General features: G+C 44.1%; 101 protein-coding genes, 3 tRNA genes, 1 other RNA gene and 5 pseudogenes (2 of these 110 running past the window's edge). 54 read left to right on the top strand and 56 right to left on the bottom strand.

Going from position 1 to position 115,343, the window contains the following annotated elements:
• Positions 1-104, bottom strand: the 5' portion of a protein-coding gene (locus CPG39_RS00760) for a substrate binding domain-containing protein (protein ID WP_231990342.1). 421 nt of this gene lie to the left of the window's left edge; only the first 104 of its 525 coding nucleotides appear in the window; the start codon lies at positions 102-104; its stop codon lies off the left edge, out of view.
• Between CPG39_RS00760 and CPG39_RS00765 the strand changes: the two are divergent.
• Both CPG39_RS00765 and CPG39_RS00770 read left to right on the top strand, forming a co-directional pair.
• A pseudogene (locus CPG39_RS00765) lies at positions 91-839 on the top strand (IS5 family transposase). The gene CPG39_RS00760 and the pseudogene CPG39_RS00765 sit on opposite strands and share 14 nt — an antisense overlap.
• On the top strand, positions 836-1,060 hold the full coding sequence (locus tag CPG39_RS00770; RefSeq protein ID WP_231990343.1) for a hypothetical protein: 225 nt from the start codon (positions 836-838) through the stop codon (positions 1,058-1,060). The pseudogene CPG39_RS00765 and the gene CPG39_RS00770 overlap by 4 nt, the downstream one beginning before the upstream one ends.
• A 256-nt stretch (positions 1,061-1,316) precedes the next feature.
• Here the strand turns inward: CPG39_RS00770 and CPG39_RS00775 are convergent, their stop codons facing one another.
• Entirely contained in the window at positions 1,317-3,050 is a 1,734-nt protein-coding gene (locus CPG39_RS00775; RefSeq protein WP_096291601.1) for a dihydroxyacetone kinase family protein, read from the bottom strand.
• Positions 3,051-3,192: 142 nt separating this feature from the next.
• On the bottom strand, positions 3,193-6,903 hold the full coding sequence (locus CPG39_RS00780) for a response regulator (RefSeq protein WP_096291602.1): 3,711 nt from the start codon (positions 6,901-6,903) through the stop codon (positions 3,193-3,195).
• Positions 6,904-7,443: 540 nt separating this feature from the next.
• On the opposite strand from CPG39_RS00780, the gene epsL reads away from it, so the two are divergent.
• From epsL to CPG39_RS00825, 9 genes are all read left to right on the top strand, one after another.
• Positions 7,444-8,685: an XrtB/PEP-CTERM-associated polysaccharide biosynthesis outer membrane protein EpsL gene (gene epsL / locus CPG39_RS00785; RefSeq protein WP_231990344.1), complete on the top strand. Its 1,242-nt coding sequence runs from the start codon at positions 7,444-7,446 to the stop codon at positions 8,683-8,685.
• Positions 8,682-10,127: an undecaprenyl-phosphate glucose phosphotransferase gene (locus tag CPG39_RS00790; RefSeq protein ID WP_096291604.1), complete on the top strand. Its 1,446-nt coding sequence runs from the start codon at positions 8,682-8,684 to the stop codon at positions 10,125-10,127. The genes epsL and CPG39_RS00790 overlap by 4 nt, the downstream gene beginning before the upstream one ends.
• Positions 10,128-10,337: 210 nt before the next feature.
• Positions 10,338-10,661: a ferredoxin FdxA gene (fdxA, locus tag CPG39_RS00795; protein ID WP_096291605.1), complete on the top strand. Its 324-nt coding sequence runs from the start codon at positions 10,338-10,340 to the stop codon at positions 10,659-10,661.
• 28 nt (positions 10,662-10,689) lie between these two features.
• Entirely contained in the window at positions 10,690-13,461 is a 2,772-nt protein-coding gene (locus CPG39_RS00800) for a PD-(D/E)XK nuclease family protein (RefSeq protein ID WP_096291606.1), read from the top strand.
• Positions 13,454-16,930: a UvrD-helicase domain-containing protein gene (locus CPG39_RS00805; RefSeq protein WP_096291607.1), complete on the top strand. Its 3,477-nt coding sequence runs from the start codon at positions 13,454-13,456 to the stop codon at positions 16,928-16,930. The genes CPG39_RS00800 and CPG39_RS00805 overlap by 8 nt, the downstream gene beginning before the upstream one ends.
• A 327-nt stretch (positions 16,931-17,257) precedes the next feature.
• Complete coding sequence (locus tag CPG39_RS00810; protein ID WP_096291608.1) at positions 17,258-18,067, top strand: methane monooxygenase/ammonia monooxygenase subunit C; 810 nt, start codon at positions 17,258-17,260, stop codon at positions 18,065-18,067.
• A gap of 175 nt (positions 18,068-18,242) precedes the next feature.
• Positions 18,243-19,067: a methane monooxygenase/ammonia monooxygenase subunit A gene (locus CPG39_RS00815; protein ID WP_096291609.1), complete on the top strand. Its 825-nt coding sequence runs from the start codon at positions 18,243-18,245 to the stop codon at positions 19,065-19,067.
• Positions 19,067-20,329, top strand: coding sequence for a methane monooxygenase/ammonia monooxygenase subunit B (locus CPG39_RS00820; protein WP_096291610.1), 1,263 nt, complete (start codon positions 19,067-19,069; stop codon positions 20,327-20,329). Before CPG39_RS00815 ends, CPG39_RS00820 begins: the two co-directional genes overlap by 1 nt.
• A gap of 205 nt (positions 20,330-20,534) precedes the next feature.
• Positions 20,535-20,915 carry a rhodanese-like domain-containing protein gene (locus CPG39_RS00825; protein WP_096291611.1) on the top strand — a complete coding sequence of 127 codons (381 nt, stop codon included), beginning with the start codon at positions 20,535-20,537 and terminating at the stop codon, positions 20,913-20,915.
• Positions 20,916-20,989: 74 nt separating this feature from the next.
• Here the strand turns inward: CPG39_RS00825 and CPG39_RS00830 are convergent, their stop codons facing one another.
• From CPG39_RS00830 to ggt, 3 genes are all read right to left on the bottom strand, one after another.
• Positions 20,990-22,750 (bottom strand): APC family permease, encoded by a 1,761-nt coding sequence (locus CPG39_RS00830; RefSeq protein WP_231990345.1) that lies wholly within the window; start codon positions 22,748-22,750, stop codon positions 20,990-20,992.
• Positions 22,751-22,861: 111 nt separating this feature from the next.
• Positions 22,862-24,277, bottom strand: coding sequence for a dihydrolipoyl dehydrogenase (locus tag CPG39_RS00835; protein WP_096291612.1), 1,416 nt, complete (start codon positions 24,275-24,277; stop codon positions 22,862-22,864).
• A gap of 395 nt (positions 24,278-24,672) precedes the next feature.
• Positions 24,673-26,421, bottom strand: coding sequence for a gamma-glutamyltransferase (ggt, locus tag CPG39_RS00840; protein WP_096291613.1), 1,749 nt, complete (start codon positions 26,419-26,421; stop codon positions 24,673-24,675).
• A gap of 221 nt (positions 26,422-26,642) precedes the next feature.
• Here ggt and CPG39_RS00845 point away from each other — a divergent pair, with 221 nt between their 5' ends.
• Together CPG39_RS00845 and CPG39_RS00850 are read left to right on the top strand one after the other, a co-directional pair.
• Complete coding sequence (locus CPG39_RS00845) at positions 26,643-27,143, top strand: BON domain-containing protein (protein ID WP_231990456.1); 501 nt, start codon at positions 26,643-26,645, stop codon at positions 27,141-27,143.
• A gap of 8 nt (positions 27,144-27,151) precedes the next feature.
• Positions 27,152-28,294 carry a DUF1207 domain-containing protein gene (locus CPG39_RS00850; RefSeq protein WP_096291615.1) on the top strand — a complete coding sequence of 381 codons (1,143 nt, stop codon included), beginning with the start codon at positions 27,152-27,154 and terminating at the stop codon, positions 28,292-28,294.
• Between the two features lie 268 nt (positions 28,295-28,562).
• Here the strand turns inward: CPG39_RS00850 and CPG39_RS00855 are convergent, their stop codons facing one another.
• Positions 28,563-29,525, bottom strand: a complete 963-nt coding sequence (locus tag CPG39_RS00855; protein WP_096291616.1) for a methyltransferase domain-containing protein — start codon at positions 29,523-29,525, stop codon at positions 28,563-28,565.
• Positions 29,526-30,183: 658 nt separating this feature from the next.
• Here CPG39_RS00855 and CPG39_RS00865 point away from each other — a divergent pair.
• Positions 30,184-31,431, top strand: coding sequence for a D-alanyl-D-alanine carboxypeptidase family protein (locus CPG39_RS00865; RefSeq protein ID WP_096291618.1), 1,248 nt, complete (start codon positions 30,184-30,186; stop codon positions 31,429-31,431).
• A 789-nt stretch (positions 31,432-32,220) separates the two neighbouring features.
• On the top strand, positions 32,221-33,942 hold the full coding sequence (locus tag CPG39_RS00870; RefSeq protein WP_096291619.1) for a methyl-accepting chemotaxis protein: 1,722 nt from the start codon (positions 32,221-32,223) through the stop codon (positions 33,940-33,942).
• Between the two features lie 204 nt (positions 33,943-34,146).
• Here CPG39_RS00870 and trmB read toward each other — a convergent pair whose 3' ends face one another.
• The 8 genes and pseudogenes from trmB to CPG39_RS14975 form a co-directional block, all read right to left on the bottom strand.
• Positions 34,147-34,812, bottom strand: coding sequence for a tRNA (guanosine(46)-N7)-methyltransferase TrmB (gene trmB, locus CPG39_RS00875; RefSeq protein WP_096291620.1), 666 nt, complete (start codon positions 34,810-34,812; stop codon positions 34,147-34,149).
• Between the two features lie 31 nt (positions 34,813-34,843).
• Positions 34,844-35,659: a thiazole synthase gene (locus CPG39_RS00880; RefSeq protein ID WP_013647341.1), complete on the bottom strand. Its 816-nt coding sequence runs from the start codon at positions 35,657-35,659 to the stop codon at positions 34,844-34,846.
• Positions 35,660-35,700: 41 nt separating this feature from the next.
• On the bottom strand, positions 35,701-35,904 hold the full coding sequence (gene thiS / locus CPG39_RS00885) for a sulfur carrier protein ThiS (protein ID WP_013647342.1): 204 nt from the start codon (positions 35,902-35,904) through the stop codon (positions 35,701-35,703).
• 231 nt (positions 35,905-36,135) lie between these two features.
• On the bottom strand, positions 36,136-37,569 hold the full coding sequence (locus CPG39_RS14845; protein ID WP_096291621.1) for a M10 family metallopeptidase: 1,434 nt from the start codon (positions 37,567-37,569) through the stop codon (positions 36,136-36,138).
• 1,405 nt (positions 37,570-38,974) lie between these two features.
• Entirely contained in the window at positions 38,975-39,574 is a 600-nt protein-coding gene (locus tag CPG39_RS00900) for a tetratricopeptide repeat protein (RefSeq protein ID WP_172424063.1), read from the bottom strand.
• A gap of 193 nt (positions 39,575-39,767) precedes the next feature.
• Positions 39,768-40,142, bottom strand: coding sequence for a helix-turn-helix domain-containing protein (locus CPG39_RS00905; protein ID WP_096291624.1), 375 nt, complete (start codon positions 40,140-40,142; stop codon positions 39,768-39,770).
• Between the two features lie 48 nt (positions 40,143-40,190).
• Positions 40,191-40,616: a DUF977 family protein gene (locus CPG39_RS00910; protein ID WP_231990346.1), complete on the bottom strand. Its 426-nt coding sequence runs from the start codon at positions 40,614-40,616 to the stop codon at positions 40,191-40,193.
• Positions 40,617-40,643: 27 nt separating this feature from the next.
• Positions 40,644-40,694: pseudogene (locus CPG39_RS14975) on the bottom strand (hypothetical protein); the annotation flags it as partial.
• 111 nt (positions 40,695-40,805) lie between these two features.
• On the opposite strand from CPG39_RS14975, the gene CPG39_RS00915 reads away from it, so the two are divergent.
• The 4 genes from CPG39_RS00915 to CPG39_RS00925 all read left to right on the top strand — a co-directional run bounded on the left by CPG39_RS00915 (position 40,806) and on the right by CPG39_RS00925 (position 43,880).
• Entirely contained in the window at positions 40,806-42,578 is a 1,773-nt protein-coding gene (locus tag CPG39_RS00915; RefSeq protein WP_096291625.1) for a hypothetical protein, read from the top strand.
• 128 nt (positions 42,579-42,706) lie between these two features.
• Complete coding sequence (locus tag CPG39_RS00920) at positions 42,707-42,997, top strand: hypothetical protein (protein ID WP_013647348.1); 291 nt, start codon at positions 42,707-42,709, stop codon at positions 42,995-42,997.
• A complete protein-coding gene (locus tag CPG39_RS14310) occupies positions 42,963-43,211 on the top strand; it encodes a hypothetical protein (protein ID WP_145956192.1) in 249 nt (82 codons plus the stop codon). The genes CPG39_RS00920 and CPG39_RS14310 overlap by 35 nt, the downstream gene beginning before the upstream one ends.
• Positions 43,212-43,277: 66 nt before the next feature.
• A complete protein-coding gene (locus CPG39_RS00925) occupies positions 43,278-43,880 on the top strand; it encodes a DUF4202 domain-containing protein (RefSeq protein WP_096291626.1) in 603 nt (200 codons plus the stop codon).
• A 106-nt stretch (positions 43,881-43,986) separates the two neighbouring features.
• On the opposite strand, the gene CPG39_RS00930 is transcribed toward CPG39_RS00925, so the two are convergent.
• Both CPG39_RS00930 and CPG39_RS00935 read right to left on the bottom strand, forming a co-directional pair.
• Positions 43,987-45,675, bottom strand: coding sequence for a multicopper oxidase family protein (locus CPG39_RS00930; RefSeq protein WP_096291627.1), 1,689 nt, complete (start codon positions 45,673-45,675; stop codon positions 43,987-43,989).
• 163 nt (positions 45,676-45,838) lie between these two features.
• Positions 45,839-47,608 carry a hypothetical protein gene (locus CPG39_RS00935; RefSeq protein ID WP_096291628.1) on the bottom strand — a complete coding sequence of 590 codons (1,770 nt, stop codon included), beginning with the start codon at positions 47,606-47,608 and terminating at the stop codon, positions 45,839-45,841.
• Between the two features lie 629 nt (positions 47,609-48,237).
• Here CPG39_RS00935 and CPG39_RS00940 point away from each other — a divergent pair.
• Genes CPG39_RS00940 through CPG39_RS00950 form a run of 3 tightly spaced genes read left to right on the top strand, consistent with a single transcriptional unit; the run spans position 48,238 to position 50,110 of the window.
• Complete coding sequence (locus CPG39_RS00940; RefSeq protein WP_197702890.1) at positions 48,238-48,801, top strand: dCTP deaminase; 564 nt, start codon at positions 48,238-48,240, stop codon at positions 48,799-48,801.
• Entirely contained in the window at positions 48,801-49,559 is a 759-nt protein-coding gene (locus CPG39_RS00945; RefSeq protein WP_096291629.1) for a dCTP deaminase domain-containing protein, read from the top strand. Before CPG39_RS00940 ends, CPG39_RS00945 begins: the two co-directional genes overlap by 1 nt.
• A gap of 11 nt (positions 49,560-49,570) precedes the next feature.
• Positions 49,571-50,110, top strand: a complete 540-nt coding sequence (locus CPG39_RS00950) for a dCTP deaminase domain-containing protein (RefSeq protein ID WP_096291630.1) — start codon at positions 49,571-49,573, stop codon at positions 50,108-50,110.
• Between the two features lie 188 nt (positions 50,111-50,298).
• Here the strand turns inward: CPG39_RS00950 and CPG39_RS00955 are convergent, their stop codons facing one another.
• Both CPG39_RS00955 and CPG39_RS00960 read right to left on the bottom strand, forming a co-directional pair.
• Complete coding sequence (locus CPG39_RS00955; RefSeq protein WP_231990347.1) at positions 50,299-50,451, bottom strand: hypothetical protein; 153 nt, start codon at positions 50,449-50,451, stop codon at positions 50,299-50,301.
• Positions 50,452-50,491: 40 nt separating this feature from the next.
• Positions 50,492-50,650 (bottom strand): annotated as a pseudogene (locus tag CPG39_RS00960) (transcriptional regulator); the annotation flags it as partial.
• A gap of 183 nt (positions 50,651-50,833) precedes the next feature.
• On the opposite strand from CPG39_RS00960, the gene CPG39_RS00965 reads away from it, so the two are divergent.
• The gene (locus tag CPG39_RS00965; protein WP_096291631.1) at positions 50,834-51,076 is read left to right on the top strand and encodes a type II toxin-antitoxin system ParD family antitoxin; all 243 of its coding nucleotides are present in this window, start codon (positions 50,834-50,836) and stop codon (positions 51,074-51,076) included.
• Complete coding sequence (locus CPG39_RS00970; protein ID WP_096291632.1) at positions 51,077-51,370, top strand: type II toxin-antitoxin system RelE/ParE family toxin; 294 nt, start codon at positions 51,077-51,079, stop codon at positions 51,368-51,370.
• 6 nt (positions 51,371-51,376) lie between these two features.
• Here the strand turns inward: CPG39_RS00970 and CPG39_RS00975 are convergent, their stop codons facing one another.
• From CPG39_RS00975 to CPG39_RS01020, 10 genes are all read right to left on the bottom strand, one after another.
• Complete coding sequence (locus CPG39_RS00975) at positions 51,377-52,462, bottom strand: tyrosine-type recombinase/integrase (protein ID WP_096291633.1); 1,086 nt, start codon at positions 52,460-52,462, stop codon at positions 51,377-51,379.
• On the bottom strand, positions 52,438-52,626 hold the full coding sequence (locus tag CPG39_RS00980; protein WP_096291634.1) for a MerR family transcriptional regulator: 189 nt from the start codon (positions 52,624-52,626) through the stop codon (positions 52,438-52,440). Before CPG39_RS00980 ends, CPG39_RS00975 begins: the two co-directional genes overlap by 25 nt.
• Positions 52,623-53,042 carry a hypothetical protein gene (locus CPG39_RS00985; protein ID WP_096291635.1) on the bottom strand — a complete coding sequence of 140 codons (420 nt, stop codon included), beginning with the start codon at positions 53,040-53,042 and terminating at the stop codon, positions 52,623-52,625. Before CPG39_RS00985 ends, CPG39_RS00980 begins: the two co-directional genes overlap by 4 nt.
• Before the next feature lie 80 nt (positions 53,043-53,122).
• A complete protein-coding gene (locus CPG39_RS00990; RefSeq protein WP_096291636.1) occupies positions 53,123-53,392 on the bottom strand; it encodes a hypothetical protein in 270 nt (89 codons plus the stop codon).
• Positions 53,370-55,058, bottom strand: coding sequence for a replication endonuclease (locus tag CPG39_RS00995; RefSeq protein ID WP_231990349.1), 1,689 nt, complete (start codon positions 55,056-55,058; stop codon positions 53,370-53,372). Before CPG39_RS00995 ends, CPG39_RS00990 begins: the two co-directional genes overlap by 23 nt.
• Before the next feature lie 137 nt (positions 55,059-55,195).
• Positions 55,196-55,556, bottom strand: a transfer-messenger RNA (tmRNA) gene (gene ssrA, locus CPG39_RS01000).
• A gap of 90 nt (positions 55,557-55,646) precedes the next feature.
• Positions 55,647-56,294, bottom strand: a complete 648-nt coding sequence (locus CPG39_RS01005) for an HAD family hydrolase (RefSeq protein WP_096291637.1) — start codon at positions 56,292-56,294, stop codon at positions 55,647-55,649.
• 29 nt (positions 56,295-56,323) lie between these two features.
• Entirely contained in the window at positions 56,324-57,031 is a 708-nt protein-coding gene (gene ubiG / locus CPG39_RS01010) for a bifunctional 2-polyprenyl-6-hydroxyphenol methylase/3-demethylubiquinol 3-O-methyltransferase UbiG (RefSeq protein WP_096291638.1), read from the bottom strand.
• A 10-nt stretch (positions 57,032-57,041) separates the two neighbouring features.
• The gene (locus CPG39_RS01015) at positions 57,042-58,382 is read right to left on the bottom strand and encodes a TRZ/ATZ family hydrolase (RefSeq protein WP_096291639.1); all 1,341 of its coding nucleotides are present in this window, start codon (positions 58,380-58,382) and stop codon (positions 57,042-57,044) included.
• Between the two features lie 72 nt (positions 58,383-58,454).
• Complete coding sequence (locus CPG39_RS01020; RefSeq protein WP_096291640.1) at positions 58,455-59,132, bottom strand: OmpA family protein; 678 nt, start codon at positions 59,130-59,132, stop codon at positions 58,455-58,457.
• 452 nt (positions 59,133-59,584) lie between these two features.
• Between CPG39_RS01020 and CPG39_RS01025 the strand changes: the two genes are divergently transcribed.
• From CPG39_RS01025 to CPG39_RS01075, 11 genes are all read left to right on the top strand, one after another.
• Positions 59,585-60,316 carry an ABC transporter ATP-binding protein gene (locus CPG39_RS01025; RefSeq protein WP_096291641.1) on the top strand — a complete coding sequence of 244 codons (732 nt, stop codon included), beginning with the start codon at positions 59,585-59,587 and terminating at the stop codon, positions 60,314-60,316.
• Positions 60,317-60,335: 19 nt separating this feature from the next.
• Positions 60,336-61,079: an ABC transporter permease gene (locus CPG39_RS01030; RefSeq protein ID WP_096291642.1), complete on the top strand. Its 744-nt coding sequence runs from the start codon at positions 60,336-60,338 to the stop codon at positions 61,077-61,079.
• Positions 61,080-61,101: 22 nt separating this feature from the next.
• Positions 61,102-62,457, top strand: a complete 1,356-nt coding sequence (locus CPG39_RS01035; protein WP_096291643.1) for a GldG family protein — start codon at positions 61,102-61,104, stop codon at positions 62,455-62,457.
• Positions 62,454-63,311: a DUF4340 domain-containing protein gene (locus CPG39_RS01040; RefSeq protein ID WP_096291644.1), complete on the top strand. Its 858-nt coding sequence runs from the start codon at positions 62,454-62,456 to the stop codon at positions 63,309-63,311. Before CPG39_RS01035 ends, CPG39_RS01040 begins: the two co-directional genes overlap by 4 nt.
• A gap of 14 nt (positions 63,312-63,325) precedes the next feature.
• Entirely contained in the window at positions 63,326-64,156 is an 831-nt protein-coding gene (gene mutM / locus CPG39_RS01045; protein WP_096291645.1) for a bifunctional DNA-formamidopyrimidine glycosylase/DNA-(apurinic or apyrimidinic site) lyase, read from the top strand.
• Between the two features lie 157 nt (positions 64,157-64,313).
• Positions 64,314-65,126 (top strand): pyrroline-5-carboxylate reductase, encoded by an 813-nt coding sequence (gene proC / locus CPG39_RS01050; protein ID WP_096294213.1) that lies wholly within the window; start codon positions 64,314-64,316, stop codon positions 65,124-65,126.
• A 195-nt stretch (positions 65,127-65,321) separates the two neighbouring features.
• Complete coding sequence (locus tag CPG39_RS01055; protein ID WP_096291646.1) at positions 65,322-65,897, top strand: YggT family protein; 576 nt, start codon at positions 65,322-65,324, stop codon at positions 65,895-65,897.
• A gap of 11 nt (positions 65,898-65,908) precedes the next feature.
• A complete protein-coding gene (locus CPG39_RS01060; RefSeq protein WP_096294214.1) occupies positions 65,909-66,214 on the top strand; it encodes a DUF167 domain-containing protein in 306 nt (101 codons plus the stop codon).
• 18 nt (positions 66,215-66,232) lie between these two features.
• Complete coding sequence (locus CPG39_RS01065; RefSeq protein ID WP_096291647.1) at positions 66,233-66,694, top strand: SixA phosphatase family protein; 462 nt, start codon at positions 66,233-66,235, stop codon at positions 66,692-66,694.
• 29 nt (positions 66,695-66,723) lie between these two features.
• Positions 66,724-67,278, top strand: a complete 555-nt coding sequence (locus CPG39_RS01070; protein WP_096291648.1) for a pseudouridine synthase — start codon at positions 66,724-66,726, stop codon at positions 67,276-67,278.
• A gap of 314 nt (positions 67,279-67,592) precedes the next feature.
• On the top strand, positions 67,593-68,783 hold the full coding sequence (locus CPG39_RS01075; protein ID WP_096291649.1) for a fatty acid desaturase: 1,191 nt from the start codon (positions 67,593-67,595) through the stop codon (positions 68,781-68,783).
• Between the two features lie 49 nt (positions 68,784-68,832).
• Here CPG39_RS01075 and rpmG read toward each other — a convergent pair whose 3' ends face one another.
• Genes rpmG through radC form a run of 3 tightly spaced genes read right to left on the bottom strand, consistent with a single transcriptional unit; the run spans position 68,833 to position 69,996 of the window.
• Positions 68,833-68,988, bottom strand: a complete 156-nt coding sequence (rpmG, locus tag CPG39_RS01080; RefSeq protein ID WP_013647381.1) for a 50S ribosomal protein L33 — start codon at positions 68,986-68,988, stop codon at positions 68,833-68,835.
• 39 nt (positions 68,989-69,027) lie between these two features.
• A complete protein-coding gene (gene rpmB, locus CPG39_RS01085) occupies positions 69,028-69,264 on the bottom strand; it encodes a 50S ribosomal protein L28 (RefSeq protein WP_013647382.1) in 237 nt (78 codons plus the stop codon).
• A gap of 57 nt (positions 69,265-69,321) precedes the next feature.
• A complete protein-coding gene (radC, locus tag CPG39_RS01090; protein WP_096291650.1) occupies positions 69,322-69,996 on the bottom strand; it encodes a RadC family protein in 675 nt (224 codons plus the stop codon).
• A gap of 198 nt (positions 69,997-70,194) precedes the next feature.
• Here radC and coaBC point away from each other — a divergent pair, with 198 nt between their 5' ends.
• Together coaBC and dut are read left to right on the top strand one after the other, a co-directional pair.
• Entirely contained in the window at positions 70,195-71,421 is a 1,227-nt protein-coding gene (gene coaBC / locus CPG39_RS01095; RefSeq protein ID WP_096291651.1) for a bifunctional phosphopantothenoylcysteine decarboxylase/phosphopantothenate--cysteine ligase CoaBC, read from the top strand.
• Positions 71,408-71,857 (top strand): dUTP diphosphatase, encoded by a 450-nt coding sequence (gene dut, locus CPG39_RS01100; RefSeq protein WP_041362245.1) that lies wholly within the window; start codon positions 71,408-71,410, stop codon positions 71,855-71,857. Before coaBC ends, dut begins: the two co-directional genes overlap by 14 nt.
• A 51-nt stretch (positions 71,858-71,908) precedes the next feature.
• On the opposite strand, the pseudogene CPG39_RS01105 reads toward dut, so the two are convergent.
• The 3 genes and pseudogenes from CPG39_RS01105 to ffh all read right to left on the bottom strand — a co-directional run bounded on the left by CPG39_RS01105 (position 71,909) and on the right by ffh (position 74,661).
• Positions 71,909-72,837 (bottom strand): annotated as a pseudogene (locus CPG39_RS01105) (IS30 family transposase).
• Positions 72,838-73,051: 214 nt separating this feature from the next.
• Positions 73,052-73,153: pseudogene (locus CPG39_RS14980) on the bottom strand (hypothetical protein); the annotation flags it as partial.
• 158 nt (positions 73,154-73,311) lie between these two features.
• A complete protein-coding gene (gene ffh / locus CPG39_RS01110) occupies positions 73,312-74,661 on the bottom strand; it encodes a signal recognition particle protein (protein ID WP_096291652.1) in 1,350 nt (449 codons plus the stop codon).
• Between the two features lie 136 nt (positions 74,662-74,797).
• Between ffh and CPG39_RS01115 the strand changes: the two genes are divergently transcribed.
• Positions 74,798-75,637: a cytochrome C assembly family protein gene (locus CPG39_RS01115; protein ID WP_096291653.1), complete on the top strand. Its 840-nt coding sequence runs from the start codon at positions 74,798-74,800 to the stop codon at positions 75,635-75,637.
• A gap of 57 nt (positions 75,638-75,694) precedes the next feature.
• A protein-coding gene (locus CPG39_RS01120; RefSeq protein ID WP_096291654.1) for an IS5 family transposase occupies positions 75,695-76,458 on the top strand; the annotation gives its coding sequence in 2 pieces (ribosomal slippage) (positions 75,695-76,052 and positions 76,052-76,458; 765 coding nt in all).
• A gap of 92 nt (positions 76,459-76,550) precedes the next feature.
• Here CPG39_RS01120 and CPG39_RS01125 read toward each other — a convergent pair.
• Positions 76,551-76,829 carry an addiction module antidote protein gene (locus tag CPG39_RS01125; protein WP_096291655.1) on the bottom strand — a complete coding sequence of 93 codons (279 nt, stop codon included), beginning with the start codon at positions 76,827-76,829 and terminating at the stop codon, positions 76,551-76,553.
• A 3-nt stretch (positions 76,830-76,832) separates the two neighbouring features.
• Positions 76,833-77,129 carry a type II toxin-antitoxin system RelE/ParE family toxin gene (locus CPG39_RS01130; RefSeq protein WP_096291656.1) on the bottom strand — a complete coding sequence of 99 codons (297 nt, stop codon included), beginning with the start codon at positions 77,127-77,129 and terminating at the stop codon, positions 76,833-76,835.
• A 44-nt stretch (positions 77,130-77,173) separates the two neighbouring features.
• Here CPG39_RS01130 and CPG39_RS14635 point away from each other — a divergent pair, with 44 nt between their 5' ends.
• Together CPG39_RS14635 and CPG39_RS01135 are read left to right on the top strand one after the other, a co-directional pair.
• Positions 77,174-77,377 (top strand): hypothetical protein, encoded by a 204-nt coding sequence (locus CPG39_RS14635; RefSeq protein WP_145956193.1) that lies wholly within the window; start codon positions 77,174-77,176, stop codon positions 77,375-77,377.
• 116 nt (positions 77,378-77,493) lie between these two features.
• On the top strand, positions 77,494-78,048 hold the full coding sequence (locus tag CPG39_RS01135) for a toprim domain-containing protein (RefSeq protein WP_145956194.1): 555 nt from the start codon (positions 77,494-77,496) through the stop codon (positions 78,046-78,048).
• Positions 78,049-78,382: 334 nt separating this feature from the next.
• Here the strand turns inward: CPG39_RS01135 and CPG39_RS01140 are convergent.
• From CPG39_RS01140 to dnaE, 4 genes are all read right to left on the bottom strand, one after another.
• Positions 78,383-78,472: transfer RNA gene (locus CPG39_RS01140), tRNA-Leu, on the bottom strand.
• Positions 78,473-78,496: 24 nt separating this feature from the next.
• Positions 78,497-78,570 (bottom strand) — tRNA-Cys (locus tag CPG39_RS01145).
• A gap of 109 nt (positions 78,571-78,679) precedes the next feature.
• Positions 78,680-78,754, bottom strand: a tRNA-Gly gene (locus CPG39_RS01150).
• A 359-nt stretch (positions 78,755-79,113) separates the two neighbouring features.
• Positions 79,114-82,620 carry a DNA polymerase III subunit alpha gene (gene dnaE / locus CPG39_RS01160; RefSeq protein WP_096294215.1) on the bottom strand — a complete coding sequence of 1,169 codons (3,507 nt, stop codon included), beginning with the start codon at positions 82,618-82,620 and terminating at the stop codon, positions 79,114-79,116.
• A gap of 62 nt (positions 82,621-82,682) precedes the next feature.
• Between dnaE and yegQ the strand changes: the two genes are divergently transcribed.
• Complete coding sequence (yegQ, locus tag CPG39_RS01165) at positions 82,683-84,050, top strand: tRNA 5-hydroxyuridine modification protein YegQ (protein ID WP_013647397.1); 1,368 nt, start codon at positions 82,683-82,685, stop codon at positions 84,048-84,050.
• On the opposite strand, the gene CPG39_RS01170 is transcribed toward yegQ, so the two are convergent.
• The 3 genes from CPG39_RS01170 to CPG39_RS01180 form a co-directional block, all read right to left on the bottom strand.
• Positions 84,006-85,055: a hydrolase gene (locus CPG39_RS01170; protein ID WP_096291659.1), complete on the bottom strand. Its 1,050-nt coding sequence runs from the start codon at positions 85,053-85,055 to the stop codon at positions 84,006-84,008. The genes yegQ and CPG39_RS01170 overlap by 45 nt on opposite strands.
• Before the next feature lie 304 nt (positions 85,056-85,359).
• Complete coding sequence (locus CPG39_RS01175; RefSeq protein WP_096291660.1) at positions 85,360-86,589, bottom strand: ExeA family protein; 1,230 nt, start codon at positions 86,587-86,589, stop codon at positions 85,360-85,362.
• Positions 86,589-87,302, bottom strand: coding sequence for an OmpA family protein (locus tag CPG39_RS01180; RefSeq protein WP_096291661.1), 714 nt, complete (start codon positions 87,300-87,302; stop codon positions 86,589-86,591). Before CPG39_RS01180 ends, CPG39_RS01175 begins: the two co-directional genes overlap by 1 nt.
• 457 nt (positions 87,303-87,759) lie before the next feature.
• Between CPG39_RS01180 and CPG39_RS01190 the strand changes: the two genes are divergently transcribed.
• Positions 87,760-89,031, top strand: coding sequence for a hypothetical protein (locus CPG39_RS01190; RefSeq protein ID WP_096291663.1), 1,272 nt, complete (start codon positions 87,760-87,762; stop codon positions 89,029-89,031).
• Between the two features lie 200 nt (positions 89,032-89,231).
• Here the strand turns inward: CPG39_RS01190 and CPG39_RS01195 are convergent, their stop codons facing one another.
• The 3 genes from CPG39_RS01195 to CPG39_RS01205 all read right to left on the bottom strand — a co-directional run bounded on the left by CPG39_RS01195 (position 89,232) and on the right by CPG39_RS01205 (position 92,165).
• Positions 89,232-90,833 (bottom strand): MFS transporter, encoded by a 1,602-nt coding sequence (locus tag CPG39_RS01195; RefSeq protein WP_096291664.1) that lies wholly within the window; start codon positions 90,831-90,833, stop codon positions 89,232-89,234.
• A 247-nt stretch (positions 90,834-91,080) separates the two neighbouring features.
• Complete coding sequence (locus CPG39_RS01200) at positions 91,081-91,878, bottom strand: carbonic anhydrase (RefSeq protein ID WP_096291665.1); 798 nt, start codon at positions 91,876-91,878, stop codon at positions 91,081-91,083.
• 29 nt (positions 91,879-91,907) lie between these two features.
• Positions 91,908-92,165, bottom strand: a complete 258-nt coding sequence (locus tag CPG39_RS01205; RefSeq protein ID WP_096291666.1) for a hypothetical protein — start codon at positions 92,163-92,165, stop codon at positions 91,908-91,910.
• Positions 92,166-92,740: 575 nt separating this feature from the next.
• Between CPG39_RS01205 and CPG39_RS01210 the strand changes: the two genes are divergently transcribed.
• The 4 genes from CPG39_RS01210 to CPG39_RS01225 all read left to right on the top strand — a co-directional run bounded on the left by CPG39_RS01210 (position 92,741) and on the right by CPG39_RS01225 (position 98,142).
• Complete coding sequence (locus tag CPG39_RS01210; RefSeq protein ID WP_096291667.1) at positions 92,741-95,260, top strand: acyl-CoA dehydrogenase; 2,520 nt, start codon at positions 92,741-92,743, stop codon at positions 95,258-95,260.
• 63 nt (positions 95,261-95,323) lie between these two features.
• Entirely contained in the window at positions 95,324-97,180 is a 1,857-nt protein-coding gene (locus tag CPG39_RS01215; RefSeq protein ID WP_096291668.1) for an AMP-dependent synthetase/ligase, read from the top strand.
• A gap of 47 nt (positions 97,181-97,227) precedes the next feature.
• Positions 97,228-97,587: a YajD family HNH nuclease gene (locus CPG39_RS01220; protein WP_096291669.1), complete on the top strand. Its 360-nt coding sequence runs from the start codon at positions 97,228-97,230 to the stop codon at positions 97,585-97,587.
• 114 nt (positions 97,588-97,701) lie between these two features.
• The gene (locus tag CPG39_RS01225; protein WP_096291670.1) at positions 97,702-98,142 is read left to right on the top strand and encodes a helix-hairpin-helix domain-containing protein; all 441 of its coding nucleotides are present in this window, start codon (positions 97,702-97,704) and stop codon (positions 98,140-98,142) included.
• On the opposite strand, the gene CPG39_RS01230 is transcribed toward CPG39_RS01225, so the two are convergent.
• Positions 98,137-98,718, bottom strand: a complete 582-nt coding sequence (locus tag CPG39_RS01230; protein WP_231990350.1) for a SixA phosphatase family protein — start codon at positions 98,716-98,718, stop codon at positions 98,137-98,139. The genes CPG39_RS01225 and CPG39_RS01230 overlap by 6 nt on opposite strands.
• 1 nt (position 98,719) lies before the next feature.
• Here CPG39_RS01230 and ppx point away from each other — a divergent pair, with 1 nt between their 5' ends.
• A complete protein-coding gene (gene ppx, locus CPG39_RS01235; protein ID WP_096291671.1) occupies positions 98,720-100,204 on the top strand; it encodes an exopolyphosphatase in 1,485 nt (494 codons plus the stop codon).
• Between the two features lie 23 nt (positions 100,205-100,227).
• Here ppx and ppk1 read toward each other — a convergent pair whose 3' ends face one another.
• The 7 genes from ppk1 to CPG39_RS01270 all read right to left on the bottom strand — a co-directional run bounded on the left by ppk1 (position 100,228) and on the right by CPG39_RS01270 (position 109,192).
• Positions 100,228-102,309 carry a polyphosphate kinase 1 gene (ppk1, locus tag CPG39_RS01240; protein ID WP_197702891.1) on the bottom strand — a complete coding sequence of 694 codons (2,082 nt, stop codon included), beginning with the start codon at positions 102,307-102,309 and terminating at the stop codon, positions 100,228-100,230.
• 101 nt (positions 102,310-102,410) lie between these two features.
• Entirely contained in the window at positions 102,411-103,496 is a 1,086-nt protein-coding gene (locus CPG39_RS01245; protein ID WP_096294218.1) for a PQQ-dependent sugar dehydrogenase, read from the bottom strand.
• Between the two features lie 123 nt (positions 103,497-103,619).
• Positions 103,620-104,747, bottom strand: a complete 1,128-nt coding sequence (locus tag CPG39_RS01250; RefSeq protein WP_096291672.1) for a glycosyltransferase family 1 protein — start codon at positions 104,745-104,747, stop codon at positions 103,620-103,622.
• A 36-nt stretch (positions 104,748-104,783) separates the two neighbouring features.
• Positions 104,784-105,596 (bottom strand): aldolase/citrate lyase family protein, encoded by an 813-nt coding sequence (locus CPG39_RS01255; protein WP_096291673.1) that lies wholly within the window; start codon positions 105,594-105,596, stop codon positions 104,784-104,786.
• 50 nt (positions 105,597-105,646) lie between these two features.
• Positions 105,647-106,159: a cupin domain-containing protein gene (locus tag CPG39_RS01260; RefSeq protein WP_096291674.1), complete on the bottom strand. Its 513-nt coding sequence runs from the start codon at positions 106,157-106,159 to the stop codon at positions 105,647-105,649.
• A 199-nt stretch (positions 106,160-106,358) separates the two neighbouring features.
• Entirely contained in the window at positions 106,359-108,446 is a 2,088-nt protein-coding gene (locus CPG39_RS01265; RefSeq protein WP_096291675.1) for a TonB-dependent receptor family protein, read from the bottom strand.
• Between the two features lie 272 nt (positions 108,447-108,718).
• Positions 108,719-109,192 carry a PepSY domain-containing protein gene (locus CPG39_RS01270; protein ID WP_096291676.1) on the bottom strand — a complete coding sequence of 158 codons (474 nt, stop codon included), beginning with the start codon at positions 109,190-109,192 and terminating at the stop codon, positions 108,719-108,721.
• A 315-nt stretch (positions 109,193-109,507) separates the two neighbouring features.
• On the opposite strand from CPG39_RS01270, the gene CPG39_RS01275 reads away from it, so the two are divergent.
• Positions 109,508-110,305, top strand: coding sequence for a hypothetical protein (locus CPG39_RS01275; RefSeq protein ID WP_096291677.1), 798 nt, complete (start codon positions 109,508-109,510; stop codon positions 110,303-110,305).
• 6 nt (positions 110,306-110,311) lie between these two features.
• Here CPG39_RS01275 and CPG39_RS01280 read toward each other — a convergent pair whose 3' ends face one another.
• A complete protein-coding gene (locus CPG39_RS01280; RefSeq protein WP_145956195.1) occupies positions 110,312-111,217 on the bottom strand; it encodes a hypothetical protein in 906 nt (301 codons plus the stop codon).
• 967 nt (positions 111,218-112,184) lie between these two features.
• Here CPG39_RS01280 and CPG39_RS01285 point away from each other — a divergent pair.
• The 5 genes from CPG39_RS01285 to CPG39_RS01305 all read left to right on the top strand — a co-directional run.
• On the top strand, positions 112,185-112,700 hold the full coding sequence (locus CPG39_RS01285; RefSeq protein ID WP_096291679.1) for a sigma-70 family RNA polymerase sigma factor: 516 nt from the start codon (positions 112,185-112,187) through the stop codon (positions 112,698-112,700).
• A 182-nt stretch (positions 112,701-112,882) separates the two neighbouring features.
• Entirely contained in the window at positions 112,883-113,098 is a 216-nt protein-coding gene (locus tag CPG39_RS01290) for an MbtH family protein (protein WP_096291680.1), read from the top strand.
• A 12-nt stretch (positions 113,099-113,110) separates the two neighbouring features.
• Positions 113,111-113,848 (top strand): thioesterase II family protein, encoded by a 738-nt coding sequence (locus tag CPG39_RS01295; RefSeq protein ID WP_096291681.1) that lies wholly within the window; start codon positions 113,111-113,113, stop codon positions 113,846-113,848.
• Entirely contained in the window at positions 113,826-114,500 is a 675-nt protein-coding gene (locus CPG39_RS01300) for a 4'-phosphopantetheinyl transferase family protein (RefSeq protein WP_096291682.1), read from the top strand. Before CPG39_RS01295 ends, CPG39_RS01300 begins: the two co-directional genes overlap by 23 nt.
• A gap of 135 nt (positions 114,501-114,635) precedes the next feature.
• Positions 114,636-115,343, top strand: the beginning of a protein-coding gene (locus tag CPG39_RS01305) for a non-ribosomal peptide synthetase (protein WP_096291683.1). The gene runs 4,584 nt beyond the window's last position; 708 of the gene's 5,292 nt are visible here — the first part of the coding sequence; it begins with the start codon at positions 114,636-114,638; the stop codon falls past the right edge of the window.

Here is a 115,343-nt window from a genome sequence, read left to right on the forward strand (position 1 = left end):
ATACGGCGCACGGATGCAATTTTGCGTGCCACTAGATTAGATAATGAAGTCACGAGATTAGAACGATGAGATTCTTGTAAAAACACAGGGATTTCATATGACATATCAGACGAAGTATGGTCGCAGCTAGAGACACATCTGCCTGGACGCCAAGGCGTTTGGTGAGGGCTGGCCAGAGATAACCGGCAATTCATCAATGCTGTTTTCTGGATTATGCGCACGGGTGCGCCATGGCGGGATTTGCCGCCGGATTATGGCGATTGGAGCAATACGCACCGTCGCTTTATTCGCTGGCGCGACAAGGGCATCTGGGAAAAATTACTGGAAGTGCTGATTGACGACCCGGATTACGAATGGCTGACGATTGATGCCAGTCATTGTAAGGTACATCCTCATGCTGCCGGAGCCAGAGGCGGGAATCAAGACATGAGCCGCACAAAAGGGGGCTCAATACCAAGATACATCTGGCCGTGGATGCGCATGGTATGCCGGTCAGAGTTTTTATTACACAAGGTACCACAGCGGATTGCACGCAGGCTGGCCGCCTGATCGAAGGGCTTGATGCGGATTATTTACTGGCGGATCGCGGTTATGACAGCAATGCGATTATTGAACAAGCAAGAAAACAGGGCATGGAAGCTATAATTCCTCCAAAGAAAAGCCGTGCAGCGCAAAGGTTCTACGATAAGGCATTGTATAAATTGCGGCATCTTGTAGAAAATGCTTTTCTGCACCTCAAGAGATGGCGCAGCATCGCCACAAGATACGCCAAAAATACCACCTCTTTTCTCGCCGCTGTACAAATCAGATGCATCGCTCTCTGGGCAAATATCTCGTGACTACACTATCTAGAGTAAAGCCAATGGAAGCTAGAGAGTTAATACAAGCACCTCAGTTATTTGTAGTTTATGCAATTACTATTCTCTATACAATCACATTTTCCTTAGCGGCGGTTGTGAACCAGCCTGCTGATGCTGCAGTGGGCGACTCACAAAGTATGCATCAGGCTACCAAGGCAGAAATACAACTTAACGCGGTGCGCAATAGCCGCTCAGGTTAAATTTAATATGTATTATATCCTTATGTTTTTGTTGAATAAATAGTTGTAGTAAGATGCAAGAAATAAACGGGAAATAAATAGCTCCGTGACAAAGCCACGGGGTTGTTTATTTCTATCAGCTAGTGATAGTACGTACAGGACGACTTTCAGGATTTCTGTCTTGAAAAGCAACTTCAAGAAAATTATCTCCACTGTATTTTTGTCTGTAGCTGATCTTTGTCTTTCCTCGCAGCCCCGTGTTGCGCGCCGAATTCCTTCAGTATTTCAGAAAATGGTTAATTGTTTTTTCAATTGCGCAGATGATCAATGCCATTGAAATAGCACCCGGATCGGGTGTACCGAGGCTTTGCTCCGCATGCGGGCGTGCGCGACCAATTCTGGGACGCAGATTCTTGGTGGCTTGAGCTGCTTCATTTGCTATATCGGTTGCAATAGCCCAGGAATCTACAATCGAGAGACCTTGTGATGCCGTCATGGTAAGTGCCGCTGAGAAGGGATGCAGAACATCAACAAGAGTCTTGTCGCCCAATTGTGCTTTTCCGCGATTGATTACATCGCGAAGCGCCGAGGCAATACCGACAGCAACTGCTGATGTATCAGGCGTGATTTCATCACCCAAAGCATCGCCTAAATTGCAGAGGATAATACCCCATAAAGCACCCGATGTGCCGCCAGCGCGATCCGACCAAGCATCGCCAGCGGTTTTAAGTAATGTTCCAACACCGGTTCTGGCAACTCGCGCTTCTTTTGCCGCTGTAACCGCTGCGGTGATTCCACGCTGCATACCGATGCCGTGGTCGCCATCACCTGCAATAGCATCCAATCGGCCAAGCTCCTCGCTCATTTCATTAATTGCTTTGCTGGCGGCCTTGAGCGCCAAGAATGATAGTGCTGCAGCTGATTGTGAGCTGGTAGAGCCAATTTCTAATGAGCGTGTGTTTCTATGTGAACTTGCTTCGACTGTGTCTATGTTGGAATAGGCAAAGTTGCTCCTATAAAAGGCTGGAGTGTCTGCTGACGCAATCCAGGTTTGCTCAAGTTCATCGTTTATCCAGAATAACGTCAGTGAGAGGCCTGCCATATCAAAACTTGTGATTAATTCACCCACTATGGGTTGGACAATGGTGAATCCATGCTCGAATAGCAATCGATCAACCTGACGATAGACGACAAATAATTCTTCATATTTCACAGTGCCAAGGCCGTTCAGTATTACACCGATACGTGCAGCATCAGGATTGAGGATCATCGAAGGAATTTCAGTGAGTAATTTGTTGACCAGCATGTTTGCCAAGTCATCGGCAGTTGGCGCATTGATGCGATAGAGGCCAGGTTCACCATGAATTCCCATACCAACTTCCATCATTCCGGTTGCAACTTCGAATAGTGGTTTATTGGCACCAGGCAGAGTACAACCGGAGAATGCGACACCGAGTGTCCGTACGCGATCATTGGCATCAGTTGCAATGCGGAAAACCTCATCGAGTGATTTTTCTGCATCTGCTGCCACAGCGGCTGCTTTGAAAACCGGCAAAGTTCCGGCAATACCACGGCGTTTATGTTTTTCAGTTAAGGGTGCAGAAGCGATGTCATCGGTTATAACCACCGTTCGAACATCGATCCCCATCGCGCGAAGTCGTTCCTGTGCTTGATTGAAATTGAGTACATCGCCAGCATAATTGCCATAACAAAACAAGATGCCGCCACCTGCATTCACGGTCAAGGCTACATTACAAATCTGTTGTGCTGATGGCGCTGCAAAGACGTTACCCATGGCGGCGCCATGTGCCAGACCCAGACCAACGAATCCCCCAAACGCTGGGTAATGCCCGGAACCGCCACCAATGACAAGTACGACTTGGCCTGGTTTGGCTTTATGACTGCGGATCACGCCGCCCTCAACCAAGCGTATTTGGTTGCGGTGTGCCGCAACATATCCTTCAATCAGTTCATCTGCAAATTTTGTTGGGTTATTGAATAAATAGGTCATTGTTTGAGTAGCTTGAGTAGCATTTATTATCGCTTCTCAAAATGTTTCGAGAAACATGTGTGATTTTTATTACTTACAAAGTGTAATTTGAGATTCTCCACAATCTTGCCGCGGGGTAGGTGCATAGTTGCGTGGAGCAAATTTATTCATCCTTTGCATATAAAGTGTTTAGATAAGCTTTAATACTTATCATTAGCGTATCGAATGTTGGGAAAAAATCAGCCAGAGCTTTTGCATCATTGTTTTTACCTGCTTGCTCCATTTGTGCGCATACTTCACCTAATGCAAGTGCGCCCACCGAACGTGCAGATGATTTGAGTTTATGGGCCAATGAGCCTACTGTTGTCAATTGATTTGCTTGATATGCCACGTGGAGTTCTGCTGCAATTTTTTCCGCACTGGTGTAAAAATCCAGCAGCATTTCTTTAATCATTGCTGGGTCATTTCCAACCAGCTGTTCGAGAACATGGATATCGAGCGGTATTCCGGTTGACTCAGCTTTGCTGTCAGTTAGGGCTGGTTGGGAATCAGATTGAGTAACTTCAATTAGCTTCCGATTGGGTAAGTATTTTTCAAGCATTGCGCGCAAATCTTCAAGCTGGACCGGTTTACTCAGATAGTCATCCATTCCGGTTTGCAGGCAGCGTTCCTTTTCTCCTTTTAGCGCATTCGCTGTCAAGGCAACAATTGGAATACGTTTTTGATTGGCTTCTATTGTTCGAATTTCTCTTGTCAATTCAAATCCATCCATTTCCGGCATGTGTAAATCAGTCAACAACAAATCATAATCCCCCGTTTGCCAACGTTTCAATGCTTCTTTTCCATCGCTAGCGATATCTGCTGCATATCCCAGCAGATTGAGCTGTTGGCGAATCACTTTCTGATTAATATCGTTGTCTTCCGCTACCAAAATTAGTATGCGCTGTCTCAAGGCTTCTTCACGTGAAATCGGTTTAGGCGCTGATGTGATTACGTTTTTCAGCGAAGGGGCTTCTTCTGTTTCTGCGTCTATTCTTCCGGCAGCAATCTCCATGGCGCGAAATAAAGATTGACGATACATGACATCACCATCCAACGTAATGATGTCGATATCTTCGATGCGCGCCTGCCGGCGACGGCCCCGCTTAATCACAATAAAGCGAGGTTCAATAAAAGGATGCGATTGATATAATCCTGTTTCTGCGGCATTCTTTATCGTTTCAGAACGAGCATTAAACGCAGCACGTAATTCTTCAATGGAAGGAACTTGCTCTCCGGCATCGATAACGACGAGCCACAATCCGGGAGTAAGCTTCTGAATAATCTTCTCAATGTTGGTGAGATGAGGTGCCTGCTCAACCACTGCACCTGCACTTCTTAAATAAACAGCCAAATCATTGCTCAACCCATCATTCTCACCCAATATCAAGCAATTCATGCCGGCGAGATCATCGATCTTGTGGTCGGCATATGAGATCTTGGTGAGAGGTTTAAAAGGCATTTGTATAATAAAAGTGGAACCATGTTGAGGCGCGCTTTGTACCGTGATTTCAGCATCCATCAATTCTGCCAGATGATGCGAAATTGCCAAACCAAGCCCGGTTCCACCAAATCGCCGTGTAGTAGAAGGATCACCTTGCGAAAAGGATTTAAACAATTTCTCCTGAGTTTCTTTATTCATCCCGATACCATTGTCGGTGATCTGGAAAGTAACAACTACTTGATCAGGATTGGATTCGGTTAGTAATACCCGCACCGATACTTTGCCTTGCTTTTCTTGCTTGCTGGAAAATTTAATTGCGTTATTAATAATATTTACCAATATTTGGCGAAGTCGCAGGGGATCTCCCAGCATATTCTCCGGAATTTCCGGATCAATAAATAAGGTTAATTCCACTTTTTTACTGAGAGCAACATGTGCCAGCATACCGCAAGCGTTTTCGACAATATTGGCTAATGACATTGGAATTTTTTCGATTTCCAGTTTGCCAGCTTCGATTTTCGAGAAATCAAGAATATCTTCAATTATGGAAAGCAGCGAATAAGCGGAATCGCGTATCAAGTTAGCCATTTCCATTTGATAGCCGGTCAGGCTGGTTTGCCTAAGTACATCAATCATGCCAATCACGCCATTCATCGGTGTGCGAATTTCGTGACTCATGGCGGCCAGAAAAGCTGATTTAGCTTTATTAGCTTGCTCCGCCTCAATCCGAGCTTGTTGTAAATCGTTCATAATGCGTACATGTTCACGAATGTCCCGCATTACTCCGGTAAAGTGCCGTTCTTCGCCCACATAATACTCACTGACCGCTAAATATAGCTCGATTCGTTCGCCATTTTTGCGAATGCCTTCCACTTCACGTCCACGGCCGATACCATGCGATCCAGATAAATAAGGGCGACCGACATATTCCTGGCCATGGCCCGTACGGCAGTAATTTTCCATATAACTGATATGCTTACTACGGTCCGGTTCGGGCACGATGATCGATATATTTTGTCCAATCATTTCATCGTGACTATAGCCAAACAGTTTTTCCATTACCGGATTGACGGAAAGAATCTTGCCTATTTCGTCAGTAGTAACTACACAATCCACCATGTGCTCAACAACAGAACGCATTTCCTCTTCTTTAATCGCCAAAGCGGAATTTGCCCGCTGCAGATCTGCTGTACGAGCGGCAACTCTGTTCTCCAGCTCCAAATTACTGGCGTTCAGACGCTCCACCATGAGATTAAATGTCTGTGCAAGCTGTCTCATTTCATCCCAACCTTCAATTGCGGCACGTAGATGCAAATTACCCGCCGAAATTTCTAATGCGCTATGATTCAAGTGCTTCAGAGGATCGACAACGCGGCGATTAAATAAAAAAGCTCCGAATAAAGCGGCGAGAAATGTGAGAATAACAATTATCACACCCACAAAATGCACTTGGTATACAGAAGCAAATGCCTCATCGGCATCGATTTGCACTACCATACCCCATTTCAAGCGCGGCAAATAGCGCCATGCTGCTACGACTTCTTGACCTCGGTAATTAACAGTTAACGCGCCTCCCGAATCACCATTCAGTGCATATTGGATAGCTGTGGAGAATGGTGGTTTATCAAGAGGAATTTTTCGTTTTAGTGCAGCGTCAAGATCATACTTGAGCGGAGCCATTACCAAGGCAGTTTGATCATTCTCAAGTCGTGCCACTATGGTTTCTCCGCTATTGCTAAGCCCCACGTTATTTGAAATTACAGAAAAAACCAGATGGCTATAAATTTGTAACGCTAGCACCCCTTGAATTTCTCCATCAATCATAATGGGCGTTGCAACAAATGCGGCTATGGCACCTTTGGACGGTTCGTAGTATTCAAAGTCAGAAATACTGCTTTGCAAATTATCCAACGCATGGCGGGTAACTTTACCCAAGCCGGTATCACGGTAGCGATCAGTTCGTAAATTAGTTGCAAAATCAGATTCATGAGCTTGAGAATAAACTATTGTTCCTTGAGTTGAAATTAAGAACAGATCATAGTATCTCGCATAGTCCAGAAAGCGTTTGAAACTCTCACGATAATTCGCATCCAATCTGCGATATTCATCGGAGTCCACTCCGTATTGTTCAAAGGCTGCGGTGAGTTTAATGATAGCTTCGTGGGTTGTGTTCATACCGCTTACTAAATAAACGTCAGACAAGCGTTCCAGAAGATAGCTATCAATTTGTTCGACTTTTTTGTCAGCGATGGCGGAGACTTTCTGAATGGCAGCTTCTTTTATTTCCGTTTCGAAGGTATGTAGTAAGCTATTACCAATAAATAGTATTGGTAATAAAGAAACTAATGTGAACCAGACAGCAAAACGCTGTGTAAGTGACGTGAATTTCACCAGTTTCTCCTAGTGATTATTTTGCTAATGGGATTGTTTAATTGGTTTTCTAACGCAATAAAGATGTCTCAATAGTTCCAATCTATAAGATTCAAATTAAGTCCTTCCCTTTGCCGCGAGCATTATTATATCTGCCGCTTTGCTTAAATAGTAAAAGACGTCTATTCTCTCCGGTTTAATGTTATTGCAAATTGTGCCGTAATTTGATTGCTTCAAATTTCCGTAACACATATGAAAGCATTTTGTATTGTTAATTTAAACCTAATTGCTAAAAATAGCGACACTTAGGAAGGAATGGATCAAAAAGGTAATTTTTCTTATAGAAAAAGTGTTGTTAAAAATAATTTTATGAGAATATGTTAAAGGAAAGGCGGTTCTGTCAAATATCTGTGATATTTAACTCATGTGAGCTCTGATAATTTGAAGTTGATGAAATATCTGTTTAGTGAAGCTACAGCCGGTCGTATTTGCCAGTGTCATATGCTCAACGTGATCTGCTTTTTAAGGCTCATTTGGTTGGGATTTCCTGCTTCTGGATGCATGTTGCTAGTTTTTCTCATACCATTTGCTGCTCATGCTCAGACTTTTGGTAAAGTGATACAGCCCTATGGAAGTTATATTTTTACCGCGGATGATAATTTATTGCGTTTTAGGGACAATCAGAGGGTCGACAACATTCCAGATGGAACTATTCGTAATGCGATCATTCAAAAAGACCTTTTTGATATGTCACATCGATTTACCGGGGGTGTTATCCTTCAGAAGGAAATCAGCCGGCAGCGATTAAGTGCCAACTTTAACTATAGCCGCGTTCAGTTCGAAAGATTCAGTGTAATGGACAATAATCTGAAAAATTTCAGCGGCAACTGGAACTGGTTTCTGGGAAATCAACTGGAAGGTAATATGGGGGCTAGTTATACACAATCTTTGGCACCTTTCTTGTTTCAGCCAGGTATTAAATCCATTCGTACCGAATTGACAGAGTATATTAATGCGGCTTGGCGGTTTCATCCAAGATGGCGATTGAATGGTGAGTTTACTCATTATGATCTGGGTATCAAGGCGCCTCCTGATGTTCCACGTTTAAGATTCCTTGAACGTACTGAAAACCAATTTGAAGGAGGAATTGACTATGTTTCCTCGCGAGGTACTGCTGGCAGAAATACAATCGGAGTACTTTTTCGGCACATAGACGGCAATTTTCCGTTTGAACCTACCTCAGCATTTGTTAATAATGATTACAAGCAACACGAAGTCATGGCTAAGATTAACTGGGATATCACGAGTAAATCCACTTTCCAGGTACGGGGTGGATGGGTAGATCGCCAGAATGCCAGTTTTGCACAGCGCGATTTTAGTGGATTCAATGCACGTGGTTTTTTACAATGGCGACCAACAGATAAAACTGGATTGACCGTTAGTGGGTGGCGCGAAACTTCAGCCAGACAAAATCTGACCGCAAGCTATAGCCTTAACACCGGCGTAAGCTTAATACCTTATTGGAATATCACAGAAAAAGTACGAATGGAGGGAGACTTCTCGTACGAAACACGCAACTTTGGTAATCGTATAACAAATCTTACTGATCCAGAATTATCAAATGCTTTAGGTGTGCACAATAGAATTCGAAATGCTACTGTCCGATTTGTATATAACCCTTATCTTGGTCTCGAACTTAGTGCTTCAGCCTATCATGCCGATTTAAAATCAGATTCCGTTTTTGGCGGTTTTAACGCCAATGGTGCCAATGTCAATCTGCAATATACTTACGGACAACGATGACAGTTAATGATTTGCCCATAGTAGCCTTTTTCAAGCACTTGCTTGATCCATTTATTATATGGAGTATGCTGATATTGACAACCTGGTTCTATCGGGAAGATTTCACCAGTTACTATTTGATACTAGTCATTATCACTTTCTTTATTTCCTCATATATTTTTGAGCGTATTCTTGTTTACCGTAACTGGCGCAAGGGGCGTTTGCTTGCTTATATGCGCGATACTGTGATGGGTTGGCTAATCATTGTAGCCATCCTGATATTTCTGGGCTATGCCACTAAGTTTCATAATCAGTTTTCAGGAGAAGTTCTGCTGACTTGGTTTATTGCTACGCCTTTGATGTTGATCGCAAGTCATCTGACAGTGCATAGCATTGTTGCCAGTCTGTATCACAAAGGCAAATTGCGTTCGGCAATAATCATTGGAATCAACGAGAACAGTTTGCACTTTATCAAGCACATTGCTGATCATCCATTTTTTCTGATCAATTTCCAAGGTTTCTTCGATGAACGTAGTAGCACAAGAATTGCTGGTAGTTTTGGATCTCATGCGACCAATTCACCTGATGAACCTGAGACTGATCCGGTTTCCCGGTCGATCAATTTTGGTTCACGCTTGGGAGGACTCGAAGGTGTCGTGTCCTATGTTCAGAAGCATAGTATTGATATGGTTTTTATCAGTTTGCCAATGTCGTCTCAGCCACGGATCCAAAAACTAATGGATGAATTGCCTGATACCACAACTTCTATTTATTTTCTTCCAGATATTTATATCTTCGATCTGATGCAGGCGCGATTTGAGTATATTGGCGATATTCCGGTAGTCGCCATGAATGAATCACCCTTTACCGGTATTGATGGTGTGGTCAAATCCATCAGTGATTTTGTGCTCGCGTTGGTTATCATCATTTTATTGTCTCCTGTGATGGCATGTATTGCATTGGCAGTAAAATTTACTTCGCCGGGCCCTATCATTTTTAAACAGCGTCGATATGGTCTTAACGGTGAAGAAATCACCGTTTATAAGTTCCGCTCTATGACAGTCATTGAAGATGGTGCAAATATCCAGCAGGCAAAAGAAAACGACCAGAGATTCACCAGAATCGGTGGTTTTCTCCGGCGCACCTCGCTAGATGAGTTACCACAATTCTTCAAAGTGTTGCAAGGACGAATGAGCATCGTTGGTCCACGACCCCATGCGGTTGCGCATAATGAGCTCTATCGTAAATTGATCAAGGGTTATATGTTAAGGCATAAAGCCAAGCCCGGTATTACCGGCTGGGCTCAGGTTAATGGCTGGCGTGGCGAAACTGAGGTGTTGGAAAAAATGCAGGCCCGCATTGAACACGATTTGTATTACCTCAAACACTGGTCCATCTGGCTCGACCTTTGGATTATTCTTAAAACTGTTTTGATCGTCTTGCGTAAAGATAACGCATATTGATTACATGGATTTGAGTACGAAAGTAGCTGTTAATAGTGATCAAGAAGCAAATTAAGGTAACATGGTAGTTTCTTGATCGATCAAACAAAAGATCAATACGCACATTGTCGCTAAAATATATGGTTTGGGTAATTTTGGTGATGGCGTTACTTATTGGAATTCTGCTAAAATATAATATTCTATAAAAGTGTTAAGCAAGGAAAAGTTGTCATGGCTTATGTTGTAACTGAAAATTGTATTAAATGTAAATATACGGATTGTGTAGATGTATGTCCGGTCGATTGCTTTCGTGAAGGACCTAATTTTCTAGTGATAGATCCAGATGAATGTATTGATTGTACATTATGTGTTGCAGAATGTCCGGTAGAGGCTATTTATGCGGAGGATGATGTACCTGATGAACAGACGCACTTTATTTCATTGAATGCTGAACTATCCAAAGAATGGCGTCCGATTATTGAAAAAAAAGATGCGCTGCCTGATGCAGATGATTGGGCTAGCATTAAAGATAAACTGGATCAACTGCAACGCTAAGTGGGAATGGCGGTAACTCAGATGCCGCATGTTTGATTCTTCACAATTCCCGCAGATTCCTTTCGACGAAGTTTCTAAGCGCATAAATGCTGACAGCTTGGTGGTTACACCCAATCGCAGGCTTGCATTAGCGCTTAATGAAAAATTTAATCAAGATCAAATCAAACAGAAAAAGACTGCATGGTACTCAGCAGACATTCTGCCATTTTCTTCGCTAATTGAGCGAATTTATCTCGAATCATTATATGTCAAGCCGGTAGTTGCATTACCCTTGTTACTGTCTGTATATCAGGAACAAGTGCTTTGGGAATCAATTATTCTATCCTCGGAAGCTGGGAAAGCATTATTAAGAATTTCACAGACAGCCCATTTAGTCAGTGAAGCATGGCATCTCGCACATGCCTGGCGGTTGATTCATCGTCTAGGCGATATTGTACCGAATGAAGATATTAGGGAGTTTCTAAGTTGGGCGGAAACTTATCAAAATATAACGACACTGACCCGGCAAACGGATCAAGCGCGTATTTGTGATCTGATCACAGAACAATATGAATTTCTAGATATTAAAAAGCCATCTCAAATAATTTGCTATGGTTTCGATGTTATTACACCACAGCAAATTCTTTTTTTAAAGAAGCTGAATAATTGCGGTTGTGAGGTTGTGATCGCTAATCCAGCCATACAATGGCCGCAATCATTAGCAACCATTCAACGATTTGAATATACGAATAGCCAGGAAGAAATTTATCAAGCTGCAATATGGGCACGCTCCAAAATTGAAACAGTAAGTAATAGTGTGAATAGTGTGCGCGTAGGTATCGTGGTACCGGCATTGATGAAATATCGGAATACGTTGATTCGTATTTTTAAGGAGGTAATGCATCCGGATATTCGACTTGCATTGCCAGGAGCAAAGCGAAATATTGCACCCTTTAATGTGTCTCTGGGTTTGGCGCTAATAAATTATCCATTGATTGATATAGCTTTTGTGAGCCTGGCATTACTGGATCAGAAAGTGGAATTTAATCGCATTAGCTATTGGTTGCGCTCACCATTTCTTGCAGGAAGCGAAAATGAAATGAGTCAACGTGTGCTGCTCGATGCACAAATACGTCGTTTTTCTGAACCTGAGATTTCTTTGGAGCGGTTATTTATACTCGTATCGCGAGCAAGTGGAGGAAAGGAATGTCCAATTTTACTGCAGTGTTTGTCAGTATTAAGGATATTCCGTCAAACTAGGCTTCCGGAGTCAGCCAGTCATACAGTATTCGCAAGAATTATTGCCGAAGTATTGCAAATTTTGGGTTTTCCCGGAGAGCGTGGTTTGGATTCCAGCGAGTTTCAAACACTTAAAAAGTGGCAGATGCTTGTCGCAAATTTTGCAGCGCTTGATCAAGTCAACGCAAAAACCAGCTACCCTGAAGCTGTCAGCCGACTTAGACAGATGGCGGCCAATACCTTGTTTCAACCTGAAACACCTAATGTGCCTGTACAGATTATCGATGTATTTGAGGCGACCGGAATGGAGTTTGATCATCTGTGGGTCATGGGGTTATCCGATGAACAGTGGCCCTTGAGGTCCCATCCAAATCCTTTTTTGCCATTAGAGTTGCAACGCAAGGAAAAATTACCTTGGGGATCAACGTTGGAGTCATCTGCATACTGTCAACGATTGACACGGAATTGGCTATCTAGCGCCAAAGATATCATATTGAGCTATCCCAGATATAGTAACGATCGCGATGGGCACGAATTGAAATCCAGCCCATTGATTCGATCGATACCCCTCAGAGAAGCGGTGATTCTTGATATGGAACAGCATCATGAGCGAATTATCCAATCGTGCGAAATGGAATATATCGTAGATTGTGAATCATCACCGCTGGATAAAGAAATGGCTAAACAAGGTATCAAGGGGGGCACATCGATAATTAAGGATTATGCCGCATGCCCCTTTCGTGCTTGGGCTAAGCATCGATTATCTATTACAGGCCTGGATGCGCCGCACACAGGTCTGAATGCAGCGGAACGAGGCTTGTTGGTGCATCAGGTATTAGCACAGCTATGGCAACAACTGAAAACCAAAGAAGCGCTTGATGATATTAGTGATCACAATCTTGAGCGCATACTGGAAGGTATTACAAATAGTGTCATTTTACAGATGGAGCAATATAAGCCTATTGCACTTTCGGGACGTTTTGCACAAATTGAACAACGGCGTTTGTTTCGTTTGGTGCTTGAATGGCTGGATGAAGAAAAGAAACGGAGTTCCTTTAGGATGATTGCTGCGGAAGAGAAATGCCTTATTCAAATAGGCGATTTGATTTTGAACGCCCGCTTGGATCGAATCGATGAATTGGAGGATGGGCAATGGATCGTAATTGATTATAAAACAAGCAGAAAATCCATTCAGTCAATGATCGGGGAACGTCCTGACGAACCGCAACTTCCTTTATATCTCGTGATGGCAGGGATGAAACAACAAGCTGCAGGTGCTGCATTTGCGGTCATAAAACGAGGGGAAATGGGGTTTATGGCAGTAGCACGAGAAGCGGATCTATTGCCAGGTATAAAAGCTTTCTCGCAATTAGAAAAATGCACACGATTTAACACATGGGAGGAACTGATTGAAGCTTGGCGGCAATCTTTGACAAATCTGGCAACGGGTTTTTGCAATGGTGATGCCAGAGTAAGCCCCAAGAATTTTCCTGTAACGTGTAAGTTTTGTGATATGCAATTGTTTTGCCGGATTCATGAACGGATCGATGACAGCATTGAGTTGAGCAAGGAAAATGGCTAATTCTAAAATAATCCCTGATGCGGATCAGCGCCGCCAAGCACTTGATCCATCTCAGTCATTTATTGTTCAAGCGCCTGCCGGATCGGGAAAAACAGCGCTGCTTATCCAACGTTATCTCAAATTACTGACTTGTGTCGACACGCCTGAAGAAGTGGTTGCCATTACCTTCACGCGCAAAGCTGCGGCAGAAATGCGTACTCGGGTTCTAGCTGAATTAGAAATTGCACGCATTCCAAGTGATGCTGAAACTGCTCATGAAAAATTAAACCGGGAGTTGGCAGCGGCTGTTTTGCAGCGCGATCAACAAGCAGGCTGGTATCTTAGTGAGCACCCCGAGCGATTGCGAATACAGACGATTGATTCATTATGCGCTTCATTGACAAGACAAATGCCTATGTTGTCAAAATTCGGCGCGCAACCCGAAACGACTGAGGATGCTACTGATTTTTATTTGGAGGCGGTACGAGTTACGCTAGAATTGATGCAGCAAGACCACGCAATTGCCCATGATATAGAGCAGTTGCTTGAGCATCTGGATAATGACATGGCGCGCGTCGAAACTTTACTGATCGAAATGTTGGCGCAGCGTGACCACTGGTTGCGTCATATCCATAGCAAAACCCGTCAAGAGTTGGAAGAATCCTTGCAAAATTTGCGTCATCATGCATTGCAGTATGTTTGGCTGCAATTTCCCAAGGTGTTAGAAAATGAGTTGCTAGCATTGCTCCAATATGCTGCCACAAATCTGACTACTGATGGCAGAGAATCATTCCTTCCGCTTCCTAATCAAATATATAACCTTTCTTCAGTTGGTATTCAGCATTGGTGTGGAATTGCTGAATTGTTACTTACTCGGGAAGGTTCTTGGAGGAAGAAAATCTCTATCAATGAGGGTTTTCCGTCCGGCGGCAGCAAAATTGAGAAGGATGAAGCAAAGAAATGGAAGAATCGATGGAGTGACTTGATCGCTGCGCTTAGCTCAGAGGAAGTTTTCCGACAAACATTGCATGATGTGCGTCTATTGCCCCCCGCTTATTATACGGACAAGCAATGGAAAATTCTTGGTGCAATAACAAGATTATTACCGAATGCTGTCGCACAACTTAAGATTATTTTTCAAACCAGCGGTTTTGTAGATTTTTCGGAAGTTACGCAACGCGCATTGCTTGCACTGGGGGATTCCGAATTTCCTACAGATCTAGCGTTAGCATTGGATTATCGTATCCAACATTTGTTGATTGATGAGTTTCAGGATACTTCGATCAGTCAGTTTAAGTTAATTGAAAAACTTATTGCTGGCTGGGAAATGGGAGATGGGCGCAGTTTATTTGCCGTGGGAGATCCGATGCAATCCATCTACCGCTTTCGGGAAGCTGAAGTAGGGCTTTTTTTGCAAGCTCGAAATACCGGCATTGGTCATCTGGTCTTGCAGCCAATTACGCTCAGTTCTAATTTCCGCTCGCAGCAAGGCATCATTGATTGGGTTAATGAAACTTTTACACAAATTATGCCTGTTCGTGAAGAGATTGAATCGGGTGCGGTGTCTTATACGCCTTCAACTGCAATACACTCTAAGCTCACAGAGATCGCAGTGAAGGTATATCCATTATTGGATAAAAATCAGATTGCTGAGGCCAGACAAGTTATTGAAATTATCCAGCAAACTCGCCGTGATTATCCCACAAATACAATCGCAATTTTGGTACGTAACCGCAGTCATTTACAGGTGATTGTACAAAAATTAAAAGAATCCGGTTTACAGTTTCGTGCCGTTGATATTGAGTTATTGCATTTCAGGCCTGTAGTCCAGGATCTGTTGATTATTACTAGAGCATTGATAAATTTAGCAGATGAAGTGGCTTGGTTTGCATTATTACGTGCGCCTTGGTGTGGGTTTTTGCTTAAAGATATTGATGCTTTGCTTAGGACTAGAAAAGAAGAAGATTGTGACACAACTATCAGTGGGACAGTTCTATGGAAGTTAATTGGTGATCCAAATCATTGGTGCTATCTTTCAGATGATGCAAAGGCGCGAATAGAAAGGTTACGTGATGCTCTGGCACCTTGCATAATGCATCGGCAGCGCCAGCCTCTGCGCATGACGGTTGAGGCAATGTGGCAAGCTCTAGGTGGACCGGGATGCATTAATCCCGTTATAAAGAGAAATAGAAATGATATTTCAGCAACTTGGAGTGATGCTATGAGCTTCCTGGATTATCTAGAGAAGCAGGAAGAATCTGGTACGATTCGAGATCTGATAGGCTTTGAAAAAGGATTGAATGCACTTTACGCATCACAAGATGTAGGTGCAGATGATTCTTTGCAGATAATGACGATTCATAAAGCCAAGGGATTAGAATTTGATACAGTTATTGTGCCCGGGCTTGGTCGAGAGCAGCGTAGAAATGATAAGCAATTGTTAAAGTGGATAGAGCAACCGCATGATCGAATTAAAATTGAAAGTAAGTTAGTTAACCCGGAGTTATTACTTGCGCCCATTCCGGAAACAGGATTAGATTCTGATCCGATTTATAGGTGGATGGAAAAAATTGATTGTAAGAAGGAACAAAATGAAGCGGATCGCTTGTTATATGTGGCTGCAACACGGGCTAGAAAGTTTTTACATTTGTTAGGGCATGTAAACGTGGTTGAGAGTGAGGAGGGAAAATACATACCTAAAAAACCAGCGGTGGGTTCATTACTGCATAGGTTATGGCCTGTTATGCAATTAATTTATTTTGATGCCGCTGAAAAAAATACTATGGGTAGAAATTTTAAGCGAGAAGACAAAGATTGGGAAGGGTTAGTCAATGATATAGATAATCAAGGTATATATAGGTTAAAAGAAGGATGGGTATTGCCCGATGCGCCAAAATCAGTTGCCTGGAATGAGATATATGAAACTAAACAAGTTCAGCAAGATATTGAATTCTCATGGGCGAGCGAAATGGCTCGTCATGTTGGTAATGTAGTGCATCGTTGGTTAAAAAAAATTGCTGACGATGAGTTGCGTACCTGGGATGCGGCTCGTATACGGATGATGCATGACTGTTTTAAACAGAATTTACTTGCTGATGGCATGAACGGGAACGATAATGAAGTGGAGAATGCGATTGATCGAATCATTTTAGCATTGATTAATACGATCAGTGATGAGCGGGGGCAGTGGATTTTGGGCCGCCATCGACATGCAAAGAATGAATTGAGAGTTGTTGGAATTGTTGATAATAAACTCATGAATTGCGTGATTGATAGAACTTTCAATGATTCTATGGGAATTCGATGGATAATTGATTACAAAACAGGTAATCATGAAGGTGCAGATATAGAAAATTTTATGAATCGCGAACAGATTCGCTACTATGAGCAACTGAATTATTACGCAAAACTCATGCGGCAACTTGATTCGCAGCCAATTAAATTGGGAATTTATTTTCCACTTATAAAAGGTTGGCGTGAGTGGGAATAATAAGATGAAGCTAAAAATATTTCTGTTGATATTGGAGTAATGCTGATTATCCCTTTAGTTATTGTGAGTAAAGGGGAAAGAGGGGAAAGGAGGTGAGGAGGCCATAGGTTTGGGAAGGTAATTTTATGACAAATGACTTGACTTTGAACCCCAAGGTCGACTAGCCTGAGAGGTGTAGCTAAAAGCGGGGTAGAATAATATAAGTTATATGAAGGTTTTGGCTACCGAGTTTAGAAGTACTAATTAATTAGTATTAAGTAAGAAGTATAAGGGTAGTATTAGAGAAGAACGAGAAGTAGTTTTGATTAACAGTTAGGAGGTAGAAACATGGCAACAACCTATGGCACAACTAGCGGCGCGGCGAGCGCCAACTATGACATGTCGCTGTGGTACGACTCGAAGTATTACAAGCTGGGCATGTTAACGATGCTTTTGGTAGCGATATTTTGGATCTGGTACCAAAGGACATTTGCATATTCACATGGCATGGACTCGATGGAGCCTGAATTTGACAAGGTATGGATGGGACTGTGGCGCGTACACATGACACTGATGCCACTGTTTGCGTTGGTAACCTGGGGGTGGATACTGAAGACCCGCGATACCAAGGAACAACTGGACAATCTGGATACCAAGCTTGAGATCAAACGTTATTTTTACTGGATGATGTGGCTGGGTGTGTATTTGTTTGGTGTTTACTGGGGCGGCAGCTTCTTTACCGAACAGGATGCAAGCTGGCACCAGGTGATTATTCGTGACACGAGCTTTACACCGAGTCACGTAGTGGTGTTTTATGGCTCATTCCCGATGTACATTGTATGCGGAGTAGCGGCCTACCTGTACGCGATGACGCGTCTGCCATTGTATAGCCGCGGCACATCGTTCCCGTTGGTGATGGCGATTGCAGGCCCATTGATGATTCTGCCGAACGTAGGGTTGAACGAATGGGGACATGCTTTCTGGTTCATGGAAGAACTGTTTAGCGCACCGTTGCACTGGGGCTTTGTGATTCTGGGCTGGGCGGGTTTATTTTCAGGTGGTATTGCAGCACAGATTATCACCCGTTACTCTAACCTGACCGATGTAACCTGGAACAACGCAAGCAGAGAAATTCTGAACAATCGTATCGTTCCTTAATTTGGATGGAACTTACCTTCTTCTGTCAGGAAAAGGGGAGGAAGGTAAGGAATATCTCGACTAAGTTTTTGTACTAATGGGAACAAGCCTATAGGCTGACGATAAAGAGAGAAGTAAGGGAAGCGTATCGTCATGTTTTCATATTTAATATCACATGAAATGAAGGGAGGGTCTAGTGAGTAGAACAGACGAAATTATAGCGGCAGCGAAGATGCCGCCGGAAGCGGTCAAGATGTCCAGATATATAGATGCGGTTTATTTTCCAATTCTCTGTATTCTTCTGGTAGGAACGTATCACATGCACTTCATGCTGCTGGCAGGAGACTGGGATTTCTGGCTTGATTGGAAAGACCGTCAATGGTGGCCTGTAGTAACACCGATTGTAGGTGTCATGTACTGTGCGGCACTGATGTATTACCTGTGGGTAAACTATCGTCTGCCATTTGGCGCGACACTATGTATCGTATGCCTGTTAGTAGGTGAATGGCTGACCCGTTACTGGGGTTTTTACTGGTGGTCGCACTATCCGATCAATTTTGTACTGCCATCGACCATGATTCCTGGTGCGTTGATGCTGGATACGATTTTATTATTGACGGGTAACTGGTTGGTAACCGCACTGTTAGGCGGTGGATTCTGGGGTTTATTTTTCTATCCGGGCAACTGGCCTATTTTTGGCCCCACCCACTTACCGCTGGTTGTAGAAGGCGTATTGCTGTCAGTAGCTGACTACACAGGTTTTCTGTATGTACGTACAGGTACACCGGAATATGTTCGCCTGATTGAGCAAGGATCGCTGCGTACTTTTGGTGGTCACACCACGGTTATTGCTGCGTTTTTCTCAGCCTTTGTATCAATGCTGATGTTCTGCGTATGGTGGTACTTTGGCAAACTATACTGTACTGCTTTCTACTATGTTAAAGGAGAAAGAGGACGTATATCGATGAAGAATGACGTAACGGCATTTGGTGAAAAAGGCTTTGCACAGGGGATTAAATAATGAATATAAAAAGCATTTTTAAACTGGGCGTATTAGGCCTGTATGGAGCGGCGATAGGGGCGGCCTCACTGGCGCTGACGCTGACGGTAGATGTTAATACAGCGGCGGCACACGGTGAACGTTCACAAGAACCGTTTCTGCGTATGCGTAGTATTCAATGGTATGACCTGAAATGGCAACCTAAAGTCACCAAAGTAAATGACATTGCAACCATGACAGGGAAATTTCACCTGGCGGAAGATTGGCCACGTGCGGTAGGTAAGCCTGATCGTGCATTCTTTAACGTAGGTAGCCCAAGTCCGGTGTTTGTACGTTTGAGTACCAAGCTGAATGGCGAACCGACATTCATATCAGGACCGTTGATCATTGGTCGTGATTATGAGTTTGAAGTTAAACTGAAAGCGCGTATTCCAGGCCGTCATCACATGCATGCAATGGTGAACGTAAAAGATGCGGGCCCTATTGCAGGACCAGCAGCGTGGATGAACATTTCAGGCAGCTGGGATGACTTTACCAATCCTGTAACCACATTGACAGGAAAAACGATTGATCTGGAGACGTTTAACTTCAGCAATGGTATATTCTGGCACGTTTTATGGACAGGCTTAGGGGTATTCTGGATTGGTTATTTTGTAGCGAAACCGATGTTTCTGCCGCGTAGTCGTGTATTGCTGGCATATGGTGACGAACTACTGACATCACCGACAGACAGGAAATTTGGTATGGCGATAGCGATACTGACCTGCGCGCTGGTATGGGGAGGCTATCGTTATACTGAAAGCGTACACCCCTATACCATACCGATCCAAGCGGGTGAATCCAAGGTAGAGCCATTACCGATTGCACCGAATCCGGTAGCGATCAAGGTAACCCATGCTAACTATGACGTTCCTGGACGTGCGTTACGCGTGACGATGGAAATCACCAACAACGGAGACTCAGCGGTTAACATCGGAGAGTTTACGACAGCGGGTGTTCGTTTTGTAAATCCATTGGGTCAAAAGCATCTGGATCCTGATTATCCAAAAGAGCTGGTAGCTACTGGTTTGACAATGGATGACGACAGAGGGATTGAACCTGGAGAAACCCGTGAAGTTAAGATGGAAGCCAAAGATGCGTTGTGGGAAGTCCAACGTTTGATGGCTTTGTTGGGTGATCCGGAAAGTCGCTTTGGTGGTTTGCTGATGACATGGGATGATGACGGCAATCGTTATATTAACAGTATTGCTGGTGCTGTAATTCCAGTCTTTACCAAGTTATAATCTGGTATAGCATCAATACACCGGTACACCACTGTCGGAAGACAGCCGGTGTACCGGTTTTTTTATTGCTGTATTTTTGTTTTGATAAATATGTGGCAATAAAGTTGGTAGCTAAAAAGGACCTAGAAAATTTAGGCCATACATTTTCTAGGTTGCAATAAATAAGGCGTTGTAGTTTTTGAAATATATATGTAAGAGAAGAATAATGCAGCATAATCCAGGATTTCTGAAATTAGTAGAGGAAGCAAAAGAACGTATAAAGGAATGCACAGTGGGAGATGTGCAAACCAAACTGACACAAGGAATACAATTTCATTTTGTTGACGTGCGGGAAGATCACGAATTTTTGATAGATCACGCTGCAGGTGCGAGCCATCTTGGGAAAGGTATTATCGAGCGTGACATTGAAACAGTAATACCTGAAAAAAATACACTGATTATATTGTATTGTGGTGGAGGCTATCGATCAGCTCTAGTGGCTGATACGTTGCAGTTAATGGGTTATAAAAATGTATTGTCGTTGGTTGGGGGAATCAAAGCATTGCGTGATGCGGGTTTCCCATTAGAAAGAGATGAATCCATCTAAAAAAATGACTATTATTGCTGTATGTTGCAGCCTCATTCACTGAAGTTAATCATCAAACTGAGATGATGCGAGCTTTATGGATTTCTCTCATCTTTAATCGATAACTCGATTTGTTCGGTTGGGTGCGATAAGCTACTCTCGCTGAGATGACACGGGATGGTGGTATAGCTTGTATTGTCACTATTGCTGTCGGGTACTATATGAGCTCTTTCAAGTGGTAATGTTTCACCATGAAAAAATCTAGGATCCCGAAAATAACACCACATCATCAAAGGAATTCCTAAGAATAATGCAACAACTCCAATTAAAAATACTGCGCCTATGCCAGCAATCGATCCACTTGATCCATAATTCGGATCTATCATATTCCAAACTTGAAAAATTCCTACAGCAATTAATACAACGGCAGCCATAGTGGGTAGCAATACCTGAGATACAGCTGTACCCCAGTGATTAAGGGCCGTACGATGGAAATATAATGCACAAGATAATGCCGCAACAGAGTAATAAGTGCAGATCGCAATACTGACGCTATGAATCGTATCTTTAATAATTGATTCGCTAATTAAACTAAGCGTACTGTAAATGATCAGTGTCATTAAGCCGATAAACCAAGTGGCAAATTTGGGAGTTTGCGTTGCTTCATTAACTGAAGAAAATCTTTTTGGGATTGCCCGGTATGTCGCCATTGCCAAGGCAGCGCGTGCAGCAGGCATAATTGTGGACATTGTGGCGGAGAAAGCAGAAACTCCGATAATTAATGCGGCAATCGACGCTCCCTTGGTGCCGATGATATCAGTGGCAAGAACAGTTATGCTGGAGTCAATATTATCCTTGAACGTCAAGCTTGATTGATGATGGGAATCTATACCGGCATATGCTAATGCAGTGGTGGAAAAAACAACATACGTGATAACTGTAATGATCATTGAAATAATACCGCTCCTTCCAGCTTGTTCAGCACTGCCTTCTGTTTCTTCCGACATTGCCAAAGATGCATCAAATCCCCAGAATATAAAGAGAGCGATAAGAAAGCCATCCAGAAAAGCAGTAAATGAGTCGATCGCGAAAGGATTAAACCACTCGAGCGAGAATGTTTGGGCGGTACTGACAGCGCCTCCTTGCGTGACACGTAATAATAGGAATGCAGCAAGTGCGATAAGGATGCCGTACTGAGCAATTGTCAGAATCATAGTGGTACGAGAAGATTCTTTAGCACCAAGCGCGGTGAGATAAGTTGTACTGAAGATGAAAAGGCCCGCTACTCCAATATGAAACCATTTTGGAATTGTTGTCAGATGAAAAATAACAGCCGCCGCATTTACCATAATCTGAGTAGCGGCAACACCTGCCAAAACACTTGCTAGTAGAAGCGCCCAGCCCCCAAACCAACCAAACTTTGGCCCTACAGCTTTTGTACCCCAAGTGAAAATAGTGCCGGCATCCGGAGCAGAAGTAGTTAAATGTTTGTAAGATAAAGCAACAAAGAACATTGGAATTACCGAAAGTATGAATACAATTGGTAATTGATAGCCGCTTCCAGCTGCTCCATAACCAAGTGCTCCAGTCAAAGAATAGGCAGGGGCGGTTGCTGCGAGACCAATTGTCACTGCAGCCCATTTGGATACGGAGCCCTTTTTTAAGCCTTTGGCTTTTAAATCATGCATCACTGTTTCTTCATGCATCTCATACCTCTTGGTTCTATTGAGTGTGGGCAAATAGAATATCCCTCTCTTACGCTGCGCTGAAAAGTAGCAAAGATTGAGAATGAAGTCAAAAATCACAGGCGTTTTTTCTAAACGCAGCAGAAAATCATTTCTTGATACCTGATGCAATGTGCCACGCTGCTAACCACGCATATCGTGGCGTATTGCTATGAGAAACAAGTGCGTAGACAAAGCCATCTGTCCATTCGGATGACAACGTGCCGTGTTTCTCGCAAGATATCAATCCAGAGCTTCCGTATTAAAGGTGCCACACATAGACAAATCGAATTCATTTATCACAGGAAGTTGTGCGGCTAGAGTGCGCAGTGCTGTGCGCATGCCTTCCTCCAGTACCGGATGATAAAATGGCAGGCGTAATAATTGCTGTACCGTGAGTGAGCGATCGATAGCCAATGCCAGTAGATGTGCCATATGATCACCAGCGGGCGCGCACATTTCTGCGCCTAATAACCGACCACTTTCCGCGTCAGCATAAAGTCGCTGAATGCCTTTGTTTTTTTGGCTAACGCGTGCGCGTCCTTGTCGGTCAAAATGAACTTCTCCAACTAAAGTTTTTGCAGAGTCAAGCGTTTGAAAGCGGCTGCCTACGATTGCTATGTTCGGGTCAGTAAAAATGATGGTCAGAGGTGTTCGGCGTGTAAAACAAAGTGGATCAGAGCGCATGGCATTGAGTCCGGCAATGTATCCTTCATCAGCAGCTTCATGCAGCAGTGGTGCTTGGTTATTAGCATCGCCTGCCATAAATACTGGCAATTCCGCTACCTGCATGGTATTCCGGTTTACCGGCGGCATGCCGTGTTGGTCGAGCGATACGCCGAGTGTTTCTAATCCCAGATGGTCGATATTGGGGCGGCGTCCTAAAGCAGCAAGAACACAATCGACTACTATTTCCACACTTCCCGCACGCACTTGTATGCCCTCGTGTACGAGGTTTAAGTTAGCTTTCTCTCCCAGATGCAGAGGAAATTCTTTTCCTAACAGATCTGTCGCGGTTGCAATCACTTGTGGATCTGTCAGTCCAGCGAATTGATTTCCACCAAATGCCGTTACCTTAATACCAAACCGGGAGAGTGCCTGTGCCATCTCGACACCAATAAAGCCCATTCCTATCACCGCCATATGAGCGGGCAGAGTTTTCTGCTCAAACAAAGTATCGGTTGTGAGCAGTCGATCACGCAATAAATTACTCCACGATGTGGGTATAATCGGACGCGATCCAGTGGCAATAATAATTTTGTGCGCACGCAACTCTTCACCATTAACTTCCAATCTATCCGGAGCAAGGAGTCGTGCACGCCCGGAAATGGCACGTTTTCCCAATTCTTCGGTTGTTTTGACTGAGCTGGCAACAAAATCATCGCGCAATTGTCGCACTCGTTGCAATGCAGCAGGAATATCAAGCGTGAGCTGATCAGAACCACGAATACCAAACTCTTCAAAGGAATTACGGCGATGAAAAGCATTGGCTGCTTCGATCAATGCTTTAGATGGCATGCAACCAACTCGGGCACAAATAGTGCCCCAAGGTCCGTCATTGATGATCACGAAATGGTCAGTGTGCTTTCGCACCTCCCGCAGTGCGGATAAGCCGGCGCTGCCTCCTCCTACGATAATCACATCCAATATTCCATTCATAACAATTTTCTCCGATGATAGGTGCAAAATAACATCCGAGCAGTGAAGTCAAGCCCGATTGGTGTTTTTTTTAGCATTCCAGATTACTTGCCGCATTTGCGTGGTTTGGGTTGGGCTTGTTCGTGCCAGCTTTTTAATCAGCTGAAAACTTCGCATTTTATAAACCCCTGCTTTCTTATTTGCAATCTTGACTCTCTCGATCATCCTATCAGGGACATGATATTCAAACAACACGCTATAGGCCGTTTGGTGCCTAGCATGTATTCATATTTGGAGTCATACAGATTTAGACTTGCAAAATCAAGCTATGCGTGGTCTTTCCGATTTGCTTGCCCATGATAAAGTACAGCTCATTTTATAAAGTAATCAAGTTGGATTTCTTGACTGTAGGTTAATCAGAAGCCGCTAATTTCACCTTCGCGGCGAGGATCTGCGCCACCTTCAAGGCCGGCTTTTTCATCGATACGAATTACGTGTAAACCACTGGTTTGATCTCTTAGTACAATATTGTGACCTCGTTCGCGCAGTCGTATCAGGGTTGATTCATCAACACGACCGCTTTCCAGCTCAACACCGTATCCCATGGCAACAATATGTCCGTCGGCAATAGCCTCGGCTACCGGTAATTGCTTGACTAATATGCGATAGAGACTGCCAGCAACATAATTGATGATCCTTGCGCCACCGGGGCTGCCAATCACCAGTATAGCCCTGTCGTCTTTAAAAACAATAATAGGTGACATTGATGAACGCGGACGCTTGCCTGATTGAACGCGATTGGCGAGCGGTACGCCATCGGCAGCTCTTGGCATAAAGGAGAAATCAGTCAGTTGGTTGTTCAGTAAAAATCCGCCGACCATGATTCGAGAACCGAAAGCGGTTTCAATACTGCTGGTCATACTGACTACATTACCTTCGGGATCGACAATACTCAGGTGCGTGGTGGAAGGAAACTCCGGTGAATTGCTGCTAAGACGGAGCTCAGCGCCTGGCGGCAAACCAGCATTTACGTTGCTAAGTACAGAATGGTTGCGGATCAGCTTTGCGCGCTGATGAAGATAATCCTGATCAATCATGCCTAGCGTAGGTACACTGACAAAAGCCGGATCTCCCACATAAGCATTCCGATCTGCAAATGCCAACTTGGAAGCCTCGATAAAGCCGTGGTGCCAATCAGCGTGCTCTCCATAACGGATTTCGTAAGCCTCCAACAAACCAAGAATCGCTAGTATCGTAGTACCGCCGGAAGAGGGTGGGGGAACGCCGCAAATCCGATATATTCGAAACTGACTGCAAAGGGCGTCGCGCTTTTTCGGTTGATACGCTTTCATATCTGAAAGACTAAGACGGCCTGGCCGATTGGAATCATTGCTGACTGCTTGGACGATCTGCTTGGCCAGCTCGCCCTGATAAAAGTCTGTGACGCCGAGAGCAGCAAGTCGTCGCAGCGTTTGCGCGTAGGCAGGGTTCTGCAGTTGACTACCTACAGTCTTGGGCTGCCAGCCTGTTTCACTGCGATTAAAGAAATACTCGCGAATCTGCGGGTTCACCGCTACCTTAGGCATGCGGCTTAGCAGAATATGCAATCGCTCAGAGATGGCAAAACCTTGCTCGGCGAGAATAATGGCAGGCGTAAATAAGTCCGCCCATGGCAGCTTGCCATGTTCCTTGTGACTGGCCTTCAGCATTGCCAATACGCCCGGCACGCCAACCGAGTGGCCGCCGATAACAGCGCTAAGGAAATCCATAGGTTGGCCATCGGTATTTATATAATGTGTTTCTGATACCGACGCCGGTGCCGTCTCCCGACCGTCCCAGACGATCAGTTCGCCGCTTCTTGCCTGCCAGTGGAGCATAAATGCGCCACCGCCAATTCCCGATGATTGAGGTTCGACAAGACCAAGAACCAATTGCGCGGCAATGGCTGCATCCACAGCGGAGCCGCCCTGGCGTAAAATCTTCACAGCGGCGCGACTTGCATGTGGATTGGCCGTGACAACCATCGCTTTGCTGTAATTGGCCGACTTGATCGCCCCAAAGCCACTGGCAGCTTCGGGTACGATTAGGGGGTTACTGGCATGAGCTAACAAGCTGCCGATATATAGAACAGAAAAAAATAGCGGTTTTATACCCGACCAGCACATCTTATTTCTCCGCAAAGACCAAATATGTAGAGTGCCACGTCCGGTTAAGATAAGTAAAGTTAGATAAACTAAATCAGAAAATCCCAGAAGAGCAAATTTGATTCACGGTTTTACTGGTTAGGTTTATGTGCGATAGCGAACAGAGCGCTTCTGATGGGTTCGTTAGAATTCGGGCTAAACCTCCCATAATTTCAATAGAATATAAACAGGATAAATTGAAAATGAAAAATCAAGGAGAATTTATGAAAATTATTGATAAAGACATACAAGGGGTTCTAGTTAAGAGTAAGAGAATTATTGTAATTTCCGGCTTGTTTGTCTTTTTTGGCTTGGCAAGTTGCCAGCAAGAGGGTCCGGCGGAAAAAATGGGGGAAAAAATAGATCGTTCCATTGAGAATGTAGAACACAAGATGGAACAAATTACAGAGCAAGTAGGTAAGGAAATTAATAAAGCACGGAAAACAATTACTAATGAATCCGAAGAAAGTAATCAGTATGTTGATGATTCGATCATTACTGCAAACGTTCAGGCGGCAATTGTGAATGATCCTTTGCTTGAAGGAGCGGATATTAAAGTGACCACAGTGAATGGTACGGTACAATTGAGCGGCATGGTTGATTCTCAGGAACTCATAGAGAGAGCGGCAGAAGTGGCTTATGCTCAGAAAGATGTAAAAGTGGTGGAAAATAACTTGATTGTCAAAGTTGTTTTGCCTGAGTAAGGTAACTGATGAGTAATTTGCGATTTATCGCTTTGTCCGGAGTTATGCTTTTTAATTCAGTTGCAGCTCAGGTAACCCTTCCGAGTGATGCTTATATTGCTGGCTATGCAACCAGCATGTTACGGTATAAATTGAACCTGGAAATTCCATCGCTCATTGTGCAGAATGGCGTCATCCTATTACCGAAGGGTAGCTTAAATATTTCTGATCAATCTCATGTGGTGCAGGTGTTATCGGAAATCCCGGGAGTTAATGAGGTTAAGATAGCGGAAGTTACTACCGAGGTCCCCGTAGCTACTGCTCCTTCACAACCTATCCAGCAATCCGCAGAACAAACGGTAGCGATAACGAATACTGATCCTACGCTATTACCCACAGGGTTATTGCCGACTGGTCATTTGTTTAAACCATTATTGGCGGATCCCCGATGGGCCCATTTTTCGGCTTCTTACCGTCATTTCGTAAACGATAACTTTGAGGGAAGAAACATCGGCGCAGTAAGTTTTGGTGAAACAATACCGTTTTACCGCGGAAATTTCGGACGTTCCCTTGCTCAATGGGAAGCGGGGCTCCAAGCCGGTGTTTTTAGTGATTTTAACTTGGGTGCGCCCTCTGCAGATCTCATTAATACAGATTTTATTGCATCCGCATACTCGAGTATACGTGCAAAGCAATTTTCAGCGTTTGGACGCATTTATCATCAAAGCTCGCATTTGGGGGATGAATTTTTGCTGCGCAGAGTAAATTCCACATTTGAGCGCATAAACCTGAGTTATGAAGGTGCGGATCTTAGATTATCGTATGAATTTCCTTATGGAATACGTTTATACGGCGGAGGCGGTGGTTTATTCCACAAAGAGCCATCCTCGCTTAAAGTATGGATGACTCAATATGGTATTGAATTTCGTAGTCCTTGGCGCCTGGATTTTGCACCTGTGCGACCTATCATTGCAGCTGACTTCAAGAATTTCCAAGAAAATAACTGGAATACGGATATTTCAGCCAGAGCCGGAGTTGAGTTCGATAATTTACAAGTGCTGGGAAGAAAACTCCAGATACTCCTGGAATACTTTAACGGAAATTCCCCCAGTGGGCAGTTTCTAAGAAACAACGTGGAATATATTGGGGTGGGAGCACACTATCATTTCTGATTAGAGTAGAAATAAAATTTTCTTCGCGATTGTTTATCATCACCTGAATGATGATTTTGATCATCTTTTAGAAAATCGTAATTAGTGTCAAGCCCTATTTACTTTTCTACCTACCTGATTATGCAAAAGTTTCAGTGCATATGAAAATTATCTCGCAGTTGTACGAAACAGGCTGCGAGATTCAGTAAAACTAATAATAAGATAAGTCGTATGTGCATGTGCATGTGCATGTGCATGTGTGCACGCTTTTGTGTGTATGGTGCCTTGATTATATGCCACCAGCTTGGGGGGTTATTGATTGATAATCCGATGAATAGCTTAAAGTCTCGAGTGCTAGCTGAAAGATCGGTGCTTGCTTGCTAATTTGGCAAATTTCCAGGGAGTCTGGCAGCGCATTTAGAGGAGCTCCGCCCTGATACTTGAAACGCACAGAAATCTGGTCGCCCGCGCAAACTTCAATTGGTGTGGATAAAGGGAAAATAATGTATTGGGTATGCCAATCAATGGTGCTGTATGTAACCATATTAATAGCCAATATGTTTTTGGTGATGAGTCGTAATGCATTAAATTGACCATTTCTTGCAATGGTGATTTCTCCGTTCCAGTGACAGGTCTGATCAAATGGTTCAGCATATGACAGCAATTGAAACACCTCGGGGTCTGCGAGATTCTTACTTCTTTCCTGTATCACGCTGGGGTCTTGAAATAGGATTGTGGGTGCATAAAAATCTTCAAACTGAAAATTCTGTTCTAGCGGTTGAATCGCCTGGATACTGGCTTCCGGTATGAAAATAGGTAATGGGCCACCAAATTTTTCCAGATAGCGCTTTTTAAATGAATCAATCACAGGCATTTGTTTTTCACGTAACAAACCGGTATGCAGCATTTCACAAATGACTACATCGACGGGTTCCGGTGGTAAATAATACAACGCATCAGCCTGGATGACTTCAACTTTATCGCCGTTGATATTTTGCGCCAGAAAGTCGCGCGCAGCACTTACGAGCTCAGGATTGCGCTCTACGCAAAATACTTTCTCTGCTTTTTGAGCGGCAAAAAAGGATTGCACACCGGTTCCGCCGCCAAGTTCCAGAACCTTGGCTCCAGGTTTAACTACTAAATTAATCGCCTCTTTAAAGCCCTTCATTCGGATAGTGTCGTTCAACATATTGTGATGGTAATGCAGTGGAATGAATTGGCCAAGTTCCAAGCTCTCAAATTTATTTTGCATAGGGATTCCTGAATGTTTAGCGTTATCGATTGATAATGAATTGCTGTAAACAGACAGCAATGATCATGCCAATTTAATCTCTGCGGGTTTAATTCCCCGCCCCCTTGGGGCGAAAGCTGGTTGAAAACCAGCAGATTGTAGAGCGCAGTTAATACCCCGCTGCTTGCGGCGGGGTGCTTTATTCCAAAGCATATACAGAGCATATACTGACTGCGTTTAATCAGATTTTTCATAACGACTGGAAGGTAAGGCCGGCAAATATTGCCGCTTGCGAGTTTTTTATTTCCAAAAGAAGAAGCGGGAATAGGCCAGATGAATTGCAATTATTTGAGAATTTTGATAGTTCGATAAATTCTCCGAAAATAAATGGTAAAGCCTGTGGTCGAGGGGATTTTTATTTTATTAAAGATGAGTTGTTAAAATGCTTTGTAGATAGGGGGGAAATATGCTATTTATTACTCATTTCGAGAGGAAAAAATGATTCTAAAATACATAAGCCTTAAATAACGTAAGCGCTGAACCTATTTTCTCTGACTTATAAATGAACATTGACCATTGTTATAAGCTAAAAAAATGATGAAAAAACAGATGAAAAATACAAAGACGGAAGAAAATTTCATTGGGCGTTTGTTCTCATCAATTCAAGAAGGGTGATTGTATGTTGATTCCGGAACGCGATATCACTACTGGGATATATTTTTTTGCTATATTTTTACTGCTGTTGATTGTGTCAGATTCTGCATTGGCAAATCCCCGTTACTCATCCATCGTAATTGATGCCGAGACGGGAACGGTGCTCCATGAATCCAGTGCTGATGCGAGCCGTTATCCGGCCTCTTTGACAAAAATGATGACGCTGTACATGCTGTTTGAAGCTATGGAACAACGTAAAATGACAGTGGATACTCGCATGCCGGTATCAACGCATGCTGCGGCAATGCCACAAACCAATATTGGGCTTCGAGCTGGGGACAGCATTAGCGTACGTGATGCGATTCCCGCGCTGATAGTGCGTTCAGCCAACGATGTGGCGGCGGTGGTGGCGGAGGCGCTAGGGAGAAGTGAAGCCAATTTTGGCCGTATGATGACCGATAAAGCGCGTCAGTTGGGTATGCGTTCAACCACGTTCCGCAATGCTTCCGGTTTGCCCAATCATGAGCAAAAAACTACCGCGCGCGATATGGTAACCCTGTCAACACGATTAATGAAAGACTTTCCTAAGTATTACCATTATTTTTCTACTCAATCATTCAGTTATAAAGGCATCACCTATAACAGTCACAACCGTATGGTGCGAAACACCTCGGGCGTGGATGGCTTGAAAACGGGCTTTATCCGCGCTTCCGGATTTAATGTAGCTACTTCCGCCAAGCGAGGTAATCGCCGTGTGGTTGCCGTGGTGATGGGCGGGAACACCGCAGCTGCGCGCGATCAGCATATGGCACAGTTGATTGATCGCAGTTTTAATCAAGGGAATCGTACTATTCAGGTGGCGAGTAATAGTAAAAATGCTCGTGCGGTGGCGGTTACAGCGGTAAAGATGAATGCGCCGACTCCAGCATTGAAACCATACCCAGAACAACCGAAAGTACCTGAATCTATCGTTACTCAACAATATGTTGTTCCACCGGTAAGCGCGCAACCGGTGCAATTGCAGAAAGTTGCATTACAGACTAATGACGATTGGGCAGTGCAGATCGGTTCTTATCATGAGCCCAGCCGAGCTCATGCAAATGCACTGGCGGCGGCTCGTTGGATTCCGGGCGAGATAGTCGTCACGGAAGTGGAAGTCAGTAATCGTAGGTTATATCGGGCAAGACTGGTGGGATTGCAGGAAAATCAGGCGCGTAGTGCTTGTCAAAGTTTAACGCGGCAAGGAATCGAATGTTTGGTGGTGCGATCCTGATTGATATCAATAAAATGTGGTAATTCAGACCCGATCTGACAGTTGCCCGATTTGACGATGTGCCCGTTGGATCAAACTCAGTTTTCAATGCAGTGATTTTATCGTCCCATACCTCTTTTTTTTAGTCAGCATAAGCGATTCTCTACATCAGCAAGCAATGTATACGTCACATTACTGTTGATTTTATCAGTACCTTAAAGAGGAAGTTTTCTGTGACCACACTGCTCGTCGGCATGTTTGCTGTATAACTATTATTGCAAATGTTATTTGTGTCAGGTTCCCCCGTCGGCCACTACACTCTTTTTAAAATATCCAAATGTCATGGTGTTAAAAGCATTACCTATATTTTCATATGATTTCCGGGCAGTTGTCTTCATAACTTTTAATAAATAAATCCGGGTTATTTATCCTTACTTAATACAATTTTTGAATAAATTGTCCGGCAGCTGCTACAGAAGCTATGCCCTCAAGAAATCTTATCAATAACGAGCGTAATTCTATGCTCAGGTTGCACAGCATTTGGAAACCTCACTCAATATCTCCGATTAGAACTATGGATTTAGTGGTTTATTAGCTTTCTTTTCTTTACTTACTGCATTTTTTATTTCGCTAAAATGCCGCTTTGTTGTTAAAGCTGAAAATATACCGCTTAGTGAAAAAGATAGCTCTCACTATATTTCCATTCACTACTGCAAATATTTGATGAACAGATCATCTACTCGATGAACGTATTAATTAATAAAGTGAAAAGCAGCCATTCTCGAGAAAAAAACCTTAAAGGAGACTCCGGTGTTTAAAAATATGACGGTAAAAACCGAGCTGATTATTGCGTTTGGTTTGATGGCATTTGTGCTGTGCAGTGTCGGTATTGTCGGAATATATGGCATCAATAAGTCGAGTACGGATTTAAGAACGATTTATTTGGATCGTGCCGTACCGGCAATCAATTTGGCTAGAATTAGCGATATTTGGGAGAATGTGCGTAAAAATCTGGATACGGCAGTAATGTCTCAGAATGGCATGATCGCAAAAACAAAAGCCGATGAAAATTTTCAGATCATCAAGCGCGCGGAAAAGATCTGGGCGGAATATGCCAAAACCGTGCTGACACCGGAGGAAGAACAGCTTGCCAAAGCGAAACTGGAATTGCATGCCGCTTATGTGGATTTGGGAAATAGAATTTTCAAGATGGTAATGGTGGAAAATCATGAAGCGGCAATGGTAAGTTTGAGGGAGGAAGCCGAGCCTGTATTTTACCGTTTGCACGAAACCATATTTGATTTAATTACCCTCCAAGGCGATGTCGCAAAGACACTATTTATCCAGTCTGAAAAAGATTTTAAAACCACTTCTTCGATTATCATAAGTGCGATTGTGGGCGGTTTTTTGTTGTCGTGGGCGCTCGGGTTTTGGCTATTGAGAAAAATTGTTGGACCTCTGCATGAGGCAATTGCAATTGCTAATGCTGTTGCTCACGGCGACTTGACATCGAAGATTGAATTGCGCGGAACAATCAATGGATTCGATCGATTAATCAATGCGCTGAAGGAAATGAACGATAACCTGATTGATCTGGTGAGTAGAGTGCGCGCAGGAACCGATCAGATTGCAACGGCTTCTGGTGAGATTGCCTCGGGCAACTCTGACTTGAGTCAACGTACTGAAGAGCAGGCATCCAGTCTGGAGGAAACAGCATCCTCGATGGAAGAATTGACATCCACTGTGAAGCAAAATGCCGATAATGCGCGCCAAGCGAATCAACTGGCGGCAGGGGCATCAGAAGTTGCGGTAAAAGGCGGAGCTGTAGTTGGCCAGGTAGTGCAAACCATGAGCGCTATTAATGAAAGCTCCAAGAAAATTGTTGACATTATCAGTGTCATTGATGGTATTGCATTCCAGACCAACATTCTGGCGTTGAATGCTGCGGTAGAAGCGGCACGCGCGGGTGAACAGGGGCGGGGTTTTGCGGTAGTCGCGACGGAAGTACGTACCTTGGCGCAACGCTCAGCCGCGGCGGCAAAAGAAATCAAGGAATTGATCAGTGATTCAGTAGCCAAAGTGGAAGATGGCACACGATTGGTGGATGAAGCGGGTGCGACGATGGATGAGATTGTAACTTCGGTTAAGAGAGTAACCGATATCATGAGTGAGATTTCTGCAGCTTCAAATGAACAAAGTTCAGGGATTGAGCAAGTCAATCAGGCAGTAACGCAGATGGATGAAGTTACCCAGCAAAATGCGGCACTGGTTGAAGAAGCTGCAGCAGCGGCGGAATCAATGAATGATCAGGCACAAGCTCTGACCCAGGCAGTCAGTGTTTTCAAAGTATCTGGCGGGGCTGGCCATGTGCAGGGTGTGCCAATTAAGAGAAGTAATCGTACTGCATCAATCGCCAAGCTGCCGAATCGAGGCCCTGCGAAGAAGGCAGTGGTGAAATTCCACGAGGATTCCGTATCAACTCAGCCACGCAAAGTGGCGTCTGGTGGTGGGGATGATTGGGAAGAGTTCTAGATAAAACTGCTCAATTGCTTTTATGTCTTTAAAATGAATATTCTTGGATTGAATAATGAATTTGATTGATTTTAGCGTGCTGCGATGTGATCGCTAACGCTTATTTTTGCGCGAAATTGATTCCGCCGCTATCTCAGCGGGTGGTTTAGACGCCTTGCTATTGCCATAAGGTATAGTGATATAGCGCTGGTCATAATAGGGGATTCAGTTTCTCAGAAATATTAAATCCCATACGTCATGTCCAAGTTTGAGCCCTCTTTGCTCGAATTTAGTCAGGGGCCGGTATTCCGGGCGCGGTGCATAATCCACAGCGGTATTGCTGAGCTGGGATTCCTGCCTCAGAACGTGCAGAATTTGTACGGCATAATCTTCCCAATCAGTGGCTACATGGATGTAACCGCCTGACTTCAAGTGCGTACAAAGACGGTTGACCAGAGCAGGTTGGATCAATCTACGTTTGTGGTGCCGGACTTTAGGCCAAGGATCGGGAAAAAAGATGTGAATGCCATCCAGGCATCCGGCGGGTAGCATATGATGCAGCACGGCTACTGCATCATGCTGAATGATGCGCAAATTGGTTAATCCGAATTGTTCGATTTGATTCAGTAAACTACCCACGCCCGGCGCATGTACTTCAATTCCAAGATAATCATTTTCCGGATGAGCCTTCGCGATGGTTGCGGTGCTTTCCCCCATACCGAATCCGATTTCCAGGATTTTTGGTGCCGGGCGGCCAAAAATATGGTTCAAATCCAGTAAGCTCTCGCTGAATGGAATGCCATGCCGCGGCAGTAATGTCTCACAGGCGCGGCGTTGCGCATTGGATAGGCGTCCTTGACGAAGGACAAAGCTGCGAATGGTTTGTTGCATGCGGTGATGAGTGGGCGGTGTGAATGCAGGATTAGCTGTTTGCCGGTTTCTTGGTGATTTTATCCGCTTGCGCGATAACCCCTTGTGTGGGTGAGCTGGGGCTGGCGCTGTAGAGTTTTTTTGCCATACGTCCGGCGAGATAAGCTTCGCGTCCGGCTTCGACAGCTTTGCGCATGGCGGATGCCATCAATACCGGATTTTTGGCTGCCGCAATGGCCGTGTTCATCAGTACGCCATCGCAACCTAATTCCATCGCGATCGTGGCATCGGATGCGGTGCCGACACCGGCATCAACCAGCACGGGGATTTTGGCATTGTCGATGATAATCTGCAGATTCCATGGATTCAGAATCCCCATGCCGGAACCAATTAATGAAGCCAGCGGCATCACGGCGACACAGCCCATATCTTCCAGTTGCTTGGCAATGATTGGATCATCCGAGGTGTACACCATCACCTGGAAATCTTCCTTAATCAGGATTTCCGCGGCTTTGAGCGTTTCCACCATGTTGGGATATAAGGTATGAGGATCGCCCAAAACTTCGAGCTTGACCAAGCTGTGACCGTCCAGCAACTCGCGTGCCAGACGCAACGTGCGTACTGCATCGTCTAACGTGTAGCAACCGGCTGTATTGGGTAATAGGGTGTAACGCGAGGGCGGCAAAACTTCCAGCAGATTGGGTTCGTTTGCATTCTGCCCAATATTTGTGCGCCGGATCGCGACCGTGATGATTTCTGCGCCACTGGCTTCAACGGCTGCGCGGGTTTCGCTAAAATCCTTGTATTTGCCGGTGCCGACCAGTAAACGGGATGTGTATGTTTTTCCGGCGATTATTAAATTATCCATAAAACTTTTTTAATATCAGAGGCTATTTGCAAGTGACGGAATTAACCGCCGCCCACGGCGATGACAACTTCCAGGTGATCTCCATGAACCAGCATTTGTTCCGAGAATTGGCTGCGCGGAATGATCTCGCCATTGCGCTCGATAGCGATGCGCTTACCGTGCAATGCAAGGTGGTCCACCAGTTGAGTCACGTTAATAGGCGACTCGAACTGTTGCGGTTGTCCATTGATAGTGAGTTGTATCATGAGTGATAAAGCCTGGATTGTAACTGGGTAGGCAATCAAAAATTGAGTTGAATTTTATCATGCAGGGATTGGATCATTGAAATAATTTAACAGAACCGGCAGTGAATATTGATATGTTCATGGCAGTCAACGAAAAAATGCTGCCTAAGCTTGGGACAAAGGCAGTTTAAAACCATATGATCTTTCAATCTGCACTTTGTCCGCTTCGAAATATCGCAAATATCGCCGCACTTACAAAATAAAGTCACCCGCATCCAAAGTTATCAGACCGGTCAAACGGATTGTCATGTCAGCGATTTTATTGCCATCGATGTCAAAAAGCACGTTGGTAACATTATTAGTTGCATTTTTTACAAATCGTACTTCCGCACCTGCCCCGGTGAAAGCTGCATTTCCGCGAAAAACGAATGCAGGATTACCAACATCGGCACCATTCGCATCGATCGCAGCGACGTCAATATCATCCAGCGCATGCACAAAATCCTTAATGATATCAGGTTGTTCGCTGCTATCGCTTACAGCAATATAGGTAAAATCATCAGCACCCCCCCCTCCTGCTAACATGTCGGCACCCGCTCCACCGATGATGGTGTCCGCTCCGCCCAAACCGTTGATCCGGTCGTTTCCGGCATTACCTTTCAATGTATTTGCCACTCTATTGCCAATAATCGTATCCGCACCGCTTCCACCGATCGCATTTTCCATGGTAACGCCATTGGCAATCGTAAAACCTCCATTAATGCCGTCAACGCTGGATAAATACCCACCGCCACCGGCTGCATGCAAAATCGTCGCAGCACGCAAGTCTATTGTTGAATCTATGGCCGATGGGTTACGAATGGTATCGATTCCCTTCGTATCCCAAATGGCGGAATAAAATGTTCCGGGGGCGTTAGTCGAACCGAGGGTATAAACATTATTGCCTGTCTGAAAATTCGTGTTGCTACCGTAGAGAAACTGCAGTGCGGCGATGTCGAAGGCCATGGGCGTTCCCTCATATCCGTAGCCGGAAATACTGGCAGGATCCAGCGGACCATTAGGACCCGCCGGCCAACCATCGTTATAGGACATCATCGTATAAAGACCTTGATTGAGATTGAAATCCCCGTAGTCACCAAACGGCGCCGTAACCCCCGGGAAGTTCGGTCGGCCGTCACCCCCGGAGTCGTGCGGATGTTTCAATCCAACAGCATGACCCAACTCATGGATAAAAGTGGTGAAATCATATCCTCCCGGCTGCAAACTGGAGTAATCCGTTGAATAGTAGGCATCTCTATTGAGAATTACGGCACCTTGACGGTTAACGATCGGGCCGACATCTTCACCGGGAGGAACTGAGGTACCAAGAGCACCGCCTGCATCCGAATTTCCGACAACGCCGACAATAATGTCGGCATCCGCTTGACTATTCGCGATCATAAAATCAATATTGCAAATGTTCTCAATAAATTGCATTGACTTTTGGAATGCTGTAATTTCCTGAGGAACGGTATGCGCCGTGACAGCTGTACCGCCAAAATCAAAAACCTCATTCTCGCCCTGGCCCGCTATGTATACTTTTAATCGCGTCCCCGCGAATGGATCATTCCAGTGACTCCCCCACAACAGATCGTTAATGTACGTGTTGTTGGCTAATGGGCTGGCGATCGGATCGGAAAATGCCATAGGTTGAGTTCCTCCAGTTATTGTGAATTGTATGAGCAGCTGACGTATATTTCCGTCATATGACACATTGCCATAGTCTCCGGTTCTCGAGTCAACGCTTGTGATGACACTCTCGCGTAGAAACCATGAAGAAAACGCAGTGCATTTTATTGACCGAAGAATATGAGTAAACCATCAAGATAAATACAGACTGTGATGAATCAAAACAGTTGCAGCTAGTGGTTATACTTATAGAAAAACAAAAGTTTCCCTCATATACATCATGGTATTGATTAAGCTAGGATGCCCACATGCTGTTCTGGTTCAAGTCAGTATACTCATGTCCACCCAGAAAAGCTTTTAATGTGTGCTGTTTTATGAGATAGCGATAGATTATTTCAGAAACGATATTGAGCTGCCTTATTGTGGTGTAAAACACTTGTGAAAATTTTTGTGATCGTATTATTGATTATGTTGAACTTGGCCGGTTGCGCGACCCATGGCTTTTCTTATCAGTCATCACAAAATGACGGATGTGCTTTAGCAGGAAGGGCATTCATGTACTCCTGCATTAACCGAAGATAATCCCTGATATGCGATTAGATAAATAAAAACACCGCCCTTTGGACGGTGTTGGATGTTATTCGGGGCAGAATTGGGCAGCGGGAGTCGAACGTTGGTCTACGTCTGATATATCAATCATTTATTGTTCACCTCTGCTATTTTCGTGTCATTTCAAGGCATTTCTGGGAGTTAATACAAGTCAAGTATTATATAGTGTCCAACCCAAAACTCATTTGATAAGACTATCAACATTACCATTACTAATAATCATATGGTTATTGGTGATAAAAGCATCAATTATTAACTGGCTTATATAATAATATGTATTCGTAGCCCCTGTGTTACTTGAGCGGGGAAAATATAATGACGCGTTTATGATTTGTTCTTAATACCTTAGCCTTTGTCTCTAATAGTCGTTTCGTTTATATAGGATATCTGTAATGATATCGATCTCCTGTTCCACAATGATCAACAGCATTGGGCTAGTAATGGATATTGTAGGTGTGCTTATTCTCTGGAGATATGGGTTGCCAGAGTCACTGAGTCGCGAAGGACATATTTTCATTATTACAGACCAAATAGATCAAAATGAAAGGGATAAGGCAGCATCTTATGATCGGTGGTCTAAATTTGGACTGTTTCTGCTCATCGCAGGGTTTGTGTTTCAGTTAGTTAGTAACTTTGTATAGTTAAGCCAGTATCTAACAAGTTGTTCAAGGTTGTCATTGTAGAAACAAGTAGCTTTCATTACATAATCTAAATATTAAACTGAAACCATGATAAACCAATACCAGCGAAGTTCAATACAAAACAAAATTTAAAAGAAAGATTTTTGTTAGGTTTGATCGGAGTGAATGTTTCTCTAGCGTCCTTTTAAAGCATTAATTGCAACTGGGTCTCCTTGTTTCGCAGCCATTTGCAACCAATAAATTCCTGACTGAATGTTCTTCTGAACTCCTTTTCCTTCTAAATATAAGAATCCCAAGTTACGCTGGGCAATGGCATCATGTTTTTCAGCGGCTTTTGCTGTCCACTTATATCCCTCATTAAAATCTTTTGGAACCCCCTCTCCCTGAATATAGGCGAGCCCAAGGTTTGTTTGAGCGGGCACATCTCCACCATGCGCAGCTTTTTTCAACCAAAAGATTGATTCTTTTAGGTCTTTTGTAAATCCCTCTCCTCTATAATACATATTGGAAAAATTACGTTGAGCCACAATGTGTCCTTGGTCCGCAGCTTTAGCGTACCAATATGCCGCCTTTTGCAAGTCTTTTGCCAATCCATTCATCCCACCCTGATACCACATACCGATAGTTACCTGCATGGCAGAGTCACCATGTTCAGCAGATTTCAATATATGAGAGACTGATTTAGGATCAACCTTAATAAAATACTCTGCGTTGCTATTATTCATAAATACACCAAATATTAAAGAAAGAAATATTGTGATTCTTTGAATCATTACTAACCTCATTTTATGTTTCAAATAGAATAAATTAACAAACAATAAATAAAAACTATTTAGAGTTAGAACAATGCTATTTGTTAAAATTAACACAAAATGGTGTCAGACACAGAATGAAGAATTATCATTTTTTATAAAATGGAAAGGAGTAATCATAGGGGCAGAGTCGATTGCTATTAGCAAGCGTTTTTTAAATATTATTTGTCTGAATGGATTGTTTAATCAAAGACTCAGCAGGAATACCCAGTTCTTGGTGTAGTTTCCAGATCATTTTGAGTATTAGAGAACGTTTATGATTGAGTATTTCATACGCACGATTATTCTTTCCAATCATTGGCTCCAGGTCTTTAACGGTTAAACCTTTCTGTTCCATTTCAAATTTGATGGCTTCGACAGGATTGGGTAGGTCGAGTGGGAAGTGTTTGCGCTCATAAGCTTCGATCAGTGTCACCAGAACATCCAGTTTCTCACCCTTCGGTGTGTTGGGTTCAGCTGCCATCAGTGATTCTATTTCTTCTAGTACTTCGCGGTAATCGGCATCGGTGTTGATGGGTTTGATGTTCATGTCAGATTGTTTCCAGTGTTAAATCGTTTGTGCGTCGGTTCGGTCCTATTAGCGCAGGTCGTACCAGACCCTTCGGCCGCTGCCATGTTGACGCAGCGTGCCGCGCTCTACCAGTGCACGGAAATGCTGCTTGAGCGTGTTGCGGCCGGCCCCGGTCAGTTTGGTGGCCTCACCAATGGTGACGCGGCCGTGCTCGCGGGTGAATTCGACGATCTGTAGCTGTAGTTCAGGCATGGCAGCCAGCACGATCTTCTCACGCTCGACCTTCTTCTCCAGGCGCCGAACCTGTTCGGCTAAGGCGCGGAGGAAAAACATGAGCCAAGGCTGCCAGTTCGGTGAGTTGGTGCGGATCGTGCCCTGCGTCTGGCGCAGTGCCAGGTAATAGGCTTCCTTGCTCTGTTCGACCACACTTTCCAGCGAGCTGTAAGGCACGTAGACGTAGCCGGCCTGCAGGAGCAGCAACGTAGTCAGCACGCGGGAGAGCCGCCCGTTGCCGTCCTGGAATGGGTGGATCTCCAGGAAAACGACGATGCATAGGGCAATGACCAGCAGTGGATGCCAGAACGTTTTTCAAAGTACTAATAGCAATTGCGCAACACGGAGTACAATTTCCTACATAAGCGCATTGATTGTTTCCGAGCCATAATCTTACCGAGGTCATTAATGAATTTTTTGCGACTAAATTTTTGGATGATATGTCTATGGGCGTGGTTTTACATACCGTTGGTATCGGCCAACGATATCGCATGCGAGCAAACCGGTGCGGCACGTATCTGGATTTCGCCGCTGTCTCCTCAAGCCGGTCAACCGGTCAAAATCATGGCTGTGTCAATTGACGGCCCGCTATCGGAATTGATTCTGATGGATTCACGGGACCAGCTAATACCGTTGCAATTCCGGCAGCGCGGTGGGCCGCCCTGGAGTTTAACCGCAAACTTGGGAAACCTGGATAGCGGCCTCTATCGCATCATCGCAACCCGGAATAATCAACAAACTGGATGCCGTTCGATGGTCATTGGCGAAGCCGCTGCCCAGGAAAAACCGGAGACATGGAATCTGGCCACCGAAGCCTTTTATTCTGCCTGGATCGAGGAATTATTCGGCGCGCCGCCAGAGGAAAATTTCAGTTTCAATTCTCTGGAACCGGTATTGCGCAACAATGATCGCAATTTTCTTCACAATTATCTGGGGCTTAATGAAGACAGCAACCTGCCACTGATGCCGGACTGCGCGGATCTGCCCTACACGTTGCGCGCATATTTCGCTTGGAAGATCGGCCTGCCGATGGCTTTTCGCGCATGCGGACGCGGCTCGGCCAAAGCACCGCCGAGTTGCGGCACGCCCACCATCGTCAGCGAATTCACTCGTGGTGTGCAGTCACAAACCAATTTCCGCAAGCGCTACCGGCAACTGGCCGATACCGTACATTCCGGCTCGATGCGAACCGGTCTCACCGCTGATAATACCGACTGGTACCCGGTTCCACTCAGCCGCGAAACATTATGGCCGGGTACCGTGTATGCCGATCCCTATGGCCATATTTTGGTATTGGCCGAATGGGTGCCGCAAACAGCCGATCGACCCGGCATGCTGCTGGCGGTCGACGCCCAACCGGATAACTCGGTGGCACGTAAGCGCGTATGGGAAGGCACGATGCTATTTGCCAATACGGAGAATGCCGGGCCCGGTTTTAAAGCATTCCGCCCGGTCGTACTGTCCGCATCGGGCACAGGGCGCATGCTGTCGAATCAGGAATTGAGTGACCATCCTGATTTTATGCCCTTTTCTTTGGAACAGGACTATCTTACACCCGATGATTTCTATGCGCAGCTAACGCAGTTGATCAATCCGCAGGGATTGGATCCTCTACAAGCGTACGAAGCCATGCTGACGGCGCTGGTGGAGCAAGTGGAAACCCGCGTCAATTCAGTGCAAAACGGTGAAATGTATTTCCACAAAAATCCGCGCGGCACAATTGCGATGCCCAGCGGCGCAGCAATTTTTCAAACGATCGGTCCTTGGGAAAATTATTCGACACCATCGCGCGATATGCGCTTGATCATTGCGATCAATGTGTTGAGCGGACTTCCTGAAAAAATCGTGCGCCATCCGGAATTATTCGTGCTGAGCGGCCAAAGCCCGGAACAAGCCAAGACCATGATCGAGCGGTATCACGCCGAGCGCGCCCAGGAACGCAGCATCCGTTATATTCGTTCGGATGGCAGCGAATGGGAATTGACCATCGCTGAGGTACTGGCGCGCAGGCCTAATTTCGAAATCGCTTACAATCCCAACGACTGCGCCGAGATACGCTGGGGTGCGCAATCGAATACCGAGGAGTATGCGACTTGCCGCCGTCAAGCACCTGCAGAACAACGCGCTCGGATGGCGCAATACCGCGTGTGGTTTCGGGAAACTCGCAGACCAGTACCTTGAAGACAGCCCCGCTCCGGATAGCAAGGCATTATCGCATTCCTTTGATCAGCAACAATATAGGCAGTAATTTTGCTGATACTATGGCATAGTGAAAGACGTTCAAATTTTATCAACAAGGAGATATTAAAATGGCTGACAAATCCATCCCTCAAAGATTACAAGAGGAGCTTACCAATCTGCAATCGGTCGTTGACGAAGTTAAATTGCAAATGCATCTCGGGTCTAAGGAAATACAAGATAAACTACAGCCGCATCTGGAAGAACTCGAGCAGGAATTAAGTCAGGCCAAAGAAAAATGGGAGGCTTTTGAAAGCAGTTCGGAAAGCGCATGGGAGGATATTCAAACCGGCTTGAGAAAATCGTTCAAATCGATGGAGCAAGCGTTTGAAAGAGCGAAAAAGCACTTTCCGCCAAAATGAAATTTTTCAAACAAGAGCAGTTGCAAGGCCTGTTCGGCCAGATCATCAAGCGCATTATGAATGCATTGACTCACTTGGCGAAGACGGCATGATTTGTCTGGCTGAAATAGAAACAGCTAAGGAGAATCTTCTTCCTCATGTTTCAATTATATTTATTCAAAATAGAAGCGCTTTAACTTCGATCACTAATACTTATGCTTCGAGTGCTTTTTAGCGGCCTGTCAGGAAATATGTTTTAATCCTGCAGCGCTCAGCAAATACCAGACCAACCAGCAATCATATGACCAGGCAATGCTTCGACAAAGCAAAAGCGCTAATCGACGCAGCGAATTGTGAGGATCCGAACCGCGAAACCAGCGAAGGGAAGGATTGGCCGAAAGAATTGCTTTACTCGCGCCGCATGTCTGAAATGCTCGAACGCTATGCACCCGATGCCGATGATGTCATGAAACTGGCGGTGAGTGCTCAGCACATCCAACGCTGGAAATCGCCACGCAGCGATTATCCGATGGATCGAAAGGGGTATCATCAATGGCGTGCCGAGTTAAACAAATTTCATGCCGACACCGTTGCCGATTTGCTCGCTAAAGCTGGATATGAAAATACATTCATTGCACGCGTAACCCTGGCCGTTGGCAAGAAATCACTTAAAACCAATCCGGATACACAGTTATTGGAGGATGTTGCCGGACTGGTTTTCTTGGAACATTATCTGCTCGACTTTGCTGGCAGGCACCCTGAATACGACGAACAGAAGTGGCTCGATATCATTCGTAGAATTTGGAATAAGATGTCCGCTCAAGCGCATCAATTCGTACTCGCAGGACACATCAAATTACCGGATTCACTGGCGACGCTGATCAAGCAAGCGGTATCCGAATAAATCACGATTCTGTAATAATGGATAGAAAAGTTGTTTGATGTAGTTCAGACGGCCTGTTGAAAAACCCCTGATACAGTCGGATCGGCATCGCAAGTTCTTCTGATGGTTAATGACTATGTGCAATCGGCGTGTTGACTACTTCTTCGATTTCCATCATGCCTAAGTCTTCGTGATCTAGAATGTGGCAATGCATGACAAATTTACCGGTGTAGGTCTGATAGTGCGTATATACATTGGTCACTGCCGGACCTTGTACCAACAACGTATCTTTCCAAACCATTTGCGGCTTACCGTCCGGACCTATTCTCTGCCACTGGAATGGATTGATATGAATATGAAATACGTGCGGTAACGGCGGAATAGCACCAGGTACTGCAGCCGGGTCACCAACGGTCGTGAGCGACCACATATCGACAGCGCCTAACTCCAATTGACGTACATGGTCGGGATTGAAAGCGCGGTAATTGACTTGGAAATAATTTTTTTTGCCTGACATGTCCTGACCGAGCTTGAACGCAACTTCCTGCACGCCTACAGCTTGTTTACTCAAATCGAGATTGCCAAAGGGCGCCAGCGCAGCCATTTCCTCGTTGGTTGGCAAAGCCATGTCGTTGGTTTCGTCAACGACTTTCAGAATGGCCAGTAAATTTTCCGGTTCATCAGCTTGCCGTAGCGATTTCAATCTAGAGGTCGGCTGATCGATGATGCGATATTCTCCAGGCTTCATGCTGGCTTTAATCAAGACGTCGCTACGGTAGCCTGGCTGCAGATCGATCGGCGTTCCTGCTTTCCAGGTATCAATACGCCCTAGGTAATTACCGTCCAAAGCGATTTCATGTAAATCATGCTTCTCAACCGCGAATGCGATGGATTCACGAAAAGCGGTATCGATCAAACGCCAGCGTTGTACTTCGCCGCGTTTCATGGTGATGACCGGAACGATCTGGCCATTGATAGTGATACGCCGTTGCGAGCAAGGCCATGTGCCCTTGTTGGTGGCAGTGCTGCAATCTTTCGGATTGGGTGTGGATGGGCCAGGGAACAGGCTGGTGACATTGTTCAGTTCGCCTTTCTGATTGTATAAAATCGTTTGCAGTACGAAGATTTTTTCGTTGGTATTGGCGGCCAACAGCGCTTCCGGCGTGGTACTTGGATTATCCTCGATTACAATGGCGCCGGCCATGCCGCTGCCAACCTGAATCGATGTCGAGCCATGTGCGTGGGCATGATACCAATAGGAGCCGATCGGATGGTCTTTCGGCAATGTCACTTCATAAGGGAAATTACTTTGCGGCGAAATGGCGAGCAGTACATTGTCGCTGTTACCGGTGGGTGATACGTGTAAGCCGTGGAAGTGTACGTTGGTGGTATTGAAAGACGCCGGAATGGTATCCAGATAAGCGTTTTGGTTCTCCTGATCGAATTGTGCCTGAATTTCATTGGGTGATTCTTTCGGTAACCGGTTTTTCAACAGCAAATTGACGATATCACCTTGCTTGACACGCAATGTCGGTCCCACCAGTTTTCCTTCATAGGTGCGCAGTTTCACGCCGCAACCTGCGATGCTGGTGGTTTTTGGGTCGGTATATTGTACGGTCAGTACAGTTTCGAGCCTTCCATTTTGTGCGTGCAGATCGGGTGGATTCTGGAACGGTTGCTTGCCGTATTTTTCAATATCGATTGGTTCGTAGGCACAATGAGGATGATTTTTTCCCGCCGAGGTAAAAGAACTACCAAGCAGTAAAGTGGACATGATCAATAAATTCAGTAGGTATTTTTTTGACAAAATTTGCATAGCTTTTCCTTTACTTGAAAATTCTACTGTATTACACCTTTAATATTGGGGAGGATTACCTTGGGAGCAACATAGCTGTTTGTAAAACGTAGCATAATCGTAATGTGCATCGTTTCAACCTGCGCAACTTGGTTACACAGGTTGAAACAGTATGACATTGCTTTTATGGTTTACTAGTCACGATGGGGCTGGCGTTGAGGAAACCCCAAATGAAGTCTGTTTGCATTACCATCAGGTTGGGACGGCTGTTGTTATCGTTGTAGAACCAGAACGGATTAGGGATACCGTGATGACTGCGTGCATAGCCAAAGTCGGTCAAATTACGCTCAAACACTGATAATGCAAGAAAATTAGCTGAGCCATCGCCATTCAGTGCCGCACCTGCTCTTGCGTGACAACTAATACAACTCGAACCATCCATAAAACCAGCTTCGGTTACCGAATTACCCAATAGCGTCGATTGACCCATTGAGTTAACAAACTCCACTTGCGAACCTTTGAGGCGGAAGTTGCGCCACGCAATATCCTCCGGATCAGGTTCAATCTGACTCGTGCTGCTGCCGTCGCCAATATTTAATTGAGTTAGCAGCTTGTCCCATTCCGGGCGAATTTTTTCCAACGGATAACTTTTGTCAGAATTGAAAACGATACTGGGAGAGTTCAATTGATCGCTATGTTGATTGGGTTTGGTGTAATTATCCGCAGTGCCAGCTGGGCGATTCTTATCGCTGCTTGCATAACCGTAAGCATCATTGCAGCCAGTGATATCACAACGACCTGGCAGGCTAATATGCTCGAAGGTGGTCCATACCCAGTTGGGAATATCTTTAGAAGAAATATGGAATGCCACTAGGTGATGAATCCCTTCCAAATTGCAAGTGAGGGATGATTTGCTGATACCGAGCGCTTGAAGATCAATCTGTGTCTGTAATAATTTGCTGATGTATTGCTTGGGGTCCTCCGGCAATCCAAGTGCAACAGCAAGATCATGATGCAGCCAGTTACTCTTGATCATGATGGCATCTGGGGGTAAGTCTATGCGCGACAACGCACCGGGCTTCCCGTCCTGAGACGAATGATTGGCTAAATGATAAGGTGCTTCTGTTTGCAGATTTTTCTGATTAATCTTAAATACATCTATTACGCCGTTGGCATTATATAAATTATTGGTGAAAAGGTAATCATGAAATACCTTATTGCGAATGGTCAGTTCAGCATTTGTCTGTCGAATGACGCGACCTGTACTTTCTGCATCGGATGGATTAAATTTCTTTAGGATAGCGGGTATCAGATCCTTAGTTTTACCATCGACAGATACCGCAGAACAGGAAGATATCGGTGCATCTGTTGCTTTCTTCATTGACTTCAATTTAACCATACGACCGAGGGGATTAAGTACGTCATGGAAGGGTAGACGGGTATCGCGCTGTAAAGCAGGATCGCGCGCCTGCACTTGCGCTTCCTCTGTCAAAGCATCAGTCAGACTTTTGAGTTTAGCGGCGTGCTGAACCCCTGGATAAACTGGACAATGATCGAGATCGTTGTTTGTTGATCCAGGTTGACAACAATGATCTTTACCAGGGGCTTGTCCAGACTGACAGAGTGCATAGGGCTGTGCTGGCCAATTGTCGTTCTCATCAGCCCAGTTTGACCAGAATTTAGCCTGAACTGCTTCGGCAAATAGTTTCCAGGAAAACATATCCGGACAAGTCATGGCAGCATTGCTTAGTATCTTGCCTGTATTGCTATTAATGGTAAGCAATTCACCATCTTTAACAATCATTGAACAGTATTCAGCATCCTTAATACCGGCCTGAAAATACAAAATTGAATCTACACTTGTAGGTTTATAGTCATCCGCATGGACAGATTGAATGCTACTCAAGGTAATGCCAATCAGAATAATAAACAGTAAATGAGAGCGCAGGATCATAGTGTTTCTTCCAATTAATAAGGAGGGATAAAAAGTTACTGAAGGATCGTAAAAGAAAATCTGTATCGGTATCTCTCAGAAAAAAGCGCTTTAAACGACCTTAATCGCTACTATCCTCATCTAAAAATGTGCTATTAGGTGTCAAAAATCAACATGCAATAAAAAACCCGCTATTACGCGGGTTTTAGGATTGTGTTAGATGTTCTCGGATGTTTAAATGGGAGGGCGGGAATCGAACCTTGGTCTAGTTCTAATAAATCAGTCATTTAGTTTTAACCTCTGTTATTTTTGTGTCTTTTTCAAAGTAATTTTGTAGATTTGAGAGTTGCAAGTACAATATTTAAAACAAGTCTAAACTCATTTATTAAGGCTATCAATAGTCTTGCTACATATAATCACATGCTTATTCTTGGTAAAAGCATTCATTTTCTATTAGCTTAACAACAAATGTACTTTTAGCCCTACGTGTTACTTCGAGGAAAAACCAAAGAAGTTATTTATTAGTGTAACTTTTTATTATAACTCTATATAAAAAAGAATAAAATTTAGGTGAACGTAGTCAAGTTAGGTGATATTGCGTTCCAGATTCTGAGACATTTTTTTCTTAAACAATAATTGAGCGTTACTAAATGGGACAAATGACGCTTTCTGAGGAATTACATATGATCTATACGCCGCAATCACTGCTTGCCACCATTCGTGAGGGTAAAATTATCAAAAATCTTTCGGAACGCGAGTTGAAAACACCAGAAGGAGTGGGATTCGATCTACGACTTGCATCGATTTCTGTTGTAGGCAATGGTCGTGGAAGTCTGAAGGTTTCAACACGACGCACACCTGATAGTGAGTCAATTAAACTAAGCAATAATTGTTGGTTTCTCGAACCAGGGAAAACATACCTTGCCAGTACTATCGAGGAATTTAACCTTTCACCTGATTTAGCAGCAGTATTCTTTCCAAGGAGCACCCTTTTTAGAAGTGGCGTTGCCTTTCACTCCAGCGTTTTGCCGCCCGGCTACGTTGGCCCAATGACTTTTGCTTTGACTAATTACCATCAAGAACCTTTTGAGATAGAGTATGAGGCTCGATTCGCGCACGTTATATTTCATTCTGTTGTTGGTGATGTTGAAATGTACAAAGGACAGTGGCAGGGCGGACGCATCTCGCAACCACACGATGAAGAGCAAGTCTAATGACCGTATTGCAAATCAAGGATCGTACAACGAGTTGCCAAGAGGATTTCAATGAATATGCTCTGTCAAGTAATAGTTTTATCTTTACTACGGCATCAGAGTCTAATATAGAAGAATTTTCAATTGAGCTAACACTTGGTGAAGGATGGAATGACAAGTACTCGCCTTTCGACAAAAAACTTAGTCGAATTTCTGACGACGGAATCACGATACCTGGACATGGTTCTATAGTTGTTGAAGTTCACGATGAAATTAGGGTTCCGCACAATAGATATGGAATTGTTCTGCCAACCGGCAGTCTTTTTCTCTCAAGGGGAATTCTTATCGCCTCAGCAAAAGTCGAACCTGCGTTCGTTGGAAAGCTAAAACTGAGGATGTTCAATACGACGTCTAAGAGGATTTCGTTAAAGAAGGGTGAAAAGGTTGGTTCCATAATCTTCTTCTCTACTGAATCCACCAAAATCCAAAACTTTATTTATCGAACAAGCGAGATATCGACAACACCGATGTCACGATCCGCTGGATTGAAGAAATGGCTCGCTAGCAACAAGCCGTTGTGGATAGGATGGATTATTACAGTAATTTCAAGTTCATCATTAGCATTTGTGCTGACGTACACGCTGTTCTATAAGCCAATGCTTGAAATGAATAAATTTTCTCTTGAACAAAAACAACAATATCCACAAGAACAAAATATTGAAATGAATAATCCTTCTCCCGAGCAAATGAAACAAAACTTACAAGAGCAGAATGGTTAGGTGAAGATGAAATGATTGTAATCGAAAAAAACCTTGAGTATCTCGCAGCTCAGTATTCTATATGCGATAAGTCATTAGTTGACGACTATTCTTTAAAAATTCAAATGGGTAGTTTTTACTATGAACCTTGTGATTCAAAACACGAAAGCACAATTGTCTACGGCCATTCTCCAGATCCAGCCAGCTTGTTTTCACAAAAGAAGGAGATAGCTCAAAACCTATCGCTCCCTCCTGGTTTTCACGTCATTGCATGCAGCAAACATCAGTACAAAATCCCTTTGGATTATTTGGGACTGGTGCAAACAAAAGGGACACTTGCAAGACTTTTTGTTCAAGCAACATGTAATGATGGTCAAGTGGAACCAGGCTTCCATGGATATATTACACTTGAAATTTTAAACATGTCTCGTTGGACTGTAGAGATACCAGAAGCTAGCGATATTGCCCAAATGTATTTGATTAAATGTAGTAGCCCCGCATTGCAGCCCTACCATGGCCGCTATGCTACCCAGTCCAAAGAAGGTCCCACAGTAGCGATATTTAAAAAGTAGCTTTACCGCGCTTAGCTTTTCAGGCACAACCTGTCATTCGAGTGGGACTTCAAAAATGCTGCACATTTGACTCCCTCTCAATTCAACGTTGCATATATAAATATTAAATTGAAATTTTAAAAAGCCAGTCTTAGATTTATCCAATCTGCTGACCTAAGATGGGCAAGAATTTATCTTTAAACTTAGATTTATTTCTGAGGAATCCATCGCCCATAAACCTTGATTATCATCCCCCAATCTTTATGCCCCATTTGATGTGCAACCCACATGTAGTGCTCGCCACTAGATAGCATCATGGATGCAAAAGTGTGGCGGGTCTGATAGGGGGTGCGGTATTTCATAAGTCGGTGTCAGGTCCCGAATGAAGAATTATCATTTTTTATCAAGCAAGAAGTGTTTGCGCTCGTATGCTTCAATCAGTGTAACCAGAGCATCCAGTTTCTTGCCTTCCGGCGTGTTGAAATCTGCTGTCAGCAGTGATTCTATTTCTTTTAGTGCTTCGCGATAATCGGCATCTGTTTTGATGGGTTTGATGTTCATATAGGTTGTGTCAAGTGTTAAATCGTTTATCCATCAATTTGACCATAGCTTACATCAATGAAGTTGAGCCGATTGATAATCAATAGACTTGAACATACTAATATTAATATGCTTATTTATTGTAATATACCAATAAATATTATAATTCAATATTGATGTTTGCAATTTTGCATGGAGGTGGTTATGCCTGTACAAAAGAATACGAGTGTGACATTGGGCGAACATTTCGAGAAATTTCTGGCGAACCAAATTGAAACGGGGCGCTATGGTTCGGCCAGTGAAGCCATACGAGCGGGGTTACGTTTGCTTGAAGAGCGTGAAACCAAATTAGAAATATTGCGCCAAGCTTTGATTGAAGGCGAACAGAGCGGCTCATCCAACTATTCTTTGCAAAGAATTCTGGATGAATTGGAAAGTGAAGATTAGATGGGATCATTTATCCTCACTCAAAAGGCAAGAACTGATATGCGTTTAATTGGACGTTACATATGTAAAGAATTTGGAAAGGTACAGCAAAGAAATTATTTAAGGCAGCTTGATCTGGCTTTTTATGATCTCGCTGACGAGCCGGAACTAGGCCATATATGCGATGATATCAGTAATGGGTACCATAAATATGGTGTTGGTAAACATTTAATTTTTTATCACTATAAAGAAAAAGATCAAATCGAGATTGTGCGTATTCTCCATGGTCGCATTGATATTGAGCAGCATTTATAAGTTAGTTCATTTTGATTGCGGAATCCATCGGCCATAAACTTTGATGATCATACTCCAATCTTTGTGTCCCATTTGCTGAGCAACCCAGAGAGGTTTCTCACCCCTTGAAAGCAGTGTTGATGCGAAAGTGTGCCGGGTTTGGTAAGGGTTGCGGTATTTTATGCCTGTTTTTTTCAGTGCCACAATCCAAACATTCTTGCGGATCGGTTGATCGTTTCTCCAGGGTTGATTGGTTTTCGGGTTATGGAATACGGTTTCATTCTGCTTTTTTGTAAATATTTGCTGATTAAGCAGGGCTTCTTTGGCTTGCGGTTGTAGTGTAACTTCTCGTTTTCCCGACTTTGTTTTTGTGTCTTTCAGTTGACCGCGTACATGAGCTTGTTTGATAAATATGCGGTTTTGTTCAAACTCAATATGTTGCCAGCGTAAAGCGATGAGTTCGGAAGTTCTCAATCCAGAATAAAATGCAAATTGGATCAGGTTTTTTTCCTGGCCTGTCAGTTCGTTTAAAATTTTGTTGATTTCATCTTGTGTGAAGGGTTCAGGTTCACGTGTTTTGTTTGGAAGATTTTTGACCCGAGTCAGTGGGTTTCTGTCTATGATTTCATCAAGGTAGAGCTCTTCAAACATTTGACGAAGCGGGGTTAGGATGTTGCTTTTGCGTTTGTTGGAGCAGGGCAGCTCAGATAGCCATTCTTTCACTTTGCTGGCAGTCAGTTCGGAAATAGTGAGATTGCCAAAGGTTGGTATTAAATGATGATAGATGGCGCTGTTATAGTCCTGCAGTGTGCTTAATTGCAGTTTTGCTTGGTTGCGTTGCAGCCAGCTGATCAGGGCTTCTTTGATTGTGTAAAGATCAGGACGATTTTTTCTGAATTCTTTGGCTTTCTTGCTGTACGGAAAATGCCGGTTGTAATCGAAAGTGCCGGTCTTGATTTCGTACTTGATGGATTGCAGCTTAAGCGCGAGTTCTTTTTGCGCGGTTTTGGTTGGCGGAATGGGTATTGACTCGCGACAGCGAACACCTTGATAGGTGAATGCTATCTGGGCACTATTGCCACGAATTGTTATGCCTCTTTGCCTTCTATCCATGCGTATGCTGCTTTAACTTTGATGAAGATTCGTCCATTTGGCGCTTTTATCCAATGAATTTTCTCTCTCAATTGTCCTTTCTTTTTATATTGGCGAATAGCTTCTGAGGTAAGGCCTGTAAGTTCAGCAAATTTGTCAATGGTGACGAGGTCGAAATGATTCATTTTTTCTCCTCTTCAACATTGCCGGCGATATGCTTGGTGACGTGTTTTTCGACTTCCCCTTGATTCTCGATCAAGCCTTTATCTTCGACTTTGCGCTTGCCCATCACTACAGCCCAGAAACTGCCTAGTTTTTGTGAGATGGCATAACCGACGCTTTTGGTTTCGCTGTATCCAGTTGTTTCTGGACATACATCCTGGAAACTAAGGCCTAGAATTTTTTCATAGCGGCGATAGGTCAAAGGATTATGAAGTATTTTCAGCACGCGCCAGCCGAAGTATTGCCCCATGATCAAAGCGCCTAATGCGCTTTCCAATGTCGTGCCAACACCCCGGAATTCCTTGATGTTCTTTAAAATAATTTGCTCTTGTTCCTCGCTGAGGTTTAGATCAAATAGTTTTCTTTGATTGGTTTCCATAATAAATAGTGACTATGAGAGTATATAGTGATTCTTATAGTACGCTATTTATTTCCACAGTAAATAGTATAAATGTCCTGTTAATCTAAAATCGTTACTTGGTTTTGAAATTCCTCTTTTGTGAATTGGCGCATCTCGTCATGAAATTTGATGACAATCTCAATTTGATCGTTAAGCGTTAATACGCCGCAAATGTGACCGATTTGCGTGATGCTGTATTTTTTTCCGGGTTCAGGTGTATCCTGCTTTAGAACAGCAAGCCGGTAGATTAAGGAAACCGCTTCTTCAAGATTAAATGTATTCATAGTATTTATATTTTTAATTTTTTTAGTGTTGAGTTGGGTTTTCATGATTAACCTTTTGAGGATGAAAAGGGGTTGGTACAGTTATTGATACAAGTCCAAGAGAAACAGCTCCGGCGTGACATTGCGTGCGCTCGGCTTGCGCCTCGCTCCTTAATGTCACGTCCTCGCTGTCGACTTTGAAAAGCATCCAAACATGTTTGCGTGTGCTATAGCTCGATCCTTTCCAAAGTATTCCGGATACGCGCAATGGAGCAGAATCGCCATAACGTCCCGTTGCCGGGGAATATACTTCACCATTCATTGGATTTAATCGTTTGCTCTCATCGTAGAAAGGTTTGATGGCATGTGAACGATGCGGCGCTTCAGGGTTTCCCATCGCCAGCATGAAAGCTGCCCAATCGCTGGCAGTTGCAGATTGACGGATGGATTCAAGCTCCGGATCGTCGGCTTTGTCGAGTTTTCTTAATTGACGCCATACGGTCACGCTCGGGCCGCCGATTTGCTGAAACTGACGAATACCCCAGGTATTGGCCCATGCGGTAATGCGCTCGGCTGCTTTTACAGCATCATTGCCGTACAAATCCTGATCAAGTGCGAAGCCGTCGATATTCTTGGAGATGTATTTGGCAATGTAACCAACGGCCGTGCCTTTCGCTGGATCAATCGCTTCCGATTTGAAGCGGCGTTCTTGCGCTCCGGGTTCGTTGCCATTATCGAGAAGGGCGTAATGACGCATGACTTTTCTCACAGCTTCGCGGTGTTTTTCAGGCATGAATAATAGTAAGTGCCAATGCGGGGTGCCGTCGTGATGCGGTTCAACTACACGGAAGCCATAGGGTTGAATGCCCTGACGATGCAATTCAGCGCGAATCAATGACCAAATATGGGTAAGGTATTCGTGCGCTTGTAAAACGCTGGTGCCGTCATAGCGTGGATGGGTTACGCCATGATGCAGACAAGCATGCATGCGTGAAGGGGTGGTGACCGTATAGAATTCGCCTACATGCCCAAGATGATCGGCCACCATTTCAAAACCTCTGATACGTGTCATCAATTCAGCACGGCGAATTGCTGGATTAGATACCGAACGATCGGCTAGGGTCTGCAGGGAAAAAATCTCGCCGTTCTGGTTATTTACAAAATTCGTGGCCAGATACAAACGATTTCTTTCCTTTTGTTTGCGCTTAGCGTGAATGGTGTAGTCGCTGGCATACGTGCCACGCAGGCGGCTGACCAATTCAATATTTCTGGCAATGGTTTCAATCTTTCGCAGTCGCAATATCTTGATTCTGCGAAACCACCAGTGATGACAGCACATCCGGTTTAGTGCCGGTTCCAGTTTATCGCCTTTGATGGATGGCCGCTTGACTTGATAATGATCGACTATGCGCAAACAGGCTTGATAGGCATCAGAAGGGGATTTTGCGCGGTTGCGTGCCAGATAACATTTTTCTGCATAACGCTTGGCGGCATTGAGCAATTCTTCATGATCTGCGCATAGATTCAGATCTTCAATGCGCAGCTGATTATAAATATCTTGCAGTTCATTGTTTGCTTGCTCAAAGCTGGAACGTTCAGCCGTTTTGATGTATTGCGCCGCCAAGTCTCCCGCAATCGGGGAAAGCTCGCTGAAAATATGGCGCCGCATGCGACGGCAATTTTCTGTTCCATAGGCTGCGGTGTGATTATCGGCAAAAACGACTTGTGCCAATTTTGTGTCATTTTTGTGCCACAACCGAGGCCTTTGGAGACCTACCGAGACTAATGGGGTATTTGTGAGACCGGTACTAAGACCCTGTTTTATATGGGTCTTAGTTGGTCTAAGGTGGTCTGAGTTAGACCGGAAGTTGGTGGAGACGGCGGGAATCGAACCCGCGTCCGCAAGCCCTCTACAGACAGTTCTACATACTTAGCCATGTTATTTAGTTTGACCTGGCAACCGCCAACCGGCAGGCTGATGACAGGCGAGTCACCTTGCGTTTAACGTTCTATAAAGTAACCCTATAAAACGCGATCCTCGTTAGTAACTCTGCTGTCTGTTGCCAGACCCGGCGTTGAGGCCCATCGGTGCAGAGGCTAGCCGAATTAAGCGGCTAAAGCGTAGTTTTCGTCGTTTGCGACTATTGTTTTCAGATGGATTTACGAGGTAATCTGATCCTCGGTATGCCCTGCGCTGCTTTGCAACCCACGTCGAAACCAGATCGTCCCCGGTATTCGTTTTGGTAGTGCTTAGGATGGTGATGAAATCTAAAAGTTCAAGTTCTGCGTCGATATTCTAACAGAATTAATAAGTATTTCTTTACAGATGAACCAGCAATTCTTCGGGGTGATCGATCAGGTGATGCGCACCCCAGGTTTCCGGTGCTTGATCAATGCCAAGATAGCCATAGCGTGCAACGATGGGTTGCATGCCGGCTGCCAGACTGGCTTGAACATCGCGAATGTCGTCTCCTAAATAAATGCAGCGAGCAGGGGAAATGGTCATTTTGTTGCTGGCTGCCAGGAGTGGTCCAGGGTGAGGTTTGGAATGGGTGGTTTCGTCGCCACATATGATACAGGCAACTCGCTGTCCTAACCCAAGTGTTTGGATGAGTGGATGTGCAAAACGAGCAGGTTTGTTGGTGACAATGCCCCATGGTATATTCATCATTTCCATTTGATTCAACAACGCTTCTACGCCCGGAAACAAACAAGTGTCGTGACACAGACGTTGGGTATAAAAATCCAGAAATTCATCGCGCATGAATTCATAGCCCTCATCGCCTGGTTTGATATTAAAGCCGAGCCCTAGCAATCCTCGTGACCCAGCGGACGCCAACGGACGGATCTGTTCAATGGGGAGTTCGGATAAGCCTCGTGCAGTGCGCTGCCGGTTTAAGGCGTGACCAAGATCAGGCGCAGTGTCGGCCAAGGTTCCGTCAAAATCAAAGAGAACAGCTTCAATCATTAAAGTACGCTTGCTGAGGCTAATGGAAGTTAGCTGCGGTAAGCCATGATGTAGTTGACATCGGTATCCTCTTCCAATGCATAAATTTTTGTGATGGGATTGTATGTCATACCAATCAGTTTTTCATCGGCCAGACCGGCATTACGTGCCATGCGAGCTAACTCGGAAGGTTTGATGAATTTTGCGTACTCATGTGTGCCGCGAGGTAATAGATTTAAAATATATTCCGCGCCAATAATGGCAAACAGGTAGGATTTCGGGTTGCGATTGATGGTTGAGAAAAATACCCAGCCATTGGGTTTGGCTAATTCCGCGCATGCCCGAATAACGCTCATTGGATCGGGCACATGCTCAAGCATTTCCATGCAAGTGACAATATCATAATGCTGTGGTTTTTCTTGCGCCAATGATTCCACGGTAATTTTGCGGTAATCAACGTCATAGCCGCTTTCCAACAGATGCAGCTTAGCAACCTTGAGCGCTTTATCGCTAAGATCAATGCCGGTGACATGTGCGCCCATCGATGCCATGCCTTCGGATAGAATACCGCCGCCACAACCGACATCCAGTATGGTTTTTCCCATTAATCCATTGGTCAGATCATTAATGTAGTTAAGACGCAATGGATTGATTTCATGTAAGGGTTTAAATTCACTGTGCGGATCCCACCAGCGGTGAGCAAGTTGGCTGAATTTTTCAAGCTCCAGCGGATCCGCGTTGATACCGTCATTTTCCATATGTGCTCCTTTAAAGCAATTGTTGTGACGTTGCTGCGATACGTTCTTGCCACATGGTTGCGCGATAGTGCAGCTCAGCTTGGTTAAGCGTCGTCAATTCTTTATCTTCAAGCAGTATTCTACCATTTACCCACACATGGCTCACGTGTTCGCGGCTAGCAGCGTAGACTAAATGTGAAACGGGATCATAGCAAGGAGTAAGGTTAAGATGAGAGAAATTAATAGCTGTTATATCAGCTGCTTTGCCAATGGTTAATGAGCCGGTGGATTCACCTAATCCTAGAGCATTAGCGCCGTTCAGGGTGGCCATTCGTAGCACTTGATGCGCGGGGAGGGTGTCAGCCCGACCACTATTTGCTTTAGCCAGCAATGCTGCGAGACGCATTTCTTCAAACATATCCAAACGATTATTGCTGGCTGCGCCGTCTGTACCCAGACCGATATTGACGCCTTGATTGACTAACGGTGGAATGGGCGCAAATCCGCTGGCCAATTTCATGTTCGATGAAGGGCAGTGAGCAATGCTGCAATTATATTGATGTAATAGTTTAATTTCATGATCGTTCAGATGCACCATGTGCACGGCAATTAAATTGGGACTGAGCAATCCTAATTGTTGTATACGCTCTAAGGGTCTTACGCCGCTAGATTCCATGCTAATTCGAATTTCATCCTGCGTTTCGTGCAAATGGATATGAATCGGTGCATCCAGTTGTTCTGCATAAGTCAAAATGCTGCCGAAGGTTTTGTCGCTGACAGTATAAGGCGCGTGAGGTGCGAAGCAGAACGATAACAGCGGATTATATTGATACTTGTCGCGCAATTCCAATCCTTTGGCCAGATAATCATCTGCATCGCTGGCATAAGCTGTTGGGAAATCAATGACAATCATACCGATAGCAGCGCGCATCCCTGAGCTTGTCGCAGCTTGCGCACAGGATTCAGGGAAAAAATACATGTCATTAAAGCAAGTGATGCCTCCTTTGATCATCTCGGCACAGGCAAGCTGGGTACCATCCAGTACAAATTGCGCGTTAACATACTGATTCTCTGCCGGCCAGATATGTTTATTGAGCCATTCCATCAGGGGTAAATCATCAGCAAGTCCTCGCATGAGAGTCATGGCGGCATGAGTGTGCAGGTTGATCAATCCCGGAATCAGTGCATGATCGTTTAGAGTGAATGTTTGTTGTGGTTGGTAACGCTGGCTGGCTTCGGCAATCGGAAGGATATTTTTGATGATGCCGTGATCAATTGCAATGGCATATTGATTTAATACAATTTTAGCGGGCTCAATAGGAATGATCCATTTCGCTTCAATTAGTGTATCAATTTCTTCCCGATTACTCATTTGCTGGTAATAAGAAAAAAGCCCTGCGGAACATGCAGGGCTTTTTTAGTAAGAATAAAAAAATAATTTGGCTTATCGGGTGCCTGCTACTTCAATTTCAACCCGGCGATCGGGTGCTAAACACTCAATCAACGCTTTGGATTTTCTTTCACCGGCACAACTGCTGCCTGTTACCGGATTGGCTTCGCCTTTACCATCAACAAAGATGAGGCTTGGATCTATACCTCTTGATACCAGATGCGATTTTACCGATTCGGCGCGACGTAGCGAGAGTGCTTTGTTGTATTCATCTGATCCAATGCGATCAGCATAGCCTACAGCAATAATAAGGTCATATTTTACACCCTCTATGCCTGTAACAAATTCATTTAGAGATTGAATGCCATTGGGTTTTAATTTAGAGCTATCAAAATCAAATAACGCATCGGCAGAAAAGGTGATTTTTTCAGGTGCCGTTTTAACAGGCACTGGTGCAGGTGCTTCCGCAACTACTTCTGGTTTCTTGACCAGATCCGGATCACATTCATGAATGGCCATGGCCGGGGTCCAGTAGCTGGTGCGCCAGCATAATCCGGTTGAATTTCTTGCCACCTCACCACGGCCATCAATACCGTAAGCTTGCGGCTTAGTTGCTGCGGTATCTGTCGCCGATTGATCTGTATTTGCTTCTTGTGCCAAGACAGCACCAGAAAACATTGCTGGTATAAGAACCATTCCAATAAGAGTATTTTTGGCTGATATTTTTTTCATGATGTTGTCCTTTTAGTGAAAACTGTGTTTCTGAGAATTCTATCGGCAATGCAAATAAATGCTTTACCATTACAATTGAAAGTCTTTGCTATTCTACTACTTCGAGCTAATTAGTGTTCTATTATCAGTTTGTTTGTATATTATCGCAAATTAATATGTTGTTTAATTACAACAAAGCTGCGTTGTGCATTAAAGTGAAATGAATGAATTAATATGCTTAAGTAATAGAAATCATATGGTTTTTATATTAATAATCGAATCCGCGTTTCACTGAAAAGAGAAATATTTCTTTGTTTCATTTGTTATTGTGGCAATTAAGCCAAAACAGGTGGGTTCGGAGTTATTCGAAATATACTATCGATCGGGCCATTCAAACTGTGCGATCTTGCGATTAGTTCATTAGTTAAGTGATTTATTATGCGATTATTAGGTGATTATAGGAATTTACTGATATGGTCGATGTGACGGAGCAGGTAACTTTGTCCACACAAAATCTGTATCGTAATTTCGGACATTGCATTGCGGTATGTGATGTTAACTTGCAATTAAGGCGAGGGGAAGTATTAGGGTTACTCGGACCTAATGGTGCAGGTAAAAGCACCACCATGCGCATGTTGACGGGAAATCTTGCGCCAAGCAGCGGCAGTATAGAAATCTGTGGCATTGACTTATTGAGTAAGCCGTTAGAAGCCAAGCTGCGTTTAGGTTATCTGCCTGAGATTCCACCGCTTTATTTCGATATGACAGTCAACGAATATTTATTGCTGGTTGCTCGATTACATCGTGTTAACAAACAAGTTATGCAGATTGTATTGAAAAATGTAAAGCAACGCTGTGGCTTACGAGATCAGGGGAAGTATTTGATCGGAACGTTATCCAAGGGCTTCCAGCAGCGGGTTGGTATTGCGCAAGCGATTATACACAACCCGGACGTGATTATATTGGATGAGCCTACGGTTGGTCTTGATCCTAATCAAATACAAGAAATAAGACTATTAATTAGAGAATTGGGTACAACGAGCAGTGTTATTTTATCAACGCATATTTTGCCTGAAATTGAAAATGTTTGTGACAGAGTTCAAATCATGCATAAAGGAGCAGTAGTTTTTGATAAAACCATGATCGAGTTGCGACAACAGGATGCGAGTTTGGAAGAAATATTTACGCAGCTTACACGATCATGAATAAACAGAGATATTTGCCATGCTAGCAACTATTATCCGTAAAGAATTAAGTATGCTGTTTATTTCTCCTTTGGCCTGGATATTGCTTGCGTTAATCCAACTCGTGTTTGCAGGTTTCTTTTTGATGCGATTGGATGCTTTCCTTGAAATACAATCACAATTACTGCAGGTGATCAATTCTCCGGGAATTACGGAAGTTGTTATTTCTCCTAGCTTTGCATTAGCAGCAATTATTTTATTGATGATAACACCGATATTATCGATGCGTTTACTGGCTGAAGAACGCCGTAACCATACCCTGACCTTACTTATTTCTGCGCCTGTTTCTATTATCGATATCGTATTGGGTAAGTTTCTCAGCATAATGATTTTTTTTGCGCTCGTGATTATGCTGATAATTGCGTTATCCATATCATTGCGGATAGGAGGCACGTTGGATTTGGGCTTGTTACTCAGCAATGCCATAGGATTGCTTTTGCTGACTGCATGCTTCTGTGCGCTAGGCCTTTATATTTCAAGTTTAACGGTACAACCGGTGATTGCTGCAATTGGTTCTTTGGGCATGTTATTGGGGTTGTGGATGATTGATCTGATTGCAAATGAGACAGATGGTTGGATGCACTATATCTCTTTGCTGAAGCATTTCAGATATTTTAATCAGGGTTTGATTGATACCTTAAGTATCGCTTATTTTATATTGTTTATCGTGACCTTCTTGGTATTGACAATTCGTCATCTGGATCGAGAACGTTTACATGGATAAATGAACGATACGTGTGACGATCATGCTGAATAAAAAATTACGGTGGCATTACCGGATACAGAATGGCGTATTTGTTATCCTGTTATTATTATTGATCGCAATGCTTGGTTTTGTCGCGGCGCAATATCGTTTTCAATGGGATATCAGCCAGAATGGACGTAATAGTCTGAGTGAAACCAGCATTGAAATTCTACAAAAACTGCATGCCCCAATCCTAGTTACGGCTTATGCAACTGAACAACATGCACAGTTAGGTGATATACGAAAAATTATTACCGATTTTTTTGCGCTTTATCAGAGAGTAAAACCGGATCTTTCTCTAACGTTTGTTGATCCGGTCGAACAGCCTGTACTGACACAACAAGCTGGTGTGAAGGTCAATGGTGAATTGGTAATCAAATATAACCAAAGGACTGAGCATCTTACTACTATTAATGAACAAGCATTCTCTAATGCTTTGATGCGCCTGGCACGAGCAGAAGATAAATTGATCGTTACATTGAGCGGTCATGGAGAGCGCCGGTTAGAGGGGGATGCTAATTACGATTTAGGTGAATTCGGCAAACACCTTCATACCAATGGTTTTCGTCGTCAAGCAACAAATCTTGCAATTGAGCAGGATATGCCCATGAATGCAAACCTACTGTTGATTGCCTCACCTCAGACTGATTTGCTGCCGGGAGAGGTCGATAAGCTCCTGAATTATATTGACCAAGGTGGCAATTTGTTATGGCTGGTTGACCAGGAATCACTACGTGGATTATTGCCGTTGACGGAAAAATTGCGTTTAACGCTTACGCCCGGCGTTGTGATTGATCCTCAAGCTGGTCAACTTAAAGCACCGATTACATTTTCCCTGGGTGCAATTTATGGGCGGCATGCAATAACGAATAATTTTAATTATATTACGGTATTTCCTTATGCGCGTCAGATTACAATAAATGAAAATGAAGATTGGAGTAGCGTTGCATTGGTTGAAGTAGCTCAACAAGGATGGATCGAAACCGGTGATCTGAATGGAAGCATTACGTTTGATCAAGCGACTGATGTGCCTGGTCCGATCACTATAGCGGTTGCATTGACACGCAATATCAAGGATCGTGAACAACGTATTGTCGTTGTTGGCAGTGGACACTTTCTCGCCAATACGTATTTGGGAAATGGGAGCAATCTGGATTTTGGCATTAATCTGGTTAATTGGTTGACCGATGATGAAGAATTAATGGTGATACAGCCACGTGCAACGATTGATAGCAGCATGATTTTGAGTGAATCTGAACTTACTTGGATTGCCGTGGGGTTTCTTATATTACTACCAACCTTTTTCTTGGCATCCGGTTTTTTTATTTGGTGGCATCGTAGAAGAATAGCAAAATGACGCACCACTCCCGTTTAAATCTGATTATGCTGATTACTATCGGCGGATTAGCGATATTTCTCTACTTTAGACCACAATCTGCTGCGATTCAGCAATATCCTATTTCTACCACTACTGCTGATGCAGTACAGAGCTTACGCATCCTGAATAAACATCAAGAAATTGTTCTCAAGCACTCGAATAATCAATGGCACTTGAGAGAGCCCATAGAAGCACGCGCGGATGAGGAAAAAATCGGAAAAATTCTGGAAATTTTAATGGCAAGTAGTTATCAGCGTCTTGCATTGGAAGATCTGGAGCGTTTTGGTCTGGATCAACCTTATCTTCAACTGCATGCAGATAATGAATATTTTGGTTTTGGCGGATTTTCACCGACAACCAATCAGCAATATCTTGCGACCAATAATTTTGCTTACTTGATTTCACCCCGTTATGCGCTGGCACTTCCGTTAACTGTCAGCGATCTGATTAGCCCCGAATTGCTAGTGCCCGACGAAATTCCTGTCAGGTTTGAAATGGAGCAATGGACAGCAGAATTTCAAAATGGCGAATGGCGTATAAGCAAACAATATTCTGACGATGGGTTTGGTAATGAAATACTGACAAAGTGGATTCAATTGTGGCAAACTGCTCGTGCTGAAGCACTGAAATTAGAGAATGAGCTTGATTCTGATTGGATCGAAACGGGTGTTATTCGAATCAGCCTGCAAAGTGGAAAAGTAATAGATTTTAAGATTCTACAAAATAAATATTCACTCGTGCTGTTGCGCATGGCAGAAGGGATTGGTTATCAGTTTCCGGCTAAATTGGGACAGCGGTTAATTAGTCCTCGTGCTATAGTGCTGAACCAATAAATTTCTGAACACTGATGCCGGAATTACCAGAAGTTGAGACAACAGGTCGTGGTATTGCCCCGCATCTGACTGGTCAAGTGATTGCAAACGTAATTATTCGTAATTCGATGTTACGTTGGCCTATACCGGAAAATTTACCTGCATTATTGCCGGGATTGACGATTCAAACAGTGACGCGTCGGGCTAAATATTTACTGTTGGATTGCGGTAAAGGAGTGCTGATTCTTCATTTGGGTATGTCAGGCAGTTTACGTATTTTATTGCCAGAATTAATACAATTACCGGAATTCCCGCGTAAGCATGATCATTTTGATTTAATTCTTAATAATCAAACTGTACTCAGACTGCATGATCCGCGTCGCTTTGGTGCCGTGTTATGGTATGTAGGGAATATTGCGCAGCATCCGCTTCTGATGAACTTGGGTCCGGAGCCGTTGACAGCAGATTTTAGTGCGCAATATTTATTTAGAGAAACCAGGGGATTGCGAACGTGTATCAAGCAAGCTCTGATGAATAGTCGTATAGTAGTGGGTATTGGTAATATTTACGCAAATGAAGCTTTGTATTTAGCCGGAATCAATCCTAAAGTAACCGCTGGTAGAATCGGAATAGGGCGTTATGAAAAGTTGGTTCAAGCGGTCAAGCATACTTTGCAGTTGGCAATAGAAGCTGGGGGTAGCAGTTTGCGTGATTTTGTGCACAGTGATGGAGCCCGGGGGTATTTTCAACAGCAATATTGGGTTTATGGGCGTAGTGATAAACGATGCAAGCAATGTTCAAATATAATCAAGCAGATTAAGCAAGGCCAGCGTTCCAGTTTTTACTGTTCAGGCTGTCAGCATTGAAGAAGATTACAACTCGAATCGAGTTGTAAATCTTTTGCGAGAGTTATCTGACCGAATAAATTTCAGGAGCTTGTTCCCATCTTATTGGATTGAAGGAATTTTTTAATATGCAGGTTCTTTCTTTTTATTGATGAATCAATCAACTAATTACAATGTTATGAATATTACATTCATTGGTGGCGGTAATATGGCCTCTGCATTAATCAGCGGATTGTTGCAACAAGGTTTTATAGCAGAGCAACTGTATGTGGTCGAAATTAATGTAGAAAACTGCGAAAAGCTAAAGCTTGAATTTGGTATTCTGGCTACGAGTGATCTTGCCGAGGGTGTGGCAAAGAGTGACGTTATTTTGTTATCTGTGAAACCCCAGCAATTACATGAGTTGACTCAGGATCTTCTGCCCTTGTTAAAGGATCAATTGTTAATATCGATTGCGGCCGGCATTCGTGCATCAGATATTATGCGTTGGCTGGGTGGTTATAAAAGAGTGGTGCGCGCTATGCCGAATACGCCCTCACTGGTGCGCTCAGGTGTTACGGGTCTTTATGCTGCTGCAAGTGTGAATGAATTGGATAGAAAAAATGCCGAGGCGATTTTAGCTGCGGTGGGTTCGACACTGTGGGTGGTAGAAGAAGAAATGTTACATGCAGTGACCGCAATTTCTGGGAGTGGCCCCGCCTATATTTTTTATTTTATTGAATCCATGCAGCAAGCAGGGATAGAATTAGGGTTAACACCGGTTCAAGCCAGACACCTCAGTTTGCAGACTTTCTTGGGTGCTAGTAAGTTAGCTAGTTTAAGTGATGAAGATGTGATTACGTTGCGCGCTCGGGTAACTTCAAAAGGTGGCACTACCGAACGGGCGATTCAAGCTATGGAAAAAAGTGATATTAAGCATAAGATCATGGTTGCTATTCATGCTGCAAGTGATCGTTCCCATGAAATGAGTGATGAGTTCGGTAGAAAATAAGGCTTAAGAAATCAATTGGCAATTGCTTAACAAGTCATTGAGAAGTGCTTTCTTTTTCTTCCCAACAGATCGATATAAAGCAAAAGCAGACAAAAAGAAAAATTTATGTTTTTCTTCTTTATCTGTAGTGCTGTAACGCAACACAGATAGCTTCTCAATGGTTTTGTCAACTATTACGTTTTCTAGGGAATATCTATGTCAAATCAGATTCTGGTTTTTCTTCTTGATACCATTTTGGGATTATTTTCTTTGGCATTATTGCTGCGTTTTTATTTTCAATTATTGCGTGTTCCTTACTACAATCCGGTATCTCAGTTTTTGATCGCCGTGACTGACTTTATTGTAAGGCCTACCCGTCGTTTTATTCCCGGCTGGGCAGGGATTGATTTATCTACATTGATGCTTGCCTGGTTACTGGAATGTGTCGTCGTGACCATCATGTATGTGATGCAAGGGTATGACTTTGAGGCTAATATTATTACCTCATCAGGGGTAATTGGATTGCTGGGTATTGTCGAAATTATTAAAACGACCCTGTATATTGTATTGGTGATGATTATCGTGCAAGCTGTTCTGTCCTGGGTTAATCCGCACAGTCCGCTGGCGCCATTGTTGGACAGTTTTACGCGCCCATTCCTCAGTGTTTTTCGTAAATATATTCCGCCTATTGCTAATGTAGATTTGTCGCCATTATTTGTGCTGATTTTAATTCAAGTACTGTTAATGTTGATTGCAGGGGTACATGTGGAAATCGCTGCAATGCTGTTATAGAAATGCCGCAAATGAGTTGGTATCGATATGATGGAACAAACAATCTTGTTCTGACACTGCATATTCAGACTGGCGCGAAAATTACTGAAGCCGCAGGCTTACTCGAAGGTGCTCTTAAAATAAGACTTGCAGCTGCGCCTGTGGAAGGTAAGGCAAACTCGACATTGATTAAATTTCTTGCAGCGCAGTTCGATGTGCCGATCGGACAAATAAGATTGAAACAGGGTGGCAAATCACGCCATAAAGTAATCGTGATCCATCGATCTGTGCATGATCCAAGAGTATTGTTTAATATAGGAGGGATTATTAATGAATAACTCATCTGATAAAATACGATGGATTTGATTTTATGGCGTCACGCCGAAGCTGAGGAAGGTTCTCCCGATGCGGCTCGTAAGTTGACCGCGGAAGGATTAAATCAGGCGAAGTGTATGTCGGATTGGCTTAAATCTAAATTGCCGAAAAATACTAAAGTGATAGCAAGTCCTACGCAGCGTACACAGCAAACAGCAACGGCACTATGCTCCGATTTTATAACGGAAGCTGCGGTTGGCCCAGGTGCAAATGTACATGATATTCTTACTGTGGCTGACTGGCCTAATTTCCAGGGAGCGATTGTAATTGTTGGTCATCAACCCACATTGAGGAATGTGGCCAGTTATCTGATTCCAACTATTCCTGTAGCGTTGAGTGTGAAAAAAGGTTCTGTTTGGTGGATTCGATATCAGAAAAATAAGAGAGGATTTGAACCAGTATTGCATACTGTGATCTACCCTGAGATGTTGGGAATAAATTGAGGTTAATATCGTACTTATTGACGCTGTATATGCCTAGAATAATTCTGTTCAATAAACCCTACGGTGTGATTTGCCAATTCACACCAACATGTGGACATCGATCGCTGCAGGATTTTATACCTTTCGCAGGTTTTTATCCTGCGGGTAGATTGGATGCCGATAGCGAAGGCTTAGTGTTATTAACAGATAATGGTAAGCTGCAGGATAAAATTTGCAGTCCAAAGTATAAACTACCTAAAACTTATTGGGTTCAGGTGGAAGGTAAACCCGATGATGTCGCACTCAATGCTATGCGCCGTGGTATAGTTCTCAGTGATTTTAAAACAAAATCTGCGCAGGTAAGCTTGATGAATGAACCTAGTTTTATCTGGGATAGGCAACCCCCCATTCGTTTTCGCAAGAGTATTCCGACTACTTGGTTATCTTTGATCCTTAAGGAAGGGAAGAATCGTCAGATAAGACGGATGACGGCGGCGGTATTTTTTCCTACATTGCGATTAATTCGTTATGCAATTGGTCTGCATACACTGAAGGGTATTGCACCAGGAGAATGGCGTATGCTTGCTGCTTCTGATATAAACTAAGATGAGTACTGCCAGTCTTTTTCTGAAATTTTTATAACAACGAGTTTCTGCTAAGGATTAGAGTATGATGTCTTATTTGAATATATCTACTTGTGAATAGCAAACTGAAAAGATTGATATTTCTTTTCAGATAAGTGATAGTGTAATATTTTAACTGAAAGTGATCGGTACCGAATAAAGAGGTAAAGTATGTAGTAGTTTTTTGATACAAATAAAAGGGATTGATTGAATTAAATATTGATGTATAAAATGTAATTTTTTATTGGATAGGCCTATGCTATGTTGTATCGGGTCTTTAACAGGATGATAACCATATGATTTATGATTTTCTTAATTTAATTTCGGGTGTGGTGGATATGCCGTGGTGGGGTTATATTGTTATTACCCTGATTTTTACACATATTACAATTGCTGCTATTACAATTTATTTACACCGTCATTCGGCGCACAGAGCTTTGGAGTTACACGCCATACCAAGTCATTTTTTTCGTTTCTGGCTCTGGCTGACGACTGGAATGGTTACAAAGGAATGGACAGCAATTCATCGCAAGCATCATGCAAAGTGTGAAACCAAGGAGGATCCACATAGTCCGGTTGTTTACGGTATCGAAAAAGTATTAGCAGAAGGTTCGGAACTCTATAGAGCAGAAGCTAAAAATGCGGAGACTCTGAAGAGATATGGTTACGGTACTCCTGATGATTGGCTGGAGCGTAATGTGTATAGCAGGCATAGCGCCAAAGGCGTTGCGCTTATGTTGATTATTAATGTGATTTTATTTGGTCCGATTGGGATTACTATTTGGGCTGTTCAAATGTTATGGGCTCCTGTTTTTGCTGCAGGTATCATTAACGGTGTTGGTCATTATTGGGGATATCGTAATTTTCAAGCGGAAGATGCCAGCAAGAATATTGTTCCTTGGGGTATTTTGATTGGTGGAGAGGAGTTACATAATAATCATCATGCATATGCGACATCTGCACGCTTATCGAATAAGTGGTATGAGTTCGATATCGGTTGGATGTATATTCGAATTTTGGAAATGCTGGGGCTTGCAAAAGTCAAAAAGGTTGCGCCTAAATTGCGTATTGATCAGGCGAAAACTCAATGTGATTCAGATACCTTGCAAGCTGTTATTTCTCATCGATATGAAGTTCTTGCAAAGTATACGAAATCATTAAAAGCAACTTTTTCAAAGGAAATGATTCATTTGAAAGAAGCAACAATTCACTATGGAGTGGACAGTTCTACTTTAAAGCGCTGGGTTCTGGCCGATTCTAAAACCTTGCAAGATCATGAGCGCGAGAAGCTGACCCAAGTGCTCAGTAACGCTAAAACTCTCGATAAAGTCTATACTATGCGAGATGAGTTAGCTCAGATATGGCAAAAATCTACTGCCACAACGGAAGAATTGGTTAAACAATTGGAAGATTGGTGTCGACGTGCGGAGGAGAGTGGAATTGAAGTACTGAGAGTATTCTCTCAGCGACTACGATGTTATGCTTGATGTTCTGAAAAGACGAAATTAAGCCCGCATATGCGGGCTTTTTTTATTATTACTTCAGTTTTGTTTCTTTATATAGGACATGTTTACGTACAACCGGATCAAATTTCATAAATTCCATTTTTTCAGGCTTAGCCCGTTTGTTTTTAGTGGTCGTATAAAAATGCCCCGTTCCAGCTGAGGATTCAAGTTTTACTTTTTCACGCATAACGACGATAACTCCTTGATTGATCTTCTTGGCAGGTCTTTAAATGTTTTTTCCTTCTAATCGCATTTTAACCAATACTGCATCTATACCATTCTTATCGATAGTACGAAGTGCCGCATTGGTTAACCGCAGCTTAATCCAGCGATTCTCACTTTCAACCCAGAATTTTCGGTGTTGCAGATTAGGTAAAAAACGTCTTTTGGTTTTATTGTTTGCGTGAGAAACATTATGACCAGACATTGGTTTCTTGCCCGTTACTTCACATACTCGTGCCATATAGCGCACTCCAGAATTCTTAAAAAGAAGAATTATATCCTGATTTGAAGCATTTGCTCAAATTAAATCATGTTCGGAAAATGAAAGAGCAGTGCCGTTACCTACAATAAAGTGATCCAATACTTGAACGTCAACTAGAGACAATGCTTGTTTTAAGGATTGAGTTAATACTTTATCGGCATGACTAGGTTCGGCAATGCCCGAAGGATGATTATGCGCAAAGATAATTGCAGCTGCATTATGATATAAGGCACGCTTGATAATTTCCCTGGGGTAAACGCTGGCTTGCGTCAATGTCCCACTAAATAATTCTTCGGTAGCAATAGCATGATTCTTTGCGTCAAGAAAAATGCCAATAAATACTTCGTGTTGTTTATTTGCCAAGCTCAGTCGTAGAAAATCTCGAACCAGTCTAGGTGAATTCATGGCATTACCGCACTTTAGCTCTTCACCTAAGGCACGGCGAGCCATTTCTAATACCGCTTGCAATTGAGCATATTTAGCCATACCCATTCCGGGAAGTTGACAAAAATTTGGCTGACTGGCTGCAAAAACATTGGTTAAGCTGCCAAAATGTAAAAGTAATTCTCTTGCGAGATCTACAGCACTTTTACCGCTAATGCCGGTACGTAAAAATATAGCCAATAGTTCTGTATCAGAAAGTGTTGAAGCACCTTTCTGTAACAGTTTTTCACGTGGTCGTTCAGATACGGGCCAATTTGTAATTGCCATAAGCTATGATGTGGTACACAGTGATGTAAAATAAGACTAGGGTTTGTCATTAGCGTTATTAGTGAAGCTAACGTGACTAGCCATTATTGATAGGATACGGCATTAGTGCGATCAAATTGAGTCGAAGGAATGTTTTAGTATGTATTCTAGGTAATTTATCGTATTACAAAATTAAATTTATTCGAGATATCATTTGTAATGAAAATAGGAGCATCGACTGTATCAAAGAAGCGTTTGCTGTTGGGGGTAACCGGCGGTGTGGCCGCTTACAAAACAGCGGAATTGGCGCGCCTATTAACTCAGCATGGAATTAATGTGCAGACAATAATGACCGAAGCAGCTTGTCGTTTTATGGGTCCCGCAACTTTCCAGTCATTGACTGGAAATTCTGTTTACACTGATTTGTGGAAAACCAATGCCGCGCATAATATGGCGCATATTGATCTATCCCGCAACGCCGACATGATTTTAGTGGCTCCAGCCAGCGCAAATTTTATAGGTAAGCTTGCCAATGGATTGGCAGATGATTTGCTATCGGTATTATGCATAGCACGTGATTGTCCGCTCATGATAGCACCGGCAATGAATCGTCAAATGTGGGAGAGTCCTGCAACAAGGCGTAATTTGTCATTGTTACGTCAGGATGAGGTAAAAATAATTGGTCCAGCCTGTGGCGAACAAGCTTGTGGTGAAATAGGGATGGGGCGCATGGCAGAAGTAAGTGAACTGGTAGAAGCGGTGCAAATTGCTTTCCAAGCTGGTACATTATTACAGGGTAAAAATATTTTGGTGACAGCCGGGCCTACTTATGAAGCGATTGATGCTGTCCGAGGAATTACCAACAATAGTTCGGGAAAAATGGGATACGCTGTTGCTAAAGCTGCATTAGAAATGGGCGCAAGAATTACTCTGATTTCCGGGCCAACGTGTTTATCACCGCCTAAAGTTGATAAGTTTATTTCAGTAGTAAGTGCAGAAGAAATGTTGCATGCGGTACAAGCAGAAGTATCGCAAGCTGATATTTTTATCAGTGTCGCTGCTGTGGCTGATTACCGTGCCGCAAGCATCAAGCAACAAAAACTAAAAAAATCGCCCGCCAATCTGTTGATTGAATTAACCCCTAATCCGGATATTCTGATGACAGTATCTACATCACCCAATCCGCCTTTTTGTGTTGGTTTTGCAGCGGAAACAGAAAATCTCGAGAAGAATGCAGCGGCGAAAAGAAATAAGAAAAAATTACCTTTGCTAGTTGCCAATCTGGCTCAGGATGCGATTGGTTCCGATGAGAATGAGCTAATTTTGCTGGATGACGAAGGCAAACATGTCCTTCCCAAGGCAGCAAAAATTGCACAAGCGCGGCGTCTGATGACGCATATTTACTCACTGTATGACAAACTTAAGAAAAATGATGAAAAGAATTGATATCAAAGTTCTCGATGATCGTTTAAATGAACAATTTCCAGCATATGCGACGCCAGGCTCAGCCGGTTTGGATTTGCGTGCGTGTATTGAGCACCCATTGACGATCAATCCAGGAGAAACTAATCTCATTCCAGCGGGTATCGCAATACATTTAGCGGATACTGGATTGGCGGCACTGGTCTTGCCACGCTCTGGATTAGGCCATAAGCATGGAATCGTACTAGGAAATTTAGTAGGCTTGATTGATTCAGATTATCAAGGGCAAATTCTGGTTTCTTGCTGGAATCGTAGCCAAACAGCTTTCTTCCTTAATCCACTGGAGCGAATTGCTCAACTTGTTGTGGTTCCCGTGATTCAAGTAGCGTTTAATCGAGTAGACAGTTTTGACTATAGCCACCGTGGTGAAGATGGGTTTGGCAGTACAGGGAAGCATTGATAAACTATTTTTGTTCTTATCGAGACTAGTGGTTTTTCTAATACTGCCGATTCAAATATGAAGTGCAACGCCTGATGTGAAGAATAGCTGATTAGGTGTTCTGTATCCAAGCCGTTTTCTAAGCCGATTGTTCAATCTTTCCATTGCTGTATTTATCTCCTGTCGTGTAATCGTGGTGAAGTCGCTGTTTTTGGGGAAGTGCTGCCGAATTAGTCCATTGGTATTCTCGTTCGTTCCTCGTTCCCATGAAGCGTAAGGGTGGGCGAAATAGAAGTCCGCGTCCAGTTGTTTGCTGATCTCCTCGTGTCCGGCGAATTCCCGCCCGAATCGTATGCACCCGTTTTTGGTGTGGCTTGAGCAGGTGAGTGGTTGCTTTTATCACTGCCTCGGCGGTCTTCCGCTCCACCTTGCGAATCAGCGTGTATCCCGTCTTTCGCTCGACCAGGCTGACGATGGCCTGCCGGTGGTTCTTGCCGATGATGGTATCTGCTTCCCAGTCGCCGATACGACTTCTAGCATCGACGGTAGCCGGACGTTGCTCAATGGATTGGCGGTTGGGGATGATGCCGCGCCGGTCTGTCTTGCCATAACGCTTTCGGCGCTGCTTCTGACAGCGCAGATTCTTCCACAGAATGCCACCGTTTCGTTTGTCAGCATAAACCCTCTGGTACACTGTCTCAATGCTGATATCCGCATAGTTGCTGATCGGGTCTGGGCTCCATTGCAGCATGTTTCTCTTGCGCAAACCGCCAAGTTGCATCGTCTATCGCCCGCGCATTGATGGCTTTCCGCTCGACTGCTTTGTTATGCGCCTGGTTGGGGCGATAATAGCTACGCGCCCCGCGGTTACGGGCTAACTCTCGGCTAATAGTTGATACGCTTCGGTCAATGACGGTGGCGATCTCGCTTTGTGTGTGTCCCGCTTTCTTCAAGACGTATATCTGGTATCGCTCTTCTCGGGTTAGGTGTGTGTAGTTCATCTTTGCAATTTCGACTGGCTGGTCAAAAAGGCTCAGATGCTACCGAATCCAACCCCCCTGACCTGCGTTATTCAAAATTGCACTTCAAACTTGAATCCGCTTCAAGAAACTTCACATTAACTTGCACATGATGTCCCGATTTGTTTTTCATGACGAATTGTTGGGATCGATCTTTTGGGCTGACGGTTTGGGAGGCGGTTGAGGCCGTGGCGCTTTAATACTCTATATGTACGCCACCAGGAGATATCTCGACACGGGACGCATAAGCTCGCTTCCATTGATAAAACGTATCTCTTGGAATACCAAAATGCCTGCAGGTGAATGCAACATTGCCAGATGCGGCGGCGTGTTCGAATACTTTAGTTTACGAGAAATATCTCTTTGTGCTTGTAGATTTATCAACGACTTCTTGAAAACAATTCAATTTATCAAAACTGTCAACCGAAGTCGTAATATTCATAGATTAAGAGTCTCTTAATGAAAGCGTGGTAGCATTCCCTTGATTCCACGCATCATTTTTGCCATTCCCCCTTTATTCATCATCTTCATCATTTTCCTGGCTTGTTCAAATTGTGCTAGCAAGCGATTAACCTCTTGTACGGATACGCCTGCACCTGAGGCTATTCGGCGCTTTCTTGAGGCTTTCAAAATTTCTGGCTTTGCACGTTCTTGTTTGGTCATGGAATTAATAATACCTTCTGTCCGGTTAATTATTTTATCGTCCACTTTAACGTTTTGTGCCGCCTGACTAAATTGAGCAGGTAGTTTATCCATGAGGGCGCTCATTCCACCCATATTGCGCATCTGCTGAAACTGTGCTTTGAAATCATCAAGGTCAAATGCTTTACCCGATTTCATTTTTTTCATCAATTTCTCAGCTTCCTGCTGATCGGCGCTACGTTGAGCTTCCTCGATCAAACCGAGTACGTCACCCATACCCAGAATGCGGGATGCCATTCGATCAGGATGAAATGCTTCCAGGCCTGTCAATTTTTCTGCAATACCGGAAAATTTGATGGGTTTTCCCGTAATATGCTTGACAGACAACGCAGCGCCGCCACGTGCATCACCGTCAAGCTTGGTGAGGATGACGCCGGTTAATGGCAGCGCGTCAGAAAATGCTTTGGCAGTATTCACCGCATCCTGGCCTTGCATTGCATCAACAACAAACAAGGTTTCAATGGGGCGCAAAAGTGTTTCAAGCTCGCGGATTTCCTGCATCATTGCCTCATCAATACCTAACCGGCCCGCGGTATCAACAATCATAACTTCATGATGGTGTCTACGTGCATAATCTAATGCAGCGGAGCCAATTTGTCCGGGCTTCTGTCCTTCTTGAACAGGAAAAAAATCGGCACCGACCTGATTGGCTAGAAGTTCAAGTTGATGAATTGCAGCTGGACGATAAATATCACAGGAAACTAGCAATACTTTCTTCTTTTTGTTTTCCATCAGCCACTTGGCCAGTTTTCCGCTGCTAGTGGTCTTGCCGGCACCTTGCAGTCCTGCCATGAGAATAACTGCAGGCGGGACTGTGGCAAGATTAAGATCAGCCTTTTCTCCACCTATGATGGCAATTAATTCTTGATGAACCACTCCAACTAGAGTCTGTCCTGGAGTGAGGCTAGTCATCACTTCATGGCCAATAGCTTTTTCTTTGACGCGCGCGATGAAATCTTTGACTACTGGTAAAGCCACATCCGCTTCCAGTAACGCTAAGCGAACTTCTCGCAAAGCATCCTGAATATTACTCTCGGAAAGCCTTGCTTCGCCGCGTAATGTCTTGATAACTCCACTGAGTCGATGAGTGAGATTGTCAAACATATTTAAGCCCCATAAATCAATAATTAGAGAACAAAATAATAATCCATCTTAATAAATATCAGGATCAGGTCTTTGAATTTGCTAAAGTGCCATGTAGACTAAACAATTATTTCGGCATATCAAATTTGAACTGTCAATGATCAGCATTTTAACTTATCTCGCGGCCTTTTTGCTTTATATACTGATTGGTTGGTTTTTTTGGCGAAATACATGGGGTCAAACGGCATCCAGAACGAATGATTATGTATTGGTGAAAGCTACATGGGGGCATTATGCGATGATTGTTCCGTTGCTACTGCATGCCCTAATACTTTATCAATCCATGTTTGTTGGTTCAGGACTTAGTTTTGGCTTGAGTAATGCGATCTCATCCATTGTTTGGTTGACGACTTTCATTTATTGGTTCTCAGGATTTTTTAAACGTTTAGAAGGATTGCAGACTTTGGTTGCGCCTATCGCAGGAGTAGCGGCTATAGCAGTATTGCTGCCATTGTTTTTCCCATCTTTGCGTCCGCTTGAGAATACTGAATTGCCAGCCTTCAAAGCGCACTTGCTGGTTGCAATGATGGCTTATAGCTTGCTGACAATAGCGGCATTACACGCATTGTTAATGACAGTAGTCGAACGCCAATTGCACCATCCCGCATCACGTTCAGTATTTCCCAATTTGCCACCGCTGCTGGCAATGGAAAAATTGCTGTTTCATATTATCTGGGTTGGGTTTATCTTACTCACGTTGACGCTCATGAGCGGTATCGTATTTTCGCAGGAAGTATTTGGTCAATCGCTGACGTTTTCTCATAAAACCCTATTTGGCTTTATCTCCTGGGGGGTTTTTGCAGCGTTATTGATAGGTAGGCAATTCTATGGGTGGCGAGGGCGTATTGCAATTCGTTGGACATTAATCGGATTCATTATATTATTACTAGCTTATATCGGCAGTAAATTTGTGCTGGAAATCATATTGAATCGCTAGATAATGAAGTCACGAGATTAGAACTATGAGATTCTTGTAAAAACACAGGGATTTCATATGACATATTCACACCGCAGACATGACATATCAGAGGAAGTATGGGCGCAGCTAGAGACACATCTGCCTGGACGCCAAGGCGTTTGGGGAGGGCTGGCCAGAGATAACCGGCAATTCATCAATGCTGTTTTCTGGATTATGCGCACGGGTGCGCCATGGCGGGATTTACCGCCGGATTATGGCGATTGGAGCAATACGCACCGTCGTTTTATTCGCTGGCGCGACAAGGGCATCTGGGAAAAATTACTGGAAGTGCTGATTGACGACCCGGATTACGAATGGCTGATGATTGATGCCAGTCATTGTAAGGTACATCCTCATGCTGCCGGAGCCAGATGCGGGAATCAAGACATGAGCGGCACAAAAGGGGGCTCAATACCAAGATACATCTGGCCGTGGATGCGCATGGTATGCCGGTCAGAGTTTTTATTACACAAGGTACCACAGCGGATTGCACGCAGGCTGGCCGCCTGATCGAAGGGCTTGATACGGATTATTTACTGGCGGATCGCGGTTATGACAGCAATGCGATTATTGAACAAGCAAGAAAACAGAGCATGGAAGCTATAATTCCTCCAAAGAAAAGCCGTGCAGCGCAAAGGTTCTACGATAAGGCATTGTATAAATTGCGGCATCTTGTAGAAAATGCTTTTCTGCACCTCAAGAGATGGCGCAGCATCGCCACAAGATACGCCAAAAATACCACCTCTTTTCTCGCCGCTGTACAAATCAGATGCATCGCTCTCTGGGCAAATATCTCGTGACTACACTATCTAGCATGATAACAGGCTTTCACGCATATCCACCCAGCGTATCTTTTCTCTTCCTTGTTAGTGCGCTGGGTTCTTTTTTTGATTCAAGATATCACCAGCTTGCAGCCCAGAGCTTCAACTACCTTTGCGATGGTGGCGAATTCCGGCTTTCCTTGTCCGCTCAGAGATTTGTAAAGACTTGCGCGGCTAACTCCGGCAAGTTTTGCCACTTCGGTCATCCCTTTGGCCCTGGCGGCCGTGTTTAACGCGTGGATGAATTCAGTGGCGGTAGCGTTGGCTGCGGATTCTTGCAGGAAGGCGCGAATGTCTTCATCTGTTTTGAGATGTTCTGCGATATCGAACGGGATAATTTTTTCGGTCATATCTTAATCCTCCAGTTTATTCATAATCGCCTTGGCTTTTTCAATATCCTTGGCCTGAGTGCTTTTATTTCCGCCTGCCAGCAGCAAGACGCTTTGCTGGTTGCGGATAGTGAAATACAGGCGGATGCCGCTGCCAAAGAAACAACGCAGCTCAAACAATCCATTAGCGATAGCTTTGTGATCGCCCAGGTTGCCCGCAGTAACCCGATCAAGCCGTTCAAGCAGTTTGATGGTTGTCGTTTTGTCCAGTTTCTTAAACCACTGGCTGAATGTTTGGGTAATTTGCAGTTCGTATTTCATGTGATAATTGTATCCTATAGGATACGATTTTACAATAGGATGCAGTGATAAAATCACCAGCTAATGATCCTATTCTTGAATTTTCAGAATCCGCTCGTAATTCCGGTCTTGAGATAAAAGGCAATATGGAAAGATCCATCACTGTGAGATGGCGGGTGATAAAAAAGGCAAGAAAAATGGATGGTATGTGCTTTTTCTCGATGGAGTTCAGGCGGGATCATTCGGCTCATGGCGTACTGGCCAGATAGCTAATTGGTGTGCTAAGTCATCAGGCGAACTGAATGCCGATGAGGTGAAGGAAAATAAGTGACGCATAGCGGCCGCGCGCGCTTTGAGGGAAAAGGAGGAAGCTTTGCTTCGGGCTGTGGCTAAGAGTAAAGCTGAGAAAATTTGGAATCGTGCGCGTGCGGGTTCTGTTGAGGTTGAGCATGATTACCTGGTCAAGAAGGGCATCAGGCCAAGCGGTGCTAAGCAAATCAGGAATACGCTGGTATTGCCGGTGCGTGATATTGATGGTGAGATGTATTCGCTACAGTTTATTACTCCGGATGGTGCTAAACAATTTCTGAGCGGCGGGCGGAAAAAGGGGTGTTTTTGCATTCTGACTTCCAGTAGCAATCTCGACGTAATTTATGTTACTGAGGGATGGGCTACCGGTTGCAGTGTAAAACAATCAATCGGCGGTAATGTGGTGGTCTGCTTTGATGCGGGTAATTTACTGCCTGTTTGCAATGCGCTGCGGGGGAAATATCCTGATTCCAAGATCATTATTTGTGCTGACGATGATTTCAATATGGATGGCAATCCCAGTATAACAAAAGCTAGCGAAGCTGTTGCAGAAATAAATGGATTTGTGGTCAAGCCTGAATTTGGTGCTGATCGTGCGGTGCATGAAACTGATTTCAATGATATGCATTAGCGGCTTGGTGTTGATGCGGTGCGGTCATGTATCGTAGGAGAAAAATCAAACATCATTGACTTCTCTGAGCGTAAACCCTGACGTAATTATGACGTAAAAGTTAACGGCAACTAAGTATAAAACAGTAGAAAAGGTTTAGATTTCGGAACTCAGCAAGGCGTTAAACCCGCTTGAATATTGAGTTTTATTAATCTCTGCGGGTTTAATTCCCCGCCCCCTTGGGGCGAAAGCTGGTTGAAAACCAGCAGATTGTAGAGCGCAGTTAATACCCCGCTGCTTGCGGCGGGGTGCTTTATTAAAAGATGGAAAAAGTATTAAACGTTATTTTGTAAAATGGTGCCCGGGGCCGGAATCGAACCGGCACGGGCGTTTTAGGCCCGAGGGATTTTAAGTCCCTTGTGTCTACCAATTTCACCACCCGGGCGATAGGTTTTTTAGATCGATTTTTTGGAGGCGGGGGTCGGAATCGAACCGGCGTAGACGGCTTTGCAGGCCGCTGCATGACCACTCTGCCACCCCGCCATTATTACATGATTTTCAGCATGCTGTGAATCTTACGGGAAAAACCTGCATCACAGGCTATTCGATTTCCGGCAATAAAAAACCTTACATTACCATTCTCACTAGAAAATGGAGCGGGAAACGAGGCTCGAACTCGCGACCCCAACCTTGGCAAGGTTGTGCTCTACCACTGAGCTATTCCCGCACTTTGAAGTTATTATATGATTTGAATCGCTTCAGAAACAAAGGGTGGATTATAGAGATGCTGCGCGTTTTGTCAAGAAAATGCAGGTAACCGGAATGGACAATCAATTGTTTATTATTTGTCACCAATGCGAAACCTAGTGCCGATATAGAATTGATAGACCGATATTTGTCTACTAAAATACTATTTCTGTGATTAAAAGCACCGGAATTTTTACCGGGCAATACAAGAGATTCTGTAAGCATGATATTGTGGCAGACTTCAGGAGCTTACTTCCCGATAAGAAATCATAACTGCAAGAATTTATTTCTTTCTGGAGATGGATTTCAGAACAAAGATAATGCTTGCTGATGAAACCCTTATGATTTGTTATTTTTTGAGTAAACGATCTCCACGTTCTCAGTTCTAAAATGTGTATTTAATGACTGCAGCAGATCGTCATGCAAATGTACCCGCCAATCATTTCCCAACTCCAGTTCACCGCTGGCTATGTTATTGCGATAGACGACTGTAATGGGGCAGAAATCTGTAATGGATTTTTGCGTTTGAGTGGAAAATGGTATCAACAGTTTTCTAAGACCGGATAATTGATCGAGGGTGAGGAGATTGCAGTAAATTTTGATTTGTTTGGCGAAACGCGAGCGTATTGCGGCGAGATTATACAGCCGCTCAGCGGTAATTCTTAATCCGTCTTCTTCGTCTCCGTTGTATCCGCGCATGCTTATTTTAGCTTCTGCAATTAAAAGTTGATCCTCTTTTAACCAAGTACGATTCGCATCGAAGAGCTCACTAAAAATAACCACTTCTATTCGTGCCTTGCCATCGTCCAAACTGATGACTCCCATTTTTCCGCGGCGCGTCATTTGTGTGCGAATCGAGTGAATGATGCCGGCGAGCAGTTGCGGCTCACGCTGCGGGTTTAGCCGGTCAAGTCGGGTACAAATAAAGTGCTTCAGTTCTGAAGCATAGGTGTCAAATGGATGACCGCTAAAATAATAGCCTAGACCGATTTTCTCCTGATGCAGTTTTTCTCGATCGTGCCATGATTCCGCTTGAATCAGTTGTGGTTGCATCTGTGCATCGTTGCTCGTTTCACCAAATAAATTGATTTGATTGGAAGATTGACTTGCCTGTTCGGCGGATTCTATGGCTAAGCCGACTGAAGCCATTAAGCTGGCGCGGTTGGGATTGATGATATCAAACGCACCAACACGGATTAGCGATTCCATCACACGGCGATTGGCGATCCGCCGGTCGACACGATTGCAGAAATCAAATAAATCGGTGAATGTTCCAGTTTGTCGGCGTACTGCGATGATCGAATTGACTGCGGATTCTCCGGTACCTTTGACTGCGCCAAGACCGAAGCGGATGTTTTTGCTATCCACTGGAATGAAACGGTAGTCGGAAAGGTTAATATCGGGTGGCAGAATTATTATTCCATTGGCAATGCTGTCTTCAACAAAAATATGTACTTTATCCGTGTCGTCCATATCGGCGGACAAACAAGCCGCCATGAATTCTGCCGGATAATGCGCTTTCAGGTAAGCCGTTTGGAACGCAATGAGCGCATAAGCCGCAGCGTGTGATTTATTGAAGCCATAGCCGGCAAATTTTTCCATTAAACCGAACAATTCAGTAGCTTTATCTTCACTCAAACCGTTATTGATTGCACCGGAGACAAAAATGTCACGCTGTTGCGCCATTTCCTCGACCTTCTTCTTGCCCATCGCGCGGCGTAGTAAATCCGCGCTGCCAAGACTGTAGCCGCCAATGACTTGCGCGATCTGCATGACTTGCTCCTGATAAATCATGATGCCATAAGTCGGCCCCAGAATCGGTTCCAGGCGTGGATCAAGATATTCAATCTGTTTTCTACCATGTTTGCGATCAATAAATTCAGGAATCAGATCCATCGGGCCGGGGCGATATAATGCAACCAGCGCGATAATATCTTCAAAGCGGTCCGGTTTTGCTTTCTGTAGCAGATCGATCATGCCCCGCGACTCGAATTGAAAGATGCCTACAGCATTCCCTTTGCGCATTAATGCATAAGTTGCATCATCATCCAATGGTAAGGTTTCCAGTGAGAAAAGCCGGGATTCGGGAGAGTCGATATTTGGATGTAATTGACGGATATACCCGACCGCACGATCCAGGATTGTCAATGTGCGTAATCCAAGAAAATCAAATTTCACCAGACCGATTTTTTCAACATCATCCTTATCCAGCTGGCTGACGACGGAATCACCGGACTCGGTGCAGTAGATTGGGCAAAAATCGGTAATTTCGCTTGAAGCGATAAGCACCCCTCCGGCATGCATACCGACATTGCGTGTGATGCCCTCGAGGCTTTCCGCTAATTCCAGGAGATTGTGGACATCTTCTTCTTCTTCGGCCCGCTGATTGAGTTGAGGTTCGAGTTGGCGCGCTTTTTTTAAAGTCATACCGATCTCGAACGGTATCAACTTGGCCAGCTGATCGACAAAATTGTACGGTAAGTCCATAACCCGGCCAATATCACGAATTACGGCTTTAGCAGCCATTGTGCCAAACGTGGCGATTTGAGAGACCTTCCCGATTCCGTAACGCTGCTTGACGTATTCGATAACCAGTTCACGCCGGTCCTGGCAAAAGTCAATGTCAAAATCGGGCATTGAGATACGTTCGGGATTCAGAAAACGTTCAAACAGCAAGTCATAGCGTAATGGATCAAGATCGGTAATTCCAAGTGAATAGGCTACCAATGAACCGGCTCCGGAACCACGTCCGGGGCCTACCGGTACATTGTTATGCTTGGCCCAGTTGATAAAATCGGCGACAATCAGAAAATATCCGGCAAATCCCATCTGGATAATGGTATTGACCTCAAATTCAAGGCGGGATTGATACTGGGTGATTCTGGCATTACGCACTTTTGCATCGGGAAATAAGCTTGTCATGCGTTTTATCAAGCCAATTTCAGCCTGGCTTCGCAGGTATTGATCCAGGCTTTCGTTATTAGGCGTAGGAAATAATGGAAGCCGGTTTACACCCAATTCCAATACCAGATTACAGCGCTTGGCAATTTCGATTGTATTCGTCAATGCGGCAGGAATATCGGCAAACAGCTGTGTCATTTCAGCTTGGGTTTTGAAATATTGTTGTTCCGTAAAATTTTTTTGACGGCGTTTATCTTCCAGGATATATCCTTCAGCAATACAAACACGCGCTTCATGCGCTTGATAATCTTCCGCATTGAGAAATTGCACCGCTTGCGTCGCTACGACGGGCAAATTGAATTTCTTGGCCAGAGCGAGCGAATGCTGTATCAGCATTGCTTCATTGGCATGGCCATCACGCTGAATCTCAAGATAGAAGCGATCTGGAAACAGATTCGCCCATTTTTGTACCTGAATTTCGGCTTGTAATATATTATTTTGTAACAGCGATAATCCGATGTCACCTAAACGTGCACCTGATAAAGCAATGAGTCCATCCGTACCCCAATCATCGGATTGTAGCCATGATTCTTTGATCTCGGCTCTGTTTTGAGATTGGTTCTCTCGGTAGGCACGTGACAGTAGGCGGGACAATAACAAATAACCTGCATGTGTCTGACATAGCACTAGTAATCGAATCGGCTTGCTTCGATCGGATTCATTCGCGATCCAGATATCACATCCAAGGATTGGTTTAATCCCGTTTTTGTATGCAGCTTGGTAAAATTTTACCAACCCGAAAAGATTGGCAAGATCCGTCAATGCCAGTGCCGGCATTTGGTCGGCTACAGCTTTTTTAACGACATCATGAATACGTATGGTGCTATCCAGAATGGAATATTCGCTGTGCATCCGTAAATGAATAAAAGCTGGTTTGATGGGCATGATGTTACAATTAATCTGTGATAACTTTGTCATTAATACAGTTTTGAGCGCTATTTTACATTATGTTGAAATCACCCGAACTTTTACTTCCTGCTGGCTCCTTGGATAAGATGCGCATTGCTTATGCATTTGGTGCCGATGCCGTATATGCAGGACAACCGCGTTATTCATTGCGCGCACGTAACAATGATTTTGCTTTGGAACAGATTAAAACAGGTATTGCGGAAGCGCATGCTTTAGGAAAGAAGTTTTTGGTGGCCAGCAATGCGATGCCGCATAACGCCAAAATTAAAACTTACCTGGATGATATGGCACCTATTATTGCGATGAAACCGGATGCGCTGATTATGGCCGATCCTGGGTTGATTATGATGGTGCGCGAAAAATGGCCGGATGTACCGATTCATCTGTCGGTGCAAGCCAATACGGTCAATTATATGGGGGTTAAGTTTTGGCAGAAAATAGGGTTGACACGAGTAATTTTGTCGCGCGAATTATCGTTGGATGAAGTGGCGCAAATTCGTGATTATTGCCCCGATATGGAACTTGAAGTTTTTGTTCATGGTGCACTGTGTATTGCGTATTCCGGACGTTGCTTGTTGTCAGGCTATTTCAATCACCGTGATCCGAATCAAGGTACTTGTACGAATTCTTGCCGCTGGGACTATAAAGTGAAATCCGCTGAGGAAAATTCAAGTGGTGATATTCAGGAAGTCGGGAAAATTGATTTTGATTTTGGCCAAGCGATGCAGCAATCCGAGCAATCAAGCATGACGAATGGATGCGGCTCGATTACGCGGCATCCTGCCGCCGATCAAGTCTATCTGATCGAGGAAAAGGAACGGCCTGGTCAATTAATGCCGATCATGGAAGATGAACATGGCACGTATATCATGAATTCCAAGGATTTACGTGCGGTCGAGCATGTTGAGCGCCTGGTTAAAATTGGCGTTGATTCATTGAAAATAGAAGGGCGTACCAAGTCCTTATATTATGTAGCGCGTACGGCCCAAGTTTATCGCAAAGCAATTGATGATGCTGTGGCCAGAAAACCGTTTGATTTTGCTTTGTTGGGTGAGCTGGAAGGATTGGCTAACCGTGGCTATACCAGCGGTTTTTATCAGCGGCATAACACGCATGAAACGCAAAATTATTTACGCGGACATTCTGAATCCAATCGTAGTCAGTATGTTGGCGATATTACTGGTTTTGATACAGCGAGCGGTATGGCCGAAATACTGGTGAAGAACCGTTTTCAGGTGGGCGATCGCCTAGAGATTATTCACCCGGCGGGTAATCAAGTGGTGGAGTTGTCGCACATGCTGGATTCAGCCGGGCGTCCGGTACAGATTGCACCTGGCAGCGGCCATCGGGTCAGAATACCGTTAGCCGGGAATGTAGAGAACGCTTTTGTCACTCGTTTCTTCTGAAAAATGATACTGACACTGATAATGAAAAAAACTAAGTATTTTTTTAGGCAACCAATCCAATTTTCCTGGGAACGGGCCTTGCATGAATCCGGCGTGACCGCCTTCTTCGGGAAATTCCAACGTAACCGCTGAAGATACCTCATTTTGATCCGGCAATACTGATGCGGGCATGAAAGGATCATTCCGAGCGTTAATTACTATCGTAGGCACTTTGATATGGGGCAGCCATTGTTTGCTGCTGGAATGCTGCCAATAATCGTCAGTATCACGAAAACCATGTAGTGGTGCTGTTACCAGATTATCAAAGTCATAAATCGAAGCACATTTCTTGAGTGCCGTGGCGTCAAATAAGTCGGGAAATTGTTCTAATTTATCGAGCGCCTTGTTTTTGAGGGTGTTGAGAAAGTGTCGCGTATAAATTTGATTAAACCCTTTATCCAGAGCTGAACCTGCCGCAGCCAGATCCAGCGGTACAGAAACGGTTGCAGCGCCTGTTACGAGCTCGCATGCACGTTCACCTTGTTCACCCAGCCATTTCAGTAGCGCATTACCACCCAGTGAAACACCCATCACAAAAACCGGTCGTACACTGTTAATTGCTTGTTTTTGATGGGTGATGCGCCGCAGCATCCAATCAATCTCAGTAGAATCACCGGCATGATAGGCGCGGGATAACCGGTTCGGTGTACCGGAACAGCCACGAAAATGAATGACGGCACTGCGCCATCCGTGGTTCTTTAACTCATTGATCATGCTTAATATATAATGACTTGAAGATCCTCCCTCCAGACCATGGAAAAATATTACCAAAGGTGAATCCACAGACCCATCGGTCCAGTCGACATCAACAAAATCCCCATCTTCGAGCTCCCAGCGTTCACGTCGGTATGTAAACAGCGGCGCTGGCTTGTTAAAGTAAGGATAAAGCGTTTGTATATTCCCACCGGGTAGCCAGGATGGCGCCTTATAGCGGTTTGTATACAAGGGAATGGATGTTTTAAACATTTTTATTATTATTTGTTGCGTTGCGATATTCAGTGCATTTTATTATTGTAATCGATAAAACTATTGGCATTGTCGTCACAGGGTTGATTGCGAATTAGAAGTACTGATTTGTAGGTTACTACGCCAGGATAGTCAACTTGAAATAGGAAAGTGCTATCCGGCGCAGTCATTAGAGATGGGTGCTGCTGATAAGAATGATGTCTATCCGAGCATATCAGAGTATGCCGGTCTATAGTGCTTACCCAGCGTGTTATGTGCATTTGAAGCATAACGTGGAGGTATAAGCAAAAAAGTAGATAAACCATCAAAAGCTGAGCAAATGGGTGAGGCACTCCAGCAATCCATCCGAGTCCGAACGATGACAAAAATAAAAAATGCTGATTAAGAATGTAATGAGGGACAACAGGAGTAAAGCAACGGAAATTTGTAAGTTCTTTTGCTCATATTTTGCTTTTATCGCATTTGCAATCTCATCATAGGATTTGTCGGATATATCTATTTTGGCCTTTGGAATGACAGGGATTTCATCCACCATTGGATTAATTTTCTGCTCTGCTTTCTTTATGCTGGGTGAAAATGGCTGTTCGGTATTGGTATTGGTACTGTTGCTAGTAGCTCCAGGTACGACTGTTTCTTGGGTTGATTGGTCAGCTATATCTTGCGATTCCTGCTTCTTTCTTTCTTCGTTGTTGAGCATAATGATGTAATGAAATACATCAGTGATCAACCCCATCCGTTGTGTAGCCTCATAAACATCTTTTGCATCGATTGCAGATTTATTGCGTTCGTATGCAACATTGAACGATCTGTCGCACAATGAGTTAATGGTGCGCGGTGTTCCACCGGCACTGAAAGCGATTGAAATGGCTTCCCATCCAGTGGCGGAAATTAAATTCGGATTGCCTCCTGCGACCTGGATACGATGTGTAATATATTTTAGTACACCATCGGTAGTCATTTTTCCTAACGATTCAAGTGCGGCAATTCGTTGCTTGAATGGAATCATTTCTGGTTTGTTGATTTTTTCCATCAGCTCATCCTGACCAAGAAGCAATAACTGAATAAGTTTGATGGATCCTTCTTCAAGATTATTTAATAGACGAATGCCATTAAGAACATCTTCCGACATCAAATGGGATTCATCGATGATAACCAGACATTTTTTTCCTTCTGCATTGATTGTCATCAAAGCATTCCGAATGTCCCGCATGACAAAGGTTTTTTCAGACGATGTGGGTTGAAGGCCAAGTTCTTGAGCAAGAAATAAATAAAGATCAGTGCTGTTTGCAGGCGGCTCAGCCATCCAAATTAATTTAATGCTTTCCGGGAAGTCGGCTTTTATCATTTGACTCAACGTTGTTTTGCCAGAGCCAATAGGTCCCGTCACGACGATTAATCCACGACCGCTTTGTAAAGAACCGGATATTTGCTTACGAATGCGTGCATGATCTCCGTGGTCATAGAAAAATAACGGATCCGGTACATTCTCGAATGGAAGTAATTTGAGGTTAAAGTGCTGGGCATACATATGCATTAGTTGGCTCCCTCTGGAGGCATGAGTTTTACTTCGACTCTACGGTTTTTGGCTCTACCTTCATCGGTAGCATTTGAAACTATTGGCCGTTTGTCGCCATAACCAATAATTGATATTCGCGTCGCGGGTACTCCATGCAAAATCAGTACATTTGCGATGGCTCGAGCGCGACGCCTGGATAAATCCATATTGTCACTGCTAATCTTTCCGGTCGGTATATTGTCGGTATGGCCTTCAATGAGAATGCGACTGTTTGGAGATGCTGATATTTCTTTAATTAAATTATCGATTACCGAATGAGAAACATCATGGATAATGTCTTGCCCGGAACGGAATGTTTTGCCGTCAAATATGGCTAAGATTCGCGGTCTATCTATTACGTCAGGGGGAGGCACGGTATCTATTATTTCTTCTGTCGCTGCAGGTGGATTTTCATCCTGAGAAATTGTTTTTTCTACCTTTTCAGTAAGAATAGTATGCCCATCATCCTGAATCTCCGGTGAGTGAATGAAATCACTTATACTGCGCTCCGACGTCGATGGAGATATCGATGAAGATGTAGGTGCAGAAGTGGATTCAGATATAGAAGGTGTTTCCGGCCAGTTACCTTGATAAATTGTGTCTTGGACTGGAGTTTCCAATGCTTTAAATATCACCACAGCCGACAGGCTAAAAAATACAACGGATAGTCCAATAATAAAAAAACGTACCATGATAATGCGCTCGATTTAGTATGTTGATTAAGCAATTGTAACGGGCTTGTGCACAAGCATTTTAACGTATTGGAAAGTGTTGTGCTTATAGGAATAGAACAAGTTTGGCTTGATTAGCTGTGTACAAAAACAACCTATCCCAGTTCAGTTCTGCAAAATCCGTGCAACAAGATGCAGATTAACATTGTCTCGTACAAATTCACATTCAAACCGGCTAATAAAAGCAATAAATTGTATCTTTTTATCAGATTATCATACTATCATGTCATCAAAACGTTTGTTCCTAAAGGCTTAAATTTACTTGCGAGCATGAGTGTGAGATTTATCACGCAAGTATTCACGGTTAGTGTTGTATATTTTATTAAATCAGTGGGATATCAACTTTTTGTTCGTTTCATGAAATGGAAATAAATGGAAATCCGAGAAAATTTTCTTATTACATAGGGGAGTTAATAACATGATGAAAACTATAGTGTATTTTTCACATTTATTACAAGTGGGCATTGAAACAAGACTATTATTAGGGCTGATGGTGTTTATGCCGATTCTGATCGGAGGTTGCAGTATCGGCGACAAAATCGACAAATTAACAGATAAAGTAAGTGATGTCGCGGGAGATACCGTGGCGACATTAGATAACGCGATTGATGCCCTGGATCGAAACTCTGCTTCCTGGCAGTCCGTGTTGCAAGATACTACGACAAAACTGACCGATGAAGCCCAATCCACGGTACGCAATGAAGTTTCGGATTTGCTCAACCGCAGCGTAGCTGCTACGGGAAACGAGTTGCGTTGCAACGTGGATTTTATTGGCACACGTGTGCGTCAGGCTTTGGCGCGAATTCGTGCACGACTACTGCATCAATCGATACCTCCCGTTGAGCCGGCGTTATGCCATGTGGTGCCTGCAGCTGTCGATATGGCATTGGATACAAGCCGCCGCAACAAGTTGGAGTTTTTCGGTTATGATTTCGATACGACACCTATTAAGGTAACGCTACACAATAAATCGGGTGTAATGGATGTTTCTTCCGAACTTGATCGATTGACTCATTATCATATGACGCTCAATCTTGGTGCAAATGGGGTTCCTGTATCCAGCGCCAGTGATCGACTAACCCTGGAATGGCAGAATCGTCCTATCTCCAGTATCGCCGTGATTCAGCCGGCTACGCCAGTATGCCGTGAAAAAACAGAAACATACGAGCGCAATACATATTTATCCTTTACACCGCCTCATACGCGCGGTGATAAAGAATTCAGCGGGCATGGCCCTGAAGTATGGGCGAATGCACGTTGGAGTAACGAAGGTACGCACGTCAATTTCCGGCTTTGGATGAAAGCGCAGGAAACGCGTAGCGATTGGACTACTGCAGAGGGTGAACGCACTGATGTCTACTATACGCCACCGCCCGGATGGCGTATTGACAGCATAGCTAATAGCCTGGAAAGCACGGCTCATTATATTGATACCGATCATAACGATGATCGTCAAGGTGGCGGTCCGAATGGGCCGGTGAAAGAGTTTAAATTCCGGGGGGATCGCAGTGGTGATGATGCGGGTAGCTATACTGGCGTCGATGTAACTTTTAATCCGCTTGTAGTGAAATTAGTGGAAGTGGCTAATTGTGCCCCGGCATCGGCAATCAAATCATTGCAGATAAAGGATCTGATTGCGCCTTCTACAATCAAGCGTCTGCAACCCATGATGTTGAAATTGAAGCCATAGCGATAAGCTTTATGGTCAAAATTTAATCTGTGCGAATTCAATTCCTCGCTCCGTGGAGTGAAAGCTGATTGAAAACCAGCAAATTGTAAAACGTAGTTAATGCCCCGCCACCACGCTAGTGGCGGGGTACTTTATGTGGTTTTGTTGCATTGTGCTGAAAGCAATAAACTAATCCACTTACAGAGTCGATGGTCGGATTTTTATCTTTTCGTTTGCTCCGCGGTGTATTTAGGCGCTACATAGTGGGTGACTATAGGTTCGCTGCCGTTTATGAGCAGTGTACGAAGTTCTGCTTGCAAAATACGATCTGCATGAGTTACGCGTTCGTGTTGACGGAGATGTTCGAGCCAGGAATCGACGCTAAAGGATTCAATAAAGTGATTCGGCTTCTCAGTATGCTCAAACACGCCCCAGGCAAAAGCGCCATCGCGGCGACGGCGCTTACTGAGCTCACGTATTATAGTTAAGAATTTGTTTTTCTTATCGCTTTGAACCGCATACTGAATCGTTATCAGAACCGGTCCGCGATCATGTGTCACGCTATCGTGCACCATGGGAGTCGGCCAGTGCATCGAGGGTGTGAGGTCGACTTTCTCGATGCCACCGATGTGCCAGCGCCAAGTAAGCAATACAGTAATCACTGCACCGACTGCCGCCGTTATCAGTGCATCCGAAATACTTGTCATTTCTGCGATCTTGCCCCACAACAAACTACCGGTTGCCATGGCGCCCATAAAAGTTGCCATAAAAACAGCAAGCCCACGCGATCGCACCCAGCTAGGAAGCGCCATCTGCGCTGCTACTTGAAGTGATGATAAGACGGCGATCCACGCAATACCGCTCACACCCATCGCCAAACATAAAAAAATCAGCTGCTCGGCGATTGCTAACGCAAACATGGCAAATGCGTATGCGATTGTCGCTAATGCGACCAGCATATCGCGTGAAATTTTTTCACGTAGCCTGGGCAGCAAGAGAGCTCCAACGATTGCTCCAGCGCCCATGGAGGCTACTAAGATACCAAATGTTTGCGGTCCGCTATTTTCCAGGTGCTTGACTAATAGTGGTAATAGAGCCCAGGAGGCACTGGCAAATAGAAAAAAACCGAATCCGCGTATGATGGCAGCTTGGAGGTCTGGTGCATGGCGTGTGAAGCGGAAGCCAGAACGGAGTGCACTAAAGAATCGCTCGCTAGGTAATTCGTTGATCGGTGCCTCGCGCCGCCAGAGAACCAAAGCGAAAATGACAAGGCAATACGTAAGCGCATTCAAAACAAACACTGCGCCGGTTCCGGCGTAAGATACGATTATTCCAGCCAATGCCGGACCAATCGTACGTGCTGCGTTGATGCCAAGACTATTCAATACAATAGCAGATTGTAATTCGTTTCTGGGCACAAGCTCCGGCGTTATTGCTGCCCAGGCTGGCATCATCATTGCTGACCCGATCCCCATCGCAAATGTCAGGGCGATCAGACTCCATGCCGAGGTGATACCTGTTAGTGTCATAAACCCCAGTAATCCGGCGACCAGCGCCAACCATAACTGCACCACGATAAGATAGCTGCGCCGATCGACGATATCAGCCAAGGCACCGGCTGGCATGGCTAATAAAAAAATGGGTAACGTGGTAGCAGTTTGGACTAACGCCACCATGACGGGTGTCGGTGAAAGTGTGGTCATTAACCAGCTAGCACCGATATCGTGCATCCAGGTTCCGATATTCGATACGAGCGTTGCCACCCAGAGCATACGAAAAACGGGAATCCTGAATGGAGACCAAGCCGACGTTGTACTGACCAAGCCGCTTAACCTTTTGCTTGTATTCTAAAAAACTCAAAAAGACTCATACAAATTTTGTTACTTCTGCGAAAAAAAACTGACTACATTGCAAACTCGGGGCTTGTCGACATCAAACTGCGGCAAGACCCTGAGAAATCACAAATTGACACTACCGAAAAGCAATGACAGCGTATGAGAAATATTCGGACAGCTTTGAATATGAGTCAAATACTTAACGGTAGTGTCAAGACTATAACTATACAGGCAATTATTGAGTTGAAAGCAAGGATCGTCCATTCAAACCTTGAGGCGATCTCGCATTATTGGTATAAAACCCTTTGAGCTGCTCAAGTTGTGCAGCTGAGATTGTAATTACTTTCGGTAGTAAATACCATTGTACGCCTTCGCTGCATGGGGGAGTAGTTAATGAGCCTGCAATTGTGAAGTAATCTAAGTTTGCGGGATCTAGATCAGCAGGAAGCAATTGTGCAGGATTGATCTGTATGCCGGTACTTGCGTTTTTACCGTTTTCTTCATGTGGCGTGTTATTCAGAATGGTTCCAAATATGGGATTTTCATCACCAACATCAACTGCGACAGCTAGAACTATAATTCTTCCATCCTCATTAATATGAACATAATGGAGCTCCGCTGGAAAATTTTTATCCCCTACGACATGTTCACTAGGCTCATGAAAATGAAACTGAATCAAAGGAAAAGATTCTTCCCCAATCATTAATGCGCCCGTATAATCTTCGGTTGTATTAACCTGTACACCATGACCGCTATTAAAGAAAACCGGTGTATCAGTATCATATAAAACGGCAAGTTTGTTGAGAGGCTTTGTGTTGTTGATAGTTGCACTTGCAAGGTCAATCGGAGACTGATGCTTGCCAATACCGCATTCTCCAAAAGGATAGTTCAGTGGCACGTTTTGCGTTGTATCTTGAAGTGCCCACCAAGTTGACTGCTCATCATGACTCCAGTGTGGCGCCTCAGAAATAGCAACGGTTGCATAACATGTAAAAATTGTAAAAGCTACGTTTCTCAATATTTTCGTATTCATGAATTAACTCCGATTGCAAATAGTTTGGACTAGCAAGGGTGATTTCTACAATATTCAATCATTGATGGCTTATTATCCTGATTGGAGTTTTGAGATGATTGAGGAGAGCCTGTCTGCCCACTCGATGAATTAGATTGAGTGGTTTTTTTTTGTTGATTGGTTTCAGTCGATGATCTTTTTTGTTGATCCGGTTGAATCAGCAATTTTGATTTACTTTCCTCTGATTCAGCAAAACATGAAGCAACGCTTAAACTTAATGACACAGCCAAAAAAATTTTTATAAACATGATGTTCCTCTTTAATAAAGAAAGCATTTATTCACAATTCACACAGTGTGGGCTTGCACGTTACCACACGAATGTTGAGAAAATGTTAATAAAATGACATGAAAATGTTAATAATATGTCAACGAAAACAAATAATAGGAGCAATGTGGTTAGAATCTAAATGAGGTATGCCCTTGTCACAAATAAAAATTTAAGATAAATAAAAAGATTTTTCAGATTGATTTTTCTTCATTTGTGTTTTATTTCCGATCCAATACCGGATAATCCCGTAACGTTAAACATTCTGTCCATACTTGTTCTGCAGAATTAGAAAACTTTTATATATCATATTCATAATATGAAAAGACGAAATGGAATCAAAAGGCAAATGCAGTATTAAATATTGCGGGTGTATAAATTACACAACAATCTAATAGTAAAACTTCGGTGTTAAAGTAGGGATTTCAACGATTATCATGTAAATTTGAGGCTGTAAGCGTTTTAAGAAGATGCTGGATTTGCACGTCTGGTTCGGGCGTTGTACAACTGTCATGTCATAGCTTGATCAGGCTTAACTCATTAAGGGGAAAATCACCATGCTCGCGTTTCTCTTCTACGTCATTCTGTTCGTCGTTGTCATCGCTAGTCTGATTCTGGCGGTTCCTTTGTTGCGCCGTTATTTGGTCACCAATCAAATACTGAAAATTTTTCGCAAAATGTTGCCACAAATCTCGCAGACGGAGCAGGAAGCGCTGGATGCCGGTACAGTTTGGTGGGAAGGTGATTTATTCAGCGGTAAGCCGGATTGGAAAAAATTACTGGCTTATCCGAAGCCGCAGTTAACAGCAGAGGAACAAGCATTTCTCGAGGGTCCGGTTGAGCAATTGTGCGCGATGCTGGATGAATGGAAGATTACCTATGAATTAAAGGATTTACCACCGGAGGTATGGCAATTTATCAAAGAAAATGGATTCTTTGGCTTGATTATTCCCAAGCAGTATGGTGGTTATGGGTTTTCAGCATTGGCTCATTCCGAGGTGGTAATGAAGATCGGCTCGCGCAGCGGTACGGCGGCAGTAACGGTCATGGTGCCGAACTCCCTGGGGCCGGCTGAGTTGCTGCTGCATTACGGCACCGAAAGGCAAAAGGAACATTATTTGCCGCGTCTGGCAAAAGGTCTGGAAGTACCTTGTTTTGCGCTCACTTCACCGGAAGCAGGTTCCGATGCGGGCGCAATGCCGGATTTTGGTATCGTGTGCCGTGGTGAGTATGAAGGTAAAACGGATGTCTTGGGCATGCGGGTAACGTGGGAGAAACGCTATATTACGCTGGGGCCGGTCGCAACTATTCTCGGACTGGCCTTCAAACTATATGATCCGGATCGATTGTTGGGTAAAGAGGAAGATCTGGGCATTACGTTGGCACTTATTCCCACGAATACACCGGGTGTAAATATCGGTCGGCGCCACTATCCGTTGAATGGCGCATTCCAGAATGGCCCGAATTCGGGCAAAGAGGTATTTATTCCGATGGATTGGATCATCGGTGGCCAAGAAGGAGTCGGGCAAGGATGGCGCATGCTGATGAATTGCCTCTCGGTAGGGCGCGCCATTTCACTGCCGGCTACCAGTGTGGGGGCAGCTAAACTGGCAGCTCGTACCAGCGGTGCGTATAGCCGGGTGCGTACGCAATTCAAAACACCGATCGGTTATTTTGAAGGTGTTGAGGAAGCATTGGGGCGTATTGGCGGGAATACCTATATGATGGATGCCGCCCGTGTCATGACTGCCGCTGCGGTTGATCTGGGGGAAAAACCTTCGGTGGCATCAGCGATTGTAAAATATCATTTGACCGAGCGCGGACGGCAAGCAATTAATGATGCCATGGATATTCACGGTGGAAAAGGAATTTGCATCGGTCCGAGAAATTATCTGGGGCGCACTTATCAGCAGATTCCTGTCAGCATCACCGTTGAAGGCGCTAACATATTGACACGTAACATGATTATTTTTGGACAAGGTGCGTTGCGTTGTCATCCTTATTTACTGAAAGAAGTCAATGCGGCGCATGATAAAAATCCTGATAGTGCATCGTTGGCATTTGATGAAGCATTAATCGGGCATGCAAAGTTTATATTGCGAAATACTGCAAACAGTTTGGTGTATGCATTGTTTGGTAACCATATTAAGGATAATGCGCCGGAAAACGCTACACTGGAGACCGCGGCCTATTATCGTCAGCTGGCACGCTTTTCCGCCAGCTTTGCGTGTATTGCCGATATTGGACTCATGCGCTTGGGCGGATCGCTTAAACGTAAGGAAAGATTATCCGCCAGGTTAGGTGACATTCTGAGCATGCTGTATTTATGCTCGGCAACACTGAAGCGTTTTGAGGACGATGGTCGCCCCGACTCTGATTTGCCACTGCTGCATTGGTGCATGCAAGATGCCATTTATCGGATGCAGCAAGCATTTGATGAGTTTCTGGCCAATATTCCGGGACATTTTACCTTTGTCGGGTTGCTCAGAGTCTTGGTGTTTCCACTCGGCAAGCGCTGCAAACCACCGGCTGATGCGTTAACGCACGAGGTTGCCAGACTAATGATGGCACCGGGTGCCGTGCGTGATCGATTGACTGCCGGTATTCATGTACCGATTGCAGAACATGAACCGATGGCTGATCTGGAACAGGCCTTAAGGTGTGTTATCGAATGTGGGGCCATCGAAGCCAAGTTGCGCGAAGCTGTCAAGCTGCGCAAAATTACCGATCACGGAGACGGGCAGATCGCTCAAGCGCTACAGCTCAATGTAATCACTGCGGAAGAAGCAAGTTTGTTGGAAAAACTCAAGAATTTACGCAGCAAGGTCATTAAAGTGGATGATTTTAGCCCAGATCTTGAGAGTGAAACAAAAGCCCAGCGCAATGCTGCAAAGGGTAATTCCAATACAGCGATGAGCGCCAGAGGCGCTATCAACGCTAATTACACGATCAATAATAATGTTACGGATGAGGCGGATGGCATAAATAGCGTCAGCGCAGGTAACAGTACTAAAACCGCAAGCAGAAAAAAAAGCACTCCTGTGACAGAAGAATCCAAGACAATTGAAACGATTTAATAAGTTGAAATACCGGACAGCGGGAAAAGCACTGATGCCAATCGTTAGTACGCGGACACCCGGATGAAATCGGTGCCTACGGGGGAAATTATGCAAATTGAACACAATGGAATGAGCAACGTCATTCCTGTTGAGCAGGCAAAAACACTGGATGGTCTCTTCAAGGAACGTGTGCAGCGTTCGCCCCAGGCAGTCGCCTATCGTTATTTCGACGCGGTTAGTGACCAGTGGCGCAGCCACACCTGGGAACAGATGAATCAACAGATAGCCCGATGGCAAGTAGCTTTGACAAAAGAATCATTGGTACCCGGTGACCGGGTCGCGGTAATGATGAGAAATTGCCCGGAATGGGTCATGTTCGAGCAGGCGGCACTGGGCTTGGGGCTCGTGGTCATTCCGTTATACGTCGATGATCGAGTCGAGAATGCAACGTACGTCATCAATGATGCAACTGTTAAATTGCTGTTGCTGGAAAATTCGCAACAATGGCGGCAATTTCTTACCTTGCCGGATGAAATAGAAGGATTGCAACGAGTGGTCATACTCCGGCCTTTTGAACCGGATAGTGTTGATGCCTGTGATAACGTACGTGTCGTTTCTGCAATGGAATGGTTATCAGTGCACGCCCGCGAAGTTAGGCATATAGACAGTGACCCTGATTCTCTGGCCACGATCATCTATACCTCCGGCACATCGGGGCGTCCCAAAGGTGTGATGCTCAGCCATCACAATATCCTGAGCAATGCGTTCAGTTGCTTGCAAGTTGTCCCGGTATTGCCCGAAGATGTGCTGCTTTCTTTTTTGCCTTTGTCTCATACTTTCGAGCGGACCGCAGGCTATTATGTGCCTATGATGACGGGTGCCACAATTGCTTACGCGCGCTCGATTCCGCAATTGCAGGAGGATCTGTTGATAATCCGTCCGACCATAATGATATCAGTGCCGCGAATTTATGAACGGGTGTATGCGGGCATACAGGCGAAACTGGCTGAGGGTTCGGGTTTTACACGCGGATTATTTAATTTTGCCGTCGATGTGGGTTATAGCCAGTTTGAGTGCCAGCAGGGAAGAGGGTATCGGCGACTATCGCATGTGGTGTGGCCGCTACTAAAAAAATTGGTGGCTGATAAAGTGATGGGCAAACTGGGGGGGCGATTGCGCATGGTGATGAGCGGTGGTGCCGCATTATCGCCGCAGGTCTCTCGCGTTTTTATCGGTCTTGGTTTGCCGATTCTGCAAGGATATGGAATGACCGAGAGCAGTCCTGTGGTTTGCGCCAATCGGCTCGAGGACAATGTGCCGGCCAGTGTCGGCCTACCTATTCCCGGCGTGGAGGTCAAGCTGGGAGAAAGTAACGCATTGCTAATCCGTGGACCGAACGTGATGCTGGGTTATTGGAATAATCCGGAGGCAACCCAAGCAGTCATCTCATCGGATGGCTGGTTGAATTCCGGCGATATCGCATCGATTGATGCCCAGGGTCATGTGACCATCACTGGGCGATTGAAAGAAATTATTGTTTTATCCACGGGTGAAAAAGTGCCGCCGGCTGATATGGAAGCGGCGATCTTGCGCGATCCGTTATTTGAACAGGTCATGTTGATCGGGGAATCCCGTTCTTATTTGAGCGTGTTAGTCGTGTTAAATCCTGCCCGGTGGCAAGAATTCATGGCGCATTATGGTCTGGGCGATGATTTGACAAACGAGCAGCAACGACAACAGGCTGAGGAAATTTTGCTGGAAAAAATCACCCGCCAAACGAGTGAATTTCCCGGCTATGCCAAAATACGCCGTGCCGCGGTGGCACAGGAGCCTTGGAGCGTTGAAAATGGCTTATTGACACCGACCTTAAAATTAAAGCGCGCGAAGGTGCTGGAGAAATATAATTCAGAAATTGAAAGATTGTATACAGGTCACTGAAACTGATTATTTTTATCCAAACTTATTAACCGCAGAAAGCAGATCAAATGGCAAAAGATCACAGCAAGTTAGACAAAATAGTTCTAGAAGCGCGCCGGAATGCGGAGAAACGTGCGCAAGGCTATCGCGAGCAGGCGCTCAAACTGTTTCCTTGGGTTTGCGGCCGTTGCGCGCGTACCTTCGATCATAAAAACCTGCAGTTATTAGAAGTGCATCACAAAAACAGCAACCACGACGATAACCCACCCGATGGCAGTAACTGGGAATTGCTTTGCACCTATTGTCATGAACATGAACATTCCAAGCTTAAAGATTCGATGGGGCGTGATGATGGCAGACAGGCAGAAGAAATCGCTACCCATAATCCTTTTGCCAATCTTAAGGATCTGCTGAAGAAAAAAACATAATGCAGAAATCAATCCCGCGATTGTTTTTTATCAAAAGCAAATCTGACCCAAAGCGCATTGTATTTAATCAACAGACAGTTATAATGCGAATTTCAAGCCAACAGGAGCCTAGTCATGGTTAAGCTTACGGATGTAACTGGAATTGGTCCCATCACAGTCAAGATTTTATCTGAACATAAAATCAGAACAGTCGAAGCATTGGCCGCAATTAGTTTGACAGAGTTGCAAAAAATACCGGGGTTCAGCGGGGCGATAAGAGCACGAGCAGTAAAAAAATCGGCTGCTGAATGCTTGCAAACCAAACCGGTCAAACCGTTAACGACTACTGGCGGAGAGACGCAGGCAAAGGGCAAAAAAACATCAGGCAAAAAAGCTCCAAGCAAGATAGCGGTGACAAATCAGATTGTGAGTCAACCTGAACCAAGCCAGATTGATGATGAGAGCAAAAAGAAGAAACGTAATGACGATAAGCAGAAGGTAAAAGACAAGAAAAAAAAGGATAAAGATAAAAAGAAAGAAGGCAAGAAAAAAGGAAAAAATAAAAAGAAATCATAATTCCCTGGGCCTGATTAAGTGTCGTAACTGTGCCTCATGAGCGTTAGCTGAAATTACGCTGCTTCCGTAATCCAATATAGCCAGAGCCGCAGTGGTCAGCAATTTAGCGCAATTGTTGACGGGGGGCGGGTTCTGGGATAAATGGCAAAGTAATTGATCAAGGCCCGGGTTATGTCCGATGATGAGTAATGAATGTACTCCTTTGCTGTATTGCTTGATCAGTGCGATCAGATCGTTACATGATGCACCATAGATTTCTGGTTCAAAATTTACAATATTTTCAGGCATATTTAACGCGTTTACGACTAGATGGCAAGTTTGTTTTGCTCGTAATGCAGGAGAACAAATGATGCGGTCTATGGGGTATTGCTCGTGTTTTAACCATTGTTTTAACCATTTGCCCATTTGTGTGGCGGCTTTTATTCCGCGGCTGGCTAAGGGGCGATCGAAATCCGATCTGTTATCTTCAGACCAGTCTGATTTGGCATGTCGCATGATAATTAATTGATATTTAGGCATGGCTTTATTATGAGAGCGATTAATTGGATTGCTGTTTTTCGTTCCGGTATATTTCATTATGGATGAATCCTACGCTGCTGTTGATTTAGGTTCAAACAGTTTTCACATGATTGTGGCAAGCCAGGTGGATGGTCGTTTGCTGATTATCGATCGCATGAAGGAAATGGTTCGGTTAGCTTCGGGATTGAATGATAAGCAGGAATTGTCGAAGGAATCCATGCAACAGGCTTTGGAATGCTTACAGCGATTTGGTCAACGGATCCAAGAAATTCCACTTTTGAATGTTCGCGCTGTGGGTACGAATACACTTCGTCAGGCTCGGAATGGCAACGTTTTTTTGTCGCAGGCACACAGTGCACTGGGCCATCCGGTAGAGATCATAGCGGGACGTGAAGAGGCAAGACTGATTTATTTAGGTGTTGCGCACAGTTTATATGATGAGATTAACAAACGTCTGGTGATTGATATCGGGGGCGGGAGTACGGAATTAGTCATTGGCCGGGGTTTCGATACTTATGCAACTGAAAGTTTGTATATGGGGTGTGTCAATATGGGTCAGCGTTTCTTTGATGATGGTAAGATAAAAGCCAAGAAAATGCGCAAAGCCGTATTGTTTGCCATGCAGGAATTGGAATCCATTGAAACGGCTTATAAAAAGACAGGCTGGGATGTTGCGTTGGGTTCTTCCGGCACTATCATAGCAGTGCGGGATGTAGTGCAAGCGCAAGGTTGGTGCGATTCAGGCATTACCGCTTCTGCCTTGACGAAATTATTGGAAACCTTAATTGCGATTGGCGATAGTGCAGCGATTGATTTTGCAGGCATCCCGGAACGTAGAAAACCGGTTTTTGCCAGCGGTGTAGCGATTTTATACGGGGTTTTTGAGGCACTTAATCTGGAACAGATCAATGTCTCCGAAGGTGCATTGCGTGAGGGTTTACTGTATGACCTGATCGGCAGGATGCATAATGAGGATATCAGAGATAAAACCATTGAAATCGTTATGCAGAGATACAGTATCGATACCGAGCAAGCAAATCGGGTTAAAGATACGGCGGAGAAATTTTTCCATCAGGTGAAAACCGATTGGGAATTAGACGAAAAAACAGATCTGAAATTGTTGGTGTGGGGGGCGCTGATCCATGAAATCGGCTTATCCGTTGCGCATAGTCAGTATCACCAACATGGTGCATATTTAACCGCCCATTCCGATTTGGCAGGATTCTCCCGGCAGGAGCAAATCAAACTGGCGATGCTGGTGCGTAGCCATCGACGTAAATTTCCACTGGAGGAATTTGAATCACTGGCCCTTTCAGTAAAAACGTCAGTGATCAGGCTGTGTATTCTGTTAAGGCTGGCTGTAGTATTGCATCGTAGCCGCTCCAATAGCGGTTTGCCGGAAATTCATATGGATGTGAGCAAAAACCGCATTACTTTGGATTTCCCGTCAGAGTGGTTGGATCAGCACCCCTTAACATTCGCTGACCTGAATACTGAGCAAGGATTTTTACAGGCAGCTGATATTAAATTGATATTCAACTGAAGGGTATTCCTGAACATTTTTCATCAATGATCACAATAATGCTCCAGGAGAAGTTGTTGCGCAGAGCGTGGTTTCGAAGTGCCCGGTTTTGAGCGTTTATACGAACCATCACTTTGTAGCAGCCAGGCTTGTGTATTGTCGGAGAGATAACTTAATAATCCAAGTTCGATGACTGTGTCGCTGGTGCGTTTTTCTTCAATCGGAAAACAAACTTCCACTCGGTGATGCAAATTTCGTGTCATCCAGTCAGCGCTGGAACAAAATACCACTTCTTCATCATCACCGCCATTTTGGAAATAATAAACGCGTGTATGCTCCAGAAAACGACCCACAATGGAACGGACAGTTATATTCTCTGAAACATCCTTGATACCGGGGCGCAGACAGCATATGCCACGAATGATCAGGTCGATTTTGACACCGGCTTGAGAGGCTTTATATAACGCTACAATAATTTCCGGATCAACCAAGGCGTTCATTTTAGCAATAATCCAGGCTTTTTTCCCCTCACCCGCAGCACTGATTTCCTTATCGATATAGCTTAATATCCCTTTATGCAGCGTAAAAGGTGACTGTAAAAGTTTCTTTAATTTACCCGCCCGTCCCAAACCGGTCAATTGATGAAACAATTTGTTAACATCTTCACCGATAGCTTTGTCGCAGGTCAACAATCCATAGTCGGTATACAAGCGCGCAGTTCGTGCATGATAGTTACCAGTTCCTAAATGCACATAACGCCGTAAAGTACGGCCTTCTCTTCTGACAACCAAAATCATCTTGCTGTGGGTCTTATAATTAACCACGCCATATACCACATGTGCGCCAACTTGCTGTAATTCACTGGCTAGCCCGATATTGGCTTCTTCATCGAATCTGGCTCGCAATTCAATAACTACGGTGACTTCTTTTCCTGCGCGTGCAGCTATTTTGAGTGCTTCAACAATTGCAGAATCAATTCCGGTGCGATAAAGCGTTTGCTTGATCGAAAGCACGCCGGGGTCAACGGCTGCTTGCCGTAAAAAATCTATAACAGGTGTAAATGATTGAAATGGGTGATACAACAAAATATCACCATTGTGCAGGACATCAAAGATGTTGGTATTTTTGACTAGGCGCTTAGGAATGTTAGGTGTAAAGCCGGTAAATTTTAATTCCGGGCGGTCTACCAAGTCACAGATTGCCAATAAGCGATTCAAGTTGACCGGTCCGGTTACTCGATAAAGATCATTCTGCTGTAATTCAAATTTCTGTAACAAAAAAGAGCTGAGAGGATCCGGGCAGTTATCTGCGACTTCCAATCGCACTGCATCGCTAAATCTGCGCGAAGGTAATTCACCTTCGAGAGCGCGCAACAAATCGTCAATTTCATCATCGTCAATCAGTAAGTCGCTATTACGCGTAACTTTGAATTGATAGCAACCGATGACATTCATGCCAGGGAAAAGATCAGTGACATGTGCATGGATAATCGAAGAAAGCATCACAAAATCATGATTCTCTTCGCTATATTTGGCTGGGATGGCCACAACTCTCGGCAATGAGCGCGGAGCTTGAACAATGGCCATGCCTGAGTCACGTCCGAAAGCATCTTTTCCTTCCAGCGAAATGATGAAATATAGATTCTTGTTAAGAACCCTGGGAAAAGGATGAGCCGGATCCAGGCCGATCGGACTTAGCACGGGCAATACTTCTTCTTTAAAATAGCGATGTATCCAACGGCTGGTTTGCAGTTTCCATTGTGCGCGACGCAGTAGTCTGATTTTATCCTTAGCCAGCGCAGGTATGATCATGTTATTCCATACACAATATTGTTCCAGCACGAGCTGATGCGCGGTTTCACTGACGCGCGACAGTACTTCCGTCGGAGACAGGTTGTCCGGTCCCGTTTGCACCGAGCCGTATTTAATCTGCTGCTTTAATCCAGCTACACGTATCTCAAAGAATTCGTCCAGATTGGTACTGGCAATGCATAGAAACCTTAATCTCTCTAATAGCGGAAGGGTCTCATCTTTGACTTGTTCGATCACACGGCGGTTGAATTCCAGCAGGCTCAGTTCGCGATTGATATAAAGCGCAGGGTCTTTGAGGTCAACAGTATCTATCAATATGAATTGCTCGAGTTAATTATTGTAACTGGTCAATCGACCCCATTTAAGGAAAAAGATTAAGCGCTTAATTTTAGCTTAGTTTGTGCAAAACCGAATCGTTACTTCGGTGTTAGTTTTAGAAGTTTGCCGTTTTCCTCATCCGTCAGTAAATACAAGGCGCCATCTGGTCCTTGCTCTACATCGCGAAAACGTAAGGTATTGATTAATAATTTTTCTTCATTAATAATTTTTTTATTATTTGTTGATAACCGGACCAGATGTCGTCCTGCCAGTGTGCCGATAAACAAGTTGTCACGCCATCCCAGAAACTGCTTTCCAGTATAAAACACCATGCCGGAAGGTGCGATTGATGGAGTCCAATAGTGAATTGGCTCTTCAAAGCCTTGTTCCGCATGTTCATTCTTGATTGGAATGTCATTGTAATGATTGCCATAGCTGGCTTTAGGCCAACCGTAATTTTTACCTGGTTGCGGAATATTGATTTCATCGCCGCCTTTCGGACCATGCTCATGAATCCAGAGCTCGCCGCTTTTGGGATGTATAGCAGCACCCTGAACACTGCGATGGCCATACGACCAAATTTCCGGTTTGGCTTTTGGGTCGTTAACAAATGGATTGTCAGAAGGGACAGTTCCGTCAGGGCGGATACGGATTATTTTGCCAATATGGTTACTCAACTGCTGTGCTTCTTCCGAATAATCTCCACGATCACCCAGTGTGATAAAAAGATTCCCATCCGGTGCGAATATCAAGCGTGAACCAAAGTGTACACCGCCCTCAGTCTTCGGCCACTGGCGGAAAATTACTTGCAAGTTTTCCAGGCTACCGTTTTTTAGTTCGGCTCTGGCTACTGCGGTACTGGCTTTTGATCCTTCCGGCTCAGAGTACGATAAATAAATCAGATGGTTTTTAGAAAACCCCGGATCCAGCGCAATATCCAGCAAACCGCCTTGTTGTTGAACCAATACGGCAGGGATACCTTTGATTGGTTCGGAAACACGACCATCCGGTGTGATTATGCGCAATTGTCCAATTTTTTCTGTTACCAACAGATTACCATTCGGCATAAATGCCATACCCCAAGGAAACTGTAAACCTTCGGCTACTAACAAGACATCAAACTCGGTTTGGATACGTTGGGCTTGTGCAACTGGCAGTAAGAGGAAACTGAAAATCAAAAGCATAACGCTTATATTAATCTTTAGTGTCATTTTATTTTTAGGTGATTGGATTGCATAATGGTCTTCCAATGTACCATTCCCGCCAATTCATCTCAACTAATCTGCTTTTTCAGTTGCAAGTGAGGATCAAAATTGAAACTTTTGCAGTGCCTGGAGTATATATTCTGCAGTAGGGCGGGGAGCGAGTTGATTATCGAACATGGCTGCATTCAAAGCGCCTAATGTTCGCGCTTGTTCCGGATTTGTTGCGAGCTGAACTGCATGCGCAACGATATCATCCGGATTTGAGTAAGAAAACTGTTCTTTCAAGTGCGGGTTTGCGATTAACAAGTCTGGGTTATTTTCCAGAGGTTCACCGATAACAGCGACCCCAAGCGCCATGGCCAAGCCAAACTTGGAAGATAAGCAACCTGCAATACCTTGCGTATAAATAACAACCTTGGCGCGCGCCAAGGTTTCCAGATAGTTTTCTTGATCCAATCGTGGATAAAATACCTCAGCATATTTCTCCGGTAATGCTTTTTCGCTTGAAAAACCTGTGGCTGTGTTAAGTGAGGCTATACTGGAAAGTTTCTTGATAACCTGATACCGATGGTTCATGACCGCTGCATGGCGGGCATTCTGACGGAAACTGGTTACAAAAAAAATGTCAATATCTTTTGCAGTCGCTCGATGAGCTAAAATTTGTTCCAATGACTGAAAATTTTTCAGGTCGCGCAAACGAAACTTGGCATCCGTTAAATAATCCTTATAAGGTACATTATAATTAACACCGGGTCTAAATCCAAACAGCTTCGGAGTCAACAACAATCTGCGGCTAAGTGACAGGAACGACCCCGGTTTTATTGGAAAAAACTGTGAGACACTGAAAATTTTTCTACGAAAGTCCTTCAGTATGGGTGTGTACTCGATTTGATCGGGGTTATAGTTAACCTTGAAATAAACGTCAACGTTCTGTAGTAAAGGCAGATGATATCCGCCACTATGATTCGCAACGTTGACTGAATTGACATCATGCGTATCAATGCAGAAATACCATTCGTGATTTCCTTGCTGAAATTTGAAAAGTGCCATCGCAAACAATAAATGTTCCCAATCGGCATCCTGTATAGCGGGCTTCAAGCGTTTCGGAAGAGAATGTGCGATTCTGATTTGCAGTTTGCCGTTTCTTGATAATTCATCGAAGCCCTGCAGATAATAGCTTGCATAATAGGCGCGCGATGTGTCGTAGAAAGTAAGTTGCGCTTGGGTCATTTCAAATGGATAGCTAGAAAACGAATGTAAACGAACTCAAACAGCCCACTCAGTAACTTTAGTGCGCAACATTGTCAAAGCGGCAGTTTGCTGATCCGCTCCGGCTTGATGCCACTGATCCAGCTTGGCGCGCGCGGTATTGACTTCATGGGTCAGGTTCAGTGCGTGAAAATCAGGGGTATAAAATACCCGTGCAACCAGTGCACGCGTTGCGCCAAGCCGCGGATATTGAGCATAGATTAAATCGCTGGGTATTGGCAAACGGCTATCGTTAAGTCGGCCAATGCCTGCAAAACCATAAGGCACACCCGCTTCAGATGCAATATCAGTCAGTCTATCGAGAAAGCCGGAGGTTAGCACCTCAAAATGATTGGAGAGCTTCATATCCAAATACATATCATTTAAGCCGAAGTGGATCTCACCAATACCTGGAAGCTTGACAACTTCACGCAGACGAATAGCAGCTGCTGCCGTTTCAACCAATAAAGAGACAAAGGCACGGCCATCCACGAGTTCAATGAAAGTGGCCGCTTCTTTAAGCGTGCGAAACATTGGCAACATCAGCACGCTGACTCCTTGGTCGATCAAATAATTGATTTCATCGCGTGAGCCGGCATGAATCGGATTGATACGTGTAAATAACGCCGACTGCGTCAATTGATCACGGATAGCCTCCAGTTCATGCATCTGATGATTAGAAATCCATGCTTTCTTGGCATCCTGGCGATGCTCTTTACCCATTCTTTCCAGATCAAGGCCAATACGATTAATGCCGGCCGCATTGCCAGCGCGTGCCAGATCCGGATCATTGGTAAATAATGTGAGAACAAAGTCGCTGCCATAGCTCATGGAATGAAGTCCTGGGGAAAAATTGAAAAGTCTTACGGTTTCTTTATAGATTACTTGAATTGATAAGGAATTTTGTCGGTATCAGCGGGTAATCGCCATTCGTCCGGACCAGAATAAACATAAGGGTTATTAAAGTAGTTAATAAAGCTACTTTCAGAATAATCCAAATTTTGCAAACCGTGCCAGATACCAGGAGGAATAGTGATCAACGTGGGTCTCAAGCGACTCATGTGAAAGACGTTGAGTTGTCCCTTTGTCGCTGAATCAGCGCGATCATCATACAGAACCAGTTTTATCGCTCCGTTGATCACAAAGATCGTATCTATCTGAAATTCATGCATATGCCACGCGCTGATAGCACCGGGGCGCAGTATGGCATGAATCATATGCCGTATCTGTTCCGGACCAATATCCCATTCCGGACGGTAAAGCTCTGTGGTGATACCGTTGGATGTGATGATATTGGGTGCTTCGTGTTTTTTTACTCCTGCCAGTAGGGTGTTTGTCGATTCCCCTTCTGAAGTTACCGTCTGTTGATCTTTGATTGCGTCTTTTATTAGCATGGTTCACTCTCCTGCAGCTTTGTCGATAGCGAAATTGGTTTGCGATAATGGACGAGGCGGTATGCAGCGATATAATTATTATTTTTACGTACTTAAATTATACTTGATTCTTAAGTATAAGGCGCTAAGGGTTAATGGAAGTATATCAAATCGACGATGGTTATATTCCGGGAAAAGAGCTCATAAAACATGACATTTACTAGAATACGACAATGCGCATCCGTATTCCGCCAAACAGATTGAGCGGTGGCCCCGGTTCGTAATAGCGACCCAGTGCTGCATTGACGCGTGTATTGGCATTATATTGCGCATCGAACAGGTTGTTGATACCGAGAAACACTGAACCTTCGATCCAATTACGCTTCAATTCCCAGCCGAAGAGTAATTGTCCCAGATTATAGGCTGGATTGGTTGCGGTATTAATGTCATTGACATAAAACTCACCGACCCGATGCACATGCAATTGGCCGAAGAAACCAAAAGGGTGTGAGTAACGTAGTAGTCCTTCCCACCGGTGCGTAGGGATACCGGGAAAAACGTTACCCTTCAGGTTCATGTCGTTGACTATGTATTTTTCGAATGCAAAATCGGAGAATGTGTAACTGATTTCTCCCCGCAAACCTTGCCATTCCGGTGTGGCGAGACGTGCCTCCACACCCATTCGCCGTGATTGCCCGGCATTCCGGAAGAATGCACGGCCGGGCGATGAAGTTAACTCAAATGGTGTGATTTCATCCCAAGTACGGATAAAAAATACTGCGGTGTCGTACTGAAATCCTGCCGTGTTGCCGCGAAAACCAAGTTCATTGCTGAGCGATGTTTGCGCATTCAGATTCGGATTGAATCCACCTCTTCCTGCAGGATTGTTAAGTAATTCGGTCGTGGTCGGCGCTTCAAAGACGGATGCAATATGCGCATAGAGTTGCTGTTGATCGGTAAGATGGTACACAAGCCCTGCGGAACCGCTGCCTTGCGATACCGTGCGCGAGCCGGATTCATTTCCATCGCTTTTAAATCGATCTTTGACTTGATAATGCAACCAATCCCAGCGGCCGCCAAGTACCAGATCGAGCTTATCGGCAATATTCCATTCATTGCGTACAAATGGCCCGACGCTTTGTACACGCTCGATCTGACTTAAATTTAATGCATCGCGCATGCCAAAGTTGTTATTAAAGCGCTGTCGATCATCATTTTGTATGCCGTAATCGACACCGATCAGAAAACGGTTGGGACGGTTGAACAATTCATGATCGTTAACAAACTGCATCATCAACCCGCCCACTAGGCGATCAAATTGCACTTGCCCTCCATCGAAAAAAGGTTGACGGCTTTGAAAATCCCGATGAAGCATGTGTGCCGTCACGGTAAATTCTTTTCCGCTAGACAGTCTGTGACGAAAACGCGCACCTATATCTTCCTGCCGGATTTCTTCTCCAGCGTTGTATTGCACGTTCCGTGAGGAAGCTTGTCTGGGATTGTCGCGTACTTCGCTGCTGGTTAACGCGCCCGGATCTTTGGATAACGGTGAGTAAAATTCGCGAAATGCCAGCATCAAATCCGAATTGCTACTGGTTTGGAAATTCAGTTTGGCTTGTGAAGAAGTATTTTGCATTGCACTATGATTACGCCAACCGTCTTGCTGCAAATGAGAACCAAACAGGCTGTAGCCGAAATTTCCGTTGCGGCCTCCCATGAACAGTTCAGACTTCAGATAACCATACTGACCCAGTACCTGGCGCGGCATGATGACGAATTTTTCTTGCGGTGCTTCGCGCGTGGTGATGTCGATCAATCCCCCGGATGCATTGCCATATAACGCTGCCGAAGGACCACGTACGATATCCATGCGCTCAATCAGCGATGGATCGATCGAATCCAGTTGTGTTTGCCCATCCGGCAAGGTTTGCGGAATGCCATCCACGCGCATTTGAATGCCACGCACGCCAAATGGTGATCGTGCACCAAAGCCGCGAATCGCGATGCGTAAATCCTGCGTAAAATTAAATTGATTCTGAAAGAAAACCCCTGGGGTGCCGCGCGCAAATTCATCCAATGTCGCCCCTGGCTGAAAACTCTGCTGTGGGTCAGGTTTGATTTGCGTGATACTGTTGGGAATTAGTGCAGGTGAACGTTCACTGCGGGTGGCGGTAATGCTGATGGGATCCAGGATAACAGATGGGATGATTTTGGGTTCTTGCGCCCAGCTGGCATTCGTTAGCAGTAATAAAACAAGTAGTACGGCTTGAAAATCAAGCAAGTATCGCGTGCGCGAAAAATAACCCATTGAAAAATCTTAAGTGACAAATGCGATGATAAAAAGCATACACGCAAGTGTATCACTCTACTGCTCAGCATCACATTGCGGATAGCCTATTTAACACAAGTGACAATGTCATCAGTGATCCCCTGTACGTATGCCATTGCCCGCTGATGATTATATGCATGCCTATACGAATAACTGATCATTTATTCGAGATAAGTGAAGAGATATTCGATTAGGCTTGGGTCATGCTGTAAACACAATGAGTTCGATTACTGATCCATGATCGGTTGAATTTAGTTCTGCTCGGTTTTCAGAATCTTTCCGTAGGTATCTACTTGAAGTTCAAATTTTTTCCCTTCGGACATTATTTCCACTTCGTAACCTGTCACTGTCCCATCCGGGTTCATTACTTTCTCAGCTTCTTCAAGAGTGGCTTTTGGGTATGCTTTGGCAATGGCTTGAGCTACAGGTTCGGGCAGCGTTTCCATATCGATCGATTCTTCTTTCTGCAGAATCTCTCCATCGGCATCATACATAATTTCATATTCCCGGCCATTTTCTTTGTATTCAATTTCATAAACAGTTTTACCTTCGATCATCCCCTGCTCGAATTCTACTTCTTTGGCATTGGGATAAGACTTCTCAAAAGCTTCGAGTACAGTTTTGGGCACTTGATCTTTGCTCACTTCATTTTCGCTAGCATGCACCGGACCCAGTGCAATCCATAGCGTAGCCAGTATCATCGTAATTCGGAATTGCGTTTTCATTTGATCTCCTTTGGCTGAAACCAGATAGATACAACATAAAATCTGTTATTTTTTTATTACATTTTTTCGCTTTGATCGAAAAAAAATTAATGAAAAAATTCCATTACCTTTTCTCTACTCTTTAGCAAAAAGATTGTCAATACTTCAAGTATAAGAGGTGTAAACACTTTCGGTGACAACAAGTTTGGTAAAATTTATGATCATGAATCATGTTTTAGTAATTGCTGCGATGGTTCCTCTGTGATTTAAACATTATCATGCAGAATCAGAAATATACTATTATTCAATAATTGATAAATTTACCGATCTGTCATAATGGATAGTTATCGCGAAACACCCAAAAACCGTTTTGTCTTGCTCGGGGCAAGCAATCTTACCTTATCGTTACGCTTAACTATTCATTTAATGCAACAGCGGTTTGGTGGACCCAGCGAGATTCTAACGGCGCTTGGACATGGGCGTGCGTATGGGACATATACACAGATGCTGTGGCGCGGATTGCCGGGCATAACAAATTGTGATTTATGGCGGCAGCTGGATTCGGTTGAAATTCGTCCAACATATGCATTATTGACCGATATCGGCAATGATATTTTGTATGAATTGTCACCGCTACAGATTTTGCGGACGCTGGAATGGTGTATTAATCAATTGCAGAATCACTCGGCACAGATTGTGGTGACCAATCTACCGATGACTTCGATTAAAAGCTTATCTGAGCGACGGTATATTTTTTTTCGTAATATTTTTTATCCGTCCTGTCAATTATCTCGAGATGAAACGATTAGTCGCGCTGAAGTAGTGCATCGCGGCTTAGTAGATATGGCGGCGCAACGGCATTTTAACCTGTATGAACAAGAACCGCATTGGTTTGGCCTGGATGGAATTCATGTGAATTATTGGCAGCGAAAAGCATATTATCAAGATATTTTGCGTCAATTTTACGATCTTGATCTTGATAGGCAACAGGATGCGAGGGAGGGCAAACAGGAATTTTTGCTAACTTGGCAGCGGCGACCTGAATTCGCATATAAAACAGTATTGGGACGTATTTTTCACTGCCAGCAGCCCAGCGGGCAACTGGCAGACGGATCGCTCGTTTGCAAGAGTTAAGCTCAATTAGTCATGGTTGGGATACATAATCACTGTAAAGCGAACAGCATGAACATCATCTTCGCTGCGATAACTATCCAGATCAAAAGGGTAGGCGTCATTTGCATCGAGTTTTTGGGCTAAAGTATCGCTATCCAAATTGTCATACCAATGCCAATCAGCGACATCAATGCGTTCTGCGACGACTGTAAAGTAGCGTATGTCGCCTTCGGAAAAACTGCGCACACGTATTGGAGTAAGATTGTTGTCGCGTAAGTAAACTTCAAGCTCTGCAGCGCTTACGCGAGCAAGAACAAAGGACGGCCCCGGACGCTCCTCAACAATTGCCGCATATTGAGGGATACCATCAACAACATACACCGTGAAATCAGAAATGCGGTGCTGGGCGCTGATTAACTGATTGAGTCCTGCTTCATTAAGGCCGGTATATACAGTTGTTTTAGGGCCGGAGCCTTTATGCAGAACCAGTGAAAAGCGTAGCTGGTCTTTTATTTCACTACCGGTTATTGATATCGGCCGCGCTCCAGTACGGGCAATGTTGTCATCAAGCTCTGTTACCGCGATATCTTGCAAATAGAGGCTTTCGATCGCTGATTCTTCCGCATAAGAAATTGATGCAAAGCGTCGTCTTTTGTCATTACCGTAGACAGAGAGGCGCATCAGATGCATGCCGGGCATCACGACATCGTGAATATGATCTGGATCAATATCGTGTGACCAGAACCAGCTTGCTGGGGGTTTTCTGGAAAATTTCATGAATTCGTTTCTTTCCGACCCATTTTTATCAATATTTTTTATCACTTCGAGAATTTCTTTTTTTGAGTTGATCTCCGCTGAACATCCGGTAGTGATTATCCCGATTAAAACAGAAATCATCCATTTCAGGAAAATTTCTTGTGATATTTTTTTCATGATGTTTTTTCCTTTTAGATAAGGATTCATGGACAATGACCCCATGCACTTTTCACGCCATTTTTATAATGCTCTTTAAGTTCTGCGTATTTGAATCATTTTGCTTTATACGGAATCAGCGAAGCATTCGGTTTTCTCAGAGATAAATATTGGTAAAAATTAAGCTCAGGATGTAATTGCGTAATTCATCAAGATTTATTTTCCCGTACAACATGTTGACACTATTCTTCCAAACTAGTGTTGAAGCTGGTGGCGCTGTTCTTCGGTTCTATTTTTATCGATTGGATTGTTTTTGTTTAATGATACTTTCATATCCGAATTGGTGATAGGTCATCCATAGAGTTTGAAAATAAACCCTGCAGAGTATCCGGTTCTATGTGGCTATGGCATGCTCATTAAGATTCATTTCATATTGAAATAGATTTACTATTTACATCACAAATGATTATCATTATCATTATCATTATCATTATCATTATAATCAATTAAACACCAAATTGTGACATAAAACATAATTATTCCAATAGAAATTCGGAATGGAGAAAATCTATTTAATCACGATAGTGATTGCCTGTTTTAAATCGTAACGAGATGGTTACAAACAGCGAGATCTATCTCTTGGCAACCCGTTATTACTCGATAAGAAAAGGTTTTGTGTACGTGGGAAAAGGACTAATAAAGGAAGGAAATATTTCCTGTGATGAGTTTCCAGTCGGCCTTGGGTATTCATTCTATGTGTCAAGCACATTGCTGACGAAGAAATTTTTGCTAGCGATCAAGGGCTATTGCCGCTATGTCCGGCGAATATCAATTTAGTTGTACTCAAACTTCGTTACAGGTACGGCAAACCCATATCAAAATCTTTTCCCCGAAATTGTGGTTGGCGTGAGTAATAAATTAGAGTGAGGCGTGGTTGCGATAGGGCAAGAAAATATTTTAAAAATAATTATCAATAAATCTAAATATTATGATGATGCCTGTAGAAAACTGGACTCAGGAATTGAGTACATTGTTCATTATTAATCGCGTGCAATTGCGTCGCGCCGCATACAAAATTTTGGGGGACTGGGATCTCTCGGATGATATCGTGCAAGATGCTTATATTAAAGTGACCGAAGTTTCGGCAATGCAGAATGTCAAGCAACCATTGGCCTACCTGTTTCAAGTTGTACGTAATTTAGCGATTGATCGTTATCGGCGCGGTATATTTGAAACAGAGTTGTTTAAGTCTGAGGAAGAAGGATTGTTCGTTCAGGCCTTGACCGGAATGCCGGAAACTAATGCAATCAACCGTCAGCACCTTACATTGATGGCACAGGCTTTAGCCAAACTTCCTGAGCGGACAAAGCGGGTTTTTATGCTTTATCGTTTAGATGGATATACCCATCGAATGATTGCGGATGAACTGAATATCTCAACTTCATTGGCCAATATCCTTATTCATGAGGCAACAGAACATTGCAAGGGTATTCTTTTAAAATAAGCTATAAATAGCACGCCAATGAATAATTAGTAATATCAACTAATTATATTAATAATATAGATTCTTCCCAATTTTTTTGCTGTTTTTTTGCATTCTGTACAAGTCGATTCGTCTAATATAAATAAGAAGCATTCTTATTCAAAAAATTAAAACTATTTATTTGTAAATTTGAGGTATCGATTATGACGAGTTGCTTTGATCGTGAAGATGGCGTGTTTCGCGTGCTGGTTAATCATGAAGAACAATATTCCATTTGGCCGGAATGGAAAGCTGTTCCGGGTGGCTGGAAAGATACTGGCGTATTAGGTGACAAAAAAACTTGTCTGGATCATATCGAAAAAGTCTGGACGGATATGCGTCCATTGAGTCTAAGATTATTCATGGACAATCAAAATTAGTACGTTGCATCAATGCAAGATTCATTAATACTATTTTGTTTGCCATGCGCCGGCGCAAGCGCATCGATGTATCTTCGCTGGCGGCGTTTATTGCCTTCCTGGGTAAAACTGGTACCGATTGAATTACCGGGTCGTGGTAACCGGATAGATGAGTTGCCCAAAGAGAGCTACAGCGATCTGACACACAGTCTGTGCGATGAACTGGCGCCTTCTTTACCTGAACAATATGTGCTTTTTGGTCACAGCATGGGCGCTTTGCTGGCTTATGGCATCGCTCAGGGTTTGTGTTCAAGAGGATTATTTCCACCCAAAGCGCTACTGGTATCGGGCTGTGCGGCACCGATCCGTCAAGACAGCCAGCGTTACAACAACATGCAGAGCGATGCCGCATTAATAGCAGATTTAGGCAAGCAGGGTGGTACGCCAGAAGAAGTGTTCAGAAATCAGGAGCTGCTGACAATGACGCTGGATTTGTTGAGAATGGATTACCGCGTTTGTGGCAGCTTTCAATATTTTCAATTACCGCCTTTACCTATTCCTATTCACAGCTTTGCCGGACGTTCCGATGAAATTAGCATTGTAAAGTTAAATGATTGGCAATTGGAGAGTACCCGGATATGTACATTGGATTGGTTCGATGGAGGGCATTTCTTTCTTCGTCAATCCGAAGACTGGTTCTTGTTTGTATTAAAAAAACGCTTGATAGAAAGTCGAGCAGAGGTGCAATGTGAAACGACTGCATCTGCCTGAAGTAGTGCCTGCCGCGACTGAGATTTGGTTGATCGAATTTGATTTTGATTCGAAGCAACTTATCGATGATTGGTCTTTGTTGAGCGTGGATGAGCAGATTCATTCGCAATGCTTTCGACAGCACGAAGACCGGGTGCGCGGCATTGTGGCACGCGCGACACTGCGTCGCCTACTGGCAAAATACTTGATGTTGCCCCCTTATAAAATACCGATTGAAAAAAACGAATTCGGCAAACCTCGTCTGCCGGCTTATTACGGCATAGAGTTTAATGTTTCGCATACAGGTGATTTTGCATTGATAGCATTATCCGCGAAGGGTGAGATCGGGGTTGATATCGAGTATTGTCATAGAGATGTCAATAATCTTTGGGTGCATGTGCTTTCTTCGGAGGAGCGTGCTCAAGGAATCTGGTCAAATAGAAATTTCATTGATCTCTGGGTAATTAAAGAATCCGTATTGAAAGCATTAGGATTCGGGATTTCCGAGCACCTGCCGGCTATTACCGTGCGGCCCAATGATGACGGAAGTTATCGTGTCATACATGACCAACGTGACTGGACGAAAATTAAGGCGTGGTCCATTGAAGCACCCGCACATTATGCAGCGGCGTTTGCGCTGACAAATCAACATAACTACCTAACAGATAATTGATTTCTATTGCCTTATTTCGCGACTCCACAGAGTTCCAATGAGAGCCGCATCACGGGAAATGATCGAGCATGAAGTATGGTGCTGAGCTATAAAAGATTTTTGGTGTAAATACATGCAAATTGATTGGGTATAAAAATGAATACAAGATTGATTCCATCCCGCTGTTATCCCGACAATTTCGTTACGCATCTGCAAACACTGGCGCGTGAACGATCGGTTGATACGGCGTTGATTGTTATTAGTGCGGAAAACGAGATACTCGTGGACAAGAAATTTGATTATGCATCACTTGACTTGCAGGTTAGAGCATTAGCTGCGGTAATGCAAAATCATTTTTCACCTGGTGAACGAGCACTGCTGCTACTGAACAATGATGAGCACTATGTGATTAGCTTTCTAGCATGCCTGTATACAGGAATCATTGCTGTACCCATTTTTCCTCCGGAGTCTCTGCGGGAAAGATATTTGGCAAGACTGCTCGCGATTGCCGATGATGCGCAGGCCGCTTGTATTCTTACCAGCAGTAAGATTCTTCCGCTGATTACCAGTGTGACAACAGCACAGTTTTCCGAAGCAACCATACTTACCGTTGATACGATAGATCAGGCTAACGCATCACGCTGGCAGACTTATATCCCGAAGATGGATGAGATTGCTTTCCTCCAATATACATCAGGATCGACTTCAACTCCCAAGGGTGTCATGGTGAGTCATCTTAATCTGATGATGAATGCCAAAGCGTTTGAGGAAGGAATGTCAATCAATGAAAATGACATATTTGTCAGTTGGTTACCGCTCTATCATGATATGGGGTTGATTGGCGGATTATTGCAGCCAATCCAT

This window comes from Nitrosomonas ureae (assembly GCF_900206265.1).
Lineage (GTDB): Bacteria > Pseudomonadota > Gammaproteobacteria > Burkholderiales > Nitrosomonadaceae > Nitrosomonas > Nitrosomonas ureae_C.

Coding starts and splice junctions, on each gene's coding strand:
- CPG39_RS01075 (WP_096291649.1), top strand. CDS start 67,593: ATGATTTATGATTTTCTTAATTTAATTTCGGGTGTGGTGGATATGCCG.
- CPG39_RS01280 (WP_145956195.1), bottom strand. CDS start 111,217: ATGAAAAAAATATCACAAGAAATTTTCCTGAAATGGATGATTTCTGTT.
- CPG39_RS00950 (WP_096291630.1), top strand. CDS start 49,571: ATGATTGTAATCGAAAAAAACCTTGAGTATCTCGCAGCTCAGTATTCT.
- yegQ (WP_013647397.1), top strand. CDS start 82,683: ATGTTGAAATCACCCGAACTTTTACTTCCTGCTGGCTCCTTGGATAAG.
- CPG39_RS01275 (WP_096291677.1), top strand. CDS start 109,508: ATGGATAGTTATCGCGAAACACCCAAAAACCGTTTTGTCTTGCTCGGG.
- CPG39_RS01290 (WP_096291680.1), top strand. CDS start 112,883: ATGACGAGTTGCTTTGATCGTGAAGATGGCGTGTTTCGCGTGCTGGTT.
- CPG39_RS01200 (WP_096291665.1), bottom strand. CDS start 91,878: ATGAATACGAAAATATTGAGAAACGTAGCTTTTACAATTTTTACATGT.
- CPG39_RS01220 (WP_096291669.1), top strand. CDS start 97,228: ATGGCAAAAGATCACAGCAAGTTAGACAAAATAGTTCTAGAAGCGCGC.
- CPG39_RS01190 (WP_096291663.1), top strand. CDS start 87,760: ATGATGAAAACTATAGTGTATTTTTCACATTTATTACAAGTGGGCATT.
- CPG39_RS01015 (WP_096291639.1), bottom strand. CDS start 58,382: ATGAGTAATCGGGAAGAAATTGATACACTAATTGAAGCGAAATGGATC.
- CPG39_RS01205 (WP_096291666.1), bottom strand. CDS start 92,165: ATGTTTATAAAAATTTTTTTGGCTGTGTCATTAAGTTTAAGCGTTGCT.
- ppx (WP_096291671.1), top strand. CDS start 98,720: ATGGATGAATCCTACGCTGCTGTTGATTTAGGTTCAAACAGTTTTCAC.
- CPG39_RS00930 (WP_096291627.1), bottom strand. CDS start 45,675: ATGCAAATTTTGTCAAAAAAATACCTACTGAATTTATTGATCATGTCC.
- CPG39_RS01245 (WP_096294218.1), bottom strand. CDS start 103,496: ATGCTTTTGATTTTCAGTTTCCTCTTACTGCCAGTTGCACAAGCCCAA.
- CPG39_RS00820 (WP_096291610.1), top strand. CDS start 19,067: ATGAATATAAAAAGCATTTTTAAACTGGGCGTATTAGGCCTGTATGGA.
- mutM (WP_096291645.1), top strand. CDS start 63,326: ATGCCGGAATTACCAGAAGTTGAGACAACAGGTCGTGGTATTGCCCCG.
- CPG39_RS00920 (WP_013647348.1), top strand. CDS start 42,707: ATGGCTGACAAATCCATCCCTCAAAGATTACAAGAGGAGCTTACCAAT.
- CPG39_RS01175 (WP_096291660.1), bottom strand. CDS start 86,589: ATGCATATGTATGCCCAGCACTTTAACCTCAAATTACTTCCATTCGAG.
- CPG39_RS01125 (WP_096291655.1), bottom strand. CDS start 76,829: ATGACCGAAAAAATTATCCCGTTCGATATCGCAGAACATCTCAAAACA.
- rpmG (WP_013647381.1), bottom strand. CDS start 68,988: ATGCGTGAAAAAGTAAAACTTGAATCCTCAGCTGGAACGGGGCATTTT.
- CPG39_RS00775 (WP_096291601.1), bottom strand. CDS start 3,050: ATGACCTATTTATTCAATAACCCAACAAAATTTGCAGATGAACTGATT.
- CPG39_RS00955 (WP_231990347.1), bottom strand. CDS start 50,451: ATGAAATACCGCACCCCCTATCAGACCCGCCACACTTTTGCATCCATG.
- CPG39_RS00990 (WP_096291636.1), bottom strand. CDS start 53,392: ATGAAAACCCAACTCAACACTAAAAAAATTAAAAATATAAATACTATG.
- CPG39_RS01035 (WP_096291643.1), top strand. CDS start 61,102: ATGCTGAATAAAAAATTACGGTGGCATTACCGGATACAGAATGGCGTA.
- CPG39_RS01040 (WP_096291644.1), top strand. CDS start 62,454: ATGACGCACCACTCCCGTTTAAATCTGATTATGCTGATTACTATCGGC.
- CPG39_RS01225 (WP_096291670.1), top strand. CDS start 97,702: ATGGTTAAGCTTACGGATGTAACTGGAATTGGTCCCATCACAGTCAAG.
- CPG39_RS00810 (WP_096291608.1), top strand. CDS start 17,258: ATGGCAACAACCTATGGCACAACTAGCGGCGCGGCGAGCGCCAACTAT.
- CPG39_RS01070 (WP_096291648.1), top strand. CDS start 66,724: ATGCCTAGAATAATTCTGTTCAATAAACCCTACGGTGTGATTTGCCAA.
- ubiG (WP_096291638.1), bottom strand. CDS start 57,031: ATGGAAAATGACGGTATCAACGCGGATCCGCTGGAGCTTGAAAAATTC.
- thiS (WP_013647342.1), bottom strand. CDS start 35,904: ATGATACAACTCACTATCAATGGACAACCGCAACAGTTCGAGTCGCCT.
- dut (WP_041362245.1), top strand. CDS start 71,408: ATGAAAAGAATTGATATCAAAGTTCTCGATGATCGTTTAAATGAACAA.
- CPG39_RS00940 (WP_197702890.1), top strand. CDS start 48,238: ATGGGACAAATGACGCTTTCTGAGGAATTACATATGATCTATACGCCG.
- CPG39_RS01260 (WP_096291674.1), bottom strand. CDS start 106,159: ATGCTAATAAAAGACGCAATCAAAGATCAACAGACGGTAACTTCAGAA.
- CPG39_RS01250 (WP_096291672.1), bottom strand. CDS start 104,747: ATGACCCAAGCGCAACTTACTTTCTACGACACATCGCGCGCCTATTAT.
- CPG39_RS01230 (WP_231990350.1), bottom strand. CDS start 98,718: ATGAAATATACCGGAACGAAAAACAGCAATCCAATTAATCGCTCTCAT.
- CPG39_RS01055 (WP_096291646.1), top strand. CDS start 65,322: ATGTCAAATCAGATTCTGGTTTTTCTTCTTGATACCATTTTGGGATTA.
- CPG39_RS01170 (WP_096291659.1), bottom strand. CDS start 85,055: ATGTTTAAAACATCCATTCCCTTGTATACAAACCGCTATAAGGCGCCA.
- CPG39_RS00825 (WP_096291611.1), top strand. CDS start 20,535: ATGCAGCATAATCCAGGATTTCTGAAATTAGTAGAGGAAGCAAAAGAA.
- CPG39_RS00915 (WP_096291625.1), top strand. CDS start 40,806: ATGAATTTTTTGCGACTAAATTTTTGGATGATATGTCTATGGGCGTGG.
- CPG39_RS01115 (WP_096291653.1), top strand. CDS start 74,798: ATGATCAGCATTTTAACTTATCTCGCGGCCTTTTTGCTTTATATACTG.
- CPG39_RS00935 (WP_096291628.1), bottom strand. CDS start 47,608: ATGATCCTGCGCTCTCATTTACTGTTTATTATTCTGATTGGCATTACC.
- CPG39_RS00880 (WP_013647341.1), bottom strand. CDS start 35,659: ATGGATAATTTAATAATCGCCGGAAAAACATACACATCCCGTTTACTG.
- CPG39_RS01285 (WP_096291679.1), top strand. CDS start 112,185: ATGATGATGCCTGTAGAAAACTGGACTCAGGAATTGAGTACATTGTTC.
- CPG39_RS01210 (WP_096291667.1), top strand. CDS start 92,741: ATGCTCGCGTTTCTCTTCTACGTCATTCTGTTCGTCGTTGTCATCGCT.
- CPG39_RS01020 (WP_096291640.1), bottom strand. CDS start 59,132: ATGAAAAAAATATCAGCCAAAAATACTCTTATTGGAATGGTTCTTATA.
- fdxA (WP_096291605.1), top strand. CDS start 10,338: ATGGCTTATGTTGTAACTGAAAATTGTATTAAATGTAAATATACGGAT.
- CPG39_RS00845 (WP_231990456.1), top strand. CDS start 26,643: ATGAAAAATCAAGGAGAATTTATGAAAATTATTGATAAAGACATACAA.
- CPG39_RS01005 (WP_096291637.1), bottom strand. CDS start 56,294: ATGATTGAAGCTGTTCTCTTTGATTTTGACGGAACCTTGGCCGACACT.
- CPG39_RS00980 (WP_096291634.1), bottom strand. CDS start 52,626: ATGAATCATTTCGACCTCGTCACCATTGACAAATTTGCTGAACTTACA.
- coaBC (WP_096291651.1), top strand. CDS start 70,195: ATGAAAATAGGAGCATCGACTGTATCAAAGAAGCGTTTGCTGTTGGGG.
- CPG39_RS01030 (WP_096291642.1), top strand. CDS start 60,336: ATGCTAGCAACTATTATCCGTAAAGAATTAAGTATGCTGTTTATTTCT.
- CPG39_RS00790 (WP_096291604.1), top strand. CDS start 8,682: ATGACAGTTAATGATTTGCCCATAGTAGCCTTTTTCAAGCACTTGCTT.
- CPG39_RS01255 (WP_096291673.1), bottom strand. CDS start 105,596: ATGAGCTATGGCAGCGACTTTGTTCTCACATTATTTACCAATGATCCG.
- dnaE (WP_096294215.1), bottom strand. CDS start 82,620: ATGCCCATCAAACCAGCTTTTATTCATTTACGGATGCACAGCGAATAT.
- CPG39_RS00865 (WP_096291618.1), top strand. CDS start 30,184: ATGTTGATTCCGGAACGCGATATCACTACTGGGATATATTTTTTTGCT.
- CPG39_RS00975 (WP_096291633.1), bottom strand. CDS start 52,462: ATGGATAGAAGGCAAAGAGGCATAACAATTCGTGGCAATAGTGCCCAG.
- CPG39_RS00925 (WP_096291626.1), top strand. CDS start 43,278: ATGACCAGGCAATGCTTCGACAAAGCAAAAGCGCTAATCGACGCAGCG.
- ffh (WP_096291652.1), bottom strand. CDS start 74,661: ATGTTTGACAATCTCACTCATCGACTCAGTGGAGTTATCAAGACATTA.
- CPG39_RS01265 (WP_096291675.1), bottom strand. CDS start 108,446: ATGGGTTATTTTTCGCGCACGCGATACTTGCTTGATTTTCAAGCCGTA.
- CPG39_RS00945 (WP_096291629.1), top strand. CDS start 48,801: ATGACCGTATTGCAAATCAAGGATCGTACAACGAGTTGCCAAGAGGAT.
- CPG39_RS01215 (WP_096291668.1), top strand. CDS start 95,324: ATGAAATCGGTGCCTACGGGGGAAATTATGCAAATTGAACACAATGGA.
- rpmB (WP_013647382.1), bottom strand. CDS start 69,264: ATGGCACGAGTATGTGAAGTAACGGGCAAGAAACCAATGTCTGGTCAT.
- CPG39_RS01180 (WP_096291661.1), bottom strand. CDS start 87,302: ATGGTACGTTTTTTTATTATTGGACTATCCGTTGTATTTTTTAGCCTG.
- proC (WP_096294213.1), top strand. CDS start 64,314: ATGAATATTACATTCATTGGTGGCGGTAATATGGCCTCTGCATTAATC.
- CPG39_RS00805 (WP_096291607.1), top strand. CDS start 13,454: ATGGCTAATTCTAAAATAATCCCTGATGCGGATCAGCGCCGCCAAGCA.
- CPG39_RS01025 (WP_096291641.1), top strand. CDS start 59,585: ATGGTCGATGTGACGGAGCAGGTAACTTTGTCCACACAAAATCTGTAT.
- CPG39_RS01295 (WP_096291681.1), top strand. CDS start 113,111: ATGCAAGATTCATTAATACTATTTTGTTTGCCATGCGCCGGCGCAAGC.
- CPG39_RS00965 (WP_096291631.1), top strand. CDS start 50,834: ATGCCTGTACAAAAGAATACGAGTGTGACATTGGGCGAACATTTCGAG.
- CPG39_RS01065 (WP_096291647.1), top strand. CDS start 66,233: ATGGATTTGATTTTATGGCGTCACGCCGAAGCTGAGGAAGGTTCTCCC.
- CPG39_RS00800 (WP_096291606.1), top strand. CDS start 10,690: ATGTTTGATTCTTCACAATTCCCGCAGATTCCTTTCGACGAAGTTTCT.
- CPG39_RS00985 (WP_096291635.1), bottom strand. CDS start 53,042: ATGGAAACCAATCAAAGAAAACTATTTGATCTAAACCTCAGCGAGGAA.
- CPG39_RS00905 (WP_096291624.1), bottom strand. CDS start 40,142: ATGAACATCAAACCCATCAACACCGATGCCGATTACCGCGAAGTACTA.
- CPG39_RS01270 (WP_096291676.1), bottom strand. CDS start 109,192: ATGAAAACGCAATTCCGAATTACGATGATACTGGCTACGCTATGGATT.
- CPG39_RS01060 (WP_096294214.1), top strand. CDS start 65,909: ATGAGTTGGTATCGATATGATGGAACAAACAATCTTGTTCTGACACTG.
- CPG39_RS00850 (WP_096291615.1), top strand. CDS start 27,152: ATGAGTAATTTGCGATTTATCGCTTTGTCCGGAGTTATGCTTTTTAAT.
- ggt (WP_096291613.1), bottom strand. CDS start 26,421: ATGTGCTGGTCGGGTATAAAACCGCTATTTTTTTCTGTTCTATATATC.
- CPG39_RS00855 (WP_096291616.1), bottom strand. CDS start 29,525: ATGCAAAATAAATTTGAGAGCTTGGAACTTGGCCAATTCATTCCACTG.
- CPG39_RS01130 (WP_096291656.1), bottom strand. CDS start 77,129: ATGAAATACGAACTGCAAATTACCCAAACATTCAGCCAGTGGTTTAAG.
- CPG39_RS14845 (WP_096291621.1), bottom strand. CDS start 37,569: ATGGCATTTTCCGATCCGATCGCCAGCCCATTAGCCAACAACACGTAC.
- CPG39_RS00900 (WP_172424063.1), bottom strand. CDS start 39,574: ATGATTCAAAGAATCACAATATTTCTTTCTTTAATATTTGGTGTATTT.
- CPG39_RS00970 (WP_096291632.1), top strand. CDS start 51,077: ATGGGATCATTTATCCTCACTCAAAAGGCAAGAACTGATATGCGTTTA.
- epsL (WP_231990344.1), top strand. CDS start 7,444: ATGTTGCTAGTTTTTCTCATACCATTTGCTGCTCATGCTCAGACTTTT.
- trmB (WP_096291620.1), bottom strand. CDS start 34,812: ATGCAACAAACCATTCGCAGCTTTGTCCTTCGTCAAGGACGCCTATCC.
- CPG39_RS00835 (WP_096291612.1), bottom strand. CDS start 24,277: ATGAATGGAATATTGGATGTGATTATCGTAGGAGGAGGCAGCGCCGGC.
- radC (WP_096291650.1), bottom strand. CDS start 69,996: ATGGCAATTACAAATTGGCCCGTATCTGAACGACCACGTGAAAAACTG.